Genomic DNA, 115,343 nt, shown 5'->3' with positions numbered 1-115,343 from the left:
GTATGACAGTAAATACAGCCGCATCCTGGTCAAACAGTTCGCCCGGATCGGTAGCCCGGAACGTGATCGTTTCGGATCCGTTCCAAATGGCGCTCGGTGCAGTGATGGTTGCTACCCGGGCCACTATATTGACTGTCAGTTCGCTGTTGCCATTGTAGGTCCAGGTCATCTCGGCGTCCGTATTGTTTGGATCGCTAACATAATTGTCTAAACTAATAGTGGCAAAACTGCCGCCTTCGGCAATCGATTGGTTGGGGATGTTAGTCACAATGGGTGGGGCGTTACTGGCCTCGATCAGGATGTCCAGATCTTCGATACAGTTCGGCGAGGGCCAGGTATCGACCATGATGTAGTAGGTTCCTACTTCCAGATTCACATTCGTCATTGAGTACGGTACGCTGCTAGAGCTGGTGCTGAAAGCAATACATTCACCATCATAATCCGGGCAGGCGTTCGAGATCGAAATACCTGTGTAGGTTGCTCCCTTGGGATCAAGCTTGATGTTCACATTTATAGCGTTGGTCACGTTGAGCTGAATGATCAGGTCCTCCCCACCGTCATAATAACCCAGGCAGGTTGCATCGTAGTAGTTGCCCAAGCCACAAGTCGTAAAGCTGTTTAATGTGTACGGCAGCGAACCGGAGCCTATGCTATACTCGAAGGGATTGGAGCAGTTTGAGCCCCAGGGAGGTAATTTCTCAATGACACAGTGGATGACAGTATCTCCACCATCGGAGGATAAGACCAGTGAATCCAGGTACACCCCATAGTCTAGACCAAGCGTCATTGCCTGGACTTCGACTTTGTCGAAATCAGAGCCGGTTCCAACGGTTCCACTCAGCGGAAGCACTTCGGTTATCCAGGGGCAGGTCTCCATGATGTTCCAGTGTAGTGAAGCGTTGCCTGAGTTTTCAATATAGAAGGTTTGCGTTCCCGTAGTGGTGCCCCAGTCCAGCGAGTCAGTGGTGACTTCCAGGACTGGCTCAAGAACATTTTTGATGCCACGCACATAGTCTACATACAATGGCCCAACGGCTGTGCGAGCCCCGCACATAATAGATACGGCCTCTACGTTGGCAAATGCTCCCGGCGTCGGTTCGTCTATATAGATGTTAGCCCAAGTGTTGCTGGGAAGTGCCCCGGTCCAGCCATAGTATGTGAAGGTGTCATAACCGGCGAATCTTACGCCTATCATAGCATACATGGTCGCCGCAAAATCCTTATATACCCGCGCTTCAATTCGGTGGACACCATTCCACGAGGCATCACTTGCAGAAACCACCGACTTGACCCACCATTCATAATCGCAAGCATCATACCAGTAGCCGTGGAAATTGCAGTCGTATCGGAGAGCTTGTGCTCCGCCAAAAGACGCCTGAGATAAACCAAAGGTATATGGGACAGTAGCCATCGCCCAGATTTCTATGCAACTTGCATCAGGCCAGTACTTCTGGACCTGGTTGGATGCACTATAGAAATTCCAACTATCAAGATCAGAGGTAAAATTGTACCAAACCGTGTCAACTCCGGCGGGAGAGAGAGGTACGCGCATCAGTTCATCAGAATATAGAGAATCCTGAAACTCCGATGGGCTCAGAATCTGTTGGCTTATGCCGCCAAGCGCAGGATTTGACATCTCACTTTCATGATTTTGGGTTCCGGCGGCGACATGTCCGGCAAATAGAAGGACAGCGACCAGCGTTAGACATCGCTTCATACTATCTCCTTGCAAAGGGTTATCCCATTGAAGTTAATATAAGCAATTCTGCTGAAATGACAAGGGACCATACTCCACCGATTAGCAGACCCGGGGATTGAGGTTCTACACAAAGATTTGGCTTAGGAAACAGCCACTTCCGTATGTGGGAAGTGGCTGTTACATATACGTAATATCAGAATGTTCTGCTTACTCCGGACACGACACCGGTGGTGGGCCTCCTGTGAATAAGTACGAAACAAGATAGGTCAAATCAGCTATATTAATCTCGTCATTACCATCTATGTCAGCTTCATCCAAACAAGGAGGTGGCGGACCTCCGGTGAACAGGTAGGCCACAAGGTAGGTCAGATCGGCAATGTTGATTTCATCGGGCAATACATAGTCGACATTGCCTCGCATTGATGGAACGCAGCAGCTTCCTGAAGCAATGTAAGCAGCCATCTTGCGAGTCCAGCCTGACCATGTTACGCCGTCGTAGCTTCGTACCCGCCAGTAAAATACGGAATCGATTCCTAATCCTTCCTCCGGGATATAAGACGCTACCGTTATTGTATCAGTATCGATACGCGGAGCCGGGAAGTCAAAATATGGGTCAAGCTGGAATTGGTACGAATCGATCCCGGTAGTGTCCATCAAGAGATCCCACGAGAATCTCGGTCGATCCGTTTGCATCGGGAAACCATTAGGAGGTGTCATTGACGAGACCTCCTCCACCGTGAAATAGAACACCATCCCGGGTTGAGCCTTCCCGTCCGACTCAGTTGCTTCTTTTGTCATATTGTAGTTCTGGTCCTGGGAAAAGATCAACTGCTGCGAACCATTGATTCGAATCCCTCCTGAAACCACATGGTCACCATCTGGATCGGACCCCGGCTGTAGATTAATGCCGATCGAATACTCGCCGTTCATCAGATTGTAATCGATCAGCTGCTCGTCAAGAGTACCATCCTGATCAACGTCAAGAACCCAGGCATCACCGCCAGCCAGTGTCTGAAAATCGGCGGAGAGAATGTAGCCCAACGGGTTGGTTACCGATACGGTAACATTGGTATAACCGGTTGTCACCATTTCGTCGGGCAGGATGTCCTGATCAGGCAATTCGCTGAGACCCAGAATCAGATCCCCCGCGTCAACCGCGCCGGAAACAAAATCGGGTTGACCGTCTCTGTCCAGGTCCGCGGTAGCCACGGCATATGTCAATCCTGCCCCCGGGTCAAACGGTACGGAAACCGCCTCAGAGAAGTGACCGTTGCCGTCGCCCCAATACAACAGAATCGCCTGGTTGGTGGCGTCAGCTACAACCAGATCTAATTCCTGATCGCGGTTGATATCGGCCACCGACAGGTGGTTGGCAAGACCTGTTACGAGAAGGCTGTCGGTCTGGTTCAGGTTGCCGAAGCCATCTCCCGTTGCCACCTTCACCACTGATTGTCCACTCGCGTCAACGTCTGGTACGATCACTACCACATCCCAGCGCTGGTCATGATTAAGGTCTGCAACTGCGTTGGCTACCGAGGAATTGAAAGAGCCAGTACCGATAAACATCGCCGATGATCTGGCGAAATTATTCTTAGTTGTGTTGAGGTAGATTTTGGCCGAATCACCTTCGGTAACCAGCAGATCATCAAAGCCATCGCGATCAAAGTCGGCCGCGATAGCCGCCAGAGCCGAGAATGACACTGTGTAGCTCTCCAGAACGCCCCCATAACCGTCACCCAGAATCACATTGTCCGGTCCAACAAAAACATCAAGATCGATATCGTCGTTGAAATGTCCGACAGCGGAAGCGGAAGGATCGGAACGTTTGGCAGATAGAGGTATCTTCGACGTTACAAAATCACGGCCGCTGTCATTGAGCATGACAAATAAAGTTTCGGGAGTGGCCACGATTATATCCGGTAGCGTATCGCGATTTATGAAACCGGTTTGGATATCCGCCTGGGAAACATCAAGATAGTTGATTGGAGGATCAATGTACGGATCGGCTCCAATACCCCAGGCTATAAACAACCCTACTTCGGTATTGCCGTTGTAGATGACATCCATGTTCAGGTCACGGTCGATATCAGCTATGATTACATCATACACATCGGCTGCTGGTCCTGTATCTATCTCATACTCGACATCACAGGCATCACCGATACCGTCAATATCACCATCCTCTTGTCCGGGATTGTATACGTACGGACAGTTGTCGGAAGCATCGTCCCAGCCATCGCCGTCGGCGTCGCCGGTCTGGTTGAAATAGACCATGAAACTGTCTGCCCCATTGACGCAATAGGCCAGATCGAGTCGCCCGTTTCCAGCGAGATCAGCTAGCACAAGGTCGTTCAGGCCATACACTGCCCAAGCAGTAGGTGCTGGAATGGTGTGAGTCAACGAAAACAGTCCAGATCCGTCGTTTGATAGAACATCAAGCGAAGTTCCTCCCATGCCATGAACTGAGACCAGGTCAATATCACCATCTCCATCGACATCACCGCTCCCCATAAGACCAAGATTTGTGCCAGTGATATTGTAGGTCTGATCATAATCGAAGCCACCCTGTCCGTCACCGAATACCACAGAAATGCATGCTCCAGTCGTGACGCCCCGGGTAGCCAAATCGACATGACCGTCACGATCAAAGTCAGCTGTCACAACCGCAGTTGCCCCGCCAATATCAGTAGTCGATACGCTCTGCCCCTCTGTGAAAGTGCCATCGCCGTTGCCGATCAAGGTACGCGTTAGACCTATGTCATTGGCGTACTGGACAACAAAGTCGAGGATGCCATCTTCGTTGAAGTCAGCACCGTCGATGTCGACTGGATACCATTCAGCGGCGGATATGCTCTGTCCGGGGTCAAACTGCCCGGTACCGTCGTTTAGGAATACCCGAAGGCCGGCATCGGCATCCAAGGAGATAATGATGTCATGGCAGTTGTCTCCATTGAAATCTCCGGTGTAGATACTGTTGGTTGCCGAGGGCAAGGTGTATGAGTTGCCATGGGCGAAGCTGCCCGCACCATCACCATAGAGTACAGAGAAGTAATAGGTCGGATGGGAATAGGCGCTTGTGGCGGCTATGTCTATATGGCCATCACGATTGAAGTCGGCCGTGACCATGTCATATGTTCCCACGCTGGGGAGTTCCGCGTGTCCCCATATCGCGAATGTTCCGTCACCCTGATTCTGCCAGACATTGATGGAATCGCCTGATCCCGTGGAAACCGCAATGTCGATGTTTCCGTCACCGTCGAAGTCGGCCGCGACCGGGCTGCGTGCCAGGAATCCGGCGTAGCCGTCGCTGAGCGAGTACTCGCCGGCCCCGCCGGCGACCTCGGTCGTAAACCACCACTGGTATCCGTTTTCGGTAGGCAACGGGATGGCCGCGGAAGACAACCTGCCTTCCTGAACATTCACTGTCACTTTTTCACCGGGGATTAGGTCGTTGTCAGGATACAGGATCGCCGCCTGGGCTGCTGAGCTGTAGCCAACCGTGCCTGAGATCGGGCCAGAGTGGCTGCCATAAGCCATAAAGAGGGTGTCGTCGAATGTCGAGGGATTCATGTTCGTATTGAATGCGGCCGAGATGACTGTGTTCACGGGAGAAGCAACCTCGTGCTCATCCGGAGTAGTTCCCACGATAACGGGAACAGTATTGTTGAATAGGTAGCGCACCTCACCATCGAGGGTAGTAACAACGATATCCTGAGAACCATCATCATCAAGATCGGCTATCTTGAGGGTCACTACCGTATCTGGCAGGGTGGCGATTTCTATCCCATCGCCAAAAGAAGCGTTGCCGTCGTTCTCCAGCCAGAAGATTTGTCTGGAAATGACACCCACTGTGACCAGATCAAGATCGCCGTCATTGTCCAGATCACCGGCATCCAGTACCGTCAGGCTGTCACCGGGGAAGTCCTTGGTGTACTCCGCGTCTTTGGCCCCCCCGTAGCTGGTCAATGAAACTTTGATTCTGGAGGATGAAGTACTGGCGCCGTCATAAACGATGGCATAATCCGGGTTTCCGTCGTTGTTGAAATCACGGGTCAGTAATTCTCTCGATGTCGAGTCTATTGGGTAATAATAGCCTGGATTCTCATCAGCGAACGTCATATTACCATCATTGAACCATATGTCTATGGCATCAAGATTGAAGGTGCCGTAGTGAAAAGTAAACACTATGTCCGTGGTTCCGTCGTTATTAAAATCATCGAGTGCTAACTGATGTATGTTGTCACCCTTAGACCAGGACCCGCCCATGGAAAAGCTCCCGAGACCGTTATTCAGGAAGAACATGATGCTGTCGTCGGCGATAACAGCGACATCAAGGAAGCCGTCGCCATTGATGTCGCCCAAACTCATGTCGCCCACCGCAGTTGTACCCAGCTCGTTAGACTCGGCGGATGGCGTGAAGATACCAAAGCCGTCGCCTTTCATGAAGATAACTTCACCTTCACCTGCAACGTCGACGCCGATGAGCAGGTCTACGAAAGAATCCCCGTCCAGATCGCCGGTGAGGATTGGTCCCGGCAGGGCAGCAGGAGCTTCAAACTGATCGATCGAAGAAAAGGACCCGATGCCATCATTGAGCATGGTGGTGATAGTGTCGGGTCCACAGCCAACCAGGAGATCGACGTAGCCATCTTCGTTGAGGTCGGCAACTGCCAGGCTATACGACGTGTTGCTCACTGTATCAATGGTCGGATCAAGAACAAAGTCACCTTCCCCACCCAATGGAGCCACAACGAACGACCATATATGCGCGCTGGATCGCGTAGCGCCGTTTACAGTGAGCACATCCGGAGTGACCTCTACCCACACTCGTTCACCCGGAATAAAGTCGTCAGTCTGCAAAGTTGCTATACGACTATAGATATCGTATGAAACGGTGTGAGCCATCTTGCCACTGATGGAACCGCGAACACTGACATTGGGGTAGTCCATGGTGGCATCATCCATGTCCGGGCCAAACTGAATCTGAATATCATGATTGTAAAGTGCCGCCACCGCATGCCGGGGGGGACCCATATCCTCTATGAAGGCTTCCACGTTAAGGCCAACGAACCTCGGGATCCACGAACGGGGTGCTTGGCCCAAATCAGCTGAGAGCTCAACCCGGTTGCTGGGACCATAGGTGGTGGTGTCGATCAGAATGTACTGGGGGTTGATCGCGTCGGGATCCAGCGAAAAATGCAGCGATGCGACCAGACCCTCGTCTAACGTGATGAGATCTTCCTCCGAGGCACGGACTATACCGATTACACAGGAGTCGCCTTCGGTAGGTGCATGCTTAGTGCTGTAAGAGTCAAAGATCGAGTTTTCAAACGAGATGGAATCCAACGTCAGGGGAGATGTTGCGCAATCCCAACTCAGTGGCAGGGACAAACCCCACACATTTAGAGTTTTCTTCAGGTTTATCTCCACTGTCGCCGTGCTCTGACCAGCTGGAACTTCTGTCCCCTCAATGAAGAAAGTATCGTCGAGAGTTTTGTATAAAGTATCTAACGATCCCCAGCCGCATCCAGGTGTCGGACCACCGTCAAGGTGTCGGGTCAAGATGTGAATATCATTTACTGTTATTCCATTCCATTCGTCGAGGTCAGCGACGCCGATTTCCGGCTCGGGTTTCAGCCCACCCTGGAAGAGGTAGTTTACCATGTGGTCAAAGTCGTCGGAGTCGATGTCTCCATCGTTGTCGGCATCGCCGCAATAGAGATCGGCGTATTTGAGAAGGTAGTAGTCGGTTTGCCCCAGCGAGTTGTCCCTGAGAGAGCCAACAACCCCCACTGTTCCATTGTCGGCCACAGCGATATCCCAGGCGGCCTCGCCGTTCCCGGTTTCGATGGTCTCCCACCAGAGACTGGTGCCGGATGTGTCCCAGCACCAGGTCTTCATCTCGGTGTCCAGCCCCGAGTATGTCCAGTAGCCGGTGATATAGACTTTGTCGTTATCTATAACCAGCGCGGTAGGAACTCTGGGGCCATTTCCTCCGAACTGCCAGTTAGTATGGGAGATCTCGCCCATTAGATCGTCGTAGCGAAGAATGACCCCGTTGATCGCCGGATCGATACCCAATACTCCAATCACCCAGGTGCGTCCACTACCGTCCACACCGATATCGACACCTTCGTCTCCCTCACCGGCCCAAATATAAGTGTTATACCAGGTGGTGTCGCCGTCGGACGAAAACTTCAGCGCCAGGATGTCGTCAAGCGACCGCCCAGTAATGTACACATATCCGGCGTCATCGACACAGACAGCGTTAGCATGATCAAAGTCCTCCGGGGAAGGTTCAGGATTCTCCCATGTCCTGACCCAGACAGCGGGAGGACCAGTAGGAGAGTACTTGGCCACCAGGACATCATCGTCGGCCTGATTGGTGATAGTTTTCCCGACAGCATAGATATATCCGTTTTTGCAACAGACGTCTTTGAAATTATCAGGTGCATTCCCGCCGAAACCATCTATGGTGTCCTCCCACAGCCAGTTCCCGGCGGTGTCATAAGCCACTATCACGGCATCGTAGGAGACGCCATTTTGCGTCTGGCCCACTACATAGACATTGTCCCCGTCCGTCGCTATTGCCGTAGCAACATCCACATTGCCCGCCCCGTCCCACTCGGTTTGCCAGTGGATGTTTCCATCGGGATTGTATCTGATCGTTCCCATGTTCGTGTTTTCCCCAAACACGAATCGACCTCCCGTAACATAGACATTACCGGCCGCATCGGTGGTAATATCCGTAGCGTAGTCTCGGGCTGGGTCAACAATGAGCGAGCTGGCCCTATCCGTCCAGGCGATAGTGCCGTCCTCATTCACCTTACCGGTGAGGTAGTCTTCCTGGGTGCCCATACCCGGCGATGTGCCTGTAAAGACCATGGCGTTGTCGGGTGTAAAAGCAACGGCCAGCGCTGAGTCGTGTCCATTAGCCGAACCATTTATGGTGCGTTCAAGAACTTTTACAATGGCCGCTTCTGTTACAGATGTAAATAAGAATACAACTATCAGGGTAGCCAGCGCCACCAGAGCAGCTCTTTTAGCAAGAAACATGTCTTATCCCTCCGTCCGAAAGTAGGTACAGAGTTTGCCCATGCACGGACGCGGTATCAAGAGGAGTCAATCAATGTTGATACGCCATGACGGCAAACTATCAAATTCGTACTAATACATATACTATAGTCCACAACGCCTATATTGTCAAGGCTTTAGAGGATTTCGGCTTTCCTGGCAGTATCTTTAGGAATGAATCGAAGACAGATGGTGTGTTCCAGGGATTGCTGAATTCAGAGTAGGGAACATCTATTGCTTTGCAGAGAATTCTGTCTTGATCACGACGATGCAGGCCAGTCGATTTCAGATATTAAGGATATATTTCCGATGCCTTTTGAGCAACGATGTCGGTATGTTTTAAAACGTGTCTGCCAGATGTTTCTTGGTGACTGATTTCCTTAAGTAGCGATGAGGACCTCGGTGCGAAACTGAGGTCCTAGAATAACTTCTTCTACTTCCACCGACTTAACCAACCATAAACGGCTACCCCGGCAGAAAACTCACAGCCAGCCCTTCTTCTTGGAGGCAGGCATCTGTCTCACCTGGACTATATCTTCCCAGTTGAAATAAACCGTCCCCTTACCGTCCTCATAGCAGAGCATATCCAGTTCCGGCATAATCAGAGCCGAATCTATGGTCACGGTGTTGCGCTCCGGCGAGCCACAACATCCACGGATAGTGATATCAAGACTATCATTATCCTGGCCGCGAATAACGTTCTCGTTAAGCCAGCCTTTCGATTCAAATAGCTTGCGCCACTTTTCTCCCTTGGTCATGTTCTATTGCTTCTCCTTCCCATTACTCGAAGACGGCTACAATTACCGAACCCGGAGTCATAGATTAGCGTTCCTTATGATACGCCCCCGAAAGCAAAGACGCAATATCATATTCTCATTGGTAGGGAAGTAGACTGTGTCCGACAGAACCGCCTTGTCTCCGAAGATACAGAGCTTGCCTACAATCTATTAGATGTCAATTTCTGGCGTTAATGATGACTAATCATGTCCTAGTTTCTGAGAGATCAGGTTAGTGTACTTGAAAAAGTACGTCAGCATACAGGTTAATGTACCGTCAGTGTATAAACACTAACCAACTTGATAAGTCTTTGTGGTTCTTGATACTTGGTTTGGGGGTGGAAAGGTATGACTAACAACGTAAAAAAGCCTCTAAACCATAAAGTTTTTTTGAGGTCAATACTAATGGTGCCGAAGGGGGGAATCGAACCCCCACGTTTATGTAGTAATGACAACGACTTACAGCGATGACAAATACTCAGGTCAGTGTAAAATAGTATCAAAAAGTATCAAGTGCTGCATTTGGGACCAATGTTGATAGCGGGGTGGAGGACAGAAGGGACGCGGCATTTGGCAAAACGTCAGTATCGTCAGTAACGTCAGTTAATTGGGAGACCGGGCAATTGAGTCCCGGCTCAACCCACGGGTCTCTATCTCGTGCCACCATGGAATCCCTATTCTGGAGTTCCACACCTTTGACTTTTCGACAGGTTTGTGTATTACATCATAGCAGGGTGGCGATACGGTCTTGTGTGCCACCAACATGGAATGAAAACATAAATCAGGAGTGTCTTCGATGAACCCTCACCGTATCCTTCTTGTAACAACAATCGTAGCCTGTCTCATTCTATCCATGCTAACTCAACCTGCTCTTAGCGAAACAAGTGTATCTCTGGACCATGTTGATGGTTTTTCTGTACTGGGGCAAATTACACGGGGGCAGGTCACTCTCAGGGACATCTGTCCCTGAGAGTTGCAGTCCGGTGACTATTGAACAATCTCCCCACGGATTTGACAGAATCAACATAGTCTAGTATATTATGGCTTGATCGTCGGTGAACACACTTAAGGAACCCACGAGTTCAGATACACCGTCAACAAATCCGGGATTGTCGTCGATTGCAGATATTATCGGATTTCTTCGACTGTTTGTCAGTTGCGGTCCGACTGATGTTGTAACCTGCCGGGACGTAAAAAAGTTGACGCCCGAAGATGCCGATAGAATGAAAGAGACAATGTCGATACAGTTGCTAACCAATATCGAAGGAATATAGGCGTGATGACACTACCTCATAGCTTGATCCGGATAACTTATCTGGTGGTTCTAATCGGATTTCTGGTTTGTATGTCATTGTATGCCCAGGAGCAGACGGTTGGGCTTTTTGTTTATGACTCATCGGCTCATGACGGATACAATCTGTTTGGATCAATCCGCAGCAATGTAACTTACCTGATGGATATGTACGGTCGCCAGGTGCATTCCTGGCAGGTAGACTATCCACCCGGCAATTCCGTCTATTTGCTTGAGAACGGTCACTTGCTAAGGCCGTCGCGGCCCGTCAACGGTGGCGGCGGACTGATTCAGGAGATCGACTGGGACGGCACGATACTTTGGGAGTATACATACTTCGACTCCACCGTTCGTCAGCACCACGATATCGAGCCTATGCCCAATGGCAATGTGCTACTATTGGCTTGGGAGTACAAGACTCTGGAGGAGGCAGTTGCCGCTGGACGCGACACGTCGCTGTTGAACGATAGCACCCTCTGGCCGGAGCATGTGATAGAGGTGGAACCGAACGGTGCAACCGGAGGTAATATTGTGTGGGAATGGCATCTCTGGGATCATCTGATTCAGGATTACGACCCGATCAAGAACAACTACGGTGTTGTAGCGGACCATGCGGAACTTGTGAACATCAATTGGGTACTGAACTTCAATGCTGACTGGATTCATGCCAATGCCATCGAGTACAATGCTGAATTAGATCAAATCATCATTTGCAGCCGTAACCTTAGCGAGTTTTGGGTGATCGACCATAGCACTTCCACCGCCGAAGCAGCTGGCCATACCGGTGGGAACTCTGGTATGGGGGGTGATATCCTGTTTCGGTGGGGAAATCCTCAGGTTTATGATGCCGGGAGCGAGGTTGATCAAAGATTGTTCCTTCAGCATGATGCTCAGTGGATAGAACCTGGATGCCCTGGCGAAGGGAACTTCCTGGTGTTTAACAACGGCGGTCAGTCAGTACTTTACTCAACAGTGGATGAGATTGAATCTCCGGTCGATGCTGGTGGCCAATATCCCCCACCGACACCCGGTACGCCCCATGGCCCGACGCAAGCATCATGGGTCTATGTGGCTGATCCGCCGGGTGGTTTCTATTCCTCCAATATCTCTGGCGCTCAACAGTTGGCCAACGGCAATACCCTGATCTGTGCCGGAGCTGGAGGACGCTTTTTTGAGGTGACTCCAACCTTTGAAATCGTCTGGGAATACATCAACCCCGCGACCACCGCCGGTCCTGTACCCCAAGGTGTCGTTCCCGGCAACAACAGTGTTTTCAGATGCAATCGGTACCTGGCGGATTATCCCGGCCTACTGGGTCGTGACCTGACGCCCGAATCAACTCTTGAAACCTATCCAATAACTATAAGTGGTACCACTGAGTATCCTTCAAATCCTTCAGAAGTTGACTCTCAGGTTGTAATACTCTCGACGATTAAATCTGATTCTGGGCTTGCAACTGTAACGGTCATGATAGATGTCGGAGCTGGGTATCAAGCGTTTCCAATGTTCGATGATGGCCTGCACATGGATGGAAGCGCAAATGACTCTCTTTTTGGAGCGTTGCTGGGATCACTGGAGCCCGGTGAGGTAACGTATTATATTGTAGCATTAGACGACTCTTCAAACACAGTAAATGATCCATATAACTCACCATCCATAGTCTACAGATTCACAGTTGACTCCGGCTGCTGCAACGGCGACGGTCTGCGCGGCAATGTCGACTACGTATTGCCCGATGAAATCAACATTGCTGACCTGACTTACCTTGTGGCCTACCTGTTCACTGGAGGATCAGAGCCACCGTGCATGGAGGAAGGTGACGTAGACGGCAATGATGAGATCAATATCGCCGACCTGACTTATCTCGTTTCGTACCTGTTCACTGGAGGACCCGCACCGGTGGCGTGTCCGTAGATGACATAGATTCTGGCGTGACATTGATCTTGAATGGCCACTTCTCATCGTAAGGGGTGGCCGTTCTCTTGTGAGGGGATTCCCCCGAACAAATCTTTTGCGTACAAAGGAGAAACTTGCCGAATCAGTAGACTCTGTTCTGGGGGGGCCTACCCCCACGGCTTATTGGACTGCCTTTGTCTACGTTAGTGTATTTTGTTAGTGTAAAATACTATCAAAAACCGTAAAGTGACATTTCTCGTAACGGGCTGTGCGCGTTGCACTTAAGAGAAATGCCGAAGGGGGGATTCGAACCCCCACGTCCTTGCGGACACTGCGCCCTGAACGCAGCGCGTATACCAGTTTCACCACTTCGGCATCAGTTGTGACGCAAACACTTGACCCATTAAGCTGAGCAGATAGCTCTGGGCAAATACCCAGATAAGCCAGCCTTCAGCAATACAACGGCTTTGCACTCACGCGACGAACAAAGATGTGTATATCGTAGGGTTATGTCAATAGATTTGTATCGGTTGGAAGCGTACACTCCGACACAAGTCATGCAGATCGAATTTTCTACGCCATGACAATCCTAAAGGTTGCTTAGCAGTCGGGTCATTGCCATTGGGATTGCTCGGGACTACTTACTTGAGACGAGAAGCCGCATACTTACGACCACTCCACCAAAAGACTTGATCGAGTTGAAATCGGCGAAAGCCTGAAATCCCCATTTGCCCCGGAACAGCTGACCCTGCAACAAGAATCCGGTGGTTGTACTTACCTCCTTGTCCCATTGATCAGGAAAAATCCAGTTATCGATCCATTCTCCTTTTTGGGTGACAGTTACCGAGCCAACTCCAGCTGAAACCGAAAGTGAACTCTTCTGCTGTTTGTCTACCTTTACCCAACCGAACAGTATGCCGAAATCGTTGGCTCCCCGTCTGAAAGATGGCCCCGAAAATAACCCATCGTCACTGTCATTGACTCCACCGAGTTCACGGCTCTCTGCCCAGCGTATGCTTACCAGACCATGACTTCCAAGCTGTAATGAACCATTGGCATGCCCTGCCAAACCTTCTGACCCTACGCCCGCTCCAAAAGCCAACCAAAAATCACCGGCTTGTAACGGCTGCCAACTCATGATGAAGATCGCTATAGCAATGAACGTTTTCATCCCAACACCTCCCTATACCACATTGGGTCTCATCAAGAACAGCCAGTAAGAATAAGACGGCAAGCAGCCTGACCTATCCTTGCCCTGTCCTGTTCATTATAGAGAAATTTGTTTGATTAGTCAATCACCAGAAAAAGCTGATACAGGATTAGATCCCCGGATCCGCTGATTACTTGTCGACTGTGCCAAATCCAACCTGTATATTATTCTCTCAATTGTAATAAAAACTGAGGATCTAAATGCGTCTCCCGATTCTCAAAGGCAACACCATACACATGCGTCCCCTGAAACGGACGGATATTCCCGCCATAGCACGTGGCGCACACAACAAGACGATCTCAAAATTCATTCCTCCAATTCCATATCCGTATACTGTCGTGGAAGCGCGCAAATGGGTGAATTGTGTTCATCGTTCCGCTCGGGCCGACATAGCTTATCAATTTGGAATCGAGCGTATCTCGAAAGAGGGCATCGTAGGAATGATGGGGCTCAACAACCTGAACTGGTCCGACAAGAATGCTGAAATCGAATGCTGGCTGGCGAGACCGTATTGGGGTAAAGGGTTTGCATCAGAGGCTCTCAAACTGCTACTCCGGTTTGCCTTCGGCGAACTGAAATTACACCGCGTTTACGCCATGATGGTTAGCATCAATGAGCCATCTGTTCGCTTACTGGAGAGGCACGATTTCACTCGCGAGGCTAATTGGCGGAAAGCTTGCCGGATGAACGGTGGTTGGCACGACGTTTATGCCTACGGGATGCTGGAGGAAGAAGCGGCCAAATTCAAGTAGGTTTGGTCATCCGACGGGTTCGTTCATTGATATCAATTGGTGTCAATTTGTCCAGTCCGATTCCCTCATAAGCCCCAAATTGCCGGACCACGCGTCCGGATTGGCAGGGATCGCATAGGTGATGAAGTAATAACCATCGCTCGTCCTCACGTTCCAGGGAGTAGTCGATCTGGGTCCTGGGTTAGATAGATAAATGTCATTACCCTCCAATCTCCACACACCACGATATATCGCGCTATCACCCGAGGGTTGGGAGCCACCGCCATAGGCTAGAACGTATGAACTGTCCGACATTAGATCAAGACGATGACGAGTATCCATCCACTTGCCTACCATAAATTGTTGACTAGCTACGTTGGGATGGAAATCGACTTCGGCATTGAAGATGAATGATAATGGTAGGTAAGAAACAGATGATAAAACCGCCAAAGCTCCCGCAACGTACAGTATCTTGAAAACTCCCCGCATGAAGTAGGCGGTTACAAAGGCAAAAACTCCCGATGTTCCAATGATACTAAGAAAGAAAAGATAGCCGAGCATACCGATCAAGTCCGTCCCCGGGAATACCTGATTGGGTGGTCGATTTATCGTTTCACAAAACATGGCATAAACCGAGATAACCGCCAAGTAGGAATAAACTGTCATCGGCACTAATCCAATAGCCCTGATCCAACGATTGTGAAGAAAGTCCAAGCCTGGCTCCTATATTAGGATGAAACTGTCCATCTTGTCTATCTAAGTCAATCATACACATCACTGTTCCAGATGTTCAGAAAAGGGCAAGTAGGTCAAGCGACCTGCCGCTTGACGATGGTAGAGGGTTCTTCTTGATGTCAAGCCGACAGGCGGCTTGACTAACAGAGATGCAGTATTCAGCGCCTGCAAAATGCTTTTGCATTCTGGCGGGTACAAGCGTATATTATGGCTCTGAATAGTCCATTAACAAGGATGTCTTATGAACAAAGTTAGAGCATTTGCGGCGACGGCTGCCGATCAGCCACTGCAGCCATTTGAATACGAACTGGCTGAATTGGGACCCGAAGAGATTGAAATCGCGGTCCAGTATTGCGGTATCTGCCATTCGGATCTTAACATGATTGAGAATCAATGGGAAATGACCGCCTATCCGATTGTCCCTGGCCATGAGATCGCAGGAACAGTTGCTGCGGTCGGAAAGAGCGTCCAGAACGTCAAACCGGGTGACCGGGTTGGTCTCGGTTGGTATTCGAAAAGCTGTATGATATGCGACACCTGTCTTGCAGGCGATCATAACCTATGTGCGTCCAGCGAATCGACCATTGTGGGACGGCATGGTGGTTTTGGGGACAAGGTTCGCTGTCATTGGAGCTGGGTTATCCCTATTCCCGACAAACTAGAAATCAAATCTGCCGGTCCGCTCTTCTGCGGAGGCATTACCGTCTTCAACCCTATCGTCCAGTTCGACGTAAAACCAACAGAACGGGTTGGCGTGATAGGGATCGGCGGACTGGGACATATGGCCGTCCAGTTTCTGTCTAAGTGGGGCTGCCATGTTACCGCCTTTACGTCTTCATCCGGTAAAGCTGAGGAAGCCCGACGGTTTGGCGCCCACGAAATCGTCGACTCGCGCGACGATAAGGCACTTGAGGCGGCGGCAGGATCTCAGGATTTTCTTCTCGTTACGGCCAACGTCACTCTAAACTGGCCTCTGTACCTAAACACCTTGCGACCCAAAGGACGTCTTCACTTTGTCGGTGCGGTTTTGGAACCCCTGGCCATACCCGTATTTAGTCTCTTGATGGGCCAGAAGTCGGTGTCGGCATCACCTCTGGGAAGTCCTGCCACAACGAAGGAGATGCTTCAGTTTTGCACCCGCCACGGGATAGAACCACAGATTGAAGTTTTTCCGATGTCAAAAGTCAACGAGGCATTAGACCACCTGAGGGCGGGCAAGGCGCGATATCGAATCGTTCTTGAAAATGATTTCTAAACTCGGGACGACATAATATTATTATGTCTTTGCAACGGTCCCTAGTACTCTGATAGGAGCCAAAAGGGACAAGTTCGCCATCAGGGATTAACAACAGGCTTAGCCTGCGAACCCCGGACCCGCTGATTAAGACTTTGGGGGCATCCCACTGGTCAATGATAATCTAAATTTCATAAACCATCGAACGAGCAACACAAGGACAGCCATTAAACGCGGTCTTGAATAACGAATTGGTCTATTCTTTATGCACTGCAGAAGATGATCGACTGCATTTTCAACTGTCATCATCAGTAGTTTCTCACCTTTTGCCATCTTGGTATCGACAAACCCAAACCGGACGTTCGTGATCGAAACTCCATGTTTCCTGACAGCTAAAGCCAGGCCTTCAACATACGAAGAAAGTCCCCCTTTTGAGGCCGAGTAACTCGGAGCATCTGAAGAAACAATTTCATCAGCAAGACTAGATATTACGATTATCTGCCCACTTTTCGTTTGTACAAGTGCAGGAAGAATTGCTTCGATAGTCTTAACCGCACCCATTAAGTTTACTTGAAATACTTTCTGTTCAAATTCAATTGATTTGACATCGAATTTCTCTCCGATGCCAGCACAATAAATTGATACATCGGGAGTAACCTCAAGAACGGTTCTGAGTTGTTGAATGAAGTCATCTGCTGTTACATCAACGATAACATGACGATACGTACTCTCGATTATTAGGGAAGGACTCTTGGACAATCCGATTACCTGCCACCCCATTGATAGCAACTTTTTCGTTAGAGCTAAACCGATACCATCAGTATTCCCTATGACTAAAGCCAATTTACTTTTCATGATAATGGTCCCTGTTTACCAATGTTCCTGTATATCCGATTATCATCCGGAGATAGTCATACACGTGATATCTTTGTGTTTTAATGAATCCAACCTCTGGTGGACCACCAAACGTCACGCACCTTAGCTAATTGGAAATGGTCCCTATTCCTTCGCGTTAGTTCTTCTTCCTATGAGCATTTTGGGATAGTCGGTGGAGGATGGCCTCTCCATCTTTTCAGCTTTCTGAGACATAAGACCGAGCAAATAACCTCTGGAATCGATGACAGGGGAGCCGCTTAATCCCGGCATAGTATTGTCTTCCAACTCTTTCGTCGTTATGAGAAACGACCCTTCCTCTGATCGCACAAAATTCCCCTCATAGATTACCTGTGGACAGTCTTTGTCGGAATATCGCCATCCAATGATATATACTGTTTCGCCCTCTTGCATCGGACTGGATCGCAGTTTCAAGGGCTGTATGTTTTGAGACCTCTTCTTGAGAGTGAACAGTAGCCAATCCTGTCCGGTTGGTGCCTCCCCCAAAAGTTCCTCCTTGTTTTCATTAATCAGCTCGCCCACCACAACCACATCATCCGGATTGTCCTTTGGAAACATCTTCCAGAGTTTCAATGTATTGTCAAAAGAAACCGTTTTCATACTATCTGATTTGAAATAGATCAAAATGTGCTTAGCTGTGGCCGCAAGGACTTCGTCTCCTGTATCTAAAAGAAAACCGCATCCAGCGATAGGGTGATTGTTATCGGTGTATTCGATCTGGTTAATCATCGTGATCTGCGGCCACTCACTCTGAGGTTTTGCCATCCATTGTCCGTATTCATCGGGTTCATTGTCATTGCTCTGACAGAGCCCAGTGGAAAAACAGACGAGCAAGGACGTCAAGCACATCTTGACAAGTACAGTTTTGAACATTGTCAGTTTTCTCCCTTCCAATCATCTTATCTGTCTAATATCTGTATAAGACAATCTCGGAAAACCTTTAACATAAAAACCCTCAGAGAGAAGTCCACAGCACTTTCGTACGAGTAGAACTATCATACAGGTCTCTATGGCCATCATGTGCTCGCGTCTCACAATAGCAACCGAAGCTATCCGGTGTCGTTGGCAGGATTCAATTGTTAAGGGTTGTAAGGGGATTAGTGTAATTCGTTCTTATACAATAAAAAAATACGCCATCAGGGATTCGAACGGGCGGGGATGGACCCGGTATCCGCTTATTGCGACCAACTTAGTAGACACCCATCAAGCAAGGTCAGTTTTCCGTCCACTCGTCACGGGACTCGAGGGGTGGGCCATCCGATCCGAAGGACCCCGCAAGAAACTAGCAGTTACCTGTCGCGAAGCCTATACACAGCCATGATATCAGGTTCTCGAAACTCCCAGTTGAGGCTCGCCACGAATTCCAAGTAAGTTACTAACTCCGCACACCCTTCCGGTTGAGCGCCCTTGCGCACCACCACAGTTTCAGCGATCCGATCCCAGAAAATCTGTCTGGTATGTCGACAGTTGGAGCATGTAATATCAGTTATAGCCTCGAACCCAAGGACCAAGATTGTACAGCCACGCACAAACGATCGCCACAAAGCAGGGCGCTCCCCCCTGTAGTCAACCAACTTGTAGCCGGTCAGAAGGTATCCGATAGTCCCCAACTGCGACGCATGAAGGGGTCCCAAGTACAGCACACACACTATCGGCCAAAGCGAGACCAAAACCATCACGTTGGCTTTCGATAAGTCGGCAAAGACTGCCCTTGCGATCAACAGTGAGACAAGTGCGCCTATTAGCACGAGTCCATCCAACATCAGTATTGCTAATCGTGTTCCAGGGCCCGCGTAGTCTTCTCGTTTGAAGTATGTTGCTCTCTCCACAGCACCAGTCTCCGATCCGCGCTCTCCACTCTCACTTCATACAACCCTCAACTAAGATAGTCTCGTAGCTTTCGTGAGTCAACATCACACTAATCGGCCTCCCTGTACTAACATTCTCAGACAAAGAAAAATACGCCATCAGGGATTCGAACAGGCTAAGCCTGCGAACCCCGGACCCGTTGATTAAGAGTCAACGGTTAAACGCAGGACAAGTGGTGAGCCAACCCAGTTGACTGCTAGACTGGACCTCGGGTCGCGGTCGTGGCGTCGGCGACAATGTCAAAAGAACTGGCGCTCATCTCGGTGAAGGCTGGGTGGCTCCTTACCTGATCCGCTAGGGGACTCTCCAGAAATCTTGTGAGTGAAGGCTCATCGTCGAAAAGGTAGACGCCCCCGGCCATGCTCTGAGCTTCGTCAATAGTCCAGATTTTCCAGCGCAGTCCCTCGACTTCTGCGAAAGCCGAGGCGAGCGACGCGGCGGCCTGGCGATAGTCGTCTTTAGACACGCTGAACTTGAAGTTGATTTGCAGGATCTTTGCAGCCATAACTAAATCTCCGTCGGCTAAGTGGTTTTTGAGACACTCGTCGCAACGCCAGCTCTGATAGAGTTTCTTCAAAGCAATCACAACCGGGCCGACAATGCTGCTGATAGTCAATCATAGCGAATAACCTCTCTTTCTGTCAAGGGAATTGCTCTTCGCCAAGTTTTGAAAAACCCACAATCAAGAGCCTGTTGATAAGCTTGCTCTGCTCGTCATAGCGAGACCGGCTTGCCGGTCGTGGCGATCTCATCTTCATTGTCAACAGTCAGCTGGAGATTGCCACGTTACTCCGTCCCGCTGGTCTTCGCTCCTCGCAAGGACTTTTTTGGCAAGCCATGAACACTGGGCCATACTATCGACAATCCTGTGACTCTACGCTGGTCGGTATATCGGTCAATAGACTCCGGCCTCCTCACAGGCATAGCCTGCCTTCCTCGATGTCGGAGATCTCTGTAACTCTATCGTAGACATAGAAAAATACGCCATCAGGGATTAACACAAGCGTTGTTTGCGAACAGGCATCGCCTGCTTTGCGGACCCACTGATTGGGAGCCTCGGGGATTCTGACGGTTACCTGTTGGCGCGATTAAGAGTGGCCAAGTCTACTCAATTCAAGTCACGAGCCGTGAAACTGACCTCCGTGGCATCTGGGTAGAGAATTGTCCAGGAACCAAGACTGTTTTTAGCCCAGTATACTCCAGGGTCGGGCAGATACGGCATAGACCACGGATCAAGCGCATGTAATTCGTACCTGTCCCAAACCACAACCCAGTATTCGTCGGACGGATCAGACGTTTGTACTGCGCCAATAACTCGCACCTCTCTCCAGCCCTGTCTCTTCATGTAGTGCGCAGCCGCTTCAGTGGTATATGACGGCATCGGCCCGATGGAGAATACCCTGAGAAGTTCATGCTCCTCTTCTGCTGAAAGTTTGCCAAGGCCACATTTTAGATATCGCTCCTCTCCCATTGAAGAGCGCAAGGTCTGAGTCGGCTCCTGGGCAGAGGACACATAGTAGAGACAAGTTATGAATACGGCTATGCCCAACAACACAAGTATATTCCTCATCCTCACGATACTCCTCCCATTCATGTAAGAATCCTTGATCGTATTCCTTATACACCAGATATACATCATCCATCCGATCAACTTGGTATACGGGTTGACCAAGCACGTTGGTTTACTACGGCACAGAGGCTCGCTTGGGTTGCTTAACCGATAGTCTGCGACTCCAGATTCGGGCGATTCAGCCTAACCCCATCGAAGACATAAAAAACTGCCATCAGGGATTGCGAATAGGCTCAGCCTGCGATACCCCGGACTCGCTGACCATGAATCCGAATTGTTGTAGCAATTTCACAGGTCCTTGTTGATCATGGTTATGATAGGCAGTGTTCAGTTAAGTACAATTGCAGTGGAGACGGAAGTGAATACGATTCCAGAATGGCTTGTGACTACGACTGGTATACTTGTGCTAATCGTTGGTTTCATATTTCATTGGCTGGGCCAACTGATCTCAGTAATAAATTGGGGACTTGCCACCCGGCTTGGACTTCAGGAACAAGTGATGCTGCCTGAACACAAAGTGTACGAGCATGGAACAGCGATGGCGGACGTCTTGATTGGTTGGACATACGGAGTGGCTGGCATAGGGTTATTGCTGGGTTCACAGTGGGGATTCAAACTGGCATGGATACCGGGAGCAATACTAGTGTACCATGGATTCAGCGCTTGGTTTTGGGAATCAAACCGACGCAATTCCGGATATCCATTCTTCAGTGATCTTCTACGAGTGAGTTGGTGTGTAGCCAATATCGTTACTGGCGGACTGGCACTATTTGTCGCTTGGCGTAGTTGCTAGCTAAAGATCCCTCCGGCCTCCTCACCCGCTTAATTCAATCCGACTGTTGTCACTGATTCGCGTTAACTCTAACGTAGACAAAGAAAAATACGCCATCAGGGATTCGAACCCCGGACCCGCTGATTAAGAGTCAAGGCCTGGGTGACATCCTAGTCAGGCCACCCGAATGCAGCCCACCCGATAGAGCTGTCATCAATCCAGAGAGTGCGGCCGATGACTCGATCTACAAAGGACTGTGGTGCACGTAGAATTGTAACCGGTCTTCCGTCTCTGATGGCTGTCTTCAATTCTTCAAAATCCACAATGGCCCATTCTGAACCCATTCGAACAAACCTGAGTGAGTCACCGATCCAACTATCTAGCGCCACTGCTCGCTCAAAGAAACAGTCCACGCAATACTCAGGCCCTGTCCAGAATAAGGTGTCGTGGGATCTTAGGATAACACCCCATTGGTCTGCCCCTACATGGTTATTCTCAAGAGCGACTATGTCTACTACTTGTCCGGTCAGGAAGGTCCAGATAGTGTCAGTGGTAGGCGGCCAGGTCGGGAAGGTCCCCATAAGCCTAGGTCCGGTTCTTCCGTGATGGTGGGCAAGACTTACTCCTACGTCTCTTCCCATCAAACCGTACTTGAATGACCAGCTGGGATCGCTGAAAGCAAATTTCGGTTGCGCAAATAACCCGGGCCCAAAGCCCATCTCGGCGCCAATCAGAATCACATTGGATATTCCCCTCTTTGTCTTGCTGTAACCTCCGCCTGCCTCAAGACAGGGACTGTCATGAGGGCTGAATAACTTGGCGTGCCCCCAGGCCAGCCAGTATTCTCTCGGTGACGATTCATTGTAATGCGCGACATTAAGAAAAGTTGGCACGAAAATGAAGGTCCCGCCGGTGCCGATCACTACTTCATCTGATAGACCGTAGTAACCAAACACATCAGGAATTGCCGCGCTAGCTCGACTTGACAAACCGTTGAGATTGAGGTGCCAGGAAACAGAGATCTGCCATCGCCCACGCTCCAGTGGCTGAGCTGGGAGAAAGTGGTGTGCAGTGCCGCAGGAGACCAGAGAAGACAGCAGTACTATTGCAAGTGCCCCATGTAGGAGTCGAATAGAATCTGGTTTACGCTGATAAAACCGCCCAATATGACTTAGCCTAAATGCCACAAATACCAATACTCCTGCATTGCTGTATGATGGGAGTATAAGTCCAAGGCTGGCAGGTTGACAATTAAAAAATACGCCATCAGGGATTCGAACCCCGGACCCGCTGATTAAGAGTCAGCTGCTCTACCAACTGAGCTAATGGCGCATTGGTGGCATCGCCACATTGTCTCCAGTGACGACCTCTCTGACCATCAACAAATCACCCGAAGGGTGCCATTCACAGCCTTTGTCGATGGGCGGCATGAATATAAGCTCAGTTCATAAAAAGGCAAGGGAATTTGTTCTCCCGAATTGGGCAGATATCCAGCCCAAACAAGTTTGAGCCGGCCGCTTAATAACTTAGCAAAGAGTGACAGGGTCTTGCCAACCGGGTTCCCACACCATATCCTATATATCATGAAAACACTAAGCTTAACTCTGGCGATACTTCTTATGACAAACAGCCAAATTGATCTTGAAGCCGCCGATTACGGCCGGTTGCACCGCGACGCTCTGGTCGCGGATATGCATAGCGATACTGTCCTCAAGGCACGTGTCGACAGTACTTACGATTTCTGCGTCCGCAATGATGACGGGCATATGGACCTGCCGCGTCTCCGCGAGGGGGGTATCGACCTTCAGGTGTTTGCCTGTTGGTTGCCTACCAAAACTCCACTCGATTCCTGTTTCGGTGTAACCGAGGAATTGATCGACTCATTCTATACTCGTATAGATGCCTGCCCCGACGAATTGACCGTCTGCACCAATGCCACCGAAGCTCAGGCAGCTATCGACGGCGGTAAGATTGCAGCCGTTCTGGCCATCGAAAACGGCGTGGCCATTGCCAACGATCTGGATAATATCGAGCATTTCTATAATCGCGGTGTACGCTACATAACGCTGACTCACACGGCATCATCGGATTGGTGTATTTCATCGGCGGACACAGCTGAAGCATTTCACGGTCTTACCGATTTCGGGAAAGACGTGGTCAGGAAGATGAACAAGTTGGGCATGATTGTCGATATCTCCCATGCCTCAGTCTCGGCGGTTGAGGAAGTTCTGAAGATTACTACCGCACCAATTATTGCCTCTCATTCCTGCGTTCATGCCTTGTGCACACATGACCGTAATTTGACCGACGATCAGATCAAGGATATCGCTGCCAACGGTGGTGTGATCGGAGTTAATTTCTTTCCTGCCTATGTGTCTGAAGAATACCGCCTTCGTTCCGACTCGATCTGGGCACACTACGGCCAGCTGTATGATTCAGTTGAACAGATGTATATCGACAATGATTCCGCGCTTCATGCTGCTGAGAGAAAACTCTATCATCAGCTACGTGACGATATGAGCAAATACACTGTCTCTATTGGTGAACTGGTTAATCACATCGAGTACATCGTGAATCTGGTCGGGGCTGACTATGTCGGTTTGGGATCTGATTTTGACGGCGTCCCGACCATGCCTGAGGGACTGGATGATTGCACCGGCGTCCCACTGATCACAAAAGAACTTGTGGCTCGGGGATACTCCGAGGTCGATATCCGGAAAATCCTCGGCGGCAATTTCATGCGAGTGTTTGGCCAAGTCTGTAAGTAGTCCCGAACGCCATTAACTATTTGTCATCCTTAACGGGACAGGCTCCTCGTTTGGGGACGATGCAGATAAACTCGAATGGCTCATCATTCGGGTTCGAGAATTGGTGTTTAATGTTGGATGGTACAAAGGTAAAATCGCCGACAGTCAATTTATTTATCTTCTCACCAAGCTGAAGTTGTCCGCTTCCGCTGGTGACATAGTTGATGTGTTCCCAGTCGTGTTGATGATGTGGGGAGTATCCGCCCGGGAGTATCCGAAACAGACGCATGGTATGCGAGTCCCATCCTTCGCTCTGACCGATGACGTCATTGCCCTGCATTAGTTCCACGCCATCCATCGTGATATCCGCCATTTGTATTTCGCTTGATTTTATAACCGGCATATAATCCTCCTTTATGTCCGCAGGTAAGATACGATTGTGACCGTTCGAGAAAAGAGGAAAATGGCGTCGAAGGTAGTGGCGGGGGCAAAAAAATTGACCCGCCCCAACAAAGGGACGGGTCAAATAGTCCAATTAGTAATCGTCTGTCCTATGCCACCGTTAGCGGCGACGGGTCACGCGACGAGTGGTCTTCCGACGAGCGATGGCCTTCTTAGGCGTACGGCGGGTCGTGGAGGCCTTGTACTTGCGTGTGGTCGTTTTGCGGGTGGTCTTGGCGCGACGAGTGTTCGTCGGGCGGCGTTTCGGAGCTGACTTACGGAAAGAGTTCGCTGCTCCCTTGTTGCCCTTCCAAATCGACGGGCTGGCTTTCTTGATGCAAAGGTCGACCGCTTTGTAGCGGACAGAATAAACCGTACGTCCCAATTGACGAGCGATCCAGGCCGTCTCGTAGCGGCGATAGAACTTGCGCATGAAGGCCATTTCTTGCCTGGTCCACGGGCGTGCTACACGGCGCACAGTGCGACGCGCAACGGCACGGCGAGCAGTCTTAAACTTACGCATTGCCATTCCTTACTCCTTGTTTGATCCGTTGTGAATCGCAGACGTCGACCGAAGTCAACGCCCATTATCATTAACCATACTCTTTCATCGTCCTTTTCCTAAAGGACTTGATCCCAATTGCTTAAGATTTTGTGTCCTGTATCAACCGTAATTACCTCGCTTGATACAACTTTCCGAACCAATCGTGTTCTTAATGAAACAGAGCTGGTTCCCGGAAGTGGTGTCTCTATAGTAGAACTGAATATGCCGGCGATTTCTTTAGCGACAACAACATTCTCGTAAGCGACTATCATACAGCCACATGTAAGGACATGCAATTTCTCGTTGAACTGTTGCGAAAGAACAGTTATGGTCTTATCCCTTCACTAAGAGACAATATAAGCGACCATTCTGAAGATATACACCAACCGTCTGCTTTCGGAAACAGCCTGTATTATTGTTGATCAGTATACCGTTGCGATGAAAAAAATATTCTTGTTCATGCAAGTCGTGGTCTACTATCGATATTATTATCTGCTTTTTCCGGTTGCATCAGATTCGATGATTGGGTAGACTGGAAATGGGTTTAGCCGATAATTGTCATTATGAAGAGAGAATATTTTTTAGCCACCATCTACTTTTCCATTGCAGCTGTATTCCTCTATCTATTTTACCGCATCATCATTCCGTTCTTTGTTCCCATTTGTTGGGCGGCCGTATTGGTCATTATGTTCCATCCTCTGTATGAGCGCCTTCGCATTCGCATCAAATCGTGCGGTCTGGCTTCGGCGTTGATGTGCTTTTTCATTGTCGTACTCATCATTGGCCCCATCACCTATCTGTTTATCGCTTTGGTCAATGAAGCAGCCAGCGCAGTGGCGAAAGTCAACGTCATGTACAAGGCAGGTGAACTGGACTCACTCCTGAAATTTGACCTGCCGTGGCTGACGGCACTAAAGGCAAGACTGTCGCAATACTATGATCTGTCTCAGATTAACCTGGATGAACTGGTCAAGGACTCGATTGACAAAGTCAGTGGCGTTATACTCAACCAGACCAGTTGGCTGATTGCCAATGGCACCAAGGCGGTGTTCTATTTCGGATTGATGATCTTCAGTATGTATTACTTCTTCAAAGACGGTCAGTCAGTCATCGACAAAACTAAACGTCTGATGCCACTCTCATCGGAACAGGTGGATGTTACTTTCACCAAGTTGCGCGATGTTATTCAGGCAACAATTTACGGGGGCGTGGTAGTAGCCATGATCCAGGGAATCATGGGTGGTGTTCTTTTTGCCATCGTCGGAATTCCGTCTGCCATCTTCTGGGGCGCGATCATGGCTTTGCTGTCGATTATTCCGCTCATCGGAGCATTCATCGTCTATATTCCAGCCGGCATTATCCTGATTGTAGGGGGATCGTACGTCAAGGGGCTGATCGTCATCGGTATCGGCACTCTTGTTATTTCGCAGATCGACAACATCATCCGACCTTACCTGATCTCCGGGCGTACTTCGATGCATCCACTCTTGTTGTTTTTCTCCATCATGGGCGGAATCATTATGTTTGGTCTGCTCGGAATAGTGCTGGGGCCGCTGATCGCGGCAGCTTTTGTCACTGTACTCCAGGTTCTTGAAATGCGCATCCACCCGGACGTGGCGGCCGACGATGAATCCAAAGAGGAGCAACCACCGGAGTAGTCCGCCTACGCCTCGGTATCTCTGTTCCCAATCAGCCCCACCGCCAAAGCAATGAACTTCCTGATTTTGGTCTCAAGGTTTTTCTTGGCTGGCAGAAAGTGATAACCGGGGTGGCCTCGCCACACCTTTGAGATGGCAGCCTCAATAGCAAGGGTATCAGCGAGCGACTCGTTGCGAATGTCATCCTGAGCGTAGTACTTCTCTCCCAGACTTGCGCTTGAACCCAACTGGATGACTGCGCTATAGCGACGATACTCCACCTCAATGGTAGTGCCGACAGCCTCTGCGGTCTCCGGATGGAAGGCGAACGCGTCTGCCGTTCCACGATCGGTAACAAACGGACTGCCGGCGACTGAGTCTTCTCGTTGAATCTGACGACGATATATCTCGCGATGGAACTGGTGCCAGTGGTGACGAAAGTCGGGGTTTTCCTCAAGGAGACGACGCGCCAGTTCATCGAAAAAGATAAAGCCTGCGAAAGCTGTGTGAGACTTGAGACGTTCCAAACAGATTGATTTTCCCGAGGCGGGAGCCCCGGTGATAACGAGAGTGAAGGCTGGTGTGGTTTGTTTCATATTGCGGCCGTAATCTATTGCTGTCGGTATAGAGAGTCAAGTGAAGGAGAAATGCGGTGTTGACTGATACAGAGGAGCGTGCTATATTATTAGTGGGAGGAGGCCTACTATGGCAATTCTAATAAAACGAATCGAGTACTACTATTGTGCCGTGGAAGATAAACACGGTAAAGGTTATTGGCTGCTGGAGCATCTCAGACAGAAGAACGTGAATCTGGTGGCCTTTACGGCTTTTCCTACCGGGGGCGGCCGATCGCAGTTGGATTTTGTCCCCGATGATTCAGAGAAACTGGAAGCTGCCGTTGCAGAAGCTGGCGTGTCTCTTGTGGGTCCCAAGCATGCGTTTCTCGTTCAAGGTGAAGACGATGTGGGCGCTATCGTCGGTCTACACCAGAGGCTTAGTTCTGCCGGTATAAGCGTTCACGCTGCCAACGGAGTATCCGCTGGCTCCGCCCGCTTTGGTTACGTCCTCTGGGTAAAACCTCAGGATTATGAGAGAGCAGCGCAGGCACTTGGATTATAGTATTGGAGCGGCCCTGCGGTTTTCTGTTTCTTAATTAGATGGCAAGGGCGACCGTCACGCCCGACGCGGTGCATCGTTCGCTCACCTAGCGACAGATCTTCTGTCTGATGCGTTTGACAATTTGGAGTTCGGATAACTCAAAGAACACCGGCCGCTGTATCGCGATAAGGCTGGTACATTACTTGTTAATATGACTCATATTTCCTAAAAACCCTCCAGATACGAGATTTTCCCGTGTGGATATAGAGGGTGTTCCAGAAGAACGGCGGATGATGTGAGGTTGCTGCAGACCTTCTATGTCGGAATAGCTCGATCGGAGGAATCTAGACAAGAATGAACAAGAAAAGACCGCAATATTCATCTCCTCTTGGAGTTCATCAGATCGATAAGGATTCGAAGAAGGCGGGGGAGGCCGTAGTCACACATACTTTGATGCTCGCCACGGGCTCCGAGTACTTCATTCAACTCAGGAAGCTTGTCCCTGGGACATTTGAGTGGGCAATGGAGCAGCTGAAAGCGGGGCACTTGGTGAGACGAAGATCTATGTTTGGCAGTCTGCGGCCCGATGTGATCCAAGCACACGATTGGGAGATTTACGACAAGATTCAACCAGAGGACCTTTATCCCAAGGAATGGCTGGCGGCGGATACGGGTGAGATTATGGTAGACCAGTTGTTGAGCGCGTTTGTCCGTTTGTCAACTAACCCTGATTGTGAGGAATCCATGCGAGCCCTGATCGATGCGATGAATGCCCTCTCAGAGGCAACTAGAGCCAGTGAAGATGAAAGGCAAGAGGCAGGGAGAAAGGCACGGGAGGCGGCTCAGGATTATCAGAACAGAGGTGGTGGATGGATATAGCCCGGCCCTTTTCAGTGACTACTGAGCTTTGAGCAACTTTCGTTCGTCGATTCAGATTTCTTGAGTCAGCGTGAGCGGTGAGACTATGACCGCAAATCCCGTCTCGGCATGAGCCCTCCCCAGTCGATTACATACATTGTAGCGAGTTCCCTGATCGAGAGCAACTGCCGCTCTGAGAGCAGGTATGATCGACCAAGCTCAAGAAGCGATTCTATCTTCTTGGCGAGGTCTCTGGCCGCCGACTCGATTTGGTTGCCATCAATCAATGCGGACTGAAGTGCGACGCGATCAAGCATGTGCGGCTCAGGTCTTTCGTCAAGCAGCACTGAGGCGAGAACCGAGTTGGGATGTACCGATTCAAGGTCTTCGACCAGATCACACAGATCGTCCGTCAGCCAAAACACCTCACCGATCGCCTCTGCGAGCTGGGTCAAGTCCTGGCTGCGCTTCAGGACCTTTTCCATCGAATGTTGGACGAGCAGATACAGCGTGAGAAACGGGGTAACGGAGGTGTCCCTTCCGTCAGCCCATTTTACGCCCGGACCAACCGGAACAGCCACAGTGCTAGCCATCTCGGCAGCATACGATAGCCTTATGCTCTCTGCAATAATATCGCGAGCATCGGTCGATAGTCCCAGATCGTGAAACCGTTTGAAGAACGCTATGACAACATCGCTCAAGATGCGAATCTCTGCGGGAGCATGGTCGGTTGCTATCCACAAAGCAGATTCTATTGCCCCGTCGTTCCTCAGCAGCTGTTCCAGGGTCCTCTCATCCAGCAGCTCGAACAATAGTGGGCGATAGGAGACATTCCTGTCGAGGATGCGGTCGAAGAGAGCTATGCCCAGGTTATACAAAGAGCACACCTTTGCCACTGGCTCCCCAGCGGAAACTGTGGATGCGAGCAGTGTTTGCCACATGGTGGCATTTTGATAGCCGAAGGCCAGAGCGAATGGGATTCGATGTCGCAGGAGATTGTCTGAGCAGTCGTGCAGGGAATGCGGTTCCGAAGAGGAAACTTTCGCTGGATCAGGAATGAGAGATTCTAGACGTGTGCCGATCCGGAACTGATCGTGCATGTACCGATAGTAGTCCTCGTGTGCCGGCCAGAAGGAGTGTTTAGATATCTCGTCGATCATTGCCTTTCGAGCGCAGTTTTCAAGCTGCTTTCGGCTACAGTGGCTCGGCCAGGTGATATCCGGATACACTGGTAACACACTCGGGATTGCTATGACCGAGATTTCCCATATAGAGGTTTCAAGAACACGGTTTGTCCCTTTCTGTATCTTGAATGTGCAAGAACTTCCTCGAGTTGTCAAGAACCGCCCACTTTGTCGAAGGGCGGTCTGTGAGGCAGGTTCATCAACTGGATTGTCTCGAATCTTGTGGTTTGACAGTCAAACAATACTGAGTTGACCGGACAACTGTCTCAGAAAATGCAACCGGGACCTATCGCAAGAGTATAATCTCTAATTGCATTGTGAACCCGAATTGCTAACTTGGACACATGAAGAAACTCTTGTTTCCGCTATTAATACTTCTCGCTTCTGTGGCACACAGTGCATCGGTCCTGATTCCTATGGATGAGACGCAGACCGATCACCTCAAGGCATACGGGGCAGTATTCCAGACATTAGACGGGAACCTTAAGGGGCAATGGCTGCTCAATTATCGGGGTGGTTCTTTCCTGCTGGATTACTCACGTAGCCTGATAGACAAATGTCTCTTGATGGGTGTCACGGCCGAAAAGATTACCCAGGGGAAGGAAGCCGACATCTATCGACAGATGGAAGTCGAGAACATGGAGCGAGTTGAACTTGAAAAAGCTCCAAGCATCGCCGTCTATTCCCCACCATCAGCTCAACCCTGGGATGATGCCGTCACGCTGGCGCTGACCTATGCTGAGATCAAATACGACATCGTGTGGGATGAGGATGTGCTGAGCGGAGGGTTGGAGGATTACGACTGGCTGCATTGTCATCACGAGGACTTCACGGGGCAATACGGCAAGTTCTATGCGGCTTTTCGCGACAAATTGTGGTATCGAGCCGATGTGAAGAACAATGAAGAGATGGCAACTCGTCTCGGTTATAACAAAGTCTCCGACATGAAACTCGATGTCGCCCAGACCATTTATGACTACGTCCGGCGTGGGGGATTTCTCTTTTCGATGTGTAGCGCCCCCGAGACTATTGATATCGCTCTGGCCGCAACCGAAGTTGATGTTGTGCCGCGCGAGTTCGATGGCGACCCGATCGATCCCGGGGCGCAGGATAGATTGGATTTCACCAGGACGTTTGCCTTCGAGAACTTTACACCAACTTTCGATCCACTGCTGTATCGCCATTCGAATATTGATACCTACCCTGACCGTCAGATTCGATTTGTTACGGCCGAAGAGGATTTTTTCTTCCTGTTTGATTTCGCCGCCAAGCTTGACCCGGTGCCCACTATGCTTGTTCAGAATCATGTGAATACAGTTGGTGGTTTTATGGGTCAGACGACTGGATTTCGGAAATCGCTGCTGAAGAAGTTTGTCACTGTGCTTGGTCAGCCAGACAACTACGACGAAGTGCGATATATCCACGGCAACCTCGGTCGCGGTAGTTTCACTTTTCTATCGGGGCATGATCCGGAAGACTACCGCCACATGGTTCATGATCCACCGACAGAGTTGGAGTTGCACAAAAACTCGCCAGGTTATCGGTTGATTCTTAACAATGTCCTGTTTCCGGCGGCCAAACGTAAAGAGCGCAAGACCTGAGCGGTAACTTGTCCGTTACGAAGTATCCTGAGTTGACTTCATTTCCTCAAAGTTATACTATGGCCGTATGACAGAATCGTACGAACGAACTTTCATAGGGATAGACTACGGCGAACGTCGGATTGGTCTGGCTAAGAGCGATCCGACCGGGCTGATCGCGTCGGCACTTAAGACCCTACAGGTTGGTTCGCCAAAAGATGCGTTGCGGCAGATCGCCGAGGTTATCCGCGAGTACGAACCAAACGGTCTGGTGGTGGGGTATCCGGTCAATATCGACGGCGAGAAAACTCGTAAATGCCAGGAGATTGATCGATTCATCAAGAAACTAAAGACCGTCTATCCGGGACCAATCTATCGAGAGGATGAGCGACATTCCTCCGAGGATGCAGCCGACATTATACATGAGCACAGGAAACGTGCAGGATCGGATAAAGGCCGGATCGACCGACTGGCGGCGACAGTTTTCCTGCAGCATTTTCTTGATGAGTTGCCACGCGAATGACGATTGAGACCGTTAGAATATGACAGGATCGTTTTGAAGAAACTAATCACATATACACTTGTGACAATTTGTTTTGCGTTGGTTTCCTTCGCAATCTTTGCGTACTGGAGCCTCAACCGAACTACTGATCTGGGTGATCGGGTCGTGACCGTGGTAGTTGCTTCGGGCGACAATTTCAGCCACGTCGCCGACACGTTGTATGATGAAGGTGTGGTACAATCCCGGTTCTGGCTGGTTCTGTCTGCCCGGTTTACAAATATCGACACAAAATTGACCCCGGGACGATATGACTTCTGCGGAGCGAATTCGTGCCAGTCGGTACTATCCCGGTTTCGACAGGGTGATTTCCTGCGGGTCAAGATTACAGTTCCGGAAGGATGGCCGATTTGGAAGTTGGCATCTATGGTGGCGACCAAACTGGAACTTGATTCCGCGATCTTTGTTGCGCTCAATACCGACTCGACCTTTTTGGCCGAGAGTGGCTTGCCATATCTGGAAGGATTTCTGTTCCCCGAGACGTACCGCTTCGCCTGGGGTGTGTCGGAACAAACGGTGGCCCATGCTATGGTCGATCAATATCGAGAGCAAACAGACTCAGTGTGGCCCCACTCAATCGTAGATGGGCTAACTCGACTTGATATTGTCAAACTAGCCTCGATCATTGAAGCCGAAACGCGGCTTGACACCGAACGAGTACTGGTTGCTTCAGTCTACACCAATCGACTGCGACGATCCATGAAGCTGGACGCTGACCCGACCGTAATCTACGGTCTGGGTGGACTCGATCGCCCCCTATATCGACGCGACTTGAAACAAGACACGCCATATAATACTTACCTTCACAAAGGTCTCCCTCCGACACCTATCAACTCTCCCGGATTGGATGCTATCAAGGCCGCGCTTGACCCGGTTGAAACCGATTTTCTGTTCTTTGTGGCTGATGAGACGGGTGGGCATATTTTTTCTCGGACCAATGCCGAGCACAATCGCGCCCGCCAACGCATCAAAGCCAACAGCGACAAATAGCTGCTATCCACGATCGATAATGTCAAATCGATCGCATCGCATGAGGCGATGAAGTGTATAACGAGCAGCAACTAAAGAGAGTCACAGAAAAGGTGGGTGCAAATTGACTAATGGAAATGTTTCTCTCAACAAGAGACAGGGCCTCCTCGCGGCAAGTGTGGTAATCGGACTGGCTATGATTGTCTGCTGTCTCATCGCCGCCGGAACGGCAGTTAAGGTCAGGGGAATGGGCAACACAATCCGCGTCACCGGGGCCGCCTTCCAACCAATCCAATCCGATCTGGCCCTATGGGATGGCCAGTTCAGCGTACAATCGATGGTCCTCGAAGATGCCTACGAAACTCTGAAAAGCCACCGGGCGAAAGTAGCTGAGTTTATGAGCAAATCCGGCTTTGCTGAATCAGAATATGAATTCAGTGTTGTCCGCCTCCACAAGAGGATGACCCACGACCGGCGCGTGGGAGGGTATACGGTCTCACAAACGGTGGGGATCAAACTGGAAGACGTTGACCGGATAACGGCTCTGGCCAAAGAGGCCTCGACATTGATTGAACAGGGTGTCGCGATGGAATCACATTCACCGCAATATCTTTTTACTGGTTTGGACACGCTGAAAATCGAAATGATCAGACGAGCAACAGAGAACGCAAAACTCCGCGCCGCGCAACTGGCCGAAACTACCGGTAGGCGGGTCGGTGCTCCTATCTCTGCCGGCGTAGGTGTATTCCAGATTCGTCCGCTACACTCGCAACAGGTTTCGGGGCGTGGTATCAGCGATGTGTCGTCGATTGACAAGGAGATCGTTTCAACGGTCCATGTGAACTTCCTGATTGAGTGAGAGGGGCCCTCCGTGCATGTACCGGCAGACAGTCGTACCGGAGTTGACAACGACGAATTCGAAGGGTACGTTGGTATGAAGCTCAGTTGCCTCACCCGCCGCGGCGGGCTGGGAGATCAGTGATATTGTCGAAACTGAAGACAGTGTCGACCTAATCGGCTGCAAAACCGGTAGACGAGGACGTCTGCCGCGCACGGGACAATAGACGAACACAAGAGTACACTATGGAGGGATACTATGAAAAAGAGAATTGTAGTTTGTGCGGATGGGACATGGAATCAACCGGAGAAGAACCTCAAGGAAGATTTTCCCACCAACGTTCTTCGATTGGCGCGGGCCATCAAACCGGTTGGAAGAGACCAGTCTCCTCAACAGGTCTTCTACGATTGGGGTGTTGGCTCTTATCATGATCGGGTGATTGGCGGCGCAACCGGGAGAGGTCTGAACAAGAACATCATGGATGACTATCGGTACCTCGTTCAGAATTATTCTTCCGGTGATGAGATATACTTGTTCGGCTTCAGCCGCGGTGCCTACACCATAAGGTGTCTGTGTGGACTGATCAACAATTGCGGCATTATCAAGAGACCGGATGCGGCGCTAATACAAAAAGCATTCGAGGTCTACAAACGCAGCGGCCGTGCTTACCATCCCGATGGCGACAAATCAGTCGCCTTCAGGAATGAGCATTCCCACCGATCCAGAGAAGTGAAGTTTGTTGGTGTCTGGGATACCGTTGGTGCGATGGGCATACCGCTTTCCTTCCTGGGGCTGTTTGATGACAAGGATGAGTTTTATGATACGAAGATTGGCCGGAACGTTCGCATTGCCCGCCATGCCATGGCTATTGACGAACACCGGAGCGACTTTGAGCCAACTACCTGGACCCCAAGAGAGAACATGGACCTGGTGCAAGTGTGGTTTGCCGGCGCACATAGCAACATTGGCGGAAGTTATAAGCCTGACAAAGATGGCACCCTCATGTCCGATCATGCCCTGGGCTGGATGATCAAAGAGGCTCAGAGCTCGGGACTCTCCATAGAAACACATATCCGGCAGAGGTTAACCAATAATCCGCTGGCGACACTTCACAATTCCAGAAGGAAATTCTACCGGATCAAAAAGACGTTCTATCGCCCTATAGATCATAAGAAAGGCGCAGTGCTGATCCACGAATCGGTGAAACAGCGCTGGGACCAGGATGCCAAATACCGACCAAAGAATTTGGATAACTACATAAGCGCGAATAATGGCTGGCCGAGTGATCTTGTGCGATAGCCGTGGTCGGGTGGTTGTCCAACCTACTTCTGTATCAACTCGAGCAGATTCCCGTCCGGGTCCTGGAAACCCACAAACCGGCCCTCTGGTACTTCGGTTATCTCCGAGAAGAAACGCACACCTTGTGACGTCAGTTCAGCATAGTCGCGGTCGATGTCAGCACTGAGGAAGCAGACGACCGTGCCAGACTCGCTGCCGTAGCTGCCGGCGGAGGTTCGCGGCCGAGCTCCGGCCATGATGATAAGGATCGTCCCGGAGATGTCGAAGATCAGCCATTTCTGCGTTTCATCGACTAACCGGAGCCCAAGAACCCGTTGGTAGAAATCCTTCGCCTTGACCAGGTTCGAGACGAATGTCTGTACTTCAGCGAAGGCGAGATCCATACCCATACAACTCCTCCAACGTATCGAGCAACCTACCAAACCTCTGTCTACTCTGAATGATATAGAAAAATCACGGCTTTTCCTCAAAAAACTTGACATAGATATAATAAATCCATTATGCTCCTTTTTTAGAGACATGATAATAATATTATTGGCAAAAGCGTACGGATCAAGTGCGCGACCCGGTCTACCTGCCATGGAAGGAAGCTCCTATGCTACCTGATTTCCCTGGTCCGGGAGACCTGTTTTCAGATGATGTTGCCGTTATTGGCCATCCCCTCTATTGGGGATGGCTTTTTTTTGTTTAATTCTAAAGGAGGAAGTATGCAAAGACATCTGGCCGTAAGTAATGGAGAGTTTGCCAGGACAAGTCTTCTCCGGTCCACCCTGCTCAAGTCAGCCCGCCGCTGGTTTGAGGACAATTCGTTCATGGAGATTCAGGTTCCGCATATTACCGGAGCAACCGGGTCATGCGAGTGGTTTCCAAACGCCATGCCGGTATTGATGTATGACGCACAGGGGGATGAAAGATCGATGTTCTTGCGGCAGACCGGCCAATTATATCTTGAAGCTTTTACGGTCACCCACAACAGAGTCTACACTATCGGACCGTCCTTTCGGCAGGAGCGGAAAGTGACCGACCGGCATCTCTGCGAGTTCACCCTGATTGAGTTTGAAGGTCGTGATTTTACGCTTGATGGCTTGATGGATCATATTGAAAAGCTACTGAAGTCTATGTATAATAGTGTTTATTACCTTTACGACAATCAACGCATGAGAAGATACATAGACGGTTCCTTCAATCGGATATCGTATTCAGAAGCGATCACGGTTCTTCAGAATAACGGCTTTACAGTTGAGTATGGTGATGATTTGGGAAGCAAAGAGGAGGAATCGCTTTGCCGTCTACTCGATAATCAGCCGACTTTCGTGACCCACTATCCATCCGACCCCAGGCCAAAAGAGGGTGGCGTCATTAAGTTTTTCTCGATGAAACGTAACAATGGACACACTCTATGCTGTGACCTTCTTTTGCCGGATGCAGGGGAATCAGTCGGGGGAGCAGTCCGCGAAGGAAACTCGACTACTTGTAAAAAGCAATTTGAAGAATCCTATATGTACGACCATCTCCTTGAACGCGGAGTCGATCCAGCCCAGTTTGAGTGGTATTTCGAGATTCTGGGAGAGGCTTCGGGGCAATCGTCGGGATGCGGAATCGGGTTTGAGAGGGTGGTGCAGTCGATCATGGCTAGCGAAAACGGCCAGACCAGTATCAAGGCGGCGATTGAATTACCGCGTTCGCCGGAGTACCTGGTGCCGTGATGAAGTAGCGGGCTAAAATGACAAAAGATTCGAATGAATTACATTGAAAGGTGCCATAAGAAAGCCCGCGAGTGTAGATTACTCGCGGGCTTCATATTCTATGCGGATGGCCGGACTCGAACCGGCACGGATCGCTCCACTACCCCCTCAAGATAGCGTGTCTACCAGTTTCACCACATCCGCATCGACTTACAAATCGTACGGCAGGCTTATTGACCGCCGGTGTCAACGGGCTGTGCGGGACTGGTCGACATTCCCTCAATTCTCGAGGCATCTTCTATCTGCAAAGAAGCCGAATCAGCTGTTTGTTGCAGGCGTTGCTGCTCGAGAGCTCGCTCGCGTTCTTCCTGAGCCATTCGGGTTACAACCGACTCGGAATCGTCAACACCACCAGCGATGGATGTGGTGCGACTGCCCGCCGATAGAAAGGCGAGAACAATACAGTTGATCATAAACACAACGGCTAGAGCGGTGGTTGCTTTAGATAAGAACCCTCCGGCTCCACGGCCACCGAAGACAGCGCCACCGACGCCACCACCCCCGCCACCGCCAAACGCGGTTCCGGCCAGACCTTCCCCCTTACTCGATTGTAACAACACAACCATAATCAGGCCAGCGGCAACAATCACATGAAAAACTACCCAGGCAACAAACAAGTAATCAACCTCCGTCTACACAGCTTTGATAATCCCAATAAAGTCGGCCGCCTTCAGCGATGCTCCGCCGATAAGGCCGCCGTCTATATCCGGTTGCGACATCAATCCGGCCGCATTGCCGGGTTTCATTGAGCCGCCATATAAAATCGGGAGCGTCTTGGCGGCCTCGCTGTCGATCGCCGCGACCTTCTCCCGAATGAACTTATGCACTTCCTGGGCCATCTCGGGCGTGGCCGTCTTACCGGTACCAATCGCCCAAACCGGCTCGTAAGCAATCACCGACCGACTAATCATGTCAGCGGTGAAACCTGAGAGCGTACCCTCGACCTGACTGCCAACGACCTTCTTGGTCTCGTCGGCTTCTCTCTGCTCGATGCTTTCACCGACACAGATGATCGGGGTCAGTCCCTTAGCCAGCGCCAGCTTGGCCTTTACATTGACCTGCTGATCACTCTCACCGTGGAACTGCCTCCTCTCAGAGTGGCCCAATATAACATGGGTTACTCCAGCTGTCAAGAGCATGTCTGCGGAGACTTCACCCGTATATGCCCCTTTCTCAAAAGCCGACATATCCTGGGCTCCCACGGCTATATGGGTGCCGGAAACCAGTTTAGAGGCATGATGCAGAGACGTAAACGGAGGGCAAACCAACACCAGAGCCTTATTAGTCTCTGATCCATCCCACAGCATCTCTTCGATCAACTTTTGCGTCTCCGGGATAGTACAGTTGAGCTTCCAGTTACCAGCTATGATGATTTGACGCATGATCTCACTGCTCCTACTTTAGCTTGCCCTGTCAGAGCTGCAACACCCGGCAGAACTTTGCCTTCGAGGAATTCCAGTGACGCCCCACCGCCGGTAGATATGTGACTCAGCTTGTCTTGAAGACCGGCTTTGGCCACAGCGGCGGCAGAATCACCTCCACCCACAATTGTAGTCGCGCCGTCTGCAGTCAACTTGGCCAGTAACCTGGCGACGGCCAGTGTTCCTTCGGCAAATGGAGCGTGCTCAAAAACACCCATCGGGCCGTTCCAGACGATTGTCTTAGCACCGTCCAATTTCTCGGAAAAGAACTTGATCGACTCTGGTCCGATATCCAGCCCCATCATTCCGTCGGGAATCTTGTCGATATCCACGATTTGAGTCTCCGCATTGTCGGAAATCTCGGTCGCAATAACTACGTCAGATGGAAATACAAGGTCCGCCTGTGACGCTTTGGCTTTCTCGATGATCTCCCTCGCAAGGTCAACCTTGTCTTCTTCAACCAGTGAGTTGCCGATAGCGTAGCCCATCACCTTGGCGAACGTGAAAACCATGCCACCGCCAATAAGCAGTATGTCTACTTTGTCCATCAGGCTTGCGATGACATCAATCTTGCCGGAGATTTTGGCTCCCCCAAGAATCGCCGCAAAGGGTCGTTCCGGTTCGTCCAGAGCTTCACCCAGATACTTCAGCTCCTTCTCCATGAGGAAGCCAGCCACAGACTGGTTGAAATGTCTTGTTATGCCCTCGGTTGAGGCATGAGCACGGTGGGCAGTGCCAAAGGCATCGTTAACGAAGATGTCTCCCAGTGAGGCCAGTTTTCCGGCAAACTCCGGATCGTTTTTTTGTTCCTGGGGATGAAAACGGAGATTCTCCAAAAGGAGACAATCGCCATCCTTCATTTTTTCAACAACGTTCGCCGCTTCGGGACCGATGCAATCTTCGGCAAACCCTACTTCGCTTCCCAGCAATTCCGACAGCCGTTTGGCAGTCGGACGCAGGGATAACTTCGGGACATGTTTCCCCTTGGGACGGCCCATATGGGAATAGGCGATCACCATCCCGCCATCTTCAAGAATCTTCTTGATGGTTGGTAGTGCGGCGCGGATACGCCGGTCATCGGTGATGTTCTGTTTGTCATCAAGGGGAACATTGAAATCCACCCGTACCAATACTCGGCGTGAGCGGAAATTAATATCAGCCACAGTTACTTTGTTCATGATATTCCCTTGCTGCAAATTGCTAAAGCATGATCCTCATCATATCAACCATACGGCTGGAGAAGCCCCATTCATTGTCATACCAACTGAAAACCTTTGCGAACTTCCCTTCGGCCATAGTCATCTTACTGTCAAATATCGAACCGTGCGGGTTGCCGACGATGTCGATGGATACCACCGGGTCCTCGCAGTATTCCAACGCCCGTGCCAACCCTGGCGTGGCGGCTGCTTTCTTGATAGCCGCGTTGATTTGCTCGGCAGTAGCTTCCTTCTTCAACATAACGGCCAAATCAACCATCGATCCGTTCGGGGTAGGCACCCTGATAGCACAACCGTCCATCTTGCCCTCAAGTTCCGGAAGAATGAGCGCAATCGCCTTGGCCGCTCCGGTTGTCGTCGGAATCATTGATAGCGCCGCAGAACGCGCCCGCCGCAGATCCTTGTGGGGAGCATCAAGAAGGCGCTGGTCACCGGTGTAGGAATGAATTGTGGTCATAAAGCCGTGCTCAATTCCAAACGTCTCGAGGAGAACCTTGCACACGGGAGCCAGACAATTGGTGGTGCAGGAGCCAATGGAGATGATATGATGTTTGGCTTTGTCATACTTAGCGCAATTGATGCCCGGAATGAACGTCCCGTCATGTCCTTTGGCTGGTGCTGAGATCAGGACCTTTTTGGCACCAGCTTCAATGTGCTTACCGGCTGTTTCTTTGGTTCGGAATAGACCGGTACATTCGAGGACAATATCCGCACCGAGTTTTTTCCACGGCAACTGGGCGGGGTCTCTCTCGGCGCTTATCGGAATGACCTTGCCGCCGACAACCAGATTGGAACCGTCAGCTTTGACGTCTTCCGGATAGCGTCCGTGGACCGAGTCATACTTCAGGAGATGCGCCAGTGTCTCGGCGCTAGTAATATCATTGATACCGACAAACTCGATATCCGTACCGCGGGCTGCCTTGAAAACGAGTCGCCCGATCCTACCAAATCCGTTAATTCCGACTTTCATTCCAACCTCCGTTTAGGCTTGAGGCCATCCTTCCATGCAGCCAAAAGATATTCAGGTGCAATGCAGAACGCAAGAATATCCGGTTGCAGAGAAATGGTTCCGACAGTAGCAATACTGCCTCGCTATGAGCCTATTTCAAGTTAATGCTGAAAAACTTATCATTTTCTTTATACATCGGAGACTATGATGCAAAACTCTACAGTTGATTTTGAGCGGTTCGTTATTGGTCTGTGCTTCTCCTCTACCTCACCCTCACTGCTTCCGGCGATTTGTTAAACTCTCGAAGAAGAATCACGATTGACGGAGAATAGAACGAAGCCCACTGGCGCCAGGTCGGGGGGCTTTTTGTGTTTCAAAATATCCGGACTATGCGTATATTTCTAGTATAGCCTCATTGATGAATCATAGCCCATGATGTGTATAGTAGAGATCTGTTTAGACCTGTAGTAATGGAGTACGATTATGAAAACATTCTTCCTGTTTACGAAACTCGGGCCCGACGCCAGTGCGCAAATGAGAGATCGGGCCAAGGTTGGCCGCAACTGGCTGGAGCAGGTGCGGGAGAAGTGCCCCGAGGTTAAGTTCATCGGCCACTATGGACTGCTGGGCACGTACGACTTTGTTGATATCTACGAAGCGCCTGATGAAGAAGTCGCCGCCAAGGTATCTATGATCAGCATGGCCAACGGGGCCGTTCACGCCGAGAGCCATATCGCTATTCCCTACAAACGGCTGGTCGAACTCGCCGGAGAGATCTGAGTAGACGCCGGATTGGTGTACAACTGCGCCGGTCTACATTCACAGCAGGGAACGGACCTTGACACCGGAGACAGATTACCAGCGTCTACGGGCATGGTGGCGGTGCAGCTCCTCCTTTGAACATGTAGGCCACAAGGTAGGTCAGATCGCTAACATCGATGGGGCCTGACGGACCGGTTTGGCCGTCAACATTTGCCTCCTCTGCGCACTCCGGCCTGGAGCCTTCGATAAAGAGATACGCTACCAGTGCGACCAGGTCGGAAGTGTCAATTATCCCTCCGACGCCAACCAAATCGAAGAAATTACTCCGATTCTGACAGCACCCAACGCACTCCGTAGTTGTGTCCGCCACTAGGCAGCAGACGCCAACCATACAGAACGAACCGGCGGGAGTGAATATCCCGATAACTCGAACTCGATCACCGTGCGAGAACCCATCCAGGTTGCCGTAGACTACGATGTACAAATTGATTGATTGAAACAGCAGTCGTTTTGCAGTTCCGTTGGATTTTCTCCGAAGACGGTAGATATATCCCAACGAGTGGAAAAGACCTGATGCTACATGGGGTATTATACCATCGTGTCTCAGCGTATCTGGAAGTATTCTGAAAGTTGAGGGTGCGACGTCAATATTTCCGCCACGTAGGCGGAGTCTTCCCTCAGGTTGGCGATCTGTTGCAGAATAGTCGCCGCATTTTCATAGGATTGCCGGGCCAGGAATATGTCGATCAGATCCTTGAGAATCTCCGACGGAATGTCCGGCAACAGAACCATTTTTTCCAACACGGCCTGGCATTCCGCTTGTCGGCCATCTTCCTGATAGAGGCGAACAAGGTAGGATAACGGTTCTACCATCTGAGAATCCAGGTCTGTGGCTCGCAGGAAGGCCGTTTCGGCTTTGTCGCGTTCCCCCATCCACAACCATGCATATCCGAGATTATGAATAATCGTTGGATTGTGTGGATTGAGTCCGTCGGCTATCTGAAGAATCTGAAGTGCGGTATCGTATCTCTGCATCTCGATTAGACACTGGCCCATATTGGAATAGGCTGGCCAGTAAGTCGGGTTGATTGCGATCGCTTTTTCATTGAGACGGAGGGCTTCCCCATATCGCTTTTGGTCCACCAATCCAACAGCCTGACTTCCAAGTTGTGTCTCCGGGTAGTTCTGTTTATGTCTCCTCAGTTCAGCATATTCACCGATGATGTCTCCGGTGCGCCGATAGTAATCGACGAGCACCTGGCTAGTGGCCCTATTCTTGGCCAAGTCAAGTTCAACATAATTCATCAGGTGCTTGATGGCCAGCCCGGGGGAGCGATAAACCATAACGTGAGCCGACAGCCCCACCAGACTCAAGATGATACACAGCATGGCTGTCCATTTACTACCGCGAATCAGAATTCTATTGTCAAGCAGTAGCAGGTAGCCCACAACCACCAAGGGTACACCTGCAAATGCGAACAGATCACGATCACGTGGCATGCCCAACCGTGGTTCAAGCACAAAAACTACAAACAGGCACGTAGCGGTCAGGATAGCCAGAAATCGAAACTGGGGTTCGCGAATAATCTTCCGCACCGGAAGAAAGAAGCTCACACCGACCACCAGTGGTAAGCCCGGCAGAAGAAAAACCAGCAGGTTGAAATAATCAATGATGTGGGCCTTGGAGAACAATGTGTAGCCGGCTGCTGTTACCTCAATCGGAATGATGGGCACGAATGCGTAGCGAAAGTAGTAGTTGTTCAAATACAGGTAGATGAAAGTCAGGATCATGATTTTCAGGACTATGAGAACTGATATGACTTGCCATTTGATGTGAAGGCGAGACCACCAGTCCGCCAACCATGTTTTTCGTAGGAGCAGGTAAAGAGCGGCTGGCACTAGAGCAATACCAATCACGTGGAAAACGACTGTTATTAAGGCAGTGATGAGAGCCCATCGAGGATGACAGAGTCCGCGTCCAGCAAGAACACCAGTGAGAGTGAATACGGTCACACTCAGGACCAGGAGGCTGTAATTCTCAACATGACCAAAGAACAGAAAGACAAAGCCGCCGCTAGCCAACCCCAGCGAAAACAAGATCCTATTGACGGTACCTTGAAACAGGTGGCATGCAAAAAGCGGCACACCGACCAAGAACAGTCCGCCAGCCACTACGGACACAACCTGGTAGCTCAGTAATGCAGCTTGTCTCGTTGTTCCCAACAGGGATTTGAAGCAGGCATGAAGCCAGGCTTCTCCCAGCTCGGTGTTTTTCAGGAAGGGGTCTTCATTGATGAGATGGGAGAGAATCTGGTAGCCGTCGCCGATGAAGTGGGTTTGTTCGCGAAGGAACCAGAAGGCGCAGATACCTCCGATGACGAGACAAATGTGGAACCAGATGAAGGACCGTTGGCTTGTTGTAGTATCATTGGCATTGAGTTCAACAGTAGTACTTCTGCCAAACACCAGATAAGTTGTGATGCTCGCGATCAGCGCCAGCGCAGAGATGGAAATGGGGACTACGTGCCCGATAAAACCCCACATATTGAAACCCCAAACGCGTCCGACAGGAAACAGTGCGGCCACTACATAACCGGCTAGTACTATGAGTACCAGCCCGCAGTCGAGCGCTAAACGACGATCAATAGTTTTCAGCATACTGTCCTGCATCCATCGAAAAATCCACGAATCCGCGCGACATTTCAGCCAACAAAAAACCCTCCATGATATAGCAGGAGGGTTTTGTTCAGCTTTCGCGCGAGAAGCTTATCCGTAGATTTCTTTCTCGTTGCATTTGCAAACGCCAACATTAAGAGACCGGTACTTCCATCCGTTCTCACTCTTAACTGCCTTGACGTGCTTAATGTACGCCAACTCAGTGTCGCAGACCGGGCAGGTTGAGGTGAAACCTCTTTTAGCGGCCTTGTCAGCGAAGCTCTGTTTCTTAGCCATGTGGGAATGTCTCCTCGATTTCCAGTTTGTCCTCGTTCTCCAAAACGGCCAGTTCCTGTTTTACCGCCAAAAGCAACCGGGTAGTCTCCCGATACAAAGCAAACTCCCGGTTCGTCTGGAACTCGGGGGCCGCTCTGTCAAAGTACTCGGAAGCTATCCGATAATCTTTATCCTTCAGCGCCAACAGGGCCTGGCAATACGCCTTCTCGGAAGGATTAAGCATCAGCCTGTTCTCCTCTCAGACGGCGTTCGGCTTCTTTGAGCCTTTTCACATACGGCTCAGTTCTATAGCCGCTTTGCTTCAAATAATATATGGCAAACGCGGACAAAAGCAAGGCATCTTTATTCCCCTGTATCGAGGCCATCTTGAGGCTGTCATCGATGGCTGAAAGCAGGTGTTTTCGGTTCTGGCCTACTCGTTGGAGCAAGATCCGGCAATGAACCAGAGCCTGGTCAAAGGCGGCTATAGACTCATCAAGCGGTTGATCAGCTTCCTCTGCTCCTCGCTTCAACACAATCTTGCGGTGTTCCTGACCTGACTTTGACGGTGATTTCCCGTCATGGCGATTCCACCGGCTGATCTCGGACGAGATCTTTCTGGCGGCTGGTGAAGACTGTTCGTTCACATTTAACTGGGCACCGATATTTGAAAGAAGTTCACCGATTCGGTTGCTATCACCCGAGCGCAGCGTACTCTCCTCCAACCACTGATTGTGACCGGCAAACCACTGGCCCAGACGATCCGTAATCTCAAAGCCTTCGGCAGAGGATAACGCGATATCATCTAGATTGTTAAGGCCATTCAATACATCCAGACGGTCTTGTTTCAGCCTTATGGCACTCTCAAGAAAGGATTCAAGAACACCTTCGAGCGATCTGAGAACTTCAATTTGACTCAATCAACACGCTCCACAGTCGTTTTCGTGATTCTTCTGCCCACCATTCGATTGGCAGTTTTTTCCGTCAGGTAGCTCTCGAACAGATTGGCCAGCCGGTTGGTCATTTTCTCCAAATTCACAGATGTCTCCGCTGGAGATCGATCTGTCTTGGTGATGATTCCGGCCAGGCTCAATTGAGCCAGCATCTTGAGAGTCTCATCCTGCTCGACCGGAGATAGTTTGCAGATTTGTGTCAGGGATCGATGCCCATCGACCAACGCCATTATATTCCACTCTGCCGCACGCATGCTTACCGTTCGTGAACGTCCTGCCTGGGCGGCTGAGATAGTATACACGTCGTCAAGGTTGGGCAGGGTTTCTTTGATCATGTTTGCCTCATCCAGACGTCGCAAACCCTCGAGAATGACATTCTCTACCGAAAGCTTGACCTGGATTTCCTCTTCAGTGGGGAACTGCCCCTCATAGAACTTAAATGACCCGTCCTGCCACGACAGCAACGAATACAACAACTCCTCAACCTGCTTTTTGACCACTGACTCCAGGTCGGCTCGATCAATAAACTGTTGCGAGATCAGTATTTCACCAAGACGTTTGGAGTTCTCACCCTTTGCTTGCAGCTTGATTGCTTCATCGAGCTGGTCGGCCTTGAGTGCTCCCCGATCCTTAAGCAATTGTCCCAGGTGGAAAGTCTGTCGCGGGCCATAACCGTAGAAAATTTCGCCTTCCTTGAAGTAGACCATCACGATCGAGTCGTCCTTCTGAATACCAAGAGTTCCCGACTTGCGACCAGAGGCTATCAACTGCAAGATCTCCGGCAACGTGAAGCGCTCTATGCTTCCTTGAAGATCAAGATCCATTTATACTCCCCACTGATTTGCTATTTTTCTCAGCCTATGATATTGTACCAAGGGCTTGCTCTTCTGTTTTAAGTTGCTGAACAACAAGAAGGTACGGACAAGCCACTATTTTCGTCCGTGAACCTTACGAATGGCAAGAAGTTACACCTCTCGCTGTTGATCATATACTTCCATAGTATCAGGTATTTATCGGTGGTATGTCAACGAAAAAAAACACCTTCAACTGTGTCTTTGTGGGACTTTGGAGTACTCTGCTGTGGGTGTGGCCGTTTTATCTTCTTTGGCCATAACCGTCGGGTTATATTTTGATTCGAAGAGGTGGAAATATTGGCTGAGACGGATCAAATCATACTGAATCAAATCATCCACAAGGGCGGGAAGGTTCTGGTGAGTCTTTCCAGTCTGGATGAGTCGCTCAGAATTAGTGAAGAGGCTCTCTATCGACATCGTCTGGTAGAGGGGACGGTTCTAACGCCTGCGCAGGTCGAGCAACTGATCACCGAGGCAAAACACTGGCAATGTCGGCAGGAAGCAATGCGTCTTCTGGCCTTGCGACAACATGCCACTCGTGAATTGTTGTTCAAGCTGGGACGGAAGGATTTTGATCGTGAGTTGGTCGGGGAGGTTGTAGCCGAGATGACCCGGCAGGGACTGCTCGATGATGCGCAACACGCGTACAATCTGGGGATGGCCCTGTTGCGGCGGCGACCGTGCGGTCGACCATACCTCGTGGCACATCTTCAGAAGAAATATATTGATCGTTCCATTGCCGAAGATGCTGCCGAGGCTTGTTTGAGTGGAACCGAAGAATCCGACCTGGCTGGCGACGCCCTTCGGCAACGTAGCAGAGAATATGAGAAGTTTGAACTTGAAGTGGCCCGACGCAAGGCCTATAATTATCTGGCACGTCGGGGCTTTAGTTACGGGGCCGTCAAAACGGCCATTGACGAACTCATTGATCGTGAAACAAGGTAGGACAAGATAAAGACCTCAGAAATTAGACAGTCATTCTTGGAATTTTTCAGGAAGAACAATCACCGTTTGGTGCCTTCATCGCCGGTCATCCCCTTTGAAGATCCTACGCTGCTGTTTATCAATGCCGGGATGAATCAATTCAAAGACGTTTTCACCGGTCAACGCAAGGTGCCGTATTCGCGAGCTGTCAGTTCGCAAAAATGCATTCGCGCCGGGGGTAAACACAACGATCTGGACAATGTCGGCTTCACTGCGCGCCATCATACATTCTTTGAGATGTTGGGTAATTTCTCCTTTGGTGATTACTTCAAAGAAGAAGCGATTGCCTTTGCCTGGGAGTGGATCACTAAGGATTTGGGGCTCCCAATTGACAGGTTATATGTTTCAGTTTACAAAACTGATGACGATGCTTTTGACCTGTGGGGAAAGATCGCCCCGGAACTTAAGAATGGCCGCATCCTTCGTTTCGGCAAGAAAGACAATTACTGGACGATGGGACCGACCGGTCCCAACGGCCCATGTAGCGAAATCCACTTTGATCGCGGTGAGCGATTTGGTACCGGGCCGGAGGATGTTGTCAACGGTGAGGGTGAACGGTTTGTCGAGATATGGAATCTCGTTTTTATGCAGTTCGAGACACACGCCGACGGCACCACGGTAGCTCTGCCCAAACCTTCGGTAGATACCGGGGCTGGATTGGAGCGGATCGCGGCAATCATGCAGAACGTTGACACCAACTACGGCATTGATCTTTTCAAGGAGCTTATCAAGGCTGTATCAGACGTTACCGGTGCCAGGTACGAAGATAACGTTACGTCGCATCAGGTCGTTGCCGATCATCTGCGAGCATTGACGTTTGCCATAGCCGACGGGGCCGGGATCTCCAACGAAGGACAGGGATATGTCCTGCGCCGTATTCTCAGGCGTGCCGCCAGACATGGGCGACTTCTTGGGGTGGAGCAACCGTTTATCTATCGGCTGGTGCCGGCACTGGTGAGCGAGATGGGGGACGCTTTCCCGGAGATCAAAGAGAAACAGTCTAATGTGGAGAATGTCATTCGCGCCGAAGAAGAATCATTTGGTCGTACCCTTGCCAACGGGTTGGAGTTGTTTGGTCGGGTAGCATCAAAGATGAAGAAGACAGGCAGTACGGTAGTCGACGGCGAGGAAGTATTCAAGCTATATGATACGTATGGATTCCCCTATGACTTGACCGAGATCATGGCCACCGAACAGGGTTTTACTCTCAATCAAGCTGGCTTTGAGAAAGCAATGAGTCGCCAGAAAGAGCAATCAAAGGCGGGAGCATCGCTTGCGGGGTTTGTTGATTTCGTGAGGGTGCTGCAAGTAAAATCTCAGTGGTCTCGACTTGACTACGATAAATTGAACAAACCGGTTGAAGCGGTTGTGAGAGAAAGCTCTTTGGACCCTGAGCCGGGTCGACAGTATTTGGTCGTTACGTACACACCTCTATATGTAGAGTCGGGTGGACAAATTGGTGACACGGGACGGGTTTACTCTGAAGATGGCAAGTTTAGTTTCGACGTCGAGCGCTCCGTTCAGAGCGGAGATGGGATAGCCATACTCGGAACAGTCAAGTCCGGGACTATTGAAAGGGGAGACAAGGTTTTGGTCCAGGTCGACGCGGACCGTCGCTGGGCGATTATGCGTAACCATACCGCCACCCATTTAACCCAGGCGGCATTACGGCAAGTTCTCGGCGATCATATCAAGCAATCAGGTTCCTATGTCGGCCCGGATCGACTGCGGTTTGACTTTTCGCATCATCAACCAATGACACCTGAAGAGATCACGCAGGTTGAACAGATCGTCAATCAGAACATTCTTCTTGGTACTTTTGTCGCCACGGAAGAAATGGATGTCGAGGCCGCCCGTGCATCGGGTGCGACGGCGTTATTTGGCGAGAAGTACGACGACACCGTGCGTGTTGTCTCGATTGGTGATTTCTCCAAAGAGCTGTGCGGCGGAACACACGTCGAACACGTTTCGCAGATCGGACCGTTTCTTATCACGTTGGAGACTGGCATTGCCTCGGGTGTACGTCGTCTGGAAGCAATAACAGGAACGGAAGCAATCAAGTATATGCTGGAGGCGAAGTCGTTCCAGCAGGAGGCGGCCCGATTGGTTGGTCGTCCTGAGATAGAAGCCCTCGACGGAGTTCGACAGCTTGGCGAGAACAATCTTCGTCAGCAGAAAGAGATCAAGAAGCTCAAGGCCGAGATGTTCTCCGGCGGTGGACAGACAGCCGGTGAGAAGGAGACAGTCGGTTCGATAGTGTGGATTACGCACGATTTCGGCCCGACGGATCGCGATATTATGGCCGGCTGGATCGATAAGCAAAAGGATCGTTCCGATGCAGCGGTGGCCGTTGCTTTGGGAGAAGTAAGCGGTAAACGAACTTATATGGCTGCGGCAAGCAGCAGTGCTGCCAAAGAGCACGGTGTTCATGTCGGGAAAATGTCAAAAGAGATTCTTCCTCAATACGACGGGCGTGGTGGCGGTAAACCGAATTTTGCTCAGGGGACTGTCGCACTGGGTACTGTTGCCGATGATTTGTTTGAATCAATGAAGAAGTTCCTGAGGAGATTGTGACCATATGAACAAGGATGAGAAACTCCTGTATTTGAAGAGGCTTGGCGACGAGACTGCCATTCTGCGCAAATCTGTTCTGGAAACGCTGGGACAGGAAATCCTCGATATGGCGGCATTGATGTCCGGTGTTCTTGGTGCCGGTGGGAAGATCATGATCGCGGGTAATGGTGGTTCCGCCGCCGATGCGTCGCACTTCGCCGGTGAGATGATTGTCCGGCTTTCGTCGGTCCGGGCTCGCCAGTCGCTTCCGGCATTAGCGTTGTGTGTTGATCCGTCGGTCATGACAGCCGCCGCCAATGATTTTGGATATGACAGCATTTTCTCACGCCAGATCGAAGGACTGGGGCACAAGGGTGATCTGTTGCTGGTAATCTCAACCTCAGGTAATTCTCCCAATCTTATCAAGGCCGTGCATACCGCCCGGGAAGGGAATATTCTCACGGCCGGCCTTCTGGGCGGCAAGGGTGGCAAACTGGCGAGCATAGTTGATCGGGCACTCATAATTCCGCATCCTTCGACGCAACGCATTCAGGAAGAACATATTTTCATCATCCATCTCCTGGTTGAGTTTATGGAAAGTGATCTTTTCGGATGAAGGAGACCTTCATAAGGTACTTGCCCGGTTTCATTTTCCTGTTCTACGTTCTGTATTCCGTTAGCTCGTCATTCTCCATCGCGATGGCCCAGATCACGCTGGGGTTTTCACTGGCTGGTTTTCTCTTGCTTCTGGCAACGAAGCCTTCAAATCCTTTTGCTGGTTCACTTGGCCTTTTCTATCTGTTCATCTCTGGATACATAGGGTGGTTACTTATTTCTGCTTTCGTGGGGCCGACCCCGATTGCGTCAGCTATCGCCATTAAGGAGGAATGGCTGTTTCTGGCTATCCCGATTGGTGTATACGTCTGCGCGACAGATCGTTATCGCCGTATTCTGGTCACAGCGTTTGCGGTCGGAGTACTGATCTTCGCCGCGTATGGCGTATTCCAACACATTACCGGGGTGGATTTGTTTCGCGCCAAACCGCTGATTCCCGCACCGGATTACGGCTATCTGGCACGGGGGACTTTCCCGCATATGTTAACCTACGGCAACTATTATGCTGTTGCCTCGGTGTTTCTTCTGGTTCTGGGTTTGGCCGGTGAGCAGGAATTCGGTCGCAATCGGCGGCTGTTGTTTGCCGCCGGAGGTGTACTGGCGGGAGCTGCGGTTTTGCTCAGTTACAGCCGTGGATCAATCCTGGCGCTAATTATAGGATTGCTGTTTGGGTGTGTTATCCGAGGGCGAAAATATTGGCCGTATGCTGTTGGTCTTGTGGTTGTCGCAGTGGGGACGGTAGTTTTCACACCAGGTCTGGCTGACAGGTTGGAAAGGAACATCGAACGCGAACTAACCACCGAGGATGAAATGGGACGTCCCTTCATCTGGAAGAATTCCCTTCGGTTGGTAGCCGAGAATCCGGTATTTGGGGTTGGACTTAATAATTTCCAAGCGGCCTACGCCACGGGTCTGCCAGTTGACGTAGAACCGAAGAAGAAACATGTCCACGCTCACTGTGACCTGATCAATATCGCCGCCAACGCGGGTATCCCGGCTCTGTTGTTCTATATGGGATTCTGGTTCATTATTCTCTCCAAGCTCTGGATGGGTCGACGCGGACCACCGGGAGGCAATCCTCTGCGGTGCTACATGTCCGCAGCGTTGACAGCCTCAGTTGTCTTTTTGGTGGCATCGGTGCCTGAGGCCGCCTTTGCTGACGAAGAAGTACGTGAGATGTTGATGTTGGTTTGGGCGGTAGGGCTTGGAGCGTGGTATAATCAGAAAGTTCCGGTAGGTTCGTGAGGAGCAAAACACCTTGACAGGAGAGAATAAACTCCCCTTTATAGAGGCTGATAACTATGGCTACAAAAGATAAAAAGACAAACGATCCGACTCAAAAAGATGTGAGATGGCCTTTTGGTACCAGGAACTATATCGTTTTTGCGATTGCTCTGGCGGTGATTATCCTGGGCTATATCACTCTCGGGCAGGGTTCAATAACTCTGTCTCCGTTGTTGCTTGTGATTGGCTATTGTGTTCTGATTCCCATTGCCCTGATCATTAAGGATCCATCGCTTAAAGATGAGATGGGTGAAGAAGAATCTCAGTCACAAGCCTAAGGCTGATTAGCTGGCATTCTCGATATTACTGCTGTTGAGACGGAAGCGGGTTACTCCCCAGTAAAATAGAAAAGCAACCTGTAGTGGTGGGTACTTTTCCGTCCGTGCGGGAATGATATGAGCTTTCGAGATAGATGTGGGATCGACTTTTGCTCTGGCTCGTTAGTCCTGTTGCCACTCCTCTAACAATTTCTGATAACGGGTGATTAGTTCGTTTGTGTCCTTCTGTGAATGACTTTCGGCCATGATATCGAAAGCGGCAGTCAGGCGGTCCGGCACAACCAGCACCCAGCCGGAATCTTCGCGGATACGGACGCCATCCACCAGTTGGCGTTGTTTGTTCTCGGAATTGGTTATCAGCTTGCGCATGACCATCCCTTTTTTTGACCAGGGACAGGGGATCGATACTGACTTTCGGGTCAGGTGTTCGAATTTCTTGCGGAGGTCCCCCAGATGAGTCCGTGTATGAGCCATCATCTCCAGCAGTTTGACCAGAGCCACCATGGCGTCAGAACCCATCTGGAAACCGGGGAAAACGAACCCGCCACGGGTGCCACCGACAAAATCAACTTCGCCGCGCAGGAATATTTCCATCATAGATAGATGGTCGTTGGCCACCCTTACTACTTCGACACTATGCTTATCGGCAATTTCCTCGACGCCCATTGAGGCGCCGACCGGCACCGCAATCTTTCTCGCTTCACTCGTGCGCAGAAATAAATCGAGGATCACCAGTAACAGGAGTTGGCTGTCCATCGGGCGGCCTTCCTCATCAACCACAGCGAGTTTCTCAGCCACAGGGTTAAGCAGGAAGCCGATATCGGCATGAAGTGAGGACACAATCGAGCAGAGTTGAACGGTAGCCTGGGCATACGCTTCAGGTGAAGTTGAGAATTTGCGGGGGTTAAGATTGGCATTCAATTCCACGGTCGAGACACCCAACTGGCTGAACAGGTCAGGGAAAACCTGACTGGAGGAGCCATTGGAGTGATCGATCACGATTTTAAAACCGACCTGTTTAATCAGTTCAATGTTGGCATTCCGCAGGAAATCTTCCCGATAATCCTCGAGCACATGGTGCACCATATCCAGGTGACCGATGTTATCCAGCGAGGCCCGTTCGAAATCCTCGCCGAAATACATGCGCTCCACTTTTTTGAGCTTGCTGGTCGGCATGTCGAGTCCGGAGCCGTCGAAAAAGATACAGTCGATAAGTCGATAGTCGTTTGGGTTGTGTCGCACAAAGATGCCAGCTGCGTAATTCCCTCTACGAAGACCGTACCGCACTACCGGGATAGGCTGGGCTTCCAGGTCAGCGACATCGACACCCGAGGCCAGCAGGCCTGACATTAAACCACGTTTCAATAGGCGCGAAATATCAGAGGCGTCGCGGCTTGTTAGAACTTCCGTACCGGCTCCAAGGAAGGCGCCAAAAGCAGCACCGACTTTGACTGTCATCTCCGGCGTGATCTCAGTAAGAGCCAGGCCGGTGATCTTCGAATTCGTGAATAGTTCCCGGTTCCAACGGTCACCCCAAACCAAGGATGAAGAAACAATAGCTCCCGGGTCAACCGTCTTGCCGGGCCATATTTTGCAGTTGGCCTTAATCGTAGCTCCGTCGCCGATAACCGTATCGTCCGCGACAATCACATCATCTATCAGTTGTACATTGCGTCCCAGCCGGGCACTACTGCCGATCACGCTTCCGGAAAGATTACTCTCTGCCCCGATTGCACAATCTGCCCAGAAGACACAGTTTTTCATTTCGGTGCCGGTTCCGATACGATTGCGATGACCTATAACGCAATTATGAAGCTTCACACCGGATTCAAGAAACACATCATTGCCGAGCACTACCCGTCCGGTCATAGTTACATCTTCGTCAATTCGGACACCGCTCCCCTGATAGACAATGCTATCCTCGGAGGTCTCCGGAGTTTTCTTCATGTCGAGGTCCAGCCTGCCGCTGAAAAAGTCGATGTGTACCCGTTTGTACTCGTCGACATTGCCAACATCCTTCCAGTATCCCTTCATGATTTTCCCATACAGTCCCATTTCCCGGGACAGCATAAGCGGGTAAAGGTTCTGGGAAAAATCGAAATTAGTTCGCGGCGGGATTAACTCAATGGCTGAGGGACCCAGGATATATATGCCGGTATTAATTGTGTCTGAGAATGCCTCTCCCCAGGATGGTTTCTCCAGAAAACGATTGATCCTGCCATCCTCGTCGGTGATGACAATTCCATAGGCCAAAGGGTTTTCCATTCTGGTCAGCAGGATAGTCGCATCGGCTTTCTTCTCGTCGTGCCAGGCTATAGCCGCAGTAAGATCAAAGTCGGTGATCAAGTCGCCTGAGATAATCAGCACCGGTTCGGTCACACTACTTAGCGCGCAACGCACGGCACCGGCGGTACCATAGTCGTCATCGGGCTGGACATACTGCATAGAGATACCGAAATTGGACCCGTCGCCGAAATAGTCGCGAATCTTCTCCGGCTGAAAATAAAGCAAAGCAGTAATGTCGGAAATTCCATGCTTCTGTAACAGAGATACTACGTGTTCCATCATTGGGATGTTGCCAATGGGAACCATCGGTTTGGGAAGGTTAATAGTCAGTGGACGGAGTCTGGTTCCAAACCCGCCGGCCATGACGATCGCTTTCATTCAATTGCTCCGGAATCAGAGTTTATGCTCGACAAAAAGACATGTCCTGTCCATGTACTCGGACACGTCAAAAAAGTTATCGTACAACTGGAAATCAATATTGTTCATGCGGCAGTGCTGTTCAAGGTCTTTTTTGGCAAACAGTATATCCGCTTCGGTCGTCGCACAGGCATCTGAGAAGCCATCTCCGACAAACACGATCTGTAATTCCCCCTCTTGGCTTTGGCGGTATTCCCGGATTCTCTCCCCCTTACAGCTCCCGCACTTGGTGCAGTTGTGATTTGTGTGCGGGAATTCAATAATCAGTCGGTTATCCTCGACATAGCCGTGGTTGGCTATGACTGGCAAGTGTTCGAGACCCTCGCGTCTGAGCAGGTAGTCAATGTACAGATCGAGTCCGTCGGACAGAATGAACAGCCCAATTCCCGCTTCCTGGCATTTCCGGGCGAACTGTGGGAAGCCAGGGTCGAGTTCGAACCGGTTAAGATAGCGATAGAGCTTTTCCTTGGTCAGGGGAGACATCTGTGCTTCCTTAAGGAGACAATCTCGACTCGAAAGTCGTCCCGCCTTCCAATCCGGGAGCAGTTCGTCGTTACGTCCCCCGGAGAAATGATGGAAGATGCTGTAGCCCACATCCCGGCGAGCAATGGTGCCGTCAAAGTCGCAGAAGACAGCCACTTTAGTGTTATTCATGTGGCATAATACACCCTCAACCAGACGGTGCCAAGCAGAACCGATCCCCACTCAGTTGGCATTGTTCGTAGTTTATCTATTATCAATCAGGAGATCCCGCAACAGGGATTCCGCATAACGAATATCCGCTCGCTGAGGAACTGTGATTTCATGGTAAGTGCGGTAAGTGCCGTATGTCTGTTCCCATGCAATCTCCTGCAATCGCATTGTGAGATAGGCTGCATTGAGGCGTAGCAGGTTGGAATCCTCTCTCACTGATAATTCGAGAGCTTCGCTGATGACACGATCGGTTGCTTTTGTGCAGCTGTCTGACCGTGCTGCGTGAAGCATGTCGCTTAGCTCTTCTCTACGAGAGGATACGAACACAAACCCCTCAAGGTTCATGAAGCTCTCCAGGCTGTCAATCAATGCCGATGTTGCCTGATCGTCTCCCCGCGAGGAGACGATATCCTGTTGGTGAAGTCGAGCAAACTGGTGCAGTAGCAGCGAGTACTCAACAGCCCGAACATACTCGCCGCGCTCCGGGAAATCGAAAAGATAGTCGGGTGGGAGACCATGACCGATTTCACTGAGAGCCGTATCGAATTCGTTGATATAGACATCGTTATCGAAGTAGAACCGTGAGATAGTCAGGCGCAGACCGTCGCCATCGGGGAAGGTCACAAACCCTTGTACCAGCCCTTTTCCGAAAGTTGTGTCGCCCACCAGCCAGGCTCGATCAGCTTGTTGCAAAGCCCCGGCAAGGATTTCCGACGATGAGGCCGAACCACGGTCTACGAGCAGGACTAGCGGGAGGTCGCCTGTGATGTCCGGACCCAAGGCGTGGATTTCATTACTGTTCCATCGCGAACGAGCGTCAGTGCCGACAACGAAAGCTCCCTCAGTAAGAAACAGGTTTGCAGACTCCCAGGCTTCCCGGAATAGTCCCCCGGGATTACCGCGCAGGTCGAGGATCAGTCCGGTCGGTTGAAAAGTGGATTGCTCCAGAAGTGAGTCAATTGCTGCCTTCAGCTGTTCACTGGCCCCGGCGTCAAAGTTGGTCAGTCGAATATAGATGGCCGAGTCGGAAGTGAATCCGGCGTATGATACATGGATAAGAGGCATTTCTGCACGAGTGATGGAAACCTCAATTGTGTCCTGGGACAGAGGCTTAAGAACTCTAACCAGAACTCTGGTGCTGTCTTCTCCGCGCAGTAGCTTCGTGGATTTAGCGGACCTGAGACCAGCCAACTCAATGGAATCAGCCGCCAGTATGATATCACCCGCCTCGAGGCCGGCTTCGCGGGCAGGTCCATCCCGGCGCACAGACACAATCAGAAGACCTAGGTCATGCCTGATAACACTAACTCCCAGCCCGGCATAGGCACCGGTCATTTCTTCCCTGAGTTGGTCAAACTCCTCGGCGGTGACGTAACCCGAATAACGATCGAGCAGGTCCAACATCTCATTCCGAGCAGTGCGGACCAGTTGTTCACTGGTTGTTCCGTCAATATGTCTGGTATCTATAGTCTGAGCGGCTCTCATCAGAGCATACGCCTGCCCCATGGTTGGATCTGACACTAGGTAGGCACTCATCCCACCGCACAACAGGATTAACAGGATGATTATGACCAGTGAAAGAAGAAGCGCCTTGCGATCAGCGAGCGAGGTGGGATTCATAGGATCTGAGTTTTCTCTTTAGTACTTTCTGGACTTCGGCGAAAACAGCATCAACGGACAGACTCGCATCAATGACTTTCACCCGCCTCCGTTCTTTACGGGCTATTTCAAGGAAGCCGCGTCGCACCCGATTGAAAAAAGCTCGCGACTGGGCTTCCAAACGGTCTGGCTTGCCTTTTCTGCGGGATTGTGCAGTATCCAGATCACAATCAAAAATGAGCGTCAGGTCGGGAATGATATCTCCCACCGCCACTCGGTGTAAGCGTCGGACCATAGACACATCAAGTTTCCTGCCGAAACCCTGATAGGCAGTGGTGCTGTCGTAGAAACGATCACATAGAACCACCTCGCCGCGTCGCAGAACAGGACCGATCTCACGCTGGACGAGTTCAGCCCGGGCGGCCTCGTAGAGGAGTAGCTCGGATGTATCTCCGACTGTGAGTTCGGGGTCCAGAAGAATCTCTCGAATGCGTTCGGCGACACCTGTTGATCCCGGTTCGCGCAATAGCGTAACGACCAGACCTCGCGCGGCCAAGTATTGGCTCGTGAGCATTGCCTGGGTCGTTTTGCCGCAACCGTCGATGCCTTCGAAAGTAATGAACAGACCAGATCTGCTGGTTTTCCCTCGCATAGTTCCTTTCTATCAAACCACAAAAAAACCGGCGATGGATTGTCTCCATCGCCGGTAACGTAGTCAAATCAAAGATGCGAATCGACTATTTTTTCTTCCGAACTACGCGACGCGAAGTCTTCTTCGCCGCAGCTTTGGTCTTCTTGATGGCTGGCTTAGCGGTGGTCGGTTTCTTGGCCGCAGCCCGAGTTTTCCGCTTCTTCGCCGGTTTGGCTTGCTTCCAACCATACTCGGCGATGAATTCCTCCGTTAGCCGGTGCGCTTGATCGTCAGGATACTGCACGGGAGGAGACTTCTTGAAGTATGAAGATGGTCCAATCAGTGCCCCGGACACACCATTGTCGAGCGCCAGCTTACAACAGCGCAAGGCATCAATGACTACACCGGCCGAGTTCGGGCTGTCCCAGACTTCCAGCTTCATCTCGCAGTTGAGCGGGACATTACCAAAGGTGGTACCTTCCATACGGATATGTGCCCACTTACGATCATCGAGCCAGGAGACATAATCGGAGGGACCAATATGGATGTTCCCTTCGCCGATATCGTAGTCGAGCATGCTTGTTACAGCGCTGGTCTTGGATATCTTTTTAGACTCCAGGCGAGAGCGCTCAAGCATATTGAGGAAATCGGTGTTGCCGCCGACATTGAGTTGGCTGGTGCGTTCGAGCTTAACACCGCGATCGAGGAACAGCCGCGTCAGAACGCGGTGCGTAATGGTGGCGCCAACTTGCGATTTGATGTCGTCGCCGATGATCGGCAGGCCCTTCTCCTCGAATCGTTTCTGCCAGTACTTCTCGCGAGCAATGAACACTGGAATACAGTTGACCATGCCGCAGCCGGCTTCCAGAATCTGCTCTACATACCACTTGGTGGCTTCTTCCGAGCCAACCGGCAGGTAATTGATGACTACATCGGTACCAGTATCCTTCAACAGCTTGACGATGTCTACCGTATCCCCGGGTGCTTTTTCAATGATCTGAGAGAGATAATGACCAAGGCCGTCGTGGGTCATTCCGCGCTGTACGGTAATACCTGTCTTGGGTACTTTTGAAAACACATACGTGTTATTCGGTTTGGTGAAAATGGCCTGAGACAGATCCTTGCCAACTTTGTTTTTGTCAATATCTATGGCAGCCGAGAACTCGATGTCGCGGATGTGATAGCCACCCAGGTTCACATGCATCAGACCGGGGACCTGATCCTCTTCCTTGGCCTTCTTATAAAATTCGACACCCTGTACCAGCGATGAGGCACAGTTGCCGACTCCGATTATTGCTACCCTGATCTTACCCATTACTTCCCTTCCATTCCTGGAATGTGTTAGCTCAAGTGGTACAAATATAGAAGTCGCTGTATTTGGTGTCAAATTCAAATTGACTTACGTATTATTAAATACATAATTAGTATATATATAATGACCAGATAGTCATATTGGAGTATGTCAATGCGAGCCAGACCGCGAGATACAGTCCCGGCTATTAATGAGAATACGGTAGCAGAGTTGGTGCAACAGAGCGTGGTGACCGATACTTTCCGGCGGTTAGTCTCTGATAAGAAACAACGTTTATATCAAACCACCATTCGGTTGTTCGGAGAATATGGCTATGATGGGCTGTCGGTCGATCAGTTCTGCCGCGAAGCGGGGATCAGCAAGGGATCGTTCTTTCAGTATTTTCCCTCCAAGAGCCATCTGCTGGAGTTTGCTATTTTGATTTTCGATGATTATTTGAAGCAGTTGCTTTCGGAGATCAGACGAACCGAGCCGGGGCCGTTGGTCAAGCAGAAATTGCTTCATCTGTATGAAGCACTGATTGTCAATGCCCGGCTATACCGGGCGGAAGAACGTTTCTATCTATTTGCCACTCGGGCACTCGACCACTCGGCAGTGGCTTTAGAGGGTATCGATCTTGAACGGCATGTGAGTAACTATGTCGAGGAGATCATTCGCCGCGGCGAGGAGACGGGGGAGATTCGTGGCGATTTCGATATCGAGTTGACCGGACGACTTGTCTCACTGGTCATGGGGACGCTCGTGCGAAGTACATTTCGGGCAGACCGACTGCCGCGACAGGAGACCGAGCGCTATCTTATTTCATTTCTCTTTGATGGCATTAAGGCATAATTGGACCCAAAGAAAAACCGGACACCATTTGGTGTCCGGTCAATATTCCATCACGCGATATTGTCGTTTAGACCTGTTCGCCGACATCCTCAATTGGCGGTGAAGGTGCTGCTCCCCCTGTGCCTGTCGGGTGGTTAGGCTTGACCATCTCCACCATAGCCGCCAGCGACGACATGATACCGGTTGCTTCGAAGGGCAGGAATATCTTGTTGGCATCGCCTTCGGCGAACTTGGGCAGCATCTCCAGATACTTGAGAGTAATCAGTTTCTCGTCCGGTCGGCCATCATGGATAGCCTGGAACACTGTCTTGATGGCTTTACCTTCACCAGCTGCGACTTCTATCTGGCGGTACTTCTCGGCGTCTGCCTTTCTCTTGACCCCTTCGGCATAACCTTCAGCTTCGAGTATCTGTGCCTGACGACTACCCTCAGCCTTGGTGATCTCAGCCTGGCGGGTAGCTTCGGCATCAAGAATCGCGGCCCGTTTGTCACGTTCCGCTTTCATCTGACGGCTCATTGCCGCAGTAATATCGGCCGGCGGATCAATACGCTGTAATTCGACGCGGTTGACTTTGACGCCCCATTTGTCGGTCGCCAGATCAAGTACGTCTCGGAGTTGACCATTGATCTCATCGCGCGAACTCAGGCAGCCATCAAGGTCCATCTCGCCGATTACATTCCTGAGGTTGGTCTGGGCCAGCTTGGTAGCAGCCAGAATATAATTAGCGATCTCGTAGCGTGCCCTCGCCGGGTCGGTTAGCTGGGCGTAGACCACAGCATCCACTTCCACATTGACGTTGTCTTTGGTGATGACCATTTGAGGGGGAACGTCAAGTACCACTTCCCGCATGTCCATTTTGATTACCGTATCGAAGAAGGGGACAATCAGGTTTAAGCCCGGCTCAAGGAGGCGCTGGAACTTACCCAGTCGCTCTACGAGGCCACGTTCGAACGGGCGGATGATTCGAATCGACATCGAGACGATGACAAACGAAAACACCACCGCCACACCTAGAAATAACAGTACTGGATTCATGATCGTATCCTTTCTTATTGATCTACCGGTTCCACTTTTACGTGGACGCCGGTTACCGAAATGACTTTCACTTTTCTGTCTTGTTCGACACGTTGTTCGGCGAGTGCTTTCCAGGTCTCGCCGCCGATCAGTACCTGGCCACCCAGATCGGGGTCGATCTCCTTGGTGACCAGTGCTATCTGGCCGATCAAGGCATCAACGTTGCTTTTTTGCGGTGCTGGCTTGGTGATTTTCTTGGCGATTGATCTAGTCAAAGGCAAGAGACCCAGCGTAACCACGATAAAGAGACCGATCTGCCAGTAGTAGGCATCGGGCGAGAAATAGCTCAGGATGCCCGCTGCGATCCCACCAACCACAAAGCAGATGAAAAACAGCGAGGGGCTCATAAGTTCGAGAATTAGGAAAACGACCGCCGCCGCCATCCAGATCCAAAAAGTAGTCGACATGATGTTACCCTTACACTTTCATAACTTTCACACAACCGTTGTGCGGATAGTTATACATATTACCGAAAGTTGTCTGATTTATTCAGGACAATCAATCACTTCGGATGGAAAGGCTATATCTGCTTGACTGTCAACATTGAAACAGCCAAAGGCTATCTTTTGTAAGTGTGAAGAGTGTTGTAGATTGGAGATAAATTGACGAATCTGAGTGTTCCGTATTCAAAACTTGCCACCGTCTACGATCAGATGGGGGCTGATAATCATTCGATCAATATGGTTGAATATACCGAGAATATCTTCCGCAGGTTCAACATCAGGCCCACTAGTGGCCTTGATCTTTGTTGCGGCACCGGGACGGCTATCGTTCTTATGCGGGAACTGGGGCTTGAGATGTCCGGTCTTGATGGTAGCGCGGCTATGCTGGCAGTCGCAGCCAGGAAACTCAAGGGGCTAAAAGTCAAACTCTATCAGAAGACACTGCCGAAGTTTAGAATCATCGACGATTACAACTCGCGTAAGACACAAACGTTTGATCTTATCACCTGTTTCTACGATTCACTCAACTATCTACGCAATGCCCAGGAATTAGAGGCGACTTTTCGCTCGGTGGGGAAACATCTCGAATCGGGGGGCTGGTTTATTTTTAATATGAATACACCTGCTTCGCTCAAAACGATCTGGGGTGGGCAGGTGTATGCTGATGCGCAAGATGAAATTGCCTGGGTCTGGAAGAACGAATACCACACCCGCACAAAAACCGCCACGGTAGTGACGACAGTTTTCACAAAAAATGGGAAACTTTGGGAGCGATTCGACGAACGCCATACCGAGCGGGCGTACAGCAATACGGAACTGAAGAAGATACTGAGCAAGACCGGTTTTTCTGTGAAGGGACTATTTCGTTGTGCAACCTTCGAGCGTCCCACCCGTGATGCAACCCGCGTATGCATTGTAGCCCGTAAGAGGTAGGGATTTCTCACGCGTCAAATTATCCGAGCCCAACAAGCTTGAGTCGGCCATTTTGTACTTACAGCACTCATCGATCCGCTTGGACGAGTCCTACATGGTTCGTGATTTCATCTGCTGACCACATTGCAACAAGTACCAATTCTCTCCGTCGCAGGCAAATTCGATACGTACAGGAAATCCGAGCGCTTTCTCGAGTGTTTTCAGTGTGGCTTCTACTTGAGCGACAAAGGATGTGTTCTTGATCAGTCCGTCAAAAGCCGCCACAACATTGGAGTCTTCGGAGTTCAGATCGCTGTCCTTCAGGGGGTGTAGGTGGCCATCCTTTACGACTGAGATGACATTCTCAAAACCATGAATCTCGCTCCCCACTTCCTTATGCAGTTGGGCCAGTTTCATGGTTTCGAGAGTGCCCGTTTCCATATTGATGACGCCTATGTTCCCGGGTGAAGAATTGATAATGTCAACAACTTCATTTGTGAATCGAAGCCCGGATTTCACCGGGGCAATTAGTACAGGATTATCGCCTTCAGAATCGTCAACGACGAGTGTGCTAAGCCCGGGAACCAATCGCAAGAGGCCATCTTTGCGACGAGCATTGGAGAGTTTGCCTATCTTATTAGTACTCAGCGCTGTGCCGGAGAATGTTGGCAGGAAGTATTTTCCCGCCTGACGGCCCACGACCTCCTGGATCATAATACCCATTTCTTCAGCATAATCGAGGAGTCCGCATTCGGCTCGGTATTCAATTGCTTCCGGACTGAAAGTGGAAGCATAGATTTCCGTGATGGCATCGGTCAGGGCGATCATGCGCTTGCGCTTGGAGCCTTGGTTTGGCAGACAGATGCTCTTGTATTTACCTGAGAAATCTGCCCCAATTCTCTCTTCCAATAGGCTCGAACTGCGAACTATAAGCGGCCGTTTCCCAAAGTCATCGAGGACGGTTGACAGAGCTTTCGATATCCCATCGGGGAGTTGGCCAGACCTGAATGCCTCGACAATATGCGGGTATTCGAGTCTCACCAGGTCGATGCTTTTGTACTTCTGTTCCACCACATGGCCCAAAGAGTGATGGCGCAAAAAATCCGATACAATATCGGATGTAATATACCAGGTTCTGGGGATCGTGACGTTTTTCAGAAGCTCGACCGAACGGCTTTTCTTTCTCAGTATCTGCCGGGCCAGAAAGAGCGCCGCACTTTTACCGCCCAGTTTGCCCTGGCTCTCAGTACCGTAGATCACGCTCTGCAGAAGGTCGTTTATGTCCTGAACGGTAATGAATTTCTTGGCGACATTGATGTACTCCAACTGATCCGAAAGCAGTCTGCGGACAAGCGAAACCCGAATACCTTTCATACTGGCTGTTGGGATCTCCGTCTCTCTGACGTATGGTTGGTAATAGCGTCGGATGGCGTCGGCAACCTCGAACAGAGGAAGGTTGCGGTTAGCCACTTGGGCCAGGGCGCTGAGTCGGTCATCCTGAATCCAGCCATTGATCAGCTTCATTATTTCCTGATCATCAAGATGTTCGGATGCCATTTCGAATACTCGCGTTCCTCGCTCATGGGTGAAGTCAAAGAGCTGCTCCTCTGAGTGGTCGATTTCCTCATCGGTAGCATCCATCAACTGGGACCGTGGCATGTCCATCCCATACGACCGACACAGCGTTTCTGCTGCAGGTGCGCCGACCACACAAAGATGCCAGAGCATCTGCCGCGAAATGCTCAGGTAAAGATCGGTGTCGGCCTCGGAGATGGTCTCCATGATCGTTTGCCAGGCTCCCCGTTTCTCACCGCTATTATTAATGCGACGGTGATCCACTATCTGTTTGATTCTCTGGTAGGCAATGAACGATGAAAGAAGGTTGGCAATTGTCTGTAACAATCGGGTCTCTTCCTTGAGGAAAGGGCCATCGTCTTCGGTTGTCATCTCCTTTAAATAGCAAACTGAGATGTTACCAATTTCCATGTCGTTGATTACAATTGCGGCCTGCTGTTTCCAGGTAGATTCTTCAAGATCAGCCGACGAAAATGTTTGCCCCTCAACTTCGATCTTGACCCGGCAAATATCAGGATATTGCCAGCCGGGGGGGATAGCACGTAGGATTTGAGGGCAAACATCAACCAACAAGGCATTATAGTTGGCTAGTATCTCCTCTACAAGAAAGAGACAGCGCAATTCCCTGGCTCGTTTCTGTAAAGAAGCCAATTGGTTATCCGATGGTTCCTGTCGATCTTTCATCACCACATCATTTCGTGAAGGCCAAGAGTATCATTCATCCTTCGGCAAAGTACTTCTGAGCTGTAACATACCCATTGTGCTAACGTCTGGTCATGGTATTTAGTTTCCATTAACAAACATTGCTGCCGATTTAGTCAGACATTCGTACCAATGACAACCGGCAAGGACCCCTCATCAAGGGGCGCTTACCGGTTGTCGGCAGTCTTCGGCAAATGACTGCTCATACTCTTGAGATTGCTCTCAGGTGTTGGTCGTCAGCTACTAGCCTTTAAGAATCTCCTGTGCTGCAGCTTTGTCAACATCCATTACGTACTGAATACCAGAAACATGCGCGGCTTCGGGTGTCAAGCAGCAGATGTCATCCCGAGTGATATAGTCCAGCCCAAACTTGCGATTACCAGCCAGAAGCTGACGCAGGCCCTGAGCCAAACGCTCGTAGTAGGTGTACAAACCGATTGCGCCTGCCGGGAGCTCCTTGAATTTGGCATCGCCAAGTTCATTGCGCAGGTCGAAAGCGGTGACGAATATCTCATCCAACGTCTGGCCAAAACGTTCAATGTAGACCGGCACCTGATGGCTTTCGATCGTCTTGCCAATCGTCTTACCTACCATTGTGGCGGCCAGAGGAGAACGTGCCATCCCGATCAACTTCGAGAATGGTGCTCCTAGAGCCAATCCCTTGTACATCTGATCTTCAAAGGTAAAGCCGCCAGCCGGAACGATCGGGGCTGTGTATTCGCCTCTGTCTGCCAATTCTTTGGTGTACTGGTAAAGCAGGGAATGCAGTTCCACCGGAGGAATACCCCACTCATTCATCATCCGCCAGGGGCTCATGCCAGTACCGCCTCCAGCACCATCAACCGTAAGCAGGTCGATTTTGTACTTGGATGAAAACTTTACGGCGCGAGCCAGATCGCTTGGCCGATAAGCACCGGTCTTCAGGAAGATATACTTTGCACCAGCTTTACGAAGCTCTTCTACGCGAGTGGCAAACCCTTCTTCAGTAACCATTCCAACTCGTGAGTGACGTTCAAATTCCTTGAAGGCACCAGCCTTAAAGGACTCGATCACATTGGGGTCAGTAGGATTCGGAAGTACCACATAGCCGCGATTATACAGCAACTGAGCCTTTTTGAGGTCTTTTACCTTGACTTCGCCGCCGATGTTCTTGGCACCCTGACCCCACTTCAATTCGACGCACTCGACACCAAGGGTTTCAATGGCATATTCCTGAACGCCCAAACGGGTATCTTCAACGTTTGACTGGACGATAGTTGCGCCCCAGCCGTCGATCTGATTATCTTTGAACAGATTGACGCGTCGCTTGAGATCGACAGTGTCAACGACCCGGCCCTTCTTAATGACCGCTTCGGGGTCCATGCCAACTACGTTTTCGCCAATAGTCAAACCGGTACCAGCCAATGCAGTGCCTATGGCCAGACCGTCCCAGTTATTCTTGGCCACATCGGTAGAACCGATACCAGGAATCATGATCGGGAGTTTGAACTTCAAACCTTTGTCATGTCCGAAATGGACTTCGAGGTTGACGTTTGGGAAGATAGCTTTATCGCTATCGGCCTCAATACCTTCAGCGCCTACGGCCGTTCCCAGAATGTTGAAATGAGAATAGTCGATCGGGTAGGCTTTTTCCGCTGCGGTTGTGATTACACCAAATGGCTGGGGGTAGATTACTTCATGGCCCCGATAGGCAGATTTGCCTATTTCACACATGCCAACACAGCCGTCGACACAAGTCACACACATTCCCGAAGTCGGTACAACTGAGTCTTCGGTGCGGTTCTTGGTAAGCGTGGCTGCCGAGGCATTTACTCGCGTCATTGACATTTCCATCACTCCTTATATTGTCAGTCTTTTTCTATTTCGCATGCAACGCACGGGTTCATATAGCACATCATGTCGTCAAATTTGTCCTTATCCAAACAGGGCAGACCGTGGTTACCACAGCCGCCGCAGATAGCTTTGTCAGGGTCGGTATATGTACACCGAAGCGAACAGGCCGGACAGACATGCATGCAACCGCCACACAGACGGCAGTTTTCCGATTTCAAATCAAATGGGGTTCCGATAGTTCTTTCCTGGCCGCGTCCGCGAAACCCGATGGCCTTGGCAACCATCTGCTCTTTGCACATACGCACACATAGGCCGCACAGAATGCAGTCATCGTGTTCCTGTTTGAAGCGTTGTTGAATGACTCCGTGCTTCGAGGCCAGGTCCTGAATTATCTTCGACTGCGGGCAGGTTGCCAGCAGCAGTTCAAGGATCATCTTGCGAGCCTTAACAACTCGTCCGGAAGAGGTTCGCACCTTGAGGCCTTCCTCGGCAGGATAGGTACATGATGTCACCATTTTTGAGCGAGGTGCTTCACCAATTTCCACGACACAAAGTCGGCAGGCTCCGTAAGGTGAAAGCCCTTCCATATGACACAAGGTAGGAATTGGGAATCCCAGAAACTTCGCGGCCTCCAGAATTGTGGTTCCCTTCTCAACCTTCACTTCCAGGCCGTTGATGGTCAAAGTAATCATTTTACTTTAGCTCCTGTTGCCACATCTTCAACGGGTTCTTCGCATTCACATGGCTTAGTAAATTCCAGATCGCAACGCAGACAGCGGCACGATTCGTGATAGGCTTCCTGGGTAGAGAGTGATACTTCCACTTCGGCGAAGTTGCGCGTGCGCCATTCGGCCGGAGCGCGAGGTGTCTCGACTCGCCCGGTAAAAGGTTCTTGTCCCTTCGGTATTTCGACCTGTGGAATGTACTTCTGCGGTAGCAGTGGTTGCGAAGGTCGTATCAGTGCTTCCCCTCGTACATAACGGTCAATCATCAGGGCTGCTCGCTTGCCGTCGGCGATAGCCTCAACGACTGTGTTGGGTCCTCTGATAACATCACCGGCGGCGAACACGCCCAGCCGGTTAGTAAGAAGAGTTCCCTCGTCCGCTTTCACAGTGTTCCATTTAGTAGTCTCAATGCCACTTGATTTAGCCGGTCCGATGGCATCAACGCCGGCATCTTCGGAGATGGCTACAATCAGCGTATCGAGTTTAATAACATGTTCGGTTCCTTCAATCCTGACCGGACGACGTCGCCCACTGGCATCAGTATCGCCCAGTTCATTGGTGACAAACTCAACACCGGTCAGGCGACCCTTGTCAGCTACGACCTTTGTCGGAGTGACCAGGGTCACGATCTTGATCCCTTCCTGATCGGCCGCTTCGATTTCTTCAGCGAAGGCAGGCATCTCCTCGCGTGTGCGTCGGTACAGAATGGTGACGCTCTCAATATCCTTCTGACGAAGAGCTGTCCGAGCGGCGTCAATGGCGGAGTTACCACCACCAATAACACCAACGTGACCTTGGGCCAGGTTTTCGCCGCGGAGATTGAAGGCCTTGAGGAAATCGATTGAAGGATAGACGCCCTCGACATCTTCGTTTTCGAGGGCGAGAGGTCTGCTCTTATGGGCTCCGAGAGCCAACAGCACAGCTTTGAATCCTTCTTTCATCAGGCTGTCAACAGTGAAGTCGGTCCCGAGTCTGGTATTGCACTTCAGCGTAATGTTGTCATCGATCAATGCATCAATTTCACGTTTGATGATCTCCTGAGGTAACCGATAGGTCGGAATTGCACAGAAAAGCATCCCGCCCGGTTCTGATTCGGCCTCAAACACTGTTACCTTGTATCCCTTAAGGGACAGGTAGTGGGCAGTAGTTAGTCCGGCCGGTCCGGCTCCAACAACCGCTACCCGAGGTGGTTCACCTTCAGTCCAAGCTTCACGAGTCGGTACGAATGTCGATGGATCAATGCGATCCGTAATGAATCGCTTGAGGGACCGGATAGCTATCTGATCAGCGCCGGTCTGACCAGCGCGGCAACGTTCCTCACAAGGATGATGACAGACTCTACCACAAACGCTCGGGAACGGGTTGGGTTCGCGGATAGCGCGATAGGCTTCTTTGTAATTTCCGTCACCGATATGAGCTATATAGCGCCACGGCTCGGTGCCGAGCGGACAAGCCGATTGGCAGGGAGCACCAACAAGATCGCGACAGACAAAGGCATCGCATCGCTTGTCAATAATGTGACGTTCAAATTCTTTACGGAAATAGCGCAGAGTACTGAGTACAGGATTGGCCGCCGACTGTCCGAGACCACACATGCTGGTGTCCTTGACTACATGGGCAAGTTCTTCCAGCAGATCGAGGTCTTCAAGAGTTGCTTTCCCCTTGCTGATACCATCGAGAATCTCGTACATACGCTGAGTGCCCTTGCGACAGGTGAAACACTTGCCACACGACTCATTCATAAGGAAATTCATGAAATACTTGGCCAGATCGACCATGCATGTATTTTCATCCATAACAATCATGCCGCCCGATCCCATGATCGATCCGGCTTTGGCAAGGCTGTCATAATCAATCGAGATATCAAACATGCTGGCTGGTATGCAACCACCCGATGGTCCGCCGGTCTGGACTGCTTTGATCTTGGACTTGCCAACTGGGCCGCCACCGATGTCATAGATGACTTCGCTTAGCTTTGTACCCAGTGGCACCTCGACCAGACCAGTGTTTCGTATTTTCCCCACCAGGGAAAATATCTTTGTGCCGGTATTGCCGGGGATGCCGATCTTGGCGTATTCCTTGCCGCCCTGGTTGATAATCACCGGGATATTTGAGAGAGTTTCTACATTGTTGATACATGTTGGATAGCCCCCGATTCCCTTCTCAATGGGGTAAGGAGGTCTCTGTCTTGGCTCACCCATGTATCCTTCAATAGATTTGATAAGAGCGGTTTCCTCGCCGCAAACAAAAGCGCCGGCTCCACGCACGATGCTGATATCGAAATTGATACCGGTGCCAAGAATGTTATCACCAAGAAGACCAAGTTCGCGTGCCTGTCTCAGTGCAATGAGAGCATGTTTGATGGCCAGAGGGTATTCACTACGAACGTAGATGTATCCTTGCGTGGCGCCGATGGCTATGCCTGCTATTGACATCCCCTCGATGATCGCATGTGGATTGCCTTCGAGAAGGCTACGATCCATATAAGCACCGGGGTCGCCTTCGTCAGCATTACAGACGATGTACTTCTGCTGATTTTTCCTGCCAGCCGCTCTAGCCAGTTCCCACTTTGTCCCGGTCGGGAAACCGGCTCCTCCGCGGCCTCTCAACCCCGATTCCTTAACCTCATGGATTATTGAATCCGGATCGAGACCAGTCAGGACTTTCTCCGTAGCAGCATATCCGCCGCGTTCAACATAGTCCATGATGCGAATGGGGTCGAGTTTCTCATTGTCTCCCAGGATGGTGCGTGTCTGCTTCTTGAAAAACATGATGTCATTTTGGCACTCATATCGTTTTTCTTCGCGCTCATCCAGATACAACAGGTCTTCCACAATCTCGCTCTTGACGGCTGCCTCAATGACCCGAGGGACGTTCTTCATGGACAATTTCGGATACAAATGCCGACCGGGTTCGACGAGTATGAATGGATCCATCTCACAGAATCCCTGGCAACCGGTAACTCTCAGAGCCAGTTTTCCCTGTAAGGAGTGATCCAAAATGTATCGCTTGATTATTCTAATAACGTCGTTGGCACCACTGGCTTGTCCACCGGTCCCTGCACACACTACCAGAGTTGGCTGAGTGTACTTGGCCTCCGTCTCGCTTTGGACGCGTCTGCGAAAGCCAACGAACTCTTCTACTGATTCGAGCCTCTTCATCTCTATATTTCTCCTCGTAGCACATCGCTACCGACGATTAGTCGACTGGTGTCCCACCCAAATCCAGAATGTGACCTTTACATCCTCGGCGGGAACAGAGTTGTACAACTCCACCACCACGGATTATCATTGGCACCATCGGGGCCTCACAATCACTGCAACTGCCTCCACCAATAAGTTCGGCGTGGCAGTGTGGACAGAATATGTGGAGGATAGTGTCGGTGGGAATCTCGTGCATGGAGCTGACCTTGTAGCTGCCCCACAGACTAGAAATCCTGATCCAGCCATGTTTCTGACCGAACGATACTGTTACCGATATGGAAGGATGACCGTCGATTTGGTGCTCGGCATCCATCAGGCTGTGATTACATCTGGCACAACTGACATCAATAGGGAATATTCTGTCGTCGGTAGCGATATCAATCTTGTCAAGGCCGGTGCGGGCTTTGTCAAGGATTCCAGATACACCGGAGACCTGGACTTTGGAGAAATACCGACCGTCCACGACTACCACTGGTCCCAGGGCACAAGCCCCAAGGCAGTTCACCGTCTCCAGAGTGAACTCATTGTCAGAGGTAGTGTCGCCGGCTCGAACACCCAATTGCTGTTCCAACTCCTGAGCAATGGCCGGTCCGCCTCGCACATGGCACGCCGTTCCGAGGCACACCGATACGAGGTGTTTTCCACGAGGCTTAAGACTGAAAGCCTTATAGAAAGTGGCTACACCATAGACATCTATGAGGGAACGTCCAGTCTTCTCCGCCACCGTCCTCAGACTGGCCTCTGGCAGATAACTGTACTTAGCCTGAATCTCCTCCAAGATAGAAATCAGGGCTCCCCTATCGTCTTGATGTCGTTCCACTATGGCAGTGATCTCGTCAGGGTTCATCCTTTCCTTCCTGCAGACTGGCGGCCGTTTTCAGAAAGAGAACAGCCATATATTGATTTGTTAATATTAGTCACAATGTCCTACCCCACCACGGTATGAACCCTGGATGTCAGCTATCGCAGACTTTAAAGCGATTTTCATAATACACATCCTCACACATGCTCACTCGTGGAGCGGTGTCCGTCGGGCGAGATTGCAAAAAAACGCTGCCAATATAGTCGTTTCGCCACATAAGTAAAGCGTTTTCATGGTGGCCGAGGGTATTTGTTAGTTACCTGCCCGATGCCCTATCTTGTCTGCCGATTTTCGGATATGATCGCAGGCTGAACCAACTACTACTATTGCGGTTTTGGAACGGCTTTTCGAGAGAACCCTGTCGGGTGCCCCCACAATCTTCCCTTTGCCAATTGCAATAATCACTTATATTGCACACACGAGACATGTGCTTCGTCTGTATACTATATAGAACTTGGAATCAAGGAGATTATGAAAACAGTTGTTATCGTCCTGACCGTACTCGGCCTCGCTATCACTGCTGGGGCTGATGAACTCTACAAGTTGACTCTGCACGACCATAACGAGGCTCGGCAGGCAACTTCTCTTGGAGTCGCTCCATTGCTTCAGATTAGCGATGGGTATCTCATCCTGAATGGTGATGCGACCCGGAAGCAACTTGAGGAGTCAGGACTTGATCTACTGTTGTTACGGTCGAGTGTTACGATTGATCAGTTGGCGATTGATGATCGACGTGATCGCGTCAATGCCGAGCGTTTTCCGGTCCTGTATGAGGAAAATCAGTTACGTTTATTGCTGATTGCCGGAGCAGAGCAGGCGCTCGGTGTGCCACGGATCGATGCTTATCCTATTCGGAGATCCATTTACTCGATCCAGTACTCACCTCCGAAGATTGACCTGCCGGCCAGGGTTGCCCAGGTTGACGGTCTCGAAACTTTGATCAACAAGATCAGCCAGGATTCGCTCGATTCGTATTTGCATCGTTTGGAGGCATTCTATCGCCGGCTATCCGGGACCGATTCCAACTACGCCGCCCGTGACTGGATCGAGACCAAGTTTCTCTCTTTCGGCTATGATTCCGTTTGGATCGACAGCTTCACAGGCATTCAAATCGGAGGTGGTGAGGTCCCTTGCCACAATGTTATTGTCTATAAAGAAGGTTCGGTGTATCCCGACAAGCAAGTTGTGATCGGCGCTCATTTTGATGCCGTTCCCGAATGTCCCGGAGTTGATGACAACGGTTCAGGTACTGCAGGAGTACTGGAAATAGCGCGAGTTCTATACGACTACGACCTGCCCATGACGGTTGTCCTCATTGCTTTTGATTCTGAGGAATCTGGAATAATTGGATCCGGGTATTATGTAGACCAGGCAGTGGCCCGTGGAGATGATATCGTCTTCATGCTCAACATGGATATGATCGGCCATCTACCGAACGATGCCAATGCCAATATATACCATGGAGCCGAGACAGCGTATGCTTTGCTCTGGGATGATCTCGCTCAACCTTTGGTGGGAATTACAGGTTACCTTGGTGGTAGCATCGGCTCGGATCATCTGCCATTTCAGAATGCCGGATTTGACGTAATCTTTGTGCAAGAGTACGTTTTCTCAAACCGCTATCATTTAAGTTCCGACAGCACAACCTATATTAACTTCGACTATATGACGCGTATGGTGAAGGCGTCCGCAGCCACTGCTTATTCCGTCATAAATGTACCTCCCCCAGTCAATATGGTTTCCATAGGGGAACCCGGTGACGGACAGTCGCAACTTGTGACATGGCACCCAATCTCTACGGGTCCTATCGACTATTATCGCGTTGGCTACTATCCTGTTATTTCGCCGTCTTCGGTGTCTTTGATTGATGTACCTTTGAGTGATACCAGTGTGATGGTGGGGGGTCTTGTAGACGGAACTAAATACGCGTTTTTTGTGCAAGCATTTGATGATCAGGGACAGACTTCGTATGCTTTTGACGAACTCCACGGCACCCCGGATGTTCTTCCCAGAGCACCGTATGGATTTGTAGCTCTGCCTTTGTTCGATGGTGTCACACTCAGGTGGCAGCAGTTCAATAACGAACTTGATTTTTCCCACTATACCATTATTCGAGACGGACTTGAGATTGCTACCACGACTGACACCGAGTACGATGACTACGACCCAACGCTCGGCGACTATCTGCACGACTATCTGGTTGTGGCGGTAGATGACGATGGCAATTGGTCCGATACGACTGGCGTTGAACCGATCTCTGCCCGCATAGCAAGCCTTGAGGTGGGTAAGTATCTAGCGGTGAATCGGTCATCGATTCGGGGGGGAATTTGGGTTGATGAAGTTGAGACAGGGGTTTTTATGCGCCAGGCTCTGGAAGGATTTGACTATTTGTATTATTCGGATTCAGCAGTGAGTGCCAAGCCGGGTTTGACTCTTGCATTAAACGACATGATCGACTACGAACTGATTATTCTTGGCGACGAATCTGGCCGTGGTGGCGTGATTAGTGAAGAACCAAATATGGGAGGAATTCTCGATACGCTGGCATACTATATGTCAATTGGGGGTAAAGTGATTGTGTTCGGTCGTTTTGGAGAATATAATGAACCCGATACCTTTGATTATCTCGAAACTCCGGAAACATACGACAACGCCTTTTACGATTATTTCCATATTGACTATCGAGTTTCCACGCGTACTTTGCTTACCCATACTGACGGGTTCATCTGTGATCTGGTTGGGGCAGTAAGTAATATGCCTGGCTATCCCAGCCTAACCTGGGATTCCGTTGCGACGGCCAGCCATTGTGATCCCCTTGCTTCATATAGTGGCATACCTTACGCGTCATTTGTTAGCCTTAGTACACCGGGGACCGAGGTGTTGTACACTTATGATTCGGGCGATGATGATCCGTTCTCCGAGGGTCAGCCGATGGCCTGGCGGTATATTGGTTCAGACTATCGCTACATCTTTATGGATATCCCGTTGTCGTTTATGGACCGAGACAACGCCATCAGCACTCTGCGAAGGGCTGTGGCGGATGTTACGAATTTAGAAACTGCTATAGATGACGATGCAAACAATGACGGTCTACCACATTCTTTTGTGCTCTACCAGAATTATCCCAACCCGTTTAACCCAACTACCCGGATTAGTTACTACTTGCAACGAACAACTGATGTGCGACTGACCATCTATAATATTCTTGGGCAGGAAGTGAAGCTCCTGGTCAACGGACAACAGAAGGTCGGTCAACATGAGCTGGAATGGAAGGGGCGCAATAGTTCGGGCAGGACGGTTGCCAGTGGTTTATATTTCTATCGTCTGCAAACGGACGACTTTGAGCAGACGATGAAGATGCTGCTGCTGAAGTAAACGTGCCAGTTAGTGGTTCTCATTGCTAACGGGTCTTTACATCTAACTTGTTACAGTCTATACTTCCTCTCATATTCAAGTTGGTTTTACGGAGAAGATTTGACCGTCCATGAGTGTCTTTGCTATCATGGCAGTTTTCATTACTGTCGCTGCTCTGTCCAGCTACATTAACTATCGTTTTGTCAGGTTACCTAGCGCTATCGGTCTGATGGTCGTTGGTTTGTTGATCTCGCTTGGTCTGATCGCATTGAGTGCGTTGGGTGTTGATATCGAGACACCTGTTACACGGGTTCTGAACCGCGTTGATTTCGGTGAGACATTAATGAAGGGGATGCTGAGTTTTCTTCTCTTTGCCGGGGCACTAAAAATCAATCTCTACGATCTGGTCAATCAAAAATTCGTAGTGAGTACTCTGGCTACGTTTGGAGTGGTGCTTACAACTCTGATTGTCGGTACCGGCATGTATTTTGGATTGATGTTGTTGGATTTGTCGTTGCCGTTTATCTACTGCCTGATATTTGGGTCGCTCATTGCGCCTACGGACCCGGTGGCAGTGCTTTCGATTCTCAAATCGGTCAAGGTCAGTAAGTCTCTCGAAACCAAGATCGCTGGTGAATCGCTGTTTAATGACGGGGTCGGCATCGTGGTCTTCACCATGCTGGTTGGTGTGGCTGTCGGCGGTGGTTCGCTGTCGGTGGGACAGGTTGTGTTGATGTTTTTTCAGGAAGCGATCGGCGGAGTTCTGCTGGGGCTGGTTTTGGGCGGGACGGCGTTCTATCTATTGCGTCATGTAAACGATCACAGTGTGGAAGTGCTAATGACTCTGGCATTGGTTTGTGGTGGCTATGCCCTAGCCTCCGGCTTGCATACTTCGGGTCCCCTCACGGTCGTAGTGGCAGGTTTACTAATCGGCAATTATGGACGCAATCTGGCTATGTCCGACACCACTCGTGAGCATCTTGACAAATTCTGGGAGCTGATCGACGAGGTTCTCAACGCCGTGCTGTTTGTCTGGATTGGCATGGAGATTCTGGTCCTCTCCTTTGCCACATCACATTTGCTGGCTGGCTTGATAGCCATTCCGTTGACTCTGGCTGCGCGGTTTGGTAGTGTTTGGTCAGTGATCACAGGTCTGAAGCTGTTTCGAAGTTTTAGCGACAATGCGATTCTTATTCTAACTTGGGGCGGTTTGCGGGGGGGTATCTCTATCGCTCTGGCCTTGTCGTTGGCACCTGGTGAAACCAGAGATCTAATCGTATCAATAACATACGTGGTCGTTGTTTTCTCGATTCTAGTGCAGGGTTTGACGATCAAGAAGCTGCTAACCTCGTGAGGGGCATTGGTGCTGTCAGTCTCACATGCTATCAAGCACGGGAATCAAGTGTCATCTACTCTGCGGGAGTTTCTTCCGGAACAACGATCCACGCGATGATATACGCAAGAAGACCTGAGCCGCCAGCCAGTACGAAGGTTACTGCGAGTAGTCGTACTATGGTAGGATCGATTTCAAAGTAGCTACCAAACCCTCCGCAGACACCAGCAATCTTGCGGTCTGTAACTGATCGATACAATTTTTTGCTCATCGGTTAATCCAATCACTACTAAGTGTTACCGACTAGTCATCCCAAACGGAGTACCTTGTGGTTTCGGATCCGATTACAACCAGATCCCGATCATTACCTCGGCCGTCTCGGACTAATTCCCAGTAGCCAATAATACACGATCCAGGGTCTGGTTGCAAGCGGTCACGGGTCAGGAAGTGGCGCAGAAATGTGATTTCGGAATGTTAATATCATCTTTTTTGTGTTGTCATGATAACTGTCGCCGGATAGCTAAATTGATAAATCCATGCAAGACAACGAGATATGACTGGAAAATAACAACGAAAGTGTTTGACACGCTTACCGATCCACAATATATTTGTTAATTACTTTGCGCTGTTGGTGCGTCTATAGGATTGATAGTAAGTGTTGTTATTGCCATAAGGAGATCGAACGCATGACGTCGTTGATTGTCAGAAGTGTTACAATTGTACTGTTGTTGGCCGTGTCCGGATTAGGGCAGGGCTTCAGCCAGGTGAACCCTGAGCCCTATCGACTTGAGTTTACTGGTGGTGGTGCCAGGGCCGAAGGGATGGGGAATGCTTTCCTTGCCGTGTCCGATGATGTTACCGCCGGAAGCTGGAATCCCGCTGGTCTGTACGGACTGGAGAAGCCGATCATCTCTCTTGCGTGGAGTTCGTTGAGGCCGCGTGGAGAGTCCAGCACGATAATTACGATTGGCGATGATACCCGGGTTCACAGTGGTTCCTTCTCTTCGGTATCAGCAATGAACTTTGTGGCTCCACTTCGAGTCAAAGGACACCAGTTTGTGGGTTCTGTCAGTTTTACCCGCAATTCTAATGAATACCTGCCTATTCTCTTGTCCATGAATTCAATAGTCATCAACCGTATTCCTCTCGATGTTGAAGGGCGGACTCAGTACATAATCGATACTATCCCGTTTGAAGAAAACAGAGAGACAGAACTAAGTGGTGGTTTGGAGTCGATTTCGTTTGGGGCTGGAACCAGAGTGTTCGGCAATTTTGCCGCTGGAGTGGCTTTAAATATTTATTCTGGTACGATGATTCGAGATTGGCGGCAGTTGTCCCTGTCGGAACCTCACATGGATCCTGTTGACGGGCAGACCCGTCAGATGGTTTTGACTGTCCAGAGTCTTGATTCCACCAAATTCTCAGGTTTCAACTTTACTCTGGGGGTCAAGTATAGCGGCGAGAAGTTCGACTTCGGTGGTATCATAAGGACTCCGTTCTCGCTCAATGCCAAGACCGGTCGTTCGTTGTACATCATAAATAAGATCAATGGGCTACCGGTTGACAATATTACTGACACCCTTTATTTTGATGATAACCTTATCAAGTATGATGTTCCGTGGATTGTCGCTGCTGGTGTTGCGTACCGACCGACCGACAAGCTAACTCTGGCTGCGGACGGTGAGTTACGCTCATTCGGGAACTCGAAGATAGATGTCCGAGACTCGCTCTTCCTCGATCCCGGTGGTGAGAATACTGAGTTTTTTGACGAGAGAGATCCTGAGTGGGACGATGTGTTTCATCTCCGACTGGGTGGTGAATACATGATGGAGTCATCCATTGGACGGATTCCTTTGCGAGCTGGGTTTGGGTATGTTCCGCTGATTTTGCCCAGTTACAATGCCGAAGGAACGAAGTCCCGGACAGGGCGCACCACCATGTCACTTGGCGCTGGTATTTGGTGGGAGCAGATTCATCTTGATGCCGCTTACACTTACAGCTCTTTTGATTATGACGAATATGGATTTTTTAGCATCAATAGCAAAGATCATCATCTCAATCTGATGTTTACTGGATATTTCTAGATGGAGTTTTTCGGGCGGGTGACCCAACCGGGGCACCCGCTGTGTTTTTTTTCTAACCCGCATCCGTGGATTGCCGATAATCTATAGAGAGTTATTGCTGGAGAGTATTGAATGTATGACGGCAAGGTCAAACTGACCAAAAGACAGATCAAAGAAGACAAGTTCACAACTTTTGTCTTGAGTTCCCGGCAGCATGTGTCGGACAACTGGCAATTCCTGGTGATCGGCATTGTGGTGGTCATCCTCATTGGTGTTGCTGGAGCCTATTATTTGGACAGCCAGAAAGAGGCAGCCCTTCGGGAATCCGATTCTTATGCCCGGGCTATGATGGAATATCGGAGCGGGAATCTACAGGTGGCATTGGCTAGCCTGACGCAAGCGATCGAAACGATTTCGGACAAAGGATTACTTGAGAAGAGTATTTACGCTTTAGGCAATATCAACTTCGAGACTCGCAACTATCCCGAGGCAATTCGGTATTGGGAGATGTACATTGCTCAGTTCCATGACAATCCTCTCAATCGATCAGCGGCAATGGCCGGATTGGCATCGGTCTATGAGAATCAGGCTCAGTTCGCCGAAGCTGCCACCAACTTTGTTGAAGCGGCCGCCGCATTTGAAGATGGCCCTCTAGAGGGCGACTATCTTGCTGGTGCCGTACGCAACTATCTGTTGGTTGGAGACATTGAGCAGGCACGTGCTCAACTCGGTGTCATTGAGGAGAAATACGAGTCGACGGAGTTGTACAAACGCGTTGCTCGCAATTTCGCCGAAAAGTCACAGCCTTAGCGATTGACTTAATATAGGGCGGGCAGATCCGGTGGCCATATCTCCCTCAATTAAAGTTGCCATCCTGTGGCACATGCATCAGCCTAATTATCAGGAACCGGGTTCTAATCGGATGGTCCTGCCCTGGGTTCGTTTTCACGCCACCAAGGATTATCTTGATATGCCGCTACTGGCGGCCCGTCATGAAAACGTCCATACAACTTTCAATCTCGTTCCGTCACTTCTGGATCAGTTACAGATCTACCTTGATGGTGGCAGTGATGACCATCTGGACCTCAGCCGCCTGAGAGCCGATTTCCTCTCCGAGGATCAGCGTAGAGACATTCTGGCTACATTCTTCTCAGCTCATCCGCCACAGATGATTGAGCCGTATGATCGTTACCGGGAGCTATACCGAAAGAAGTGCAGTTGTCCTGAAGATTCAGTTCTGCCAGCCCTGTTTTCCTCTGAGGAAATGCGGGATCTGCAAGTCTGGTCCAACCTGGCCTGGATTGATCCAATGTTTTTTGATGATGAGCCGATTCGGTCGCTCCTGCAAAAAGGACGTCATTATTCTGAGGAAGACAAGCAGGCGCTACTCGACTGGCAGTTGGAGGTTATGGTGCAAATAGTGCCGACTCATCGTGATCTCCTTAATGAGGGGAGAATTGACGTTTCTTTCACGCCGTATTACCATCCCATACTGCCGCTCCTGGTCGATACCGAATGTGCTCGCGAAGCTCTGCCTGGTATCTCGCTTCCCAAGACACGATTCCAGCACCCCGAAGACGCTGAGCGCCAAATCGCAATGTCGATGGATAAGTACGAGGAACTCTTCGGCCGACCACTGCAAGGCATGTGGCCTTCGGAAGGTTCCATTTCGGAGGAAGTAGCCAGGATCTGCATGAAGCTGGGCGTGAAGTGGATTGCATCCGACGAGGAGATTCTCTTTCATTCACTCAGCAAGGCTGGCTTAAGCCATGAGCAAAACTCTTTACATAGTGTCTACGAATATGGTCCTGGCCTGAAGCTCTTTTTCCGTGATCATGCCCTGTCAGACAGGATCGGGTTCGTGTATTCCGGGTGGGATGCCGATCGGGCCGTTGATGATTTCATAGGACACATAAAGAAGATCGGTGACCTTAATGGTTCCCGTCTGGACGATGTCGTAATTCCGGTTATTCTCGATGGAGAAAACGCCTGGGAGTATTATCCCAATGATGGTCACGATTTCCTCGACGAGCTTTATCGCCGGCTGGGTAGCGATCCGGAAATACAAACGGTCACAATGACCGAAGCAGCGGCCGGCATCAATAGTCGTGTGCTGCCAACGATCTTCGCCGGGTCGTGGATCAATCACAACTTTCGCATTTGGATCGGACATCCCGAAGACAATCTGGCCTGGGATCTTCTGGCGATTGCGCGAAATGCCCTCATCAAATTTGAGACGCTCCATCCCGATTTCAATGCTGTCAGACTAAAAGCGGCGTGGCGGCAGGTTTATATCGCCGAGGGGTCGGATTGGTGCTGGTGGTATGGTGATGAACATCGTGGCGCCTTCAATGCCCAGTTCGATGCCATCTTCCGAAGGCATCTTGTCAATCTCTATGAACTTCTGGAGCTGGATGTTCCGATGGCATTGCTGACGCCAATTTCTCGCGGTACCCCTCGGGCGCATGTTGTTCTGGCCGATGATCTGGTCACGCCAATTGTGGACGGCTGCAGGACCCATTTCTATGAATGGGCCGGGGCGGGATCGTTTAATTGTGTTGAGGCTGGAAGTGCGATGCATCGGGCCAAGCAATACCTCAAAGAAATTCTCTTCGCCTACGATCATGACAATCTCTATATTAGGCTTGACTTCACGAACACAAACGGGGTAGAATCAGTTAAGGAACCGGTGCTGCAGTTGAGTCTTTATGCTCCAGACAAGAAAGTCATCTCGTTGTCGCTTCGAGACTCGGACGACTGGTCCAAGATAGATGGAGTGAATCAGGCGGTACTGGAAGAGGTGTTGGAGATAGCGGTCCCACGAAGCTACATTTGGCCAGAAGGTTTTGGCGAGTTGGGACTCAAAGTCGCTTTTCTGGATGGCCAGGCGACCCTCGAAAGCTGGCCGGAAGATGAGCCGATTAAGTTCCCGGTTTACCAGACGAGCCTGGAGTTGTTCTGGCCGGCGGGATGAGGCGAAAGAGGAGTATCTCATGAATGAGTCGTTCTTCAAAGATGACCCCGGCGACAAGCAGGCGGGCGTAATCCCCGAGCTCGAACAACCGAACTCTGGTGATTCGGGCCAGGCATCTTCGGGAGGTAATGAATTTGCGACCGAGGAAGGGCGTATGGCGGCCATATTGGCCTATATTCCATTTCTGTGTTTCATCCCACTATTGAACATGCGCGATAATAAGGAAGCTCGTTTTCATGCTCGTCAGGGCGTAATGCTGTTCCTCGTTGAATTGGTCGCGGCCTTATTTCTCATCGACGGCATAGCTGACTTCGTTTTCAAAGTGTTCATCGTGTTTGCTGCTGCATTGTCGGTGGCAGGGATTATCTTCGCCGTGCAGGGGAAGAACTACCGCCTGCCGATCATTGGGGACATCGCCGAGAAGTCGAAACTCTAGCCAAGTAGGGCAGGAGCCCTGCGCTACGATTCTGCCGAAAGAATCAAACCGAGGTTACGATGAACAGAACCACATCACATATATCCCGTTTCTTGTTAATAACGATGGTATGCCTTCTGGTCGGCTGTGCCACTACCGGACCGGGTGGCAAGCAATCCCTGATCATTATCCCCTCAAGTCAGGAAGTGTCGATTGGGGCCGGTATGGCTGAACAGGTCGAGGCCTCAGAGACGATCCTGACCGATTCTGTCTGGCAGAACTATCTCAACGAAGTCGGTCAGAAGATTGCGGCCGGGTGCGACCGTCGTGATATTGAGTATCATTTCAGAGTTATCGAATCGGATCAGATCAATGCCTTCGCCGCACCTGGGGGATACATCTATTTCTATACTGGCCTGTTGCGCGAGATGCAAACCGAGGGCGAGATGGCGGCTGTGATTGCCCACGAGATATCCCATGTCGTAGCGCGTCATGGAGTGAAGCGATTGCAGACCGTTCTTGGCGTGGCGGCTGCATATGATCTAGTACTAGGTGGAAAAGATAGTCAGGTGCTCGAAGTTGCTGTCGGGTTAGGCATGAACCTTATTTTCTCAAAGTATTCCCGAGACAACGAACGTGAGGCCGACAGCTATGGCATTCATTACATGGTAAAAGCCGGGTATGATCCACAGGGAGCATTGGGGATGTTCGATCGGTTGGCCGCTTTGGGAGGAGCAGGGCACGGCGGCGTCTTTGAAGGTTTGATGTCTTCTCATCCTGACACGCAGGAACGTATTGCAAATGCCAGAACGCAAATCGCCGAAATGCAGCCGCTACGGAGTGGCCTTACCGACGGACGGACACGCTATCAGCAGATGCTCAAACGCCTCCCCGCGAAGAAGAAGCCGTAGGCTCATCTGTCCTACTTGAATTCCGACAGGTATCGTCTCAGATCAGGGTGTTTTTCTATCTGTGATGCAACAACGGAACTATCCAAACCGCGCTTGAGGGCGCGTTGATACAGCTCCGCCGCTCGAAAGTAATCTCGCAACCGGGCGTACTTCCCAGCAACCCGCTTGACGACAGTAAGTGGGGCATCCGGGTCGGCAACTGCCTGTGACATATGATAAAGAGACTTCTCCTGATCGCGGAGCATATCATATGTATCAGCGAGATTACAGTGAATCTGGGATACAGAATCTGAAAGAGAGAGGGCTTCTGTTAAAGGTTTAAGAGCATCGTTGGGTCGTCCCATTTTGAGGTAGCATGTCCCGAGGTTATTGTAGGCATATATTTCATGCGGATTTAACCCGAGAGCAATGTGCAGACACACGATGGCACTATCCAGCTTGTTTTTGTACAGTAGACATTCTCCCAATTTGCTCCAAGCAAGAGCGTAGATGGGGTACGCGCAAGCAATTGCTTCAAGCATTTTGGTGGCGGCTACAATTTGGCCGTTATTCATTAGATAGTGTGCCTTGAAATAGAACCCTCGCTCTGGATGAGCAACATCCCATTCTCTTTTTATCTGCGTAGCCATTGTGCTGTCGCTGTTTTCCCTGTAGTATTCGACAAGCAGACTCCAGGCGTTCCTTCCCCGTGCTTGATCAAGGTAGAGGTTGTCTCTGAATCGCTCGACAGCAACATCGGCTGTATTTACGTTCGCAACTCTTCCTGACAAAGAGACTGCGCCCAATAAAATTGCAAATACGATTACTTTCGTTCGGAGTGCGTCTGAGTGTGGACCGTCAAAGAGCCAGTAATAGAGCAGCATGCCCATGGGGATACCGCTGACCGCAAACAGGTCCCAGTCACGAGCCATGCCCAGCTTAGGATCAAAGATGAAAACGGCTCCGAGGGCTGACAACAGAAAGATGCCCAGAAATAGATTTTGCGGCTGACTCAGTTGGCGTCGCCAGTTCTTGTGTGTGGCCGCAAGAGACAGGATTGGTAGGCCAGGCAATAGAATAATCAGGAGATTGGCATAGTCGATCAGATGATCAAGCGAGAATAATGTATATCCGCCGGCAGTGAACCTGTTACCAATCAGTGGCACAATCGCAAAACGGAAGAATAGATTGGATTGGTAGAAATGCAGGAACACGGCCCCACCTGCTATACAGGCCACTACAGCAATGAGCAATTTGGTTTTGGTGGAGGTGCGGGAAAGCCGGCGACCGGTATGGGTTCGTCGTGTAAGTAGGTAGATCGCACTTGGAATCAGCACGACCCCAAATATATGGCATAAGATTGTGGTAAAAAGTGCGGGGATAATTGTCCAGATTCTCATTTTTCCCAACGCAACAGCCAGACCAATCAATCCGTAGATCATGGCACTGAGAACAAATAGGGAATAGTTCTCAACGTATCCGAAGAACAATAACATGTAGCCGCCGGTGACAAGTCCCAACAGAAACAAGACTCGTCTTGTATTCTCATCAAACAGACGACTACTCACGAGAGCACTTATCGAAACGAATACCAGACCGGATACGATGGAGATTATCCGGAAACTGGCCAAGGCGGCGCTCTGACCGTCACCGCCAATCATGTTCTTGAGCCAGATATGCGCGTAGGCTTCCCCCAGTTCTCTGGACTTGATCAATGGCTCATCGGCGGCGAGTAGGCTTAGGACAGTGTATCCATCGCCCAGGAAATGTGTCCGGGCACGGAAGAAGTAGAAGAGGACTCCGGCCACGATGACAAGTGATATGGAGATCAGCAGATAATTCCGATCAGCTTTCGGGTCTGAGGTTTCGTCGGTGCGGTCATCGTTGCTTGGCTTCCAGAACAACACCAGCATACCGGCCAGAACACCCAGACCGAGAACGCCTGCTCGTATCCATAGGGGGAAGTATGCCCACTGATTGAAGCCCCAGATTCGTGTCTCAGGGAAGAAGGACGCTACGAAAAACGCAATGAGCATGATGTTGTAGGCGATGATGGCTGCCAACAACGGGCGGGTTGATGCTGATTCTCCGAAGTGCATGATATACTATACCCAATGGCTGGAATACTGTCAAATATCACTTCCAGTCATTCCCTTCTCTGGTTGCCATCGACAGACAAAAGTGGGGGTATTAAACTGGCTATTTGATGGAAAATCATTCCGAGCGGGACATTGTTTCTGACTTAATTTGACAACACCACACACAATGACGTAACGTGATGAGATATGGCCTGTTACAACACGGAAAAATGTTCCCCCGTGGGCTGTTTTTTGTTGACTGGACAAGGGGATTGGGCTACCAAGTCATAACAGAAAATCCTCAGTGGCGAGAGGCCTTGCGAAGAGCCGTCAGGTATTGTTATGGCAGTTCCACCGCTGAGAACGGAAACGAAAAACAACTCATTGGTTCTTGCATGATGGCAGTATCCATATGAGACCCTGATGGTTTATGGGAGTGTTGGAAGTATCTAATGTAGGCGTAGGAAACGTCCTATATCAGGTTTGAAGTGTGCGTGTTTTTGGAACATTCTGTAAAAGAGTGATTGAAAGTTTTACAGTGCCGATAATCCGCTTAGTGGCAACACATTATATGAGATTGCGGTGAGGTAGATTGGAAGACTGCTCAGGGATTGAGCGACGGCGCATTTGGTGCTGTCAGAAGAGGGCTCACCGGAGTCGCCGAAGGACAGCATAGCGCGAGAGGTGTGTTGCGAGAATGTATTGCCTCTCAATTGGTTATGTAACTACAAGGATATTAGTGACAGGATCGAATATAGCATTGAATAGAAGCGATGTTGGCATTCGGGTTGCCTTTGTTCACAAGCAAACAGCTCGGTGTGAAAGGGTATTGAATGTACCGACGTACGCTTAAGAGAGTCTTCCTGGGGTTTTTGTTCCTACTGATTCTGGTATCGCTGTTCGGGCGAGTATCTTTTGCGGCGTCAAATGCTGGTCAGACAGCCGCCGATTTTCTACTGATTGGTGTAGGTGCTCGGGCGGCTGGAATGGGGGGAGCCAATAGCGCAGTCAGTGATGGCGTCGATGCCGCATACTGGAATCCGGCAGGATTGACATCTGTTAACAGGGGCGAAGTAATCCTGGGGCATTTCTCTTGGTACCAGGATATCAAAATGGAGCATGGATCGGTAGCGTGGCAGGTGAGTGACAAAACAACCCTGGCGGTGTCAATCAGCTACCTTGGCTATGGGACGATTGACGGTCGCGATGTCAACGGTGTGTCTCTCGGTGAAATCAGTGCCTATGATTTTTACAGCGGTGTTTCGGCTGGTTATGCTCTATCCCCGGAAATCAGCGTTGGCTTCACCGGGAAGTTCATCACGCAGAAACTGGATGATCTCAACGGATCTTCTTTCGCTGTGGATATTGGTGGTAAATACCAGCAGGAGAGATTCTCAGTGGCTGCGGTTCTCATCAACATGGGTCCAGACATGGATTTCGATGGCGTCGTCGAACCCCTTCCGTCAGCTGGCCGTCTGGGTGTGGCGGTTCGTCCAGTGAAGGCAGACCTGCTCACTTCGATTGAACTGGAAAAACGATTCCACGGCGGAAGTGTTATTCGTCAGGGATTCGAGTTTGGATTCTCAGACCAATATTTTATCCGTAGTGGCTACAACTATTATCCCGGTCAGGATAATCGTTCGTTCGGGACCGGGATCACCTTTGGTGCCGGTGTGCAGTTTGGTCGAGCCCAGCTTGACTACGCCTATACACCGAGCGAACACTACTCATCCGAGGACCTTCATCGCTTCTCCCTGGTGTTCAAAATTACCGACTGACGGACATAACAATCTTCAATTGACCCGTGAGAAACCAGCCGGAAGGCTGGTTTTTTTGTTGGTTACAGTCGCCATTCACATCGCAATCCGTTGCACAATATGTGTTAAGTGAGGGATGGGTGTGTGTGAGTTGTCATTATTTTGTGAGAGAGAAATAAGATTACCTCTTATGAGTGATTATGGAATTTGTGTAACTAAAGGGGAGACAGCCCGTTACGCAGCGTGTCCTGTGGGACGCGGTTCGTAGTACTCCAATTGTGTACTTTTGGCAATCCTTTTGCTTCGTGTGAGGTAGTAAATTTAATAAACAAGAGATTGTTGATAGAAGCATACCTAATGAGTAGTGAATTGAACAGTTCAGCCCATCAGCAAAGCGACAGTGCTGGAGCAATGGTACAGACTCAGTTCGATTATGGAGTTGCAGTTGGGGGCACTTCATTGCGCGGAGCATCGACTACAGCCGGATATGTCCCGTTTGTTGAGCAGCTCAGACATTTTTCTTGTGAATACATACATGGTTTGTTATTTGTAGCATGTTCGTTGTTATTTGCGCTTGCAATACCAGCAACAATGACCAGACCTGAAAGGGTTACGGCTATGGTTGGTCAATTCATGAAAAGAACGCTGGATATTGTAGGAGGGTTTGTCGGGCTTTTGTTGTCTATTCCAATTTTCATCCTTGTTCCGATTCTAATTAAACTCGACTCGTCAGGCCCTGTGTTCTATACCCAGGTGCGAGTAGGCAGGAACCGTCGGCGGAGTGATCGACGGTATCATCAGCGTAGTGACAGCACAGATCATCGGTCGCGGGAACGTCGTCGGGAGAACGCAATGGGTAGTACCTTCCGGGTGATCAAGTTCCGGACGATGGTTCATGACGCCGAGAAGCAGTGTGGTCCTGTTTGGGCTACTAAGGGCGATCCGCGGATTACGAGAATTGGGCGGTTTTTACGAAAGACTCGACTGGACGAGTTTCCTCAGTTTATCAATGTTCTCAGGGGGGAAATGTCACTGGTAGGTCCTCGACCTGAGCGCCCCAGTTTTGTAGCCGATCTTGCCACCAAAGTGGAAAACTATACTGCTCGTCTGGATGTCAAACCGGGGCTGACCGGATTGGCGCAGGTCGAGACCGGTTACGATTCCAGTTTGGATTCGGTGGTTCGCAAGGTGGACCGTGATCTTGAGTACATCCGCACTTGGTCATTCTGGGCTGATATCAAGATATTGCTACGGACAGTAGTAGTTGTTCTGACAGGAAGGGGATCTTGCTGAGATCAAACCGGACTGTACACTAACGGATAGATACTATCAGGATTGTAACAAGGTTGCGATCCTTTATCTTTTATGACTTGTTACGATTCAAACTTTTCCATACATTTACCGATACAATAGTTTAGATAAACTCGTTCATTAACTTGTAGGGATTATGACGCTAAAAAGGACTTTGGCGACTGTTGTGTTTCTTTTGGGATGGTCGACGCTCTGTTGGGCGCAATCGACAACTCAGGGGAATCTAACCGTGCGGTCTAATCCACCTGGAGCCCAGGTGATTCTCAGTGGTGACGCTGTTGTTTCGGGCATTACGCCGGCTCGATTCGGACATCTTATGGTGGGTGATTACAAACTCACGGTAATGAAGCACGGCTACGAAGATTACTCCACGCGGTTGGTGCTCGATCCGAGTAAACCCCTCGCCGTAGACATAAGTCTTGTACCTAAGACCCGACTCAAGGCAGTTGCGCGGTCGTTTTTCATTCCCGGGTGGGGCCAGAAGTACACTACTCAAAATAGAAAAGCCTTTCTTCTGGCTGGTTTGGCAGTGGGGGCTGGTATCAGCTACTATTTGGCCGACAAGAGTTTTGATGACAAATACGAGGTTTATGAATACCGTCTGGCGGAGCGTGATTCTGTTGCTGTACATGGTAATATCAGCGAGTTGCTCAGTTTACAGGCGGGATTGGATGCAGCTCAGAATGAGGCCTATGATGCGGAGAACGTCAGAAGAGCCACGATTGGTTTGGCGATAGGCATTTGGGTTATCAATCTGATTGATGTGCTATTTTTCTTTCCAGAGGAACGTGGCATTTTCTCAGTCAAAGGTCTAACTCTCGAACCAACAGCCGGTACAGATCGCGTGGGACTGGCAATTACAACCGGGTTTTAGGTGAGCATATGAATACGAAAATAATCACACTCTTTCTGCTTCTGATGCTTCTGGCTCTGGGTGGAGGTTGCGATCGGTATATCGATTCTCGTGATCCGGTTCGATCAATCCCTGATAGCGGCCCGGTACCGAAAAATCTAACCGTTTTGCTAAACGACCAATCGATTTCTCTCAGTTGGGAGATTGCCAATCCTGAGGTTGTGGGTATGTATCGTATATATGCTGCAGTTCAACCAAGAGTGGGTGAGGAATCTGACTTCGTTCTCCGTGACTCAACAGCTGCGAGATCCATTCAGCTAGACCAGTTGCTGATTAACGAAAGCTATTATATCAAAGTGGCCGCTGTATCAACTTCGGGGTTGGAGTGGGAACAGTCAGAAGCGGTGAAAGCCGTGTTTACATACCTCTCGATCGCTATTGAATCAGGCAGAGAGCTGGTTAAGGGGCTATCGGTGCGGGTCAATATCAACGCCCCGACTCAGACGTCGCATATTATGCTTTCGGAAGACCAGACTTTTGCAACTGATATTTGGATCCCTTTTGAGGGTACGGTAATCAATTATGAGCTGTCTGACGGTGATGGTACCAAATGGCTATATGCCCGGTTGCAGTTTGATGATGGATCCAGGACTGGAAACGTTCTCAGCGACTCTATAGTAGTGGATACCCGGGCTACTATCGATAGCGTTTTCTTTACGGTACCTGCCAATGGCGAGTATTTCACTGTGGGAGAAACTATAACATTTGGAGTAACAAGCGGTGAGGCTGGCGGTGATGCGAGCATTTCATTTGATGGTGGGTTGTCGGGCCGCATTGACTTGTACGATGATGGTGTCGGTGTTGATCCGGAAGCCGATGATGGTATATACTATGGCGCTTGGGTTGTACCTGTATCATATACACTGGATCATGGTGAAGTAACCGGTCGTTTCACCGACGAGGCTGGTAATAGCGCCCCTGACTTCACGGCGTCCAACTTTCTGACCATATTTACACCGCCTCAATCAGTGATCCTGACAGCCTCGCCTCTTTCTACTTTTGAGATTAGCCTGACATGGACGCAAACGACCAGCAGCGCGGCTGATTTTGCTGCCTATCGGATTTACAGGCATACTACTTCGGCTGTGTCGGAGTCATCCACGTTGGTTTACGCCACGAGTACATCTACTAGTACTGATTTCACGGATACCGATCTTGACGACAATATGCAGTATTACTACCGCCACTATATCTATGACAAATCCGGTCTGAGCGCAGCTTCCGATGTGGCGACTGCGCGCACGCTGGTCAACACTACCCCTGACCCGGTAGAGCTGTTTGTGGTGGACAACGGTAGCGAAACAACGACCGAACTGCATTGGACGAAGAGCACCGAGTCGGACTTCGATTCATATCGGATTTACCGCCCGGCTTCGGCGCTAGTTTCTCAGCCATCGCTGGTTATGTTCACGACTCTTGTGTGGAAGGGTAACGACATTGATGAGTTACTGAGGGCTGGCATCAGCCTGCCTGTCGCCACCGGGAACTACTTCTTTGTTCTGTACGTTTTCGACAAGCACGGTGAGAAATCAGATGCCAGTAACACTGTGAGTGCTCCAGCACCAGCAGGGGAGTAGCTGTCTGTGAGTTTCATGGCGGGTACGAACAGGCTAATCGGGCTCTTCTTGGATGTATTCAGGCAGATGGGGCGATGGCGCATCTGGTTGTGGCTACTGTCGTATTTCGCTCTGCAATGGTTACTTCTGGAAGCACACCGGCAGTTTACTTCGCAGTTTCTCTTTGGCATCATGTCAGCTTGGACGGGGCTGTTCGGCGAACAGGAGGCGATCGGTTTTACTCATTACCCCGGGCATTTTCTTTTACTGCCGTATTTCTTTGAATGGGCCAAACTGTATTTGGGTCTTATAGTCGAAGGTTTGTTCCTTGGTGCGGCATCGCTGTTGTTTTATGAGAGCTATGTACAGGTTGCCGAAGAGGACCGGTTCAAAGCCAGACAGTTGTGGTCGCGCTGGATTCATCTGGTGCTGGTCTATGCCTTACTTAATATTATCCTGATAGCAGCGAGTATGGGGCTGACCGCGGCACTGTCGGAATGGTTGCGGTATGGTCCGCGTCGGGTCCTGTTCTTCGAATGGGTTATTCTACCATCGCTATTTGTCTTTATCGTGGCGTGGTTGTTGGCTCTAGTACCGTCGGTCGTTATCTACCGAGATAACGCTCTTCAGGCTTTGCGGCGTTCATTGCGCCTGTTTCTGGCCAATCCAATAACCTGCCTTGTAATCGCAGCGTGTGTGTTGACAGGACCGATTGTGGTCTCAGGTATCTCTGGCAATCCCACACGAATAGTTGAGTTATTCAAACCGGAGCTTGTCTACTGGGTAATGGTGGCAGGGCTGGCGCTTGATATGATTGTCCATTTCATCTGGATGGGAGTCGTGGTTCGGCTGCTGGTTGCCGAAGAAGAATAATCGTTGTCGGTAGCTAAGACTGTCTTTTGGGTTGCCATCCCTGCATGAGCACAGGATGGTATCATCTCTCTAACCAATTGCATCTAAAATTGTCTTGCTGAGGAGAACCAAGGCAAGGGGTTAGAAATTTGACGGTGACATAGTTCAGATGATCAACGTCAACCCGTCATGATGTTCGTGAGGAGGGCGAGAAGGAGTATCTCAAGAAAGCCTTAACTGCTTCAAACTGGAACATCTCCCAGGTCGGTCGCCGTTTGTCTATCAGTCGAACTATTCTTTATGAGTTCATTGAGAAATACGATAAAAAAAAGACTACCAATATTGAGTTTTCTCTGGAAATCTTGAACTCCAGCCTATAAGAATCGCTCTTCCCGCCGATAATACCCATATGCCAAAAGAGGTATTGTCGAAGATGAAGAAGATTCTACTAGTTGACGACGACAAAGAGTTATCGCAATCGCTGGCCAATTTGTTTGACAGCGATCAGTTTTCTTTCAGTTTTCTGGAAGACGGCGACCGGGTAAGTGAGGTTGTTCAGGAGAACACCGATCTGGACCTAGTGATGCTCGATGTCAACCTTCCCACCCTTTCCGGGTTGGAAGTACTCAAGCAGATCAAGGAGATCAGGGACGAGCTTCCTGTTATCGTGATCTCCGGTTTTGTCTCGACAGAAAATGCCATCGAGGCTATGCGTGAGGGTGCCTACGAGTACCTGACCAAACCTTTTGAAGTTGACAAACTTCTAGCCACGGTGAGCAAAGCCTGCGGCCATACCTACCGAAGCAGAACGGGAACTCCTGTGCAGATTCACGAGGAGCCAGGTTTAGGCGACGACGATGAGATCATTGGTCGCTCACCAGAGATCGTTGAGATAGCCAAGATGATCGGTCAGGTATCCAAGGCAGAAGCCGCGGTCCTGATTTTTGGTGAATCCGGAACCGGTAAAGAACTCGTTGCAAGTGCCATTCACCGTAATTCTAATCGACGCTCCAAGCCATTCCTGTCGGTCAATTGTGCCGCTCTGCACGAGACACTTCTGGAATCGGAACTCTTTGGTCACGAGAAGGGCGCTTTCACCGGAGCCTACTTCAAGCGGATTGGTAAATTCGAACAGGCGAACAAAGGCACGTTGTTCCTCGACGAGATCGGCGACATGTCGATGCTCACGCAGTCAAAACTTCTGCGTGTTCTTCAGGAGAAAAAGTTCGAGCGCGTGGGCGGCAATGACAGTATTGAGGCCGATGTCCGTATCGTTGCCGCGACGAACAAATCACTGGTACAGGCGATGAAGGAAGGCTCGTTCCGGGTTGATCTTTTCTACCGTCTGAAAGTGTTCTCGATATTCCTGCCGCCGCTCCGCGAACGCAAAACAGATATTTCGCAGTTAGTCGAACACTTCATTCGGAAGTACTCTGGACAGACGAGTCAGCGAGAGAAGACCGTCTCCAAGAAAGCCATGCAGATGCTCACTCAGTATCAGTGGCCCGGTAATGTGCGCGAGCTGGAGAATAACGTCCACACCGCGATCGTGATGTCGAAGGGTGATATCCTTCAGCCGGAAGACTTTCCGATTCTCACCGAAGGCAGTGGCAGTGAGAAGATTGACCTGGATGATTTGCAGGAAGATTACACCGACGCTTTCCGCAAGATTGTTGGTCCGATCATGCCCAAGTTGATCCTGAACTCACCCGGTCAGATATTCCATTTTCTTGAATCATCATTCGAGCGGGCCGTCATTTCGTCCTGCCTGCAGCAGTTTGACGGCAATCAGGTCAAGACCTCCGAAGCGTTGGGGATCTCTCGTAATACCCTCCGCGACCGTATCTCACGCTTCAATATCTACTAAGCATCATTCATTCGTAACTTCCGCAACACCCATTTTGTGATTTACGACCCGGCCAGGTGCATAGTATATTGCTCCCATGAAACTATGCCACATCGCTGACACTCATCTTGATGCCGGCGCCGGTCATCCCCGACGAGGGAAAAGCGGACTAACACTACGTCAGGAAGATATCATCAACGCTTTTGTCGAGGCCATTGACGGCATTATTGCCATCAAACCAGATGTCTGTGTTCATGCCGGAGATCTGTTTGATCGGGTCCGTCCCCTCAACAAGATCATGGCCGTAGCAGTTGAACAGTTTCACCGTCTAGCCGAGCAGCACTGCATTCCTACGGTCGTGATCAGTGGCAATCATGATGCTCCCAAACAGCCGCATCAGGGCGCGGCGCTGGACGTGTTTCGGCAGATCGACAACCTGTATGTAGTGACCGGGAGTGCTCTCGAAACCTGTCGAGTCGGTGAGATCTGTATTCACGCTGTCCCACACTGTCTGACCGGCGAACTGCTGCAAGAGGAGTTGCGCAACGCCAAACCCGATAGTGCTGCCACCCACAATATCCTTGTAGCGCATGGAGTCGTCGCTGGGATGCCTGAGTTTGCTATGGCCGACCTCGGTGAACAGGAGATCCCCAAGAGCTGTTTTGACGGTTTTGATTATGTAGCCCTGGGTCATTTTCACAATTTTACTAAGGTGGCCCGTAGAGCCTGGTATTGTGGCTCAACCGAACGTTTGTCACAAGCTGAACGAGGGGCTGACAAGGGGTTTCTTGAGGTCGATTTGGAGCCATTCAAGACGACATTTCACAAAGTACGCAGCCGGGGGATGGTGGATATCCAGACCATCAACGCCACAGGAAAACGAGGCGACCAACTGGCTACGATTATCAAGGAAAAGGTCGAAGCGGTCGGTAGCGGCGACAAAATTGTACGGGTTCGGGTGGAGGGTGTGACCGAGGAGACGCTCAAGACAATGCCGGGCGATGTTATTTCGGGTCTGAAACAAGACTCCTTCGCCTTGGACATTAGCTTCCAGAAAGTATCACGGGATGACTCGGATCAATCATTTGGACGGGCGTCTATCGGGCGGCTCGATTTGTCGTTTCTGGAGTTTCTGGAAGTAGTCGATTTGAAGGGGTTCGATCGGGAAAGATTGAAAACCGAGGCGATGAAATATCTGAGTGAAGAAGAATAGCACACAAGTTCCCCCCGGCAGGCGGACATCCTCGTCCACCCGCCGGAGTTCGGTTCAGTTAAGCCCCCATGCCTACCATTCGGCCAACTGCTGATCACTGTTTGCAGCCATCGAAACCAGGTTTCTCAGTTCGTTGATTTCCTGACAGCGATTTCCCCTGGATATCTCCTCGACCAGAGCGAGGACATCATACAGATCAGATCCCTGTGACCAATGCGATCCACGGAGAATCTCCGCGAACTCAGCTGCCGCAGCCGCCAGCTTGAAACCGCGAGTGGCTCGGTTGAAATCGCTCCCAAGAATCCTCACCGGGATCGGGCATGTGACTTCGGCAGCTCTGGCCTGCGAGACATTTGTAATGTCCGGTTGTTTGTAGCGGATATGCACAGTGCCGATATTCCCGCGATGTCGTTTCCCGGTTAGCTGGATTTCGTAGAGGGCGGTCACTTCGTGTCCAGCCCCAATCTCGCCGCCGTCTTCTTTGTCATCACGAAATTTGTGGTCAGCCACGTCGCGGTTCTCATAGCCCAGCAAACGATAGCTACGTACAACGCGCTGATCGAAATCGACCTGAATCTTGACGTCGCGGGCGATCACCTGCAGCATTCCCGTCAGGTTCTCGACCATCACGCGTTTGGCTTCATCCAATCCATCGACATAAGCATAGTTACCGTTGCCTTTGTCGCCGAGTTGCTCCATGAGAACGTCATTGTAGTTGCCCATACCGAAACCGATGGTCGTCAACGTGATGCCCAAATCGGCACACCGGCGAGCTTTCTTCAATAGTTCGTCGGCAGTAGTGCGTCCCACGTTCGCAACACCATCACTGCACAGGATAACGCGGTTGATGCGGTTGGGATCGAGATGTCGCTTGGCCATCTTGTAACCCAATCGGAGTCCCGCCTCTGCATTCGTGGAACCACCCGGGGTCAGCAACATGATCGCCTGTTCTATCTGGCGCTTGTCCCGCACGCTGGTTGGTTCGAGAACAATCCGGCCACCGGTACCATATTCTACAATACCTACCTGGTCTTGAGAGTCCAGTTCGTTCAGAAGCATCAGCAATGATCGACGGACCAACCCGATACGATTCTCCTTGCCCATCGAACCGGAAACGTCCACGACAAACACCAGGTTGGCCGGCTGGCGTTCCTCTTCAAAGAAATCTAACCCTTTGATTCCGATCTTAAGTAATTGAGTGCCAGGTCCGAACCGTGAAGGGGCTCCTTCGAGGTGAACCCGAAAGGCATCATGGCGAGGCGCATCATAGTTATAATCGAAACGATTGACAAACTCCTCCACGCGTACTGCCTCGGACGGTGGCAGTTGTCCGCGTTCGAGGTAGGATCGGGTCATCACATATGATGCGTCGTCAACGTCAATGGCGAAAGTTGAGAGATGATCGACCCGAGTGTCGGTGAAATTGTTCACACCATAATCCTGAAAATACATAGCGTCGGGAACAGGAGGAATATATTCATCAGGGTAAGGGGGGCGAATTGGAGGAGACGGACATCTGACTTCTCGTTTACGTCTGGGTGTCTGGGTAGACGGAGATATCATGATTTTCGGGCTCCCCAGCACACAACCAGCTTGATCTCCAGCAGGTTCGAGTCCTCCCTGGGGATTATTAAGCGGAACACCGTTCACGATGTAGGACACTTCCCCGGCGCGACCGCCACGGATGAAGACTTCTCCCTTACTGTTCGTCATATCGCCCGACGATTGTGTCAGCAATTCATCGACGGTCGTCACTGGTTTTCTCGCGACTTCCTCTTTTGTGATGGTCTGCTTGGTGGCAGTGTCGTGAATCTGGAGTTGATCCTGTCTGCCTTTGACAGTGATGACTTTGTCCAACCCTGTTGTGGACTCCTCCATGCTCTGCGAAACCACGATAGTGATATCCGCTCTGACAATTATATCTATTACTTCAATAGTCGTGAAGTTGACAGAACTGATCCGCAACGTGTACGTCCCCGGCTCCAATTGCGGGATGACATACTTACCATCAAAGTCGGTCATAGCTCCCCGGTCGGTTCCAACAACTATTATGGAGACTCCGATCATAGGCTGGCCGGTTGCTTTGTCGGTGATCGTTCCGGTGATTTTGCCGGTTGCGGCGGCATAGAGCAGCGCGTTGGCGATCAGAAGAACCGGGATGAGGAGAATCATTACGACTGTCTTTCGTGTGGAGTGCATATTCCACCTCCTGTCCAAAAAGGGTACTGTTACTGGCCTTGAGGGGAATACAACCTAAAGACGGGTTTCTTCCCGGAAATGTTCAATCACCCCGGGATTGGGGTCATTGAGCAACTGTGGAGAAGAACCCCTGGGGGATAATGTGCTATTGAATGGGGATGTATACAGCCAGCTTATCGTCGCCAGCATACAACGTGAAATTATCGGGTTGATGGGTCGTTGATAACTGCCCGTCTTCCGGGGGAAGGAGCAGATACGAGAAGTCCGGATTAGTGCGAACAATTTCGCCAGCATCTTCGAGACTATTTGTCCAGGCAACATCGGAGTGCCAATACCAGGCAGTCTTGGCGATAATATCCCAGTCAGGTTGATGGGGACAAACCATGATACCGTTGCGTCCTTCTGACTGTCGGAACAGGTCTGTCATCTTATCCGTCAAGTTGTACACTGTAGTGCATCGGATATGGTGTATTTTGACTCCTGCCGCTGTCACTCCGATACCCAATGACATCCAGATTATGAGAAAGACAGCTGCGATTGTGGGGACCATTCTCATTTTAATGAAGGTGGTCAGACCCAAAGCCACGAATACTGCTGACAACGCATAGGCCGGTGCGAAATAGTGATAGTAGAGCTTGGCGGCACTCGAATATGAGATAATGTACAGGATCAGCGTAATACTCAGAGGCAGTAGCATGGTCACCTTTTTCTTTACGACCGAATAAACGCCGACCGGAAGGAGAATAATCCAGGGAAGATAAAGTTTGGCGAACCGAAACAGGAACTCGTACCAGTCGGTGTGAATCTTAGGACCACCACCCATAAAACGTCGCCCAATCTGGATCAGGAAATAGTGCTCAAGGAAGTGTCCATCTGCGAACCACTGGTCAAGGACCAAGTACGCTCCCACAAGAAAGATGGCGATTCCCGGTATTAGCCAGACATAGTGTGTCCTTGCATGTGGTGTCTCGACACGGGGTGTTATGGACCAGTGATGATGAAGCAAGAAGCCTGTGAACATGCCAATCCAGACCGGACCGGATACGACTCCTTTGGTCAGGAATGAACAACCCAGAGCTAAACCCGTGACCACATAAGCCCATCGTGGGATGACTCTATCTTCTTCTGAAGATATATGGGCCAGACCGGCCAATGCCATGAGCACAAAAAAGGTCATTGGGTAATCGAGCAGTGTTGAGTTACCCCCTTGCATGAAATTGTAGGTGAGGATCAATACGAGCCCACTCAACAGGCCCAGCCTCTTTCCACCAACGCTCCGACCCAGCCAGAAAACTGCCAGGACTGAACCCGTTGTGCATATTGCTCCGAATAGTCGGGCGGTGCTGTCGGTTGCTCCAAACAACCAGAAAAGGACTGCTTGTGCCCACATAACCAGCGGCGGATGTTCGGCGAAGTTAGGATGAGAGTATGTTGTATATGTTGGGTTGAACCAGTGGCCATGGTCCATCATGTTGCGGGCTATGACCGAATAAGTCGTGGAGTCGAGATTGATCCCGTTCTGCCACCATCCCAGCGACAGAAAAAGAGAGGAACATACGACCAGCACTATCACCGGATGGTTTTCAACCAGCGATACGTACTGTCGCCATAGATGTGTCAGTCGAAAGATTCTGTCCGCCATAGCCTAATATATTGTGATTGATGGTGCAGGTCAATCAGGAGGTTGGCAGCCGGGATCATCTGACGGTGGCAAATATGTGGTAATATGGCCGAACGGAATTGATGGTGAGACGTACAAGCAGAGAGAGGAAACGGCCAAGGCCGTAGAGCGAAACCGGATTGGGTTCAGGGATACTGTATGGCACTGACTGATCAAGAGTTTATTATAGAATCAAGACGTCTGACGACCGGAGACAGACCCGCCATCTCAATGGCCGATTCTGCATACAGAGACGGCAAGGAGCCATGTGCATCTGGTAATCATGCTCTCTGGCCGAGCTTTCGGAATTGGATTATCCGACTGATCATGCTCCTGAAGAGTATTCCTCGTTACCGACGTATTCGGATTACATACCGGTCGGGGGCGAACTTCTTTTCGGAAATCGTTCCAGCTGCTCTATTGGGTCGGTTCTTCGGTCGTGAGTTGATCCTCAGTTATCGCTCTAACCGAGCCGAGGCAGAGCTGGAAGACTACGGTCGGGGCATGCAGCCTTTCCTGAGGCTGTTTCATCGTATCGAAGTGCCCTGCGACCATGCAGCACGTGTTTTTCGTCGGTACAATCTCAAAGCGACGGTTGTGCCACCAGTGGTGAATGATGACCTGTTCTCGTTTTGTCTTCGAATGATCGTGCAACCGAGGATTGTGACAGCGCGTCGTCTGGAGAGGGGAAGCAACATAGTCGGGCTTATCAAAGCTTTTCGATTCATAAAACAGAAATATCCTCGAGCGGAGTTGACTATTCTGGGTGATGGCCCCCAGCGTGAATGGCTTGAGTGGTTTATCGATTCTGAACACATCCATGGCGTTACTCTGGCCGGTCGGGTGAGTCATGAAGAGGTGGCGCGCCATTTTACAGCCGCTGATCTTTATGCCAATGCGTCCACCATCGACAGTCTGCCGTTGTCAATGTTGGAAGCACTCAGGGCTGGCTTGCCGGTCGTGACCACCAACGCGGGACAGATTTCCGAGATCATTGATGATCGGATCAACGGTCTGCTGGTACCGATTAATGATCATCATGCTCTGGCGGATCGGATCATCGAACTGGTCAAGAACCCCTCCCTGGTTACCAGGCTATCTGAAGCCGCCGGTAAGGGTAGCAAGTAGCCTTCTCGGACTGGCAGAACCACCAAGCAGGTTCTGTCCTGCAACACTTGTGTCCCCCTGGTTAGTTAAGAGACTGTTGTCACTGTTATTGTTGATTTGCATGTGTCCTTCTGGATATTAGGCTCAGGTTGTTTCAAATGGGTGGGCTGGTCTTGTTCGCCGCAGCGAAAATCGTGCAAATTGCACACTGGCCAACCTGAAGCCGGAGGAAGACGAACGTGACAGCACAGAAATCCAAGTTTGAACTCGCCGTCGTGATGCCCGTGCTCAACGAAGAGAAGTTCATCGGTCGGACTCTGGAGCAGTTGTACCAGCAGGATTTTCCAATGGACAAATTGGAGATCGTGATCGCCGATGGCGGATCGACCGACCGGACGTGCGAGATCGTCGAATCCTACAAGAGCCGCTTCGGTTCGCTCAAGTTACTAACGAATCCAACTCGCAGGCCTTCCTCCGGTCTAAATGCCGGTGTCAAAAACAGCACAGCACCCTATATAGTGGTGATTGATGGGCATGTTCATATCCCAGGAAATACTCTCCTGCGTGATATTGTCGATCTTTTTCAAACCTCGCAAGCTGCCTGTTTGTGTCGTCTGCAACCCCCGACAGCGCCCGGTCTAAACGAGTTCGAGTTGTCCGTGGCATTGTGTCGATCGTCATTATTGGGCCACAGACCGGGATCCGAGATTTGTGCCGATTACGAGGGTGAAGTTGACCCTACTTCGTTTGGTAGTATGTGGACACGGGAGACATTTGACCGGATCGGGTACTTCGACGAGCAGTTTGACGCTTGCGAGGATGTTGATTTCAATCATCGTGTGAAACAGGTCGGACTGAAGTCTTATCTTTCACCCAAACTGACAGTGTTCAATTACCCACGGTCGAGTCTGCAAGCATTGTGGCAGCAGATGTTCCGCTACGGATTTGGGCGGTTCCGTTTTGCACGCAAACACAATCTGATAGCGCCGGTGCAATGGATCACCCTGGCGGGCGTGGTTGGTATGGGCTTTCTATTATTGCTGTCATTTCTGTATACGCCCGCATTTGGTTTGTTCAAATCACTGGTGGCGCTGTATTTGCTGGTTGTCGTATTGTTCTCCGCCGGTTTAACCGCCAAAGAAAAGCACCTCGGTTGCCTGCTGTATGGACCGCTGATTTTTCCCACGATCCACATCGGCCTGGGAGCTGGCTTTCTCTCTGGCCTGATTGAGCGACTGACCGGTCCACGAAACCCGCGTTCAAAATCCGACAGCCAGTCTTTGTCACTAATATAACAAGTGACGAAGTCTACTATTAACCGGGGGTGACCCGATGCTAAAGAGTTTCAGTTTCAGTTCTCTCAGGTCGTTTCGCGACTGTCCTCAGAAATTCCAGTTTCAATACATCAAGCGAGTGGTAACGCCAAGGGTAGAGACAGCTGATCTTCGTCTGGGTAACATTGTTCACGATGTTCTCAAGCAGGTTTACCGACGTAGTGCTGATGGCGTGCCTGTGTCACTCGACGATACCCTCGCTCTCTACGAATCAAGCTGGTCTGCTGTTGATAAACACACAATATCGGTCGGTTCGGACTACATGGGGATTGACGACTATATCAGCAACGGTCACAAAATGCTGACCACTTTCCATCAGAAATACCACCCCTTTGATCAACATACGTTGCTGGATGTGGAACGGAAACTCAGCTTCACTTTACCGGGAACGGATTTCAAGTTTTCAGGCGTGATTGACAGATTGCTCAAGAAGGATGACGGCACGGTCGAAATCTGCGATTACAAGACTGGGCGTCATATTGTCCGTGCTTCCGATCCGGATTTCTACTATCAGATGGGATTGTATCAACTCGCGGTCCAGGCCAATTTCCCTCAGTGGAACCAAATCGAGCTGGCTCAGCACTTCTTGAAAATGGATGAGGTTGTCGCAGACCGACTGACTCCCGAACGGATCGATCAACTTATCGAGGATTTACGGTTGTCGGTTGTCGAAACTATTGAGGCTGAGCGGCGAGATGATTTCCCGACCAAGGAAGGGCCACTCTGCAACTTTTGCAATTTTCTTGAATTTTGTCCAGCCAAACGTCATAGGCTGATGCTGGGGCGCGAGGAGGAAGAAGAAGGACTCTCCGGGTTACCAGAGCAACAGGCATTTGAGAAGGCGACCGAACTGCTCGATAAGAGTGACCAATTGAAACAGCTCAAGGCTGAGACCGACGCGCTCAAGTCTGATCTCGTTCGTCTTAGCGGCGAACTTAGTGTCAACCGGATTGAAGGGCAGGGCGGGTATGTAACGGTCAAAAGTTCGCGTGACGAGAAATTTGTTACCAAGACGAGTAATCCTAAGGCGTTTGCTGAGCTTTCATTCGTTGCCAGGCAGTTGGAACTCGACGACTATTTCAAACTCGATGGTCCTACCCTAATGAAGGAAGTTTTCCGTAAGCAACGACTCGATAAGGAGTCGCTGGAAAAACTCACCCCTTTCGTTGTCCCAAAAGAGACCCACCGGGTAACTCCCCGACGGAACAAGCAACCCGACCCGGAATAATGGGGGGCTGATATCCGAGGATACAGAGACAGACTGTAACACTCAGTGCGGAGAGTCGGCTGAGTTGGCGTTTGATCATACTGTTGGTGTTGAGATGTAGACATTACGATTATTCCTGCAAAGACTGATGATTGTGAAGTTGATAGGTATATTGTACCCGTTACGGAGAGGCACAATGCGGTATATAATACCTGCTTGCTGTCTGTGGGGTAGTCATGGCATGATGTTAACGTTAATTAGATCAATAAGATACACATAATTTACAATGTTGTGTAAATTGGCACACTATTTGTTAATAAGTCAGCAGTGAGTTAGGTTTTCCTAGCTGCGATTCCGCGCTTAACAGAGTGTGGTAAGGCGTCCCGCCCGACCATGTCTGTTCGGTGTAACAGGCTGACCTTTTGGGGTCAGACTGTCGGCAGCGGGGGTATGCTCCACGGTTCTGCATCGGTGTGCTGCACGATGATGTTTGACCTGGTGACGTATAGAGGTTGTGTTGAGGGGGGAGAGGTATTCTGATCACGTGACAGGATCTTGATCAGATGAGTAGAGCCGGCGGTTGCGTCCACACCGCCGGTTTCCTTTTGTTTTTTACACAATTCTAAAGATATTACCCAAAACCCTCGCTTCGTTACTCCGTCTTGACATAACCCCTGCTGTTATGTATTTTATACTAGTACTTTGATCTGGGCAGGATTTGACCAGTACCATGATCGCACCAGCATAGAAAGCGATACAACCACCGTGCGGGCCAGGAGGAAGCCATGTTCCGAATCCACATACTCTTATTAGTATCCATAATCTGTTTGACGTTGTTCGCGACCGGCTTTGCGGTCGAGCAACCGGTTCAAAGGGGTCTTGAACTGTTGACCCCGGCGGAGAAACAGAATGCTGAAATCCAATTGGATCTCGAAAGCGGGTCCAGCGAAAACGCGCAAGCTGTTGCCCGTCAGATTGAAGAGTTGTGGAACAAAGGTTCATTTGACGAAGCCTTGCATCTGTTCGACGAATTGGCAACTCTAACTGATCTTAGTCGGGCGTCGGTATGGGGCACGTGGCGGACGCCGGTGCTAACCAATTCGCCCGACCGGTTTGGAACCGATGTTCTCATCAGCACCCGGGATTCTGTTAGGACCCTTGAGATGGAAATTCATCGCCCCTCGGGTAACTTGATGGCGATCATTATGAACGAGGGTGATGGCTGGACGACTACGATGTCTTCCGTTCTTTCCACTGACGGTGGGGCCACCTGGTACGAGAAGCAGTGGCTCGGTGTCAGCTGGGTAATGCACTCGGTTACTGCCGCAGTTTGGCACAATCATTGTTACGTAGCTAACTACGACGGTAGCTGGGTGAAACTGCGGCGCTTTCGCTGGGACACTGGACTCACAGGAAGTTTTCCCAGCGGTGGGTCAACCTGGGATGTCATTCCGAGTACATATGCCACTGAAGTTGTGCTACGCTGTAACGACGGGTTCCCCGACAATGATTTCCTCTACATTGCCGTAGGCGAAGCGACCGGCACCGTTGATCTCTTTCGCATCGACCCGGCGATAACCCTGCACGGCATGACCTCGGGGATTACTGATTTCGACCGAGGACTTGATGCAGCGGTATCACCATCCATTTGGTACCCGATCTTTGCCTCTTACATCAGCCCTTCCGACTATTGCACGATAGCTCGTTATCAGGGAACCACGAGTCAGTTTGAGACGAAGCGTACAGCCTACGTGGGCGGAAGTGTTCAAGATGAAACGGCGATTGATGTTTATGGCATGGATGTTGTCTGTATCTACGAATACCAAGCCGGCTCGCACATTCTGTATGAATCCTATAGCACCGATATTGGAGTGACCTGGGATACGCGGAATCTCGAACCGCCGGCGTACAGTCCCTCACTGACAATGCGGGGCGGTGCAGGATTGGCCCGGGCCTACAGTCGACAAGTAATGGCTCCAGTCAGAACAGGTCGGTTCAGGTGGGTTTCCCAGGACTCAATTCATCTCAGCGGTGAGCCAGCTGTCCAATATACCGACAACTGGACCGCCTTTCAGCAGGACATTGAGTATATCGGTGACGACGAATATGGTATCGCTTATGTAAGCAGTGACTATCAAGCCTGGTTTGACCGCGGTGACGGTTGTTGTCAGGAGCGCGGCAATGTCGATCGGATAACCGGTACGGGGGGGGCGATAAACGTGGCTGACCTCACATATCTTGTGGCATACCTCTTTATAGGGGGACTGGAACCTCCATGTATTATCGAGGGGAATGTCGATGGCATTGGCGGTACGGGGGGGCCGATAAACGTGGCTGATCTAACCTATCTGGTGGCGTATTTATTCATTGGTGGCCCCGAACCGCCACCCTGTCCATAGATTGTATATATAGCAGCCCTCCCTCAAGGGTTGTCTGCGTTCATAGTATTTCGTATCATGCTTCCAACAGCATGAAGACAATACGAACATCTCTGGAATACCGTCGCGGGAAAGACACTGCAGCCACAACCAGCAATTATCTATTCAACCAGCTAATTCCCTACATTGGCAACAAGCGCAAACTTCTCGGCCTTATTCAAGACGCCCTGCGTCTTACTGATACCAGTTCCGGTGATGTGTTCGTGGACCTGTTTGCCGGGTCCGGCGTTGTATCGCGTCTGGCGAAACAGCTTGGCTATCGTGTGATCGCCAATGACTGGGAACCGTATGCCGAGGCCATCAACCAGTGTTTCATCGGATGCAATCAAGCACCGGAGTTCGATGCGCTGGGCGGCTATGACAAAGCGATAGACACACTCAACAATCTCCCGCCAGTGGCGGGCTGGATTACGGAGCATCTGTGTCCCCGTGATGACAATGATTTCGATATCAAGCTGGACCGCATGTTCTATATGCGAAAGAACGGCCAGCGCATCGATGCCATCCGCCAGCAGATCAAGAGTTGGCGGGATGAGGGGACAATAAACAACAACGAAGAGGCTTGCCTTCTTGCACCACTATTGTATCAGGCCTGTTACAACAGCAACACCAGTGGTGTGTTCAAAGGGTTTCATAATGGTTGGGGAGGAAAGACTGGTACTGCGCTGTATCGTATTGCGGCTGACCTGAGATTGAGCCAAGCTGTATTCTATGATAACGGGCAGGAAAATGAAGTTCACAAGATGGATGCGATGCATCTGGCCGAACAGTTGGCTGACCGCGAAGTTGACGTTGTCTATCTCGATCCACCCTATAATCAGCATCCGTATGGAAGCAACTATCATGTTCTCAACAGCATAGCTCTCTGGGACAAGCCGGAACTCAGCCAGCAGATTACACCTGGCCAGAAGTCCGCGATCCGCACCGATTGGCGGACCGAACGGCGCAGCGCTTATAATTATCGGGCTGAGGCTCTGGATGCTTACACGAGATTGCTGGAGACTCTAAACGCGAGATACATTCTTACAAGTTATTCCACCGACGGTATTATTCCGCTAGAAGTGATGCTCCACGAGAATATTCGCTGCGGCAGGGTGAGAGTTGTCAAACGGCAGTACAAAAGATATCGAGTGAGTTCGCAGCGTTTTTCAAACAAACCGCTGAACGTCGAGTTCGTGCTGATAACTGATACCCACTGTAGAAATAGACAGACTATCGATGATCTGACAAAGACCATTCAATCGGTTGAGAAACGTGCTCTGGCGGAGCATCCCGAAGGCTGAACTCAAGTGCATTATTGGGCCGTTATAGTTCGTCTCGGCGATCTTGACAAGACCGAATCGGTCACATATAATTTGCACATTCTTGAGGAACCTCTGGTATAACCAGCATGGATATTATCGGCGGTAAGCCTTTGCAACTTGGTGAAGATATGAGGATTGATATATGACAGGTGGTTCAATGGAGAACATGATTGAGGCTCGTGGACTTTGCAAATACTATGGTTCGTTTGTGGCTATAGAGGACATTTCTTTTGCAATTCCTAAAGGACAGATTGTGGCTTTTCTTGGCCCCAATGGGGCAGGAAAATCTACGACTATGAAGATCCTCAGTGGCTTTATGGCGCCCAGCAGCGGTGCTGCTTTTCTAGCCGGACTGAACGTGGGTGCGGATCGTTTGGAAGCTGCGCGGAAATTGGGCTACCTGCCTGAGAACGGACCACTCTACGACAATATGACGCCGCTGGAGATGTTACGTTTTCTCGGTGAGGCTCGGGGAATCGAGGGTTCTGCTCTAAAGCGCAGGATCGATGAGGTCAATGAAGTCTGTGCTCTTGAACAGGTTTTGGAAAAACCGATTGGGAAACTATCGCGCGGCTACCGCCAACGAGTAGGACTAGCTCAAGCGTTGTTGCACGACCCGGAAGTGCTCATTATGGATGAACCCACAGCCGGGCTGGACCCGAATCAGATTCATGATTTCCGAAACAACATTCGCCGTCTCGGCAAGTCGAAAACAGTCTTGCTGTCCACCCATATTTTGCAGGAAGTCCAGGCGGTGGCGGAGCGGGTGCTGGTGGTGCATAATGGTCGCCTGGTGTTCGATGGAACGCCCGACGAACTGTGTGGGGGATCGACTATGGAGGACAGTTTCTACCGACTGACCGGGCAGCACACGCTGGGTGCAGATGGCGGAGAGGAGGTGTCGGCATGAAAATCAACACGCGTGTAATTTCGGTTATTGCCCGGCGCAATCTGCTTTCCTATTTCGCGAGTCCTACCGGCTATGTGTTTATTACATTGTTTATTTTCCTCAGTGCATCGGCGGCGTTCTGGCAAGAGCATTTCTTTGCGGCCAATCTGGCGAACCTGGACCAACTCAGCGGTATGTTTCCGCTTTTGTTGCTGTTCTTTGTCCCGGCCCTGACAATGGGTGTCTGGGCTGATGAACGCCGTTATGGTACTGATGAATTGCTGTTGACACTACCAGCCACTGATCTGGAAATAGTGATGGGCAAGTATCTCGCGGTATTGGGCATCTACTCTGTCTCACTGGCGCTGTCGCTGAGTCATGTGCTGGTGCTATACTGGCTGGGCAGTCCCGACCTTGGACTAATGTTCGTTAATTATTTTGGTTATTGGTTGATAGGAGCGGCCATGCTGGCGGTAGGGATGCTGGCGTCACTTCTGACGGCGAATATAACAGTGGCTTTTGTTTTGGGCGCGGTGCTCTGCTCTGTGCTAATATTCGTTGACTCCGCCACATGGGGAGCCAACGGAGGATTTCGACGGTTTCTTTCGACACTCTCGGTATACCCGCACCTGGGGGATTTTGCACGGGGTGTAATCAGTTTCTCGGGTTTGCTGTATTTCGTCTCGATAGCGGCTGTCAGTTTGTATATCAATACTGTTCTCATCGGGCGTCGTCACTGGCCGGTAGAGGCAGGAGGTTACAAATTCTGGGCGCATCATCTGGTGCGAGGCGTGGCATTGGTAATGGCCATTATCGCGTTCAACTCACTCTTCTCCGCTCCATGGCTGCGGCTTGATGTCACAGCAGAACAACTGCATTCTCTATCGGATGAAACCGAAGAGATGCTCGATGAGCTAAGCAGCGATCGCCCGGTGTTTGTGCAGGCTTTTATTTCACCGGAAGTGCCGCGCGAGTTTGTTGAGACGCGGGCCAATCTCATTGGAAAACTCCAGGAAATGGATGCTGTCGGCGGTGACAAGGTTCAGGTCATGATCCATGACACCGAGCCGTACACGGCTGAGGCCCGGGATGCTCGTGAGAAGTTTGGCATGGCACCTCGCAAGGTCATGAGTACTGGTTCGGCGCGTACCAGTACTGCCGATATTTTTCTGGGAGTGGCGTTTACCTGCGGAGCCGGTGAGGAAGTGATACCATTCCTTGATCGCGGTTTGCCGGTCGAGTATGAATTACTTCGTTCTATCAGGGTAGCGGCCAAGACTGAACGCAAGAAGATCGGGGTATTGACGACCGAGGCCAAGATTTTTGGCGGGTTTGATTTCAGCGCCATGAGCAGCACACCTCCGTGGCTGGTCGTTTCCGAGTTGGAGAAACAATACGAGGTGACTCAGGTGGCACCCGACCAACCGATCAGCGAAGAACTGGATGGTTTGCTGGTGGTACTGCCGTCGTCGCTGACTCAGGATGCGATGGACAATCTCAGAAAGTATGTTCTATCCGGACTTCCAACATTATTCATTGTCGATCCTTTGCCGACTTTCAGCATTCCTCTGTCGCCATTACTTCCCGCCGGAGCCGACCGCAATCCTATGATGAGTCAGGGCCAACCCCCGCCTCCGCCAAAGGGAAACATAGTGGCTTTGATGTCGGACATTGGTGTGAACTGGAATCCGAGTCAGGTTGCCTGGGACACATACAATCCACATCCCGATCTCAGCCAGTTACAACCGGAAATCATTTTTGTTGGTCAGGGTAACGAGACGTCCGAGGCGTTCAACGAGTTGCACCCGGCCAGTGCTGGTCTACAAGAACTGGTTATGCTCTATCCCGGATACTTGTACAAGGGGATCGAGAGTCCTTATGAATTCCAGCCATTGCTGCGCTCAGGTCGTTTGTCAGGATTGTTGCCTTTCCAGGGGTTGGTTCAGCGTGGATTTTTCGGAATGGGCTTCAACCTAAATCGTAATCCCCGCCGCGTACCGACCAGTGAAAGCTATATTCTGGCCGCTCGAGTGATGGGATCTTCAGGTACGGCCCCGACAGTTGAAGACGCCACGAGTACAACGGCCACAGTCAACGCTATTATTATAGCCGACATCGATTTCATCTCCAGTCAGTTTTTCCAGATACGGATGCAGGGATTTGAAGGGATGAACTTTGATAATGTCCCGTTTTTCCTAAACTGTATGGACATGCTGGTAGGTGACGAATCATTCATCGGTTTGCGCAAGAAGCGAGTGAAACATCGTACTCTCGAGACAGTAGAAGCTCAGACGCAGGAGTTTATCGAGCGGCGGATTGAGCAGGAGGGTTTGGCTGAGACGGATGCCCAGACGGCACTCACTCAGGCACAAAACCGGCTTAATGAGAAAGTAAATCAGGTTCGTGATCGAGCTGACCTTGACGAGCAGACTAAGCGAATTATGATGCAGAACCTTCAGGAAGTTGAGAATCGTCGTTTCGAAGCACTCAAGGCTGATATTGAGGCTCAGAAGGAAGCCCAGATTGCCAGTGGACATGCGGAGATGGAAGCAGAAATTCGCAGTATCCAAACCCGCATTAGAACGCTGGCTGTGTTATTACCTCCCATTCCGGTATTCGTAGTGGGAGTGATGGTCTTTATGAAGCGTCGTCGTCGTGAGCAGGAAGGGGCTGCGGCCGCAAGGAGATTGAGGAGCTAAGCCATGACAGAAACCAAGAAGACAATCGTATTTGTTGGCGTGGCCGTCGGCCTGGCGTTGCTGGCCTTCATCTTTGCGCCCAAGAGAATTACCCCGGATGCGTTCCTTGATCAGGGTGAAGCGTTCTTTGTTGACTTTACGGACCCCAACGAGGCGACCACCCTTGAGGTTGTCGAGTTTGATATGACAACCGGTTCACCGCGCGCTTTCAAAGTCACTTTTGAGAATGGTCGGTGGACAATCCCGTCGCATCACAACTATCCGGCCGATGGAAAGGAACGTCTGGCTCAGACTGCGGCTGGCGTAATTGGTATCGTCAAAGACGACTTCCGCTCCGACAATGCTTCCGACCACGAGGCGCTGGGAGTGATCGATCCTCTGGACGAATCTGCCAGCCTGACTGGACGGGGTAAGCGGATCACGATCAAGGGAGCAGGTGGGAAGGTGTTGGCTGATTTTATCGTTGGTAACTTCGTCGAACAACGACCAGGGATGCGGTTTGTTAGGGTACCGGATCAGAAGCGGGTCTATGCTGTCCGAATGGATATCGATATATCCACCCGTTTCGAGGACTGGATTGAGACCGATCTGTTACAGCTTGCTCGGGGTGATGTGAAGACTGTTATTCTCAACGATTACAACATCAACGAGCGCACCCGTTCGGTGGACCGACGCGACAATATCCAGCTTGCACTTGATGGAGACGTATGGTCTGCTCGTGGGATGAAGAACAGCCAGCAGGTCGATTCGACTGTTATGGATGAGTTGCTGGCCACTCTCGATGAACTTCCCATTGTCGGTGTGCGCCCCAAACCAGCGGGACTGTCTGCCAGTCTCAGACAGGATGAAAGTGCGATCGATGTTTCCCAGGCCGACAAGCGGTCATTACAGGGTAAAGGATACTACTTCACCGGTGACGGACAATTGATGTCCAACGAAGGTGAATTACTCGTTCACACCACGCGCGGTGTTGCATACACATTGCGGTTTGGTGAGGTTGTTCATGGCTCTGGGCTGGCTGTAACGGCTGGCTCCAGTGACGATGGAGCTGCATCCCCGAGTGGTGCCGCGGCTCAGAATCGGTACTTGTTTGTATCAGCTCAATTCGAAGCAAGTGCCTTCCCCGAACCGCCCAAACCGAGTAACACTAATTTCCTTAAGGTTGCCGACACTTTACGAACCGAAGAGGATCGGTCTAACAAAGCCCTCTATGACGTTCACACCAAATGGGAAAGAGATTTCAGTCGAGGCCGAGAGACAACTCAGGCTCTCAATGACCGTTTTGCTGATTGGTATTTCGTTATCTCATCTGACAGTTTTGACAAACTGCATCGTTCGCGCGGGGAACTGGTGGTGAAGAAAAGCGAGTAGTAGTTTTCTTGACGGACCGGCAAGCAGACTTGTCATGCCGGACTTGATCCGGCATCCAGTTATATTTGTCGAAACTGAAGACAGTTTCGACCTACAAGACTGGTACAATTGGTTTGAAAGACAAGAGGAGACGTGATGTCCAAATCAAAAAGTGAGATATCATCGACAGGAACAACGCTTGCATTTCTTACAAGTGGGACATGATCGGAAACACTGTCGAGAGTTCTCGGCCGTGCATTCGATCACCCGTTGAAACTTGAGGAGCGCGCCGCTATGCCTTTAGCAGGCGGAATAATGCAATATGGCTACCAGTGCGGCATGATTTGGGGCGCAACGCTTGCCGCAGGGGCGCAGGCGTATCGACTTCTTGGTCCGGGACCACAGGCTGAATCTAAGGCGATTGTTGCAGCACATAGGCTTGTAGAGTCTTTCCGTGCTCTCAACAACAACATAAATTGCTTCGAAATAACTGATATAGACAAGTCATCATCAACAATGCAGATGATTACATTCTTCCTTTTAAAAGGCGGGACCATAGGCTGCTTTCGCATGGCGGCAAGATATGCCCCGGTAGCATTCAATGAGATAAACACCGCTCTTTCCGAAGAACATATCGAAGCGCCCTCCCCTCCGGTAAGTTGTGCGGCAATGTTGGCACAAAAGATGGGCGCATCCGACATGCATACAGTAATGGCGGCGGGATTTGCCGGCGGAATCGGCTTATGCGGGGGTGCCTGTGGGGCATTGGGAGCCGCGATATGGATTACCGGAATGAATCGCCACAAGGAACGAGGTGGTAAGATTGTTTCTAATGATCCCGGAGCCATAGATGCGATTGGTAGGTTTGTGAAATGCACCGACTTCAAATTCGAGTGCTCCGAAATAGTCGGACGGAAGTTTGAGAATGTTGACGACCATGCCTGTTATTTGCGCGACGGAGGTTGCTCGGAAATCATCGAGGTTTTAGCTGCCAAATGATCTGCAGTTTGAGCATTCTATAACGGCGGAAGGTATTGTGTGATATCATATCTATCTTCAGTATCCAAACCTAACAAAGCGCTGCAGTAGTTGCAGGTCAGGACCCATTTTCGCTCCTGCCAGAAAACAGGTAATGCCTGACGGAATCACCAGGGGATTCCGTCCGAATACGGGGGGAATAACCACTTACGGCCAAACTCATTGACAACCGCAGAATCAAAGGCTATTATTGCCATTCCTGAACGGAGAAGACAAGAGAGAGCGATGTGAGTACTTTAGACAGCCAGCAGTTGCTTGAATACACAAAGCCGATTCAGTCTGATCTGGAAGAGTTCGATCAGAAGCTCCACGATCATCTTCGCGGCGATTCTCCGTTGATTTCATCGATTGCCCAGCATCTCCTTCGTGCCCGTGGAAAACGTGTGCGCCCGGCCTTTCTTTTTTTGTCTTCGCGGGCGGCTGGCAATTTCACGCCCTACACTGTCGACTCTTCGCTCGCGGTGGAGTTGATTCATACGGCCACATTGCTTCATGATGATGTTGTTGATGAGTCGAACATGCGTCGCGGACAGGAAACGGTAAACGCCCAATGGACCAATCTGATCTCGGTGCTCATGGGTGATTACCTTTTTGCCAAAGCGTTTCGGATAATGGTTGAGGCGGAGTCGATAGATCTGATGAAAGCGATATCGCGAGCCACGGAACGTGTGTCGGTGGGCGAGTTGCGCCAGATAGAAGAGACGGGGAATTACGAATTATCTGAGGACGAGTACCTTACAATAATTGCCGACAAGACGGCTTCACTATTTAATGTTTCGTGTGAGATTGGCCCTATTCTGGGCGACTGTGGGAAACGCGAACGCCGCAAGTTTTCCCAGTTTGGAGAGAAGGTGGGTGTCGCGTTTCAGATTGTCGATGACCTGCTGGATTATGTCGGAGATGCTACCGTTACAGGTAAGGAGCCGGGCAACGACGTTTTAACGGGAAAAGTTACTCTGCCGCTTATCTATTCGTTGCGGAAGGTAGGGAAAACGGGCCGTAAGGAAATGGTATCGTTCCTGCGTAAGAATGATTCACCGGATTCATTTGAGAAAGTAAGTCAGTTCATTACTGAGAATGGTGGCCTTGAGTATGCTTATGATAAGGCCAATAAACTAATTGAGGATGGTCTTGAAGGTATCTCGCACCTTCCTTCTTCAGAACATTTCGATTGTCTGGTGAGCATGGTTAGGTTCACAACTGCGCGGGTTTCATGAGCGAGCCATTCTCGATTCAACTTACGTGAACAATAGCCCAACGAGGGGCGTATAATTGTCGATATGATTGGCTGGAAAGATTTCTCCGTAGAGATACTCACCGAGCACCCCTTCCTGGTTGCCCTGGCAGCAGTGGCTCTGATCGCCATGACCTGGTGGCTCTATCGACGAACGAATCCACCAATATCGGTATGGATTCGCGCCAGTTTGGTAGCCTTGCGGCTGGTAGCTGTGTTGGCGTTGATACTAGCCCTTTCACAGCCGATCATCAGTTACACTCGAGAATATGAGCGACCCCGCCGGATCAGCCTCTTGCTTGATCGATCATTGAGCATGGAGAAAGAGGAATCCGGCCGAACAAGGATAGCTCGTATGGATTCACTCCTGACCGATCAAATATTCCGACGAGTGACTCAAGATGCTGAGGTGACCTCTTACTATCTGGGTGGCAACCTGGTTTCTGACGCTAGCCAGGTCATGACGAACCAAACAGCTTTAGGGGATGTCCTGCATCAGCTCGACAGGTTACAGGTGGAGCGTCGGGATGACTGGTGGCTACTTTTTTCCGATGGCAACTCCAACGCTGGTCGTAGTCCCGCCGAGGTTGCCACTACGATGCGAACCCCGATTGTGACTATCGACATGACTTCCGGGGCAGGTAGTTTCGATCTGGGCATAAACGACATTGAGTTCAACCCGATCGTGTTTGTAGGACGTCCGACCGAAGTTGTAGTCAAATTCGGCTGGCAGGATGGTCTGGGGCGGAAAATTCGTCTTGAATTGATGGACTCTAGTCGTGTTCTGGACGCGACCGAGTTTGAGATTGTGCAGGATGGCGGACTTGGTGAGGTGACTCTGAAGTTCATCCCGACCTCTCCGGGTCGTAGACTCATGAGTGTGCGTGTGCCCCCTCTAACGGGGGAGGAGACGGTTGATAACAATTCACGATCTTTCTCCATGAAAATACTCAAGAGCCGCCTGCTGGTTTTGATGGTTAGCGAAAGTCCCGATCACGAGCTGGGTTTTCTCCGGCGATTTTTCGAGCAGTCCGACCGGTTCGATGCCGAGTTGATCGTGACCGGATCAAAAGCCGGCAATCTGGCCGGACGGTTTCCGTCGCGCCAGACGGAACTTAACCGGTATGATCTGGTGGTTTTACATGACCCCGATCCGGACCAGCTCGAAAATCGAGCCGGGATCATAAAATCCTATCTCGAAGACCGTGGGGGAGCCATATGGGTTTTGATGGGCAGTCGGTATGCCGCTCGTGGACCATGTGAATGGTTTGATAGTTTGTTGCCTTTCCATCCAACCTCCCGGCAGGAATTGCGCTACCTCGACTATCATGGCGAGCCGCAGGAAGATCAGCTTTATCATCCTGCTGTGCGTCTGGCTGACGATCCGTCATCTATCAGGGAGACTTGGTCGTCATTGCCGCCGTTTCAGAAGTTGGTGCCTTGTGATCGTCTGGCACCCAATGCCGTGGTCCTGGTGCGAGGCTCTATCCGTACTCGTTTGGGGCAGTTGCCAATACTGGGCTATCGACGATTTGGTCCGGGGAAACTGTTGGCCCAGGCAGCTCTGCCGTTCTGGACCTGGGGTTTCACAACCCTGGGATTGGGACAGGATGGCATGACTTACAATCGTTTTGTTGATGGTGTAGCCAGCTGGCTGACGGTCGTCGACGATCTGGCTCCGATCCGAATCGGACCGGAGAAAAGGGTTTTCACCCGAGGTGAACCGGTTCGGTTTGACGGCTATGCATTTGATCCCGGTTTTCGCCCCATCGACGGTGCGACAGGTTCGGTGGAGTTAAGACCGACTGATAAGTCCGAACCCTTTGTGCAGGACCTGATCGAACGCAGAGATGGAGAATACCGGGCCGTTTTTGATCACCTCGTGCCGGGCAAGTACAGTTACCGAGCAGTCATAGAACAGGACGGACGTATTCTCAAGGCGGACGATGGCGAGATTCTGATTGAGTCATTCTCTATCGAGGAGTTTGATCGGAGTGGCCGCCCCTCAGAGTTGGCAGCTATTGCACGACTATCGGGTGGGAATTACTTCACTTTTGAAGAGTTCGATCAGGTGATTGGGATGCTCGATCTAACTTCAGTTGCGGAGCGAGAGGACGAAGATATTACGTTCTTTAATAAACTGTGGCTGTTGCTCACTATCGTGGGAGCATTATCATTGGAGTGGTTGATTAGGAAGATGAATCAGTTAGTTTGATGACGATGCTTCTTTCTTGTAGTCTTCTATGATTCGCTTGAGATCGACCTTCTCTCCCAAGGCAACCTTGTCAGTGGACAAAGCACTAACACGTTGGTTGATTCGCTGGGTACAGTTGACAATCTGATTCAGATATTCACATTGTTCCTCGGACATGCCTTCTGGGTCTTGAAGTAGAAATTCTGTATAGCCAATTATCCCCGCCAACTGGTTATTGAGATCGTGGTTGAGCGTGAGACACTCGGCGATATAGGGCTTGAGAATCCGAAATATCTCCAATTCTTCCCGTGTTTTCTCAGCGGTAGGTGTTTCTGTCATGCGAGTGTTGCCCATTTTTCCCGTCTGGCTGATTTTGCCCTTTTGTTGTATGTGTCGGACAGTGGGAACCCATACTTGAGCGCCTGATTTGGAACCAATCAGCCTAACTCGTATAATCGGCCTTGCCTTGAGTAGTCGGGGGTATATATTGGGTTCCATGAACCGCAGAAAGAAGAGGTCCTGATGAAGATAGCAGTCATTGGCGCGGGATTGATGGGGCGAGCAGCTTTGTATGATTTGGCTCGATGTGAGGGAGTTGAGCAGGTTGGAGTATTCGACATTGATGCTGACCTGGCGAAGCAAACAGGTACGACTTATGGTAATGGAATAGAAGTATCGGCCGCCCTCGATGCTGGAGATGAAGACGCTGTCGCGGCTCTGCTGGCCGACTATGATGCCGCCGTTTCGTGTGTGACTTACAAGTTCAATCCGGGTCTGACTCGGGCTGCCATAAGAGCCAAATGTCATCTTGTCGATCTTGGCGGAAACAACGATACAGTCCGCAGCCAATTGGAAATGAACGACGAGGCTGAAGAGGCTGGTGTGATCGTTGTGCCCGATTGCGGGCTGGCACCGGGGATGGTAGCCGTACTTGTAGCGGATGGTGTGGCACGGTTTGACAAAGTTGCGTCAGTCAATATCCGTG

91 protein-coding genes, 3 tRNA genes and 1 pseudogene (1 of these 95 running past the window's edge) are annotated in these 115,343 nt (G+C 50.6%); 49 read left to right on the top strand and 46 right to left on the bottom strand.

Annotation, left to right across the window (positions count from 1 at the left end):
- From KOO62_09105 to KOO62_09095, 3 genes are all read right to left on the bottom strand, one after another.
- On the bottom strand, positions 1-1,717 hold part of the coding region annotated (locus KOO62_09105; GenBank protein ID MBU8934152.1) for a hypothetical protein (this coding region is incomplete at its 3' end). The annotated region extends 514 nt beyond the left edge of the window; 1,717 of 2,231 annotated nt are visible.
- Between the two features lie 189 nt (positions 1,718-1,906).
- On the bottom strand, positions 1,907-8,755 hold the full coding sequence (locus KOO62_09100) for a VCBS repeat-containing protein (protein MBU8934151.1): 6,849 nt from the start codon (positions 8,753-8,755) through the stop codon (positions 1,907-1,909).
- A gap of 500 nt (positions 8,756-9,255) precedes the next feature.
- Complete coding sequence (locus KOO62_09095) at positions 9,256-9,531, bottom strand: hypothetical protein (GenBank protein MBU8934150.1); 276 nt, start codon at positions 9,529-9,531, stop codon at positions 9,256-9,258.
- 1,294 nt (positions 9,532-10,825) lie between these two features.
- Between KOO62_09095 and KOO62_09090 the strand changes: the two genes are divergently transcribed.
- Positions 10,826-12,754, top strand: a complete 1,929-nt coding sequence (locus KOO62_09090; protein ID MBU8934149.1) for an aryl-sulfate sulfotransferase — start codon at positions 10,826-10,828, stop codon at positions 12,752-12,754.
- Between the two features lie 273 nt (positions 12,755-13,027).
- Here the strand turns inward: KOO62_09090 and KOO62_09085 are convergent.
- Both KOO62_09085 and KOO62_09080 read right to left on the bottom strand, forming a co-directional pair.
- A tRNA-Leu gene (locus KOO62_09085) sits at positions 13,028-13,111 on the bottom strand.
- A 262-nt stretch (positions 13,112-13,373) separates the two neighbouring features.
- On the bottom strand, positions 13,374-13,907 hold the full coding sequence (locus KOO62_09080; protein MBU8934148.1) for a hypothetical protein: 534 nt from the start codon (positions 13,905-13,907) through the stop codon (positions 13,374-13,376).
- Positions 13,908-14,146: 239 nt separating this feature from the next.
- Between KOO62_09080 and KOO62_09075 the strand changes: the two genes are divergently transcribed.
- On the top strand, positions 14,147-14,698 hold the full coding sequence (locus KOO62_09075; protein ID MBU8934147.1) for a GNAT family N-acetyltransferase: 552 nt from the start codon (positions 14,147-14,149) through the stop codon (positions 14,696-14,698).
- A 42-nt stretch (positions 14,699-14,740) separates the two neighbouring features.
- On the opposite strand, the gene KOO62_09070 is transcribed toward KOO62_09075, so the two are convergent.
- Positions 14,741-15,391, bottom strand: a complete 651-nt coding sequence (locus tag KOO62_09070) for a hypothetical protein (protein MBU8934146.1) — start codon at positions 15,389-15,391, stop codon at positions 14,741-14,743.
- 262 nt (positions 15,392-15,653) lie between these two features.
- On the opposite strand from KOO62_09070, the gene KOO62_09065 reads away from it, so the two are divergent.
- Entirely contained in the window at positions 15,654-16,667 is a 1,014-nt protein-coding gene (locus KOO62_09065) for an NAD(P)-dependent alcohol dehydrogenase (protein ID MBU8934145.1), read from the top strand.
- Positions 16,668-16,793: 126 nt separating this feature from the next.
- Here KOO62_09065 and KOO62_09060 read toward each other — a convergent pair whose 3' ends face one another.
- The 5 genes from KOO62_09060 to KOO62_09040 all read right to left on the bottom strand — a co-directional run bounded on the left by KOO62_09060 (position 16,794) and on the right by KOO62_09040 (position 20,979).
- Complete coding sequence (locus KOO62_09060; GenBank protein MBU8934144.1) at positions 16,794-17,501, bottom strand: SDR family NAD(P)-dependent oxidoreductase; 708 nt, start codon at positions 17,499-17,501, stop codon at positions 16,794-16,796.
- 144 nt (positions 17,502-17,645) lie between these two features.
- Positions 17,646-18,413: a serine protease gene (locus tag KOO62_09055; GenBank protein MBU8934143.1), complete on the bottom strand. Its 768-nt coding sequence runs from the start codon at positions 18,411-18,413 to the stop codon at positions 17,646-17,648.
- 416 nt (positions 18,414-18,829) lie between these two features.
- Positions 18,830-19,369, bottom strand: a complete 540-nt coding sequence (locus KOO62_09050) for an RDD family protein (protein MBU8934142.1) — start codon at positions 19,367-19,369, stop codon at positions 18,830-18,832.
- 236 nt (positions 19,370-19,605) lie between these two features.
- Entirely contained in the window at positions 19,606-19,914 is a 309-nt protein-coding gene (locus tag KOO62_09045; GenBank protein MBU8934141.1) for a YdhR family protein, read from the bottom strand.
- Positions 19,915-20,517: 603 nt separating this feature from the next.
- Positions 20,518-20,979 (bottom strand): hypothetical protein, encoded by a 462-nt coding sequence (locus KOO62_09040; GenBank protein ID MBU8934140.1) that lies wholly within the window; start codon positions 20,977-20,979, stop codon positions 20,518-20,520.
- A 358-nt stretch (positions 20,980-21,337) separates the two neighbouring features.
- Here KOO62_09040 and KOO62_09035 point away from each other — a divergent pair, with 358 nt between their 5' ends.
- Positions 21,338-21,772, top strand: coding sequence for a hypothetical protein (locus KOO62_09035; protein MBU8934139.1), 435 nt, complete (start codon positions 21,338-21,340; stop codon positions 21,770-21,772).
- A 149-nt stretch (positions 21,773-21,921) separates the two neighbouring features.
- On the opposite strand, the gene KOO62_09030 is transcribed toward KOO62_09035, so the two are convergent.
- Both KOO62_09030 and KOO62_09025 read right to left on the bottom strand, forming a co-directional pair.
- Entirely contained in the window at positions 21,922-22,938 is a 1,017-nt protein-coding gene (locus tag KOO62_09030; protein ID MBU8934138.1) for a hypothetical protein, read from the bottom strand.
- A gap of 72 nt (positions 22,939-23,010) precedes the next feature.
- Positions 23,011-23,083 (bottom strand) — tRNA-Lys (locus KOO62_09025).
- 251 nt (positions 23,084-23,334) lie between these two features.
- Here KOO62_09025 and KOO62_09020 point away from each other — a divergent pair.
- A complete protein-coding gene (locus tag KOO62_09020; GenBank protein ID MBU8934137.1) occupies positions 23,335-24,519 on the top strand; it encodes a dipeptidase in 1,185 nt (394 codons plus the stop codon).
- Between the two features lie 16 nt (positions 24,520-24,535).
- On the opposite strand, the gene KOO62_09015 is transcribed toward KOO62_09020, so the two are convergent.
- Both KOO62_09015 and KOO62_09010 read right to left on the bottom strand, forming a co-directional pair.
- The gene (locus KOO62_09015) at positions 24,536-24,901 is read right to left on the bottom strand and encodes a cupin domain-containing protein (protein ID MBU8934136.1); all 366 of its coding nucleotides are present in this window, start codon (positions 24,899-24,901) and stop codon (positions 24,536-24,538) included.
- 159 nt (positions 24,902-25,060) lie between these two features.
- Positions 25,061-25,468 carry a hypothetical protein gene (locus tag KOO62_09010; GenBank protein MBU8934135.1) on the bottom strand — a complete coding sequence of 136 codons (408 nt, stop codon included), beginning with the start codon at positions 25,466-25,468 and terminating at the stop codon, positions 25,061-25,063.
- A gap of 578 nt (positions 25,469-26,046) precedes the next feature.
- Between KOO62_09010 and KOO62_09005 the strand changes: the two genes are divergently transcribed.
- Entirely contained in the window at positions 26,047-27,141 is a 1,095-nt protein-coding gene (locus KOO62_09005) for an AI-2E family transporter (GenBank protein ID MBU8934134.1), read from the top strand.
- A 5-nt stretch (positions 27,142-27,146) separates the two neighbouring features.
- Here the strand turns inward: KOO62_09005 and KOO62_09000 are convergent, their stop codons facing one another.
- Complete coding sequence (locus KOO62_09000; protein ID MBU8934133.1) at positions 27,147-27,716, bottom strand: ATP-binding protein; 570 nt, start codon at positions 27,714-27,716, stop codon at positions 27,147-27,149.
- Positions 27,717-27,825: 109 nt separating this feature from the next.
- Between KOO62_09000 and KOO62_08995 the strand changes: the two genes are divergently transcribed.
- Together KOO62_08995 and KOO62_08990 are read left to right on the top strand one after the other, a co-directional pair.
- Positions 27,826-28,239 carry a hypothetical protein gene (locus tag KOO62_08995; GenBank protein ID MBU8934132.1) on the top strand — a complete coding sequence of 138 codons (414 nt, stop codon included), beginning with the start codon at positions 27,826-27,828 and terminating at the stop codon, positions 28,237-28,239.
- Between the two features lie 333 nt (positions 28,240-28,572).
- A complete protein-coding gene (locus KOO62_08990; protein ID MBU8934131.1) occupies positions 28,573-29,097 on the top strand; it encodes a hypothetical protein in 525 nt (174 codons plus the stop codon).
- A gap of 83 nt (positions 29,098-29,180) precedes the next feature.
- Here the strand turns inward: KOO62_08990 and KOO62_08985 are convergent, their stop codons facing one another.
- Positions 29,181-30,236, bottom strand: coding sequence for a hypothetical protein (locus KOO62_08985; GenBank protein ID MBU8934130.1), 1,056 nt, complete (start codon positions 30,234-30,236; stop codon positions 29,181-29,183).
- 368 nt (positions 30,237-30,604) lie between these two features.
- Between KOO62_08985 and KOO62_08980 the strand changes: the two genes are divergently transcribed.
- From KOO62_08980 to KOO62_08960, 5 genes are all read left to right on the top strand, one after another.
- Complete coding sequence (locus KOO62_08980; protein MBU8934129.1) at positions 30,605-31,861, top strand: asparagine synthetase B; 1,257 nt, start codon at positions 30,605-30,607, stop codon at positions 31,859-31,861.
- Between the two features lie 67 nt (positions 31,862-31,928).
- Positions 31,929-32,363: a Holliday junction resolvase RuvX gene (gene ruvX, locus KOO62_08975; GenBank protein ID MBU8934128.1), complete on the top strand. Its 435-nt coding sequence runs from the start codon at positions 31,929-31,931 to the stop codon at positions 32,361-32,363.
- 33 nt (positions 32,364-32,396) lie between these two features.
- Positions 32,397-33,389: an endolytic transglycosylase MltG gene (mltG, locus tag KOO62_08970; GenBank protein MBU8934127.1), complete on the top strand. Its 993-nt coding sequence runs from the start codon at positions 32,397-32,399 to the stop codon at positions 33,387-33,389.
- Positions 33,390-33,492: 103 nt separating this feature from the next.
- Complete coding sequence (locus KOO62_08965; GenBank protein MBU8934126.1) at positions 33,493-34,227, top strand: SIMPL domain-containing protein; 735 nt, start codon at positions 33,493-33,495, stop codon at positions 34,225-34,227.
- Between the two features lie 237 nt (positions 34,228-34,464).
- Entirely contained in the window at positions 34,465-35,505 is a 1,041-nt protein-coding gene (locus KOO62_08960) for a DUF2235 domain-containing protein (protein ID MBU8934125.1), read from the top strand.
- A gap of 23 nt (positions 35,506-35,528) precedes the next feature.
- On the opposite strand, the gene KOO62_08955 is transcribed toward KOO62_08960, so the two are convergent.
- Positions 35,529-35,894 carry a VOC family protein gene (locus KOO62_08955; protein MBU8934124.1) on the bottom strand — a complete coding sequence of 122 codons (366 nt, stop codon included), beginning with the start codon at positions 35,892-35,894 and terminating at the stop codon, positions 35,529-35,531.
- A gap of 318 nt (positions 35,895-36,212) precedes the next feature.
- On the opposite strand from KOO62_08955, the gene KOO62_08950 reads away from it, so the two are divergent.
- Positions 36,213-37,211 (top strand): hypothetical protein, encoded by a 999-nt coding sequence (locus KOO62_08950; protein ID MBU8934123.1) that lies wholly within the window; start codon positions 36,213-36,215, stop codon positions 37,209-37,211.
- Between the two features lie 101 nt (positions 37,212-37,312).
- Here the strand turns inward: KOO62_08950 and KOO62_08945 are convergent.
- From KOO62_08945 to gap, 5 genes are all read right to left on the bottom strand, one after another.
- Positions 37,313-37,394: transfer RNA gene (locus KOO62_08945), tRNA-Leu, on the bottom strand.
- Positions 37,395-37,420: 26 nt separating this feature from the next.
- On the bottom strand, positions 37,421-37,867 hold the full coding sequence (gene secG, locus KOO62_08940) for a preprotein translocase subunit SecG (GenBank protein ID MBU8934122.1): 447 nt from the start codon (positions 37,865-37,867) through the stop codon (positions 37,421-37,423).
- 15 nt (positions 37,868-37,882) lie between these two features.
- On the bottom strand, positions 37,883-38,632 hold the full coding sequence (tpiA, locus tag KOO62_08935; protein MBU8934121.1) for a triose-phosphate isomerase: 750 nt from the start codon (positions 38,630-38,632) through the stop codon (positions 37,883-37,885).
- Positions 38,614-39,849: a phosphoglycerate kinase gene (locus KOO62_08930; protein ID MBU8934120.1), complete on the bottom strand. Its 1,236-nt coding sequence runs from the start codon at positions 39,847-39,849 to the stop codon at positions 38,614-38,616. Before KOO62_08930 ends, tpiA begins: the two co-directional genes overlap by 19 nt.
- 22 nt (positions 39,850-39,871) lie before the next feature.
- Complete coding sequence (gap, locus tag KOO62_08925) at positions 39,872-40,858, bottom strand: type I glyceraldehyde-3-phosphate dehydrogenase (protein ID MBU8934119.1); 987 nt, start codon at positions 40,856-40,858, stop codon at positions 39,872-39,874.
- Between the two features lie 462 nt (positions 40,859-41,320).
- On the opposite strand from gap, the gene KOO62_08920 reads away from it, so the two are divergent.
- A complete protein-coding gene (locus tag KOO62_08920; GenBank protein MBU8934118.1) occupies positions 41,321-41,617 on the top strand; it encodes a GYD domain-containing protein in 297 nt (98 codons plus the stop codon).
- 85 nt (positions 41,618-41,702) lie between these two features.
- Here the strand turns inward: KOO62_08920 and KOO62_08915 are convergent, their stop codons facing one another.
- The 6 genes from KOO62_08915 to KOO62_08890 all read right to left on the bottom strand — a co-directional run bounded on the left by KOO62_08915 (position 41,703) and on the right by KOO62_08890 (position 46,307).
- Positions 41,703-42,083, bottom strand: a complete 381-nt coding sequence (locus tag KOO62_08915) for a hypothetical protein (GenBank protein MBU8934117.1) — start codon at positions 42,081-42,083, stop codon at positions 41,703-41,705.
- Positions 42,084-42,202: 119 nt separating this feature from the next.
- Positions 42,203-44,257, bottom strand: a complete 2,055-nt coding sequence (locus KOO62_08910) for a tetratricopeptide repeat protein (GenBank protein MBU8934116.1) — start codon at positions 44,255-44,257, stop codon at positions 42,203-42,205.
- A gap of 108 nt (positions 44,258-44,365) precedes the next feature.
- Positions 44,366-44,551: a hypothetical protein gene (locus tag KOO62_08905; GenBank protein MBU8934115.1), complete on the bottom strand. Its 186-nt coding sequence runs from the start codon at positions 44,549-44,551 to the stop codon at positions 44,366-44,368.
- The gene (locus tag KOO62_08900) at positions 44,544-44,774 is read right to left on the bottom strand and encodes a hypothetical protein (protein ID MBU8934114.1); all 231 of its coding nucleotides are present in this window, start codon (positions 44,772-44,774) and stop codon (positions 44,544-44,546) included. The genes KOO62_08905 and KOO62_08900 overlap by 8 nt, the downstream gene beginning before the upstream one ends.
- Positions 44,767-45,450: a hypothetical protein gene (locus tag KOO62_08895; GenBank protein MBU8934113.1), complete on the bottom strand. Its 684-nt coding sequence runs from the start codon at positions 45,448-45,450 to the stop codon at positions 44,767-44,769. Before KOO62_08895 ends, KOO62_08900 begins: the two co-directional genes overlap by 8 nt.
- Positions 45,447-46,307 carry a DUF4388 domain-containing protein gene (locus KOO62_08890; GenBank protein ID MBU8934112.1) on the bottom strand — a complete coding sequence of 287 codons (861 nt, stop codon included), beginning with the start codon at positions 46,305-46,307 and terminating at the stop codon, positions 45,447-45,449. The genes KOO62_08895 and KOO62_08890 overlap by 4 nt, the downstream gene beginning before the upstream one ends.
- Positions 46,308-46,634: 327 nt before the next feature.
- Between KOO62_08890 and KOO62_08885 the strand changes: the two genes are divergently transcribed.
- The 5 genes from KOO62_08885 to KOO62_08865 are packed head-to-tail and all read left to right on the top strand — an operon-like array spanning position 46,635 to position 52,051.
- Positions 46,635-47,282: a recombination regulator RecX gene (locus KOO62_08885; protein MBU8934111.1), complete on the top strand. Its 648-nt coding sequence runs from the start codon at positions 46,635-46,637 to the stop codon at positions 47,280-47,282.
- A gap of 36 nt (positions 47,283-47,318) precedes the next feature.
- Positions 47,319-49,895 carry an alanine--tRNA ligase gene (gene alaS / locus KOO62_08880; GenBank protein MBU8934110.1) on the top strand — a complete coding sequence of 859 codons (2,577 nt, stop codon included), beginning with the start codon at positions 47,319-47,321 and terminating at the stop codon, positions 49,893-49,895.
- A 4-nt stretch (positions 49,896-49,899) separates the two neighbouring features.
- Positions 49,900-50,490: an SIS domain-containing protein gene (locus tag KOO62_08875; protein MBU8934109.1), complete on the top strand. Its 591-nt coding sequence runs from the start codon at positions 49,900-49,902 to the stop codon at positions 50,488-50,490.
- Positions 50,487-51,734, top strand: coding sequence for an O-antigen ligase family protein (locus KOO62_08870; GenBank protein ID MBU8934108.1), 1,248 nt, complete (start codon positions 50,487-50,489; stop codon positions 51,732-51,734). The genes KOO62_08875 and KOO62_08870 overlap by 4 nt, the downstream gene beginning before the upstream one ends.
- Positions 51,735-51,790: 56 nt before the next feature.
- The gene (locus KOO62_08865) at positions 51,791-52,051 is read left to right on the top strand and encodes a DUF3098 domain-containing protein (protein ID MBU8934107.1); all 261 of its coding nucleotides are present in this window, start codon (positions 51,791-51,793) and stop codon (positions 52,049-52,051) included.
- A gap of 162 nt (positions 52,052-52,213) precedes the next feature.
- On the opposite strand, the gene KOO62_08860 is transcribed toward KOO62_08865, so the two are convergent.
- From KOO62_08860 to KOO62_08840, 5 genes are all read right to left on the bottom strand, one after another.
- Positions 52,214-54,715, bottom strand: coding sequence for an NTP transferase domain-containing protein (locus KOO62_08860; protein MBU8934106.1), 2,502 nt, complete (start codon positions 54,713-54,715; stop codon positions 52,214-52,216).
- A gap of 15 nt (positions 54,716-54,730) precedes the next feature.
- Positions 54,731-55,408: an MtnX-like HAD-IB family phosphatase gene (locus tag KOO62_08855; GenBank protein ID MBU8934105.1), complete on the bottom strand. Its 678-nt coding sequence runs from the start codon at positions 55,406-55,408 to the stop codon at positions 54,731-54,733.
- A 72-nt stretch (positions 55,409-55,480) separates the two neighbouring features.
- Complete coding sequence (locus tag KOO62_08850; GenBank protein MBU8934104.1) at positions 55,481-57,067, bottom strand: S41 family peptidase; 1,587 nt, start codon at positions 57,065-57,067, stop codon at positions 55,481-55,483.
- A complete protein-coding gene (tmk, locus tag KOO62_08845; GenBank protein ID MBU8934103.1) occupies positions 57,045-57,698 on the bottom strand; it encodes a dTMP kinase in 654 nt (217 codons plus the stop codon). Before tmk ends, KOO62_08850 begins: the two co-directional genes overlap by 23 nt.
- An 85-nt stretch (positions 57,699-57,783) precedes the next feature.
- Positions 57,784-58,992 (bottom strand): inositol-3-phosphate synthase, encoded by a 1,209-nt coding sequence (locus KOO62_08840; protein ID MBU8934102.1) that lies wholly within the window; start codon positions 58,990-58,992, stop codon positions 57,784-57,786.
- 150 nt (positions 58,993-59,142) lie between these two features.
- On the opposite strand from KOO62_08840, the gene KOO62_08835 reads away from it, so the two are divergent.
- Positions 59,143-59,820, top strand: a complete 678-nt coding sequence (locus KOO62_08835) for a TetR/AcrR family transcriptional regulator (GenBank protein ID MBU8934101.1) — start codon at positions 59,143-59,145, stop codon at positions 59,818-59,820.
- Positions 59,821-59,887: 67 nt separating this feature from the next.
- Here KOO62_08835 and KOO62_08830 read toward each other — a convergent pair whose 3' ends face one another.
- Positions 59,888-60,856: an SPFH/Band 7/PHB domain protein gene (locus KOO62_08830; protein ID MBU8934100.1), complete on the bottom strand. Its 969-nt coding sequence runs from the start codon at positions 60,854-60,856 to the stop codon at positions 59,888-59,890.
- Between the two features lie 14 nt (positions 60,857-60,870).
- Complete coding sequence (locus KOO62_08825; GenBank protein MBU8934099.1) at positions 60,871-61,302, bottom strand: NfeD family protein; 432 nt, start codon at positions 61,300-61,302, stop codon at positions 60,871-60,873.
- 195 nt (positions 61,303-61,497) lie between these two features.
- Between KOO62_08825 and KOO62_08820 the strand changes: the two genes are divergently transcribed.
- A complete protein-coding gene (locus tag KOO62_08820; protein MBU8934098.1) occupies positions 61,498-62,271 on the top strand; it encodes a class I SAM-dependent methyltransferase in 774 nt (257 codons plus the stop codon).
- Positions 62,272-62,361: 90 nt separating this feature from the next.
- Here the strand turns inward: KOO62_08820 and KOO62_08815 are convergent, their stop codons facing one another.
- The 5 genes from KOO62_08815 to KOO62_08795 all read right to left on the bottom strand — a co-directional run bounded on the left by KOO62_08815 (position 62,362) and on the right by KOO62_08795 (position 71,135).
- The gene (locus KOO62_08815) at positions 62,362-64,509 is read right to left on the bottom strand and encodes a PEP/pyruvate-binding domain-containing protein (protein MBU8934097.1); all 2,148 of its coding nucleotides are present in this window, start codon (positions 64,507-64,509) and stop codon (positions 62,362-62,364) included.
- A 261-nt stretch (positions 64,510-64,770) separates the two neighbouring features.
- Positions 64,771-66,354: an FMN-binding glutamate synthase family protein gene (locus tag KOO62_08810; GenBank protein ID MBU8934096.1), complete on the bottom strand. Its 1,584-nt coding sequence runs from the start codon at positions 66,352-66,354 to the stop codon at positions 64,771-64,773.
- Between the two features lie 20 nt (positions 66,355-66,374).
- Complete coding sequence (locus tag KOO62_08805; protein MBU8934095.1) at positions 66,375-67,052, bottom strand: (2Fe-2S)-binding protein; 678 nt, start codon at positions 67,050-67,052, stop codon at positions 66,375-66,377.
- Complete coding sequence (locus tag KOO62_08800) at positions 67,049-70,246, bottom strand: FAD-dependent oxidoreductase (protein ID MBU8934094.1); 3,198 nt, start codon at positions 70,244-70,246, stop codon at positions 67,049-67,051. The genes KOO62_08805 and KOO62_08800 overlap by 4 nt, the downstream gene beginning before the upstream one ends.
- Positions 70,247-70,283: 37 nt before the next feature.
- Positions 70,284-71,135: an NAD(P)H-dependent oxidoreductase subunit E gene (locus tag KOO62_08795; protein ID MBU8934093.1), complete on the bottom strand. Its 852-nt coding sequence runs from the start codon at positions 71,133-71,135 to the stop codon at positions 70,284-70,286.
- A gap of 486 nt (positions 71,136-71,621) precedes the next feature.
- Here KOO62_08795 and KOO62_08790 point away from each other — a divergent pair, with 486 nt between their 5' ends.
- Positions 71,622-74,525: a M28 family peptidase gene (locus KOO62_08790; protein ID MBU8934092.1), complete on the top strand. Its 2,904-nt coding sequence runs from the start codon at positions 71,622-71,624 to the stop codon at positions 74,523-74,525.
- A gap of 109 nt (positions 74,526-74,634) precedes the next feature.
- A complete protein-coding gene (locus tag KOO62_08785) occupies positions 74,635-75,858 on the top strand; it encodes a sodium:proton antiporter (GenBank protein MBU8934091.1) in 1,224 nt (407 codons plus the stop codon).
- Between the two features lie 55 nt (positions 75,859-75,913).
- Here the strand turns inward: KOO62_08785 and KOO62_08780 are convergent, their stop codons facing one another.
- Positions 75,914-76,108 carry a PspC domain-containing protein gene (locus KOO62_08780; protein MBU8934090.1) on the bottom strand — a complete coding sequence of 65 codons (195 nt, stop codon included), beginning with the start codon at positions 76,106-76,108 and terminating at the stop codon, positions 75,914-75,916.
- A 415-nt stretch (positions 76,109-76,523) separates the two neighbouring features.
- Here KOO62_08780 and KOO62_08775 point away from each other — a divergent pair, with 415 nt between their 5' ends.
- The 5 genes from KOO62_08775 (at position 76,524) to KOO62_08755 (ending at position 82,200) form a co-directional block, all read left to right on the top strand.
- Positions 76,524-77,921 carry a hypothetical protein gene (locus KOO62_08775; GenBank protein ID MBU8934089.1) on the top strand — a complete coding sequence of 466 codons (1,398 nt, stop codon included), beginning with the start codon at positions 76,524-76,526 and terminating at the stop codon, positions 77,919-77,921.
- A 111-nt stretch (positions 77,922-78,032) separates the two neighbouring features.
- Complete coding sequence (locus tag KOO62_08770; GenBank protein MBU8934088.1) at positions 78,033-78,710, top strand: tetratricopeptide repeat protein; 678 nt, start codon at positions 78,033-78,035, stop codon at positions 78,708-78,710.
- A gap of 73 nt (positions 78,711-78,783) precedes the next feature.
- Complete coding sequence (locus KOO62_08765; protein MBU8934087.1) at positions 78,784-80,874, top strand: glycoside hydrolase; 2,091 nt, start codon at positions 78,784-78,786, stop codon at positions 80,872-80,874.
- A gap of 19 nt (positions 80,875-80,893) precedes the next feature.
- Positions 80,894-81,310, top strand: a complete 417-nt coding sequence (locus tag KOO62_08760) for a hypothetical protein (protein MBU8934086.1) — start codon at positions 80,894-80,896, stop codon at positions 81,308-81,310.
- Between the two features lie 104 nt (positions 81,311-81,414).
- Entirely contained in the window at positions 81,415-82,200 is a 786-nt protein-coding gene (locus KOO62_08755) for a M48 family metalloprotease (protein MBU8934085.1), read from the top strand.
- 11 nt (positions 82,201-82,211) lie between these two features.
- On the opposite strand, the gene KOO62_08750 is transcribed toward KOO62_08755, so the two are convergent.
- Entirely contained in the window at positions 82,212-84,278 is a 2,067-nt protein-coding gene (locus tag KOO62_08750; GenBank protein MBU8934084.1) for a hypothetical protein, read from the bottom strand.
- Between the two features lie 812 nt (positions 84,279-85,090).
- Here KOO62_08750 and KOO62_08745 point away from each other — a divergent pair.
- The 8 genes and pseudogenes from KOO62_08745 (at position 85,091) to KOO62_08710 (ending at position 93,705) form a co-directional block, all read left to right on the top strand.
- On the top strand, positions 85,091-86,035 hold the full coding sequence (locus KOO62_08745; GenBank protein ID MBU8934083.1) for a PorV/PorQ family protein: 945 nt from the start codon (positions 85,091-85,093) through the stop codon (positions 86,033-86,035).
- Between the two features lie 597 nt (positions 86,036-86,632).
- Positions 86,633-87,307 (top strand): sugar transferase, encoded by a 675-nt coding sequence (locus KOO62_08740; GenBank protein ID MBU8934082.1) that lies wholly within the window; start codon positions 86,633-86,635, stop codon positions 87,305-87,307.
- A gap of 154 nt (positions 87,308-87,461) precedes the next feature.
- The gene (locus tag KOO62_08735; protein MBU8934081.1) at positions 87,462-88,199 is read left to right on the top strand and encodes a PEGA domain-containing protein; all 738 of its coding nucleotides are present in this window, start codon (positions 87,462-87,464) and stop codon (positions 88,197-88,199) included.
- 8 nt (positions 88,200-88,207) lie between these two features.
- Positions 88,208-89,815 carry a fibronectin type III domain-containing protein gene (locus KOO62_08730; GenBank protein MBU8934080.1) on the top strand — a complete coding sequence of 536 codons (1,608 nt, stop codon included), beginning with the start codon at positions 88,208-88,210 and terminating at the stop codon, positions 89,813-89,815.
- A gap of 6 nt (positions 89,816-89,821) precedes the next feature.
- A complete protein-coding gene (locus KOO62_08725) occupies positions 89,822-90,667 on the top strand; it encodes a hypothetical protein (GenBank protein ID MBU8934079.1) in 846 nt (281 codons plus the stop codon).
- A gap of 176 nt (positions 90,668-90,843) precedes the next feature.
- Positions 90,844-91,026 (top strand): annotated as a pseudogene (locus KOO62_08720) (hypothetical protein).
- A 53-nt stretch (positions 91,027-91,079) separates the two neighbouring features.
- Complete coding sequence (locus KOO62_08715; GenBank protein ID MBU8934078.1) at positions 91,080-92,513, top strand: sigma-54 dependent transcriptional regulator; 1,434 nt, start codon at positions 91,080-91,082, stop codon at positions 92,511-92,513.
- Between the two features lie 76 nt (positions 92,514-92,589).
- Positions 92,590-93,705: an exonuclease SbcCD subunit D gene (locus tag KOO62_08710; GenBank protein MBU8934077.1), complete on the top strand. Its 1,116-nt coding sequence runs from the start codon at positions 92,590-92,592 to the stop codon at positions 93,703-93,705.
- Between the two features lie 72 nt (positions 93,706-93,777).
- Here KOO62_08710 and KOO62_08705 read toward each other — a convergent pair whose 3' ends face one another.
- Both KOO62_08705 and KOO62_08700 read right to left on the bottom strand, forming a co-directional pair.
- The gene (locus KOO62_08705; protein ID MBU8934076.1) at positions 93,778-95,904 is read right to left on the bottom strand and encodes a von Willebrand factor type A domain-containing protein; all 2,127 of its coding nucleotides are present in this window, start codon (positions 95,902-95,904) and stop codon (positions 93,778-93,780) included.
- 145 nt (positions 95,905-96,049) lie between these two features.
- The gene (locus tag KOO62_08700) at positions 96,050-97,546 is read right to left on the bottom strand and encodes a glycosyltransferase family 39 protein (protein ID MBU8934075.1); all 1,497 of its coding nucleotides are present in this window, start codon (positions 97,544-97,546) and stop codon (positions 96,050-96,052) included.
- 177 nt (positions 97,547-97,723) lie between these two features.
- Between KOO62_08700 and KOO62_08695 the strand changes: the two genes are divergently transcribed.
- The 11 genes from KOO62_08695 to KOO62_08645 all read left to right on the top strand — a co-directional run bounded on the left by KOO62_08695 (position 97,724) and on the right by KOO62_08645 (position 114,379).
- Positions 97,724-98,692 (top strand): glycosyltransferase family 4 protein, encoded by a 969-nt coding sequence (locus tag KOO62_08695; GenBank protein ID MBU8934074.1) that lies wholly within the window; start codon positions 97,724-97,726, stop codon positions 98,690-98,692.
- Between the two features lie 218 nt (positions 98,693-98,910).
- Positions 98,911-99,966, top strand: coding sequence for a glycosyltransferase family 2 protein (locus KOO62_08690; protein ID MBU8934073.1), 1,056 nt, complete (start codon positions 98,911-98,913; stop codon positions 99,964-99,966).
- Positions 99,967-100,003: 37 nt separating this feature from the next.
- The gene (locus KOO62_08685) at positions 100,004-101,233 is read left to right on the top strand and encodes a PD-(D/E)XK nuclease family protein (GenBank protein ID MBU8934072.1); all 1,230 of its coding nucleotides are present in this window, start codon (positions 100,004-100,006) and stop codon (positions 101,231-101,233) included.
- A gap of 764 nt (positions 101,234-101,997) precedes the next feature.
- The gene (locus KOO62_08680) at positions 101,998-103,611 is read left to right on the top strand and encodes a hypothetical protein (GenBank protein ID MBU8934071.1); all 1,614 of its coding nucleotides are present in this window, start codon (positions 101,998-102,000) and stop codon (positions 103,609-103,611) included.
- Between the two features lie 71 nt (positions 103,612-103,682).
- A complete protein-coding gene (locus tag KOO62_08675; GenBank protein ID MBU8934070.1) occupies positions 103,683-104,933 on the top strand; it encodes a DNA adenine methylase in 1,251 nt (416 codons plus the stop codon).
- A gap of 163 nt (positions 104,934-105,096) precedes the next feature.
- Positions 105,097-105,864, top strand: coding sequence for an ATP-binding cassette domain-containing protein (locus KOO62_08670; protein ID MBU8934069.1), 768 nt, complete (start codon positions 105,097-105,099; stop codon positions 105,862-105,864).
- Positions 105,861-108,542: a Gldg family protein gene (locus KOO62_08665; GenBank protein MBU8934068.1), complete on the top strand. Its 2,682-nt coding sequence runs from the start codon at positions 105,861-105,863 to the stop codon at positions 108,540-108,542. The genes KOO62_08670 and KOO62_08665 overlap by 4 nt, the downstream gene beginning before the upstream one ends.
- 3 nt (positions 108,543-108,545) lie before the next feature.
- Entirely contained in the window at positions 108,546-109,913 is a 1,368-nt protein-coding gene (locus KOO62_08660) for a DUF4340 domain-containing protein (protein MBU8934067.1), read from the top strand.
- Between the two features lie 273 nt (positions 109,914-110,186).
- Complete coding sequence (locus KOO62_08655) at positions 110,187-110,891, top strand: C-GCAxxG-C-C family protein (protein ID MBU8934066.1); 705 nt, start codon at positions 110,187-110,189, stop codon at positions 110,889-110,891.
- 266 nt (positions 110,892-111,157) lie between these two features.
- The gene (locus tag KOO62_08650; GenBank protein MBU8934065.1) at positions 111,158-112,147 is read left to right on the top strand and encodes a polyprenyl synthetase family protein; all 990 of its coding nucleotides are present in this window, start codon (positions 111,158-111,160) and stop codon (positions 112,145-112,147) included.
- A gap of 63 nt (positions 112,148-112,210) precedes the next feature.
- Positions 112,211-114,379, top strand: coding sequence for a FixH family protein (locus tag KOO62_08645; GenBank protein MBU8934064.1), 2,169 nt, complete (start codon positions 112,211-112,213; stop codon positions 114,377-114,379).
- Here KOO62_08645 and KOO62_08640 read toward each other — a convergent pair.
- Entirely contained in the window at positions 114,371-114,697 is a 327-nt protein-coding gene (locus tag KOO62_08640; GenBank protein ID MBU8934063.1) for a hypothetical protein, read from the bottom strand. The two genes, KOO62_08645 and KOO62_08640, sit on opposite strands and share 9 nt — an antisense overlap.
- A gap of 183 nt (positions 114,698-114,880) precedes the next feature.
- Here KOO62_08640 and KOO62_08635 point away from each other — a divergent pair.
- On the top strand, positions 114,881-115,343 hold a 463-nt coding region (locus KOO62_08635; protein MBU8934062.1), incomplete at its 3' end, for a saccharopine dehydrogenase NADP-binding domain-containing protein.

Source organism: Candidatus Zixiibacteriota bacterium (genome assembly GCA_019038695.1).
Lineage (GTDB): Bacteria > Zixibacteria > MSB-5A5 > GN15 > FEB-12 > B120-G9.
Note: the sequence above shows the minus strand (reverse complement) of the source record. Positions and strands in the feature narration are given on the sequence as shown.

Bases quoted from the DNA above. Each gene is read 5' to 3' on its own strand.
- KOO62_09100 (MBU8934151.1), bottom strand. From the start codon at position 8,755: ATGTTTCTTGCTAAAAGAGCTGCTCTGGTGGCGCTGGCTACCCTGATA.
- KOO62_08905 (MBU8934115.1), bottom strand. From the start codon at position 44,551: ATGGCTAAGAAACAGAGCTTCGCTGACAAGGCCGCTAAAAGAGGTTTC.
- KOO62_08985 (MBU8934130.1), bottom strand. From the start codon at position 30,236: ATGATCGACGAGATATCTAAACACTCCTTCTGGCCGGCACACGAGGAC.
- KOO62_08655 (MBU8934066.1), top strand. From the start codon at position 110,187: ATGCCTTTAGCAGGCGGAATAATGCAATATGGCTACCAGTGCGGCATG.
- KOO62_08800 (MBU8934094.1), bottom strand. From the start codon at position 70,246: ATGAAGAGGCTCGAATCAGTAGAAGAGTTCGTTGGCTTTCGCAGACGC.
- KOO62_08695 (MBU8934074.1), top strand. From the start codon at position 97,724: ATGGCACTGACTGATCAAGAGTTTATTATAGAATCAAGACGTCTGACG.
- KOO62_08850 (MBU8934104.1), bottom strand. From the start codon at position 57,067: ATGAATCCCACCTCGCTCGCTGATCGCAAGGCGCTTCTTCTTTCACTG.
- KOO62_08745 (MBU8934083.1), top strand. From the start codon at position 85,091: ATGTACCGACGTACGCTTAAGAGAGTCTTCCTGGGGTTTTTGTTCCTA.
- KOO62_08875 (MBU8934109.1), top strand. From the start codon at position 49,900: ATGAACAAGGATGAGAAACTCCTGTATTTGAAGAGGCTTGGCGACGAG.
- KOO62_09075 (MBU8934147.1), top strand. From the start codon at position 14,147: ATGCGTCTCCCGATTCTCAAAGGCAACACCATACACATGCGTCCCCTG.
- KOO62_08860 (MBU8934106.1), bottom strand. From the start codon at position 54,715: ATGAAAGCGATCGTCATGGCCGGCGGGTTTGGAACCAGACTCCGTCCA.
- KOO62_09065 (MBU8934145.1), top strand. From the start codon at position 15,654: ATGAACAAAGTTAGAGCATTTGCGGCGACGGCTGCCGATCAGCCACTG.
- KOO62_08990 (MBU8934131.1), top strand. From the start codon at position 28,573: ATGAACAAGAAAAGACCGCAATATTCATCTCCTCTTGGAGTTCATCAG.
- KOO62_08830 (MBU8934100.1), bottom strand. From the start codon at position 60,856: ATGAATCCAGTACTGTTATTTCTAGGTGTGGCGGTGGTGTTTTCGTTT.
- KOO62_08715 (MBU8934078.1), top strand. From the start codon at position 91,080: ATGAAGAAGATTCTACTAGTTGACGACGACAAAGAGTTATCGCAATCG.
- KOO62_08760 (MBU8934086.1), top strand. From the start codon at position 80,894: ATGAATGAGTCGTTCTTCAAAGATGACCCCGGCGACAAGCAGGCGGGC.
- KOO62_08795 (MBU8934093.1), bottom strand. From the start codon at position 71,135: ATGAACCCTGACGAGATCACTGCCATAGTGGAACGACATCAAGACGAT.
- KOO62_09055 (MBU8934143.1), bottom strand. From the start codon at position 18,413: ATGTTCAAAACTGTACTTGTCAAGATGTGCTTGACGTCCTTGCTCGTC.
- ruvX (MBU8934128.1), top strand. From the start codon at position 31,929: ATGACAGAATCGTACGAACGAACTTTCATAGGGATAGACTACGGCGAA.
- KOO62_08870 (MBU8934108.1), top strand. From the start codon at position 50,487: ATGAAGGAGACCTTCATAAGGTACTTGCCCGGTTTCATTTTCCTGTTC.
- KOO62_08675 (MBU8934070.1), top strand. From the start codon at position 103,683: ATGAAGACAATACGAACATCTCTGGAATACCGTCGCGGGAAAGACACT.
- KOO62_08890 (MBU8934112.1), bottom strand. From the start codon at position 46,307: ATGGATCTTGATCTTCAAGGAAGCATAGAGCGCTTCACGTTGCCGGAG.
- KOO62_08995 (MBU8934132.1), top strand. From the start codon at position 27,826: ATGGCAATTCTAATAAAACGAATCGAGTACTACTATTGTGCCGTGGAA.
- KOO62_08930 (MBU8934120.1), bottom strand. From the start codon at position 39,849: ATGAACAAAGTAACTGTGGCTGATATTAATTTCCGCTCACGCCGAGTA.
- KOO62_08785 (MBU8934091.1), top strand. From the start codon at position 74,635: ATGAGTGTCTTTGCTATCATGGCAGTTTTCATTACTGTCGCTGCTCTG.
- KOO62_08670 (MBU8934069.1), top strand. From the start codon at position 105,097: ATGACAGGTGGTTCAATGGAGAACATGATTGAGGCTCGTGGACTTTGC.
- KOO62_08920 (MBU8934118.1), top strand. From the start codon at position 41,321: ATGAAAACATTCTTCCTGTTTACGAAACTCGGGCCCGACGCCAGTGCG.
- KOO62_08825 (MBU8934099.1), bottom strand. From the start codon at position 61,302: ATGTCGACTACTTTTTGGATCTGGATGGCGGCGGCGGTCGTTTTCCTA.
- KOO62_09040 (MBU8934140.1), bottom strand. From the start codon at position 20,979: ATGAGGAATATACTTGTGTTGTTGGGCATAGCCGTATTCATAACTTGT.
- KOO62_08680 (MBU8934071.1), top strand. From the start codon at position 101,998: ATGTTCCGAATCCACATACTCTTATTAGTATCCATAATCTGTTTGACG.
- KOO62_09005 (MBU8934134.1), top strand. From the start codon at position 26,047: ATGAAGAGAGAATATTTTTTAGCCACCATCTACTTTTCCATTGCAGCT.
- KOO62_08980 (MBU8934129.1), top strand. From the start codon at position 30,605: ATGAAGAAACTCTTGTTTCCGCTATTAATACTTCTCGCTTCTGTGGCA.
- KOO62_09010 (MBU8934135.1), bottom strand. From the start codon at position 25,468: ATGGCAATGCGTAAGTTTAAGACTGCTCGCCGTGCCGTTGCGCGTCGC.
- KOO62_08865 (MBU8934107.1), top strand. From the start codon at position 51,791: ATGGCTACAAAAGATAAAAAGACAAACGATCCGACTCAAAAAGATGTG.
- gap (MBU8934119.1), bottom strand. From the start codon at position 40,858: ATGAAAGTCGGAATTAACGGATTTGGTAGGATCGGGCGACTCGTTTTC.
- KOO62_09000 (MBU8934133.1), bottom strand. From the start codon at position 27,716: ATGAAACAAACCACACCAGCCTTCACTCTCGTTATCACCGGGGCTCCC.
- KOO62_08685 (MBU8934072.1), top strand. From the start codon at position 100,004: ATGCTAAAGAGTTTCAGTTTCAGTTCTCTCAGGTCGTTTCGCGACTGT.
- KOO62_08775 (MBU8934089.1), top strand. From the start codon at position 76,524: ATGACGTCGTTGATTGTCAGAAGTGTTACAATTGTACTGTTGTTGGCC.
- KOO62_08640 (MBU8934063.1), bottom strand. From the start codon at position 114,697: ATGACAGAAACACCTACCGCTGAGAAAACACGGGAAGAATTGGAGATA.
- KOO62_08805 (MBU8934095.1), bottom strand. From the start codon at position 67,052: ATGATTACTTTGACCATCAACGGCCTGGAAGTGAAGGTTGAGAAGGGA.
- KOO62_08810 (MBU8934096.1), bottom strand. From the start codon at position 66,354: ATGTCAATGACGCGAGTAAATGCCTCGGCAGCCACGCTTACCAAGAAC.
- KOO62_08645 (MBU8934064.1), top strand. From the start codon at position 112,211: ATGATTGGCTGGAAAGATTTCTCCGTAGAGATACTCACCGAGCACCCC.
- KOO62_08790 (MBU8934092.1), top strand. From the start codon at position 71,622: ATGAAAACAGTTGTTATCGTCCTGACCGTACTCGGCCTCGCTATCACT.
- KOO62_08955 (MBU8934124.1), bottom strand. From the start codon at position 35,894: ATGGGTATGGATCTCGCCTTCGCTGAAGTACAGACATTCGTCTCGAAC.
- KOO62_08835 (MBU8934101.1), top strand. From the start codon at position 59,143: ATGCGAGCCAGACCGCGAGATACAGTCCCGGCTATTAATGAGAATACG.
- KOO62_08740 (MBU8934082.1), top strand. From the start codon at position 86,633: ATGGTTGGTCAATTCATGAAAAGAACGCTGGATATTGTAGGAGGGTTT.
- KOO62_08910 (MBU8934116.1), bottom strand. From the start codon at position 44,257: ATGCTGAAAACTATTGATCGTCGTTTAGCGCTCGACTGCGGGCTGGTA.
- KOO62_09080 (MBU8934148.1), bottom strand. From the start codon at position 13,907: ATGAAAACGTTCATTGCTATAGCGATCTTCATCATGAGTTGGCAGCCG.
- KOO62_09095 (MBU8934150.1), bottom strand. From the start codon at position 9,531: ATGACCAAGGGAGAAAAGTGGCGCAAGCTATTTGAATCGAAAGGCTGG.
- KOO62_08755 (MBU8934085.1), top strand. From the start codon at position 81,415: ATGGTATGCCTTCTGGTCGGCTGTGCCACTACCGGACCGGGTGGCAAG.
- KOO62_08840 (MBU8934102.1), bottom strand. From the start codon at position 58,992: ATGGGTAAGATCAGGGTAGCAATAATCGGAGTCGGCAACTGTGCCTCA.
- tmk (MBU8934103.1), bottom strand. From the start codon at position 57,698: ATGCGAGGGAAAACCAGCAGATCTGGTCTGTTCATTACTTTCGAAGGC.
- KOO62_08900 (MBU8934114.1), bottom strand. From the start codon at position 44,774: ATGCTTAATCCTTCCGAGAAGGCGTATTGCCAGGCCCTGTTGGCGCTG.
- KOO62_08730 (MBU8934080.1), top strand. From the start codon at position 88,208: ATGAATACGAAAATAATCACACTCTTTCTGCTTCTGATGCTTCTGGCT.
- KOO62_08705 (MBU8934076.1), bottom strand. From the start codon at position 95,904: ATGCACTCCACACGAAAGACAGTCGTAATGATTCTCCTCATCCCGGTT.
- KOO62_08950 (MBU8934123.1), top strand. From the start codon at position 36,213: ATGCAAAGACATCTGGCCGTAAGTAATGGAGAGTTTGCCAGGACAAGT.
- KOO62_08710 (MBU8934077.1), top strand. From the start codon at position 92,590: ATGAAACTATGCCACATCGCTGACACTCATCTTGATGCCGGCGCCGGT.
- KOO62_08780 (MBU8934090.1), bottom strand. From the start codon at position 76,108: ATGAGCAAAAAATTGTATCGATCAGTTACAGACCGCAAGATTGCTGGT.
- KOO62_08770 (MBU8934088.1), top strand. From the start codon at position 78,033: ATGTATGACGGCAAGGTCAAACTGACCAAAAGACAGATCAAAGAAGAC.
- KOO62_08765 (MBU8934087.1), top strand. From the start codon at position 78,784: ATGCATCAGCCTAATTATCAGGAACCGGGTTCTAATCGGATGGTCCTG.
- KOO62_08660 (MBU8934067.1), top strand. From the start codon at position 108,546: ATGACAGAAACCAAGAAGACAATCGTATTTGTTGGCGTGGCCGTCGGC.
- KOO62_08960 (MBU8934125.1), top strand. From the start codon at position 34,465: ATGAAAAAGAGAATTGTAGTTTGTGCGGATGGGACATGGAATCAACCG.
- KOO62_09015 (MBU8934136.1), bottom strand. From the start codon at position 24,901: ATGCCGGTTATAAAATCAAGCGAAATACAAATGGCGGATATCACGATG.
- KOO62_08815 (MBU8934097.1), bottom strand. From the start codon at position 64,509: ATGAAAGATCGACAGGAACCATCGGATAACCAATTGGCTTCTTTACAG.
- tpiA (MBU8934121.1), bottom strand. From the start codon at position 38,632: ATGCGTCAAATCATCATAGCTGGTAACTGGAAGCTCAACTGTACTATC.
- KOO62_09020 (MBU8934137.1), top strand. From the start codon at position 23,335: ATGAAAACACTAAGCTTAACTCTGGCGATACTTCTTATGACAAACAGC.
- KOO62_08735 (MBU8934081.1), top strand. From the start codon at position 87,462: ATGACGCTAAAAAGGACTTTGGCGACTGTTGTGTTTCTTTTGGGATGG.
- KOO62_08665 (MBU8934068.1), top strand. From the start codon at position 105,861: ATGAAAATCAACACGCGTGTAATTTCGGTTATTGCCCGGCGCAATCTG.
- KOO62_08700 (MBU8934075.1), bottom strand. From the start codon at position 97,546: ATGGCGGACAGAATCTTTCGACTGACACATCTATGGCGACAGTACGTA.
- KOO62_09060 (MBU8934144.1), bottom strand. From the start codon at position 17,501: ATGAAAAGTAAATTGGCTTTAGTCATAGGGAATACTGATGGTATCGGT.
- KOO62_09045 (MBU8934141.1), bottom strand. From the start codon at position 19,914: ATGGCTGCAAAGATCCTGCAAATCAACTTCAAGTTCAGCGTGTCTAAA.
- KOO62_08855 (MBU8934105.1), bottom strand. From the start codon at position 55,408: ATGAATAACACTAAAGTGGCTGTCTTCTGCGACTTTGACGGCACCATT.
- KOO62_08750 (MBU8934084.1), bottom strand. From the start codon at position 84,278: ATGCACTTCGGAGAATCAGCATCAACCCGCCCGTTGTTGGCAGCCATC.